The sequence below is a fragment of the Flavobacterium aquidurense genome (assembly GCF_002217195.1).
Taxonomy (GTDB): Bacteria; Bacteroidota; Bacteroidia; order Flavobacteriales; family Flavobacteriaceae; genus Flavobacterium; species Flavobacterium frigidimaris.
Genome location: NZ_MUGR01000036.1, coordinates 1 through 115,343, shown reverse-complemented (window position 1 = coordinate 115,343; position 115,343 = coordinate 1). Strand labels below are relative to the sequence as shown.

At 34.9% G+C, this 115,343-nt stretch carries 96 protein-coding genes, 1 tRNA gene and 1 pseudogene (1 of these 98 running past the window's edge); 53 read left to right on the top strand and 45 right to left on the bottom strand.

Annotation, left to right across the window (positions count from 1 at the left end; translation table 11 throughout):
* The 3 genes in view from B0A67_RS18815 to B0A67_RS18805 are tightly spaced (at most 34 nt apart) and all read right to left on the bottom strand, a layout consistent with a single transcriptional unit that may run on beyond the window.
* Nucleotides 1-1,349, bottom strand: partial view of a RagB/SusD family nutrient uptake outer membrane protein gene (locus tag B0A67_RS18815; RefSeq protein WP_072962914.1) — the 5' portion only. Its footprint begins 337 nt before the window's first position; the window shows 1,349 of its 1,686 coding nt (coding positions 1-1,349); it begins with the start codon at nucleotides 1,347-1,349; the stop codon falls past the left edge of the window.
* A gap of 11 nt (nucleotides 1,350-1,360) precedes the next feature.
* Complete coding sequence (locus tag B0A67_RS18810) at nucleotides 1,361-4,492, bottom strand: SusC/RagA family TonB-linked outer membrane protein (RefSeq protein WP_072962917.1); 3,132 nt, start codon at nucleotides 4,490-4,492, stop codon at nucleotides 1,361-1,363.
* A 34-nt stretch (nucleotides 4,493-4,526) separates the two neighbouring features.
* Complete coding sequence (locus B0A67_RS18805) at nucleotides 4,527-5,906, bottom strand: glycoside hydrolase family 28 protein (protein WP_393051643.1); 1,380 nt, start codon at nucleotides 5,904-5,906, stop codon at nucleotides 4,527-4,529.
* A 344-nt stretch (nucleotides 5,907-6,250) separates the two neighbouring features.
* On the opposite strand from B0A67_RS18805, the gene B0A67_RS18800 reads away from it, so the two are divergent.
* Nucleotides 6,251-7,279: a LacI family DNA-binding transcriptional regulator gene (locus B0A67_RS18800; RefSeq protein ID WP_072962924.1), complete on the top strand. Its 1,029-nt coding sequence runs from the start codon at nucleotides 6,251-6,253 to the stop codon at nucleotides 7,277-7,279.
* Between the two features lie 243 nt (nucleotides 7,280-7,522).
* On the opposite strand, the gene B0A67_RS18795 is transcribed toward B0A67_RS18800, so the two are convergent.
* From B0A67_RS18795 to B0A67_RS18760, 8 genes are all read right to left on the bottom strand, one after another.
* Nucleotides 7,523-9,145 (bottom strand): UxaA family hydrolase, encoded by a 1,623-nt coding sequence (locus tag B0A67_RS18795; RefSeq protein ID WP_072962927.1) that lies wholly within the window; start codon nucleotides 9,143-9,145, stop codon nucleotides 7,523-7,525.
* A 31-nt stretch (nucleotides 9,146-9,176) separates the two neighbouring features.
* Nucleotides 9,177-10,622, bottom strand: a complete 1,446-nt coding sequence (locus B0A67_RS18790; protein WP_072962930.1) for a tagaturonate reductase — start codon at nucleotides 10,620-10,622, stop codon at nucleotides 9,177-9,179.
* Nucleotides 10,623-10,838: 216 nt separating this feature from the next.
* Nucleotides 10,839-11,510, bottom strand: coding sequence for a bifunctional 4-hydroxy-2-oxoglutarate aldolase/2-dehydro-3-deoxy-phosphogluconate aldolase (locus tag B0A67_RS18785; protein ID WP_072962933.1), 672 nt, complete (start codon nucleotides 11,508-11,510; stop codon nucleotides 10,839-10,841).
* Nucleotides 11,511-11,520: 10 nt separating this feature from the next.
* Entirely contained in the window at nucleotides 11,521-12,543 is a 1,023-nt protein-coding gene (locus B0A67_RS18780) for a sugar kinase (protein WP_072962939.1), read from the bottom strand.
* Nucleotides 12,544-12,635: 92 nt separating this feature from the next.
* Nucleotides 12,636-14,042 carry a glucuronate isomerase gene (gene uxaC / locus B0A67_RS18775; protein ID WP_072962941.1) on the bottom strand — a complete coding sequence of 469 codons (1,407 nt, stop codon included), beginning with the start codon at nucleotides 14,040-14,042 and terminating at the stop codon, nucleotides 12,636-12,638.
* 23 nt (nucleotides 14,043-14,065) lie between these two features.
* Nucleotides 14,066-14,857, bottom strand: coding sequence for a gluconate 5-dehydrogenase (locus B0A67_RS18770; protein ID WP_072962946.1), 792 nt, complete (start codon nucleotides 14,855-14,857; stop codon nucleotides 14,066-14,068).
* Between the two features lie 5 nt (nucleotides 14,858-14,862).
* Nucleotides 14,863-15,702 (bottom strand): 5-dehydro-4-deoxy-D-glucuronate isomerase, encoded by an 840-nt coding sequence (gene kduI / locus B0A67_RS18765; protein WP_084074602.1) that lies wholly within the window; start codon nucleotides 15,700-15,702, stop codon nucleotides 14,863-14,865.
* 87 nt (nucleotides 15,703-15,789) lie between these two features.
* On the bottom strand, nucleotides 15,790-17,262 hold the full coding sequence (locus tag B0A67_RS18760) for an MFS transporter (protein ID WP_072962951.1): 1,473 nt from the start codon (nucleotides 17,260-17,262) through the stop codon (nucleotides 15,790-15,792).
* A gap of 444 nt (nucleotides 17,263-17,706) precedes the next feature.
* Here B0A67_RS18760 and B0A67_RS18750 point away from each other — a divergent pair, with 444 nt between their 5' ends.
* Nucleotides 17,707-18,657: an alpha/beta hydrolase gene (locus tag B0A67_RS18750; protein ID WP_072962955.1), complete on the top strand. Its 951-nt coding sequence runs from the start codon at nucleotides 17,707-17,709 to the stop codon at nucleotides 18,655-18,657.
* 82 nt (nucleotides 18,658-18,739) lie between these two features.
* On the opposite strand, the gene B0A67_RS18745 is transcribed toward B0A67_RS18750, so the two are convergent.
* The 3 genes from B0A67_RS18745 to B0A67_RS18735 all read right to left on the bottom strand — a co-directional run bounded on the left by B0A67_RS18745 (nucleotide 18,740) and on the right by B0A67_RS18735 (nucleotide 23,901).
* Nucleotides 18,740-20,176, bottom strand: a complete 1,437-nt coding sequence (locus B0A67_RS18745; protein ID WP_072962959.1) for a PepSY-associated TM helix domain-containing protein — start codon at nucleotides 20,174-20,176, stop codon at nucleotides 18,740-18,742.
* Between the two features lie 74 nt (nucleotides 20,177-20,250).
* Entirely contained in the window at nucleotides 20,251-21,486 is a 1,236-nt protein-coding gene (locus B0A67_RS18740; RefSeq protein ID WP_072962962.1) for a DUF4374 domain-containing protein, read from the bottom strand.
* Nucleotides 21,487-21,510: 24 nt separating this feature from the next.
* The gene (locus B0A67_RS18735) at nucleotides 21,511-23,901 is read right to left on the bottom strand and encodes a TonB-dependent receptor (RefSeq protein WP_072962965.1); all 2,391 of its coding nucleotides are present in this window, start codon (nucleotides 23,899-23,901) and stop codon (nucleotides 21,511-21,513) included.
* Between the two features lie 107 nt (nucleotides 23,902-24,008).
* Between B0A67_RS18735 and B0A67_RS18730 the strand changes: the two genes are divergently transcribed.
* The 6 genes from B0A67_RS18730 to B0A67_RS18705 all read left to right on the top strand — a co-directional run bounded on the left by B0A67_RS18730 (nucleotide 24,009) and on the right by B0A67_RS18705 (nucleotide 29,628).
* Complete coding sequence (locus tag B0A67_RS18730) at nucleotides 24,009-25,040, top strand: helix-turn-helix domain-containing protein (RefSeq protein WP_072962968.1); 1,032 nt, start codon at nucleotides 24,009-24,011, stop codon at nucleotides 25,038-25,040.
* 468 nt (nucleotides 25,041-25,508) lie between these two features.
* Nucleotides 25,509-25,823, top strand: a complete 315-nt coding sequence (locus tag B0A67_RS18725) for a hypothetical protein (RefSeq protein ID WP_072962971.1) — start codon at nucleotides 25,509-25,511, stop codon at nucleotides 25,821-25,823.
* Nucleotides 25,824-25,905: 82 nt separating this feature from the next.
* Nucleotides 25,906-26,466 carry a 2'-5' RNA ligase family protein gene (locus tag B0A67_RS18720; RefSeq protein ID WP_072962974.1) on the top strand — a complete coding sequence of 187 codons (561 nt, stop codon included), beginning with the start codon at nucleotides 25,906-25,908 and terminating at the stop codon, nucleotides 26,464-26,466.
* Nucleotides 26,467-26,805: 339 nt separating this feature from the next.
* A complete protein-coding gene (locus B0A67_RS18715) occupies nucleotides 26,806-27,729 on the top strand; it encodes a helix-turn-helix domain-containing protein (protein WP_072962978.1) in 924 nt (307 codons plus the stop codon).
* A gap of 289 nt (nucleotides 27,730-28,018) precedes the next feature.
* Nucleotides 28,019-28,744 (top strand): SDR family oxidoreductase, encoded by a 726-nt coding sequence (locus tag B0A67_RS18710; protein WP_072962981.1) that lies wholly within the window; start codon nucleotides 28,019-28,021, stop codon nucleotides 28,742-28,744.
* A gap of 119 nt (nucleotides 28,745-28,863) precedes the next feature.
* Nucleotides 28,864-29,628: an SDR family oxidoreductase gene (locus tag B0A67_RS18705; RefSeq protein ID WP_072962984.1), complete on the top strand. Its 765-nt coding sequence runs from the start codon at nucleotides 28,864-28,866 to the stop codon at nucleotides 29,626-29,628.
* Nucleotides 29,629-29,794: 166 nt separating this feature from the next.
* Here B0A67_RS18705 and B0A67_RS18700 read toward each other — a convergent pair whose 3' ends face one another.
* A complete protein-coding gene (locus tag B0A67_RS18700) occupies nucleotides 29,795-30,271 on the bottom strand; it encodes a hypothetical protein (RefSeq protein WP_242670987.1) in 477 nt (158 codons plus the stop codon).
* A gap of 147 nt (nucleotides 30,272-30,418) precedes the next feature.
* Between B0A67_RS18700 and B0A67_RS18695 the strand changes: the two genes are divergently transcribed.
* Nucleotides 30,419-31,135, top strand: coding sequence for a DUF4386 domain-containing protein (locus B0A67_RS18695; RefSeq protein ID WP_072962991.1), 717 nt, complete (start codon nucleotides 30,419-30,421; stop codon nucleotides 31,133-31,135).
* Nucleotides 31,136-31,240: 105 nt separating this feature from the next.
* On the opposite strand, the gene B0A67_RS18690 is transcribed toward B0A67_RS18695, so the two are convergent.
* Both B0A67_RS18690 and B0A67_RS18685 read right to left on the bottom strand, forming a co-directional pair.
* Nucleotides 31,241-31,939 carry a LytR/AlgR family response regulator transcription factor gene (locus tag B0A67_RS18690; protein ID WP_072962994.1) on the bottom strand — a complete coding sequence of 233 codons (699 nt, stop codon included), beginning with the start codon at nucleotides 31,937-31,939 and terminating at the stop codon, nucleotides 31,241-31,243.
* Nucleotides 31,936-32,979, bottom strand: coding sequence for a sensor histidine kinase (locus tag B0A67_RS18685; RefSeq protein ID WP_072962997.1), 1,044 nt, complete (start codon nucleotides 32,977-32,979; stop codon nucleotides 31,936-31,938). The genes B0A67_RS18690 and B0A67_RS18685 overlap by 4 nt, the downstream gene beginning before the upstream one ends.
* Nucleotides 32,980-33,143: 164 nt before the next feature.
* Here B0A67_RS18685 and B0A67_RS18680 point away from each other — a divergent pair, with 164 nt between their 5' ends.
* The 6 genes from B0A67_RS18680 (at nucleotide 33,144) to B0A67_RS18655 (ending at nucleotide 40,987) form a co-directional block, all read left to right on the top strand.
* A complete protein-coding gene (locus B0A67_RS18680; RefSeq protein WP_072963001.1) occupies nucleotides 33,144-34,529 on the top strand; it encodes a TolC family protein in 1,386 nt (461 codons plus the stop codon).
* 12 nt (nucleotides 34,530-34,541) lie between these two features.
* Nucleotides 34,542-37,826 carry an efflux RND transporter permease subunit gene (locus B0A67_RS18675; protein WP_072963005.1) on the top strand — a complete coding sequence of 1,095 codons (3,285 nt, stop codon included), beginning with the start codon at nucleotides 34,542-34,544 and terminating at the stop codon, nucleotides 37,824-37,826.
* On the top strand, nucleotides 37,816-38,901 hold the full coding sequence (locus tag B0A67_RS18670; protein ID WP_072963007.1) for an efflux RND transporter periplasmic adaptor subunit: 1,086 nt from the start codon (nucleotides 37,816-37,818) through the stop codon (nucleotides 38,899-38,901). The genes B0A67_RS18675 and B0A67_RS18670 overlap by 11 nt, the downstream gene beginning before the upstream one ends.
* A 421-nt stretch (nucleotides 38,902-39,322) precedes the next feature.
* Nucleotides 39,323-39,934 (top strand): XAC2610-related protein, encoded by a 612-nt coding sequence (locus B0A67_RS18665; protein WP_072963010.1) that lies wholly within the window; start codon nucleotides 39,323-39,325, stop codon nucleotides 39,932-39,934.
* A gap of 46 nt (nucleotides 39,935-39,980) precedes the next feature.
* On the top strand, nucleotides 39,981-40,559 hold the full coding sequence (locus B0A67_RS18660; protein WP_072963013.1) for a hypothetical protein: 579 nt from the start codon (nucleotides 39,981-39,983) through the stop codon (nucleotides 40,557-40,559).
* Nucleotides 40,560-40,624: 65 nt separating this feature from the next.
* On the top strand, nucleotides 40,625-40,987 hold the full coding sequence (locus tag B0A67_RS18655; RefSeq protein WP_072963016.1) for a hypothetical protein: 363 nt from the start codon (nucleotides 40,625-40,627) through the stop codon (nucleotides 40,985-40,987).
* A gap of 72 nt (nucleotides 40,988-41,059) precedes the next feature.
* Here the strand turns inward: B0A67_RS18655 and B0A67_RS18650 are convergent, their stop codons facing one another.
* Entirely contained in the window at nucleotides 41,060-41,293 is a 234-nt protein-coding gene (locus B0A67_RS18650) for a hypothetical protein (protein ID WP_072963019.1), read from the bottom strand.
* A gap of 430 nt (nucleotides 41,294-41,723) precedes the next feature.
* Entirely contained in the window at nucleotides 41,724-42,272 is a 549-nt protein-coding gene (locus B0A67_RS18645) for a type 1 glutamine amidotransferase domain-containing protein (protein ID WP_072963024.1), read from the bottom strand.
* Nucleotides 42,273-42,854: 582 nt separating this feature from the next.
* On the opposite strand from B0A67_RS18645, the gene B0A67_RS18640 reads away from it, so the two are divergent.
* From B0A67_RS18640 to B0A67_RS18615, 6 genes are all read left to right on the top strand, one after another.
* A complete protein-coding gene (locus tag B0A67_RS18640; RefSeq protein WP_072963027.1) occupies nucleotides 42,855-43,532 on the top strand; it encodes a response regulator transcription factor in 678 nt (225 codons plus the stop codon).
* On the top strand, nucleotides 43,529-44,887 hold the full coding sequence (locus B0A67_RS18635) for a sensor histidine kinase (RefSeq protein ID WP_072963030.1): 1,359 nt from the start codon (nucleotides 43,529-43,531) through the stop codon (nucleotides 44,885-44,887). Before B0A67_RS18640 ends, B0A67_RS18635 begins: the two co-directional genes overlap by 4 nt.
* 97 nt (nucleotides 44,888-44,984) lie before the next feature.
* Nucleotides 44,985-46,271 carry a TolC family protein gene (locus tag B0A67_RS18630; protein ID WP_072963032.1) on the top strand — a complete coding sequence of 429 codons (1,287 nt, stop codon included), beginning with the start codon at nucleotides 44,985-44,987 and terminating at the stop codon, nucleotides 46,269-46,271.
* Nucleotides 46,272-46,324: 53 nt separating this feature from the next.
* On the top strand, nucleotides 46,325-47,413 hold the full coding sequence (locus B0A67_RS18625) for an efflux RND transporter periplasmic adaptor subunit (RefSeq protein ID WP_072963035.1): 1,089 nt from the start codon (nucleotides 46,325-46,327) through the stop codon (nucleotides 47,411-47,413).
* A gap of 34 nt (nucleotides 47,414-47,447) precedes the next feature.
* A complete protein-coding gene (locus tag B0A67_RS18620) occupies nucleotides 47,448-50,552 on the top strand; it encodes an efflux RND transporter permease subunit (protein ID WP_072963038.1) in 3,105 nt (1,034 codons plus the stop codon).
* A gap of 352 nt (nucleotides 50,553-50,904) precedes the next feature.
* Nucleotides 50,905-51,333: a GNAT family N-acetyltransferase gene (locus B0A67_RS18615; RefSeq protein ID WP_072963041.1), complete on the top strand. Its 429-nt coding sequence runs from the start codon at nucleotides 50,905-50,907 to the stop codon at nucleotides 51,331-51,333.
* A 145-nt stretch (nucleotides 51,334-51,478) separates the two neighbouring features.
* Here B0A67_RS18615 and B0A67_RS18610 read toward each other — a convergent pair whose 3' ends face one another.
* Nucleotides 51,479-52,321 carry an AraC family transcriptional regulator gene (locus tag B0A67_RS18610; protein ID WP_072963043.1) on the bottom strand — a complete coding sequence of 281 codons (843 nt, stop codon included), beginning with the start codon at nucleotides 52,319-52,321 and terminating at the stop codon, nucleotides 51,479-51,481.
* A 100-nt stretch (nucleotides 52,322-52,421) separates the two neighbouring features.
* On the opposite strand from B0A67_RS18610, the gene B0A67_RS18605 reads away from it, so the two are divergent.
* The 6 genes from B0A67_RS18605 (at nucleotide 52,422) to B0A67_RS18575 (ending at nucleotide 61,183) form a co-directional block, all read left to right on the top strand.
* On the top strand, nucleotides 52,422-53,354 hold the full coding sequence (locus B0A67_RS18605) for a ketopantoate reductase family protein (RefSeq protein WP_072963046.1): 933 nt from the start codon (nucleotides 52,422-52,424) through the stop codon (nucleotides 53,352-53,354).
* Nucleotides 53,355-53,617: 263 nt separating this feature from the next.
* A complete protein-coding gene (locus B0A67_RS18600) occupies nucleotides 53,618-53,839 on the top strand; it encodes a hypothetical protein (protein WP_072963049.1) in 222 nt (73 codons plus the stop codon).
* 558 nt (nucleotides 53,840-54,397) lie between these two features.
* Nucleotides 54,398-54,991 carry a TetR/AcrR family transcriptional regulator gene (locus tag B0A67_RS18590; RefSeq protein WP_072963052.1) on the top strand — a complete coding sequence of 198 codons (594 nt, stop codon included), beginning with the start codon at nucleotides 54,398-54,400 and terminating at the stop codon, nucleotides 54,989-54,991.
* A gap of 243 nt (nucleotides 54,992-55,234) precedes the next feature.
* Nucleotides 55,235-56,458 (top strand): efflux RND transporter periplasmic adaptor subunit, encoded by a 1,224-nt coding sequence (locus B0A67_RS18585; RefSeq protein WP_072963054.1) that lies wholly within the window; start codon nucleotides 55,235-55,237, stop codon nucleotides 56,456-56,458.
* Nucleotides 56,459-56,469: 11 nt separating this feature from the next.
* Nucleotides 56,470-59,637: an efflux RND transporter permease subunit gene (locus B0A67_RS18580; RefSeq protein ID WP_072963057.1), complete on the top strand. Its 3,168-nt coding sequence runs from the start codon at nucleotides 56,470-56,472 to the stop codon at nucleotides 59,635-59,637.
* 127 nt (nucleotides 59,638-59,764) lie between these two features.
* Nucleotides 59,765-61,183, top strand: coding sequence for a TolC family protein (locus B0A67_RS18575; RefSeq protein WP_072963060.1), 1,419 nt, complete (start codon nucleotides 59,765-59,767; stop codon nucleotides 61,181-61,183).
* A gap of 63 nt (nucleotides 61,184-61,246) precedes the next feature.
* Here the strand turns inward: B0A67_RS18575 and B0A67_RS25035 are convergent, their stop codons facing one another.
* Entirely contained in the window at nucleotides 61,247-61,480 is a 234-nt protein-coding gene (locus B0A67_RS25035) for a hypothetical protein (protein WP_207557359.1), read from the bottom strand.
* A gap of 147 nt (nucleotides 61,481-61,627) precedes the next feature.
* Here B0A67_RS25035 and B0A67_RS18565 point away from each other — a divergent pair, with 147 nt between their 5' ends.
* The 6 genes from B0A67_RS18565 to B0A67_RS18535 all read left to right on the top strand — a co-directional run bounded on the left by B0A67_RS18565 (nucleotide 61,628) and on the right by B0A67_RS18535 (nucleotide 65,551).
* Complete coding sequence (locus tag B0A67_RS18565) at nucleotides 61,628-62,233, top strand: Crp/Fnr family transcriptional regulator (protein WP_072963066.1); 606 nt, start codon at nucleotides 61,628-61,630, stop codon at nucleotides 62,231-62,233.
* Nucleotides 62,234-62,306: 73 nt separating this feature from the next.
* Nucleotides 62,307-63,044, top strand: coding sequence for a GNAT family N-acetyltransferase (locus tag B0A67_RS18560; RefSeq protein WP_072963069.1), 738 nt, complete (start codon nucleotides 62,307-62,309; stop codon nucleotides 63,042-63,044).
* A 422-nt stretch (nucleotides 63,045-63,466) separates the two neighbouring features.
* Nucleotides 63,467-63,847, top strand: coding sequence for a DoxX family protein (locus B0A67_RS18555; protein ID WP_072963073.1), 381 nt, complete (start codon nucleotides 63,467-63,469; stop codon nucleotides 63,845-63,847).
* 305 nt (nucleotides 63,848-64,152) lie between these two features.
* Nucleotides 64,153-64,524, top strand: coding sequence for a VOC family protein (locus tag B0A67_RS18545; protein ID WP_072963079.1), 372 nt, complete (start codon nucleotides 64,153-64,155; stop codon nucleotides 64,522-64,524).
* Nucleotides 64,525-64,554: 30 nt separating this feature from the next.
* Nucleotides 64,555-65,064 carry a DinB family protein gene (locus B0A67_RS18540; RefSeq protein WP_072963082.1) on the top strand — a complete coding sequence of 170 codons (510 nt, stop codon included), beginning with the start codon at nucleotides 64,555-64,557 and terminating at the stop codon, nucleotides 65,062-65,064.
* Nucleotides 65,065-65,086: 22 nt separating this feature from the next.
* A complete protein-coding gene (locus B0A67_RS18535) occupies nucleotides 65,087-65,551 on the top strand; it encodes a DUF1440 domain-containing protein (protein WP_072963086.1) in 465 nt (154 codons plus the stop codon).
* Nucleotides 65,552-65,663: 112 nt separating this feature from the next.
* Here B0A67_RS18535 and B0A67_RS18530 read toward each other — a convergent pair whose 3' ends face one another.
* The gene (locus B0A67_RS18530) at nucleotides 65,664-65,825 is read right to left on the bottom strand and encodes a DUF1328 family protein (RefSeq protein ID WP_072963089.1); all 162 of its coding nucleotides are present in this window, start codon (nucleotides 65,823-65,825) and stop codon (nucleotides 65,664-65,666) included.
* A 264-nt stretch (nucleotides 65,826-66,089) separates the two neighbouring features.
* On the opposite strand from B0A67_RS18530, the gene B0A67_RS18525 reads away from it, so the two are divergent.
* The 10 genes from B0A67_RS18525 (at nucleotide 66,090) to B0A67_RS18480 (ending at nucleotide 78,795) form a co-directional block, all read left to right on the top strand.
* Nucleotides 66,090-67,145: a glycoside hydrolase family 130 protein gene (locus B0A67_RS18525; RefSeq protein ID WP_072963092.1), complete on the top strand. Its 1,056-nt coding sequence runs from the start codon at nucleotides 66,090-66,092 to the stop codon at nucleotides 67,143-67,145.
* On the top strand, nucleotides 67,129-69,405 hold the full coding sequence (locus B0A67_RS18520) for a glycosyltransferase (protein ID WP_072963095.1): 2,277 nt from the start codon (nucleotides 67,129-67,131) through the stop codon (nucleotides 69,403-69,405). Before B0A67_RS18525 ends, B0A67_RS18520 begins: the two co-directional genes overlap by 17 nt.
* A gap of 206 nt (nucleotides 69,406-69,611) precedes the next feature.
* Nucleotides 69,612-70,172: a TetR/AcrR family transcriptional regulator gene (locus B0A67_RS18515; RefSeq protein WP_084074606.1), complete on the top strand. Its 561-nt coding sequence runs from the start codon at nucleotides 69,612-69,614 to the stop codon at nucleotides 70,170-70,172.
* Nucleotides 70,169-71,413: a beta-ketoacyl-ACP synthase II gene (gene fabF, locus B0A67_RS18510; RefSeq protein ID WP_072963101.1), complete on the top strand. Its 1,245-nt coding sequence runs from the start codon at nucleotides 70,169-70,171 to the stop codon at nucleotides 71,411-71,413. The genes B0A67_RS18515 and fabF overlap by 4 nt, the downstream gene beginning before the upstream one ends.
* Nucleotides 71,414-71,666: 253 nt before the next feature.
* On the top strand, nucleotides 71,667-72,425 hold the full coding sequence (locus B0A67_RS18505) for an MlaE family ABC transporter permease (protein ID WP_072963104.1): 759 nt from the start codon (nucleotides 71,667-71,669) through the stop codon (nucleotides 72,423-72,425).
* A gap of 1 nt (nucleotide 72,426) precedes the next feature.
* Nucleotides 72,427-73,209, top strand: coding sequence for an ABC transporter ATP-binding protein (locus B0A67_RS18500; protein WP_072963107.1), 783 nt, complete (start codon nucleotides 72,427-72,429; stop codon nucleotides 73,207-73,209).
* A gap of 25 nt (nucleotides 73,210-73,234) precedes the next feature.
* The gene (locus tag B0A67_RS18495) at nucleotides 73,235-74,128 is read left to right on the top strand and encodes an MlaD family protein (protein ID WP_072963110.1); all 894 of its coding nucleotides are present in this window, start codon (nucleotides 73,235-73,237) and stop codon (nucleotides 74,126-74,128) included.
* A 144-nt stretch (nucleotides 74,129-74,272) separates the two neighbouring features.
* Nucleotides 74,273-77,104, top strand: coding sequence for an AsmA family protein (locus tag B0A67_RS18490; RefSeq protein ID WP_072963113.1), 2,832 nt, complete (start codon nucleotides 74,273-74,275; stop codon nucleotides 77,102-77,104).
* Between the two features lie 6 nt (nucleotides 77,105-77,110).
* Nucleotides 77,111-77,599 carry a low affinity iron permease family protein gene (locus B0A67_RS18485; RefSeq protein ID WP_072963116.1) on the top strand — a complete coding sequence of 163 codons (489 nt, stop codon included), beginning with the start codon at nucleotides 77,111-77,113 and terminating at the stop codon, nucleotides 77,597-77,599.
* The gene (locus tag B0A67_RS18480) at nucleotides 77,596-78,795 is read left to right on the top strand and encodes an NAD(P)/FAD-dependent oxidoreductase (RefSeq protein WP_072963119.1); all 1,200 of its coding nucleotides are present in this window, start codon (nucleotides 77,596-77,598) and stop codon (nucleotides 78,793-78,795) included. The genes B0A67_RS18485 and B0A67_RS18480 overlap by 4 nt, the downstream gene beginning before the upstream one ends.
* Nucleotides 78,796-78,885: 90 nt before the next feature.
* On the opposite strand, the gene B0A67_RS18475 is transcribed toward B0A67_RS18480, so the two are convergent.
* On the bottom strand, nucleotides 78,886-79,836 hold the full coding sequence (locus B0A67_RS18475) for a bifunctional helix-turn-helix transcriptional regulator/GNAT family N-acetyltransferase (RefSeq protein ID WP_072963123.1): 951 nt from the start codon (nucleotides 79,834-79,836) through the stop codon (nucleotides 78,886-78,888).
* A 387-nt stretch (nucleotides 79,837-80,223) separates the two neighbouring features.
* Nucleotides 80,224-81,249 (bottom strand): helix-turn-helix domain-containing protein, encoded by a 1,026-nt coding sequence (locus B0A67_RS18470; protein WP_072963126.1) that lies wholly within the window; start codon nucleotides 81,247-81,249, stop codon nucleotides 80,224-80,226.
* 218 nt (nucleotides 81,250-81,467) lie between these two features.
* On the opposite strand from B0A67_RS18470, the gene B0A67_RS18465 reads away from it, so the two are divergent.
* The 3 genes from B0A67_RS18465 to B0A67_RS18460 all read left to right on the top strand — a co-directional run bounded on the left by B0A67_RS18465 (nucleotide 81,468) and on the right by B0A67_RS18460 (nucleotide 82,709).
* Complete coding sequence (locus tag B0A67_RS18465) at nucleotides 81,468-81,953, top strand: DNA-deoxyinosine glycosylase (protein ID WP_072963129.1); 486 nt, start codon at nucleotides 81,468-81,470, stop codon at nucleotides 81,951-81,953.
* A 140-nt stretch (nucleotides 81,954-82,093) separates the two neighbouring features.
* Nucleotides 82,094-82,234 (top strand): hypothetical protein, encoded by a 141-nt coding sequence (locus tag B0A67_RS25030; protein WP_207557358.1) that lies wholly within the window; start codon nucleotides 82,094-82,096, stop codon nucleotides 82,232-82,234.
* A 40-nt stretch (nucleotides 82,235-82,274) separates the two neighbouring features.
* Complete coding sequence (locus B0A67_RS18460) at nucleotides 82,275-82,709, top strand: DUF6526 family protein (RefSeq protein WP_072963131.1); 435 nt, start codon at nucleotides 82,275-82,277, stop codon at nucleotides 82,707-82,709.
* A 75-nt stretch (nucleotides 82,710-82,784) separates the two neighbouring features.
* On the opposite strand, the gene B0A67_RS18455 is transcribed toward B0A67_RS18460, so the two are convergent.
* From B0A67_RS18455 to B0A67_RS18445, 3 genes are all read right to left on the bottom strand, one after another.
* On the bottom strand, nucleotides 82,785-83,957 hold the full coding sequence (locus B0A67_RS18455) for a hypothetical protein (RefSeq protein ID WP_072963134.1): 1,173 nt from the start codon (nucleotides 83,955-83,957) through the stop codon (nucleotides 82,785-82,787).
* 393 nt (nucleotides 83,958-84,350) lie between these two features.
* Nucleotides 84,351-85,769 carry an MATE family efflux transporter gene (locus tag B0A67_RS18450; RefSeq protein ID WP_072963136.1) on the bottom strand — a complete coding sequence of 473 codons (1,419 nt, stop codon included), beginning with the start codon at nucleotides 85,767-85,769 and terminating at the stop codon, nucleotides 84,351-84,353.
* 159 nt (nucleotides 85,770-85,928) lie between these two features.
* Nucleotides 85,929-86,393 carry a MarR family winged helix-turn-helix transcriptional regulator gene (locus B0A67_RS18445; protein ID WP_072963139.1) on the bottom strand — a complete coding sequence of 155 codons (465 nt, stop codon included), beginning with the start codon at nucleotides 86,391-86,393 and terminating at the stop codon, nucleotides 85,929-85,931.
* Nucleotides 86,394-86,564: 171 nt separating this feature from the next.
* Here B0A67_RS18445 and B0A67_RS18440 point away from each other — a divergent pair, with 171 nt between their 5' ends.
* Complete coding sequence (locus B0A67_RS18440) at nucleotides 86,565-87,482, top strand: hypothetical protein (RefSeq protein WP_072963141.1); 918 nt, start codon at nucleotides 86,565-86,567, stop codon at nucleotides 87,480-87,482.
* A 145-nt stretch (nucleotides 87,483-87,627) separates the two neighbouring features.
* Here B0A67_RS18440 and B0A67_RS18435 read toward each other — a convergent pair whose 3' ends face one another.
* The 6 genes from B0A67_RS18435 to B0A67_RS18410 all read right to left on the bottom strand — a co-directional run bounded on the left by B0A67_RS18435 (nucleotide 87,628) and on the right by B0A67_RS18410 (nucleotide 97,486).
* A complete protein-coding gene (locus B0A67_RS18435; protein ID WP_072963144.1) occupies nucleotides 87,628-89,652 on the bottom strand; it encodes a glycoside hydrolase family 97 protein in 2,025 nt (674 codons plus the stop codon).
* Between the two features lie 26 nt (nucleotides 89,653-89,678).
* Nucleotides 89,679-90,923: a glycoside hydrolase family 71/99-like protein gene (locus B0A67_RS18430; RefSeq protein ID WP_072963148.1), complete on the bottom strand. Its 1,245-nt coding sequence runs from the start codon at nucleotides 90,921-90,923 to the stop codon at nucleotides 89,679-89,681.
* Between the two features lie 271 nt (nucleotides 90,924-91,194).
* Nucleotides 91,195-92,709, bottom strand: coding sequence for a RagB/SusD family nutrient uptake outer membrane protein (locus B0A67_RS18425; RefSeq protein ID WP_072963153.1), 1,515 nt, complete (start codon nucleotides 92,707-92,709; stop codon nucleotides 91,195-91,197).
* A gap of 24 nt (nucleotides 92,710-92,733) precedes the next feature.
* A complete protein-coding gene (locus B0A67_RS18420) occupies nucleotides 92,734-95,754 on the bottom strand; it encodes a SusC/RagA family TonB-linked outer membrane protein (RefSeq protein ID WP_084074608.1) in 3,021 nt (1,006 codons plus the stop codon).
* A 116-nt stretch (nucleotides 95,755-95,870) separates the two neighbouring features.
* Nucleotides 95,871-96,953, bottom strand: coding sequence for a hypothetical protein (locus B0A67_RS18415; RefSeq protein WP_072963162.1), 1,083 nt, complete (start codon nucleotides 96,951-96,953; stop codon nucleotides 95,871-95,873).
* Between the two features lie 8 nt (nucleotides 96,954-96,961).
* On the bottom strand, nucleotides 96,962-97,486 hold the full coding sequence (locus B0A67_RS18410; protein ID WP_072963165.1) for a DUF5004 domain-containing protein: 525 nt from the start codon (nucleotides 97,484-97,486) through the stop codon (nucleotides 96,962-96,964).
* Nucleotides 97,487-97,968: 482 nt separating this feature from the next.
* Between B0A67_RS18410 and B0A67_RS18405 the strand changes: the two genes are divergently transcribed.
* Complete coding sequence (locus B0A67_RS18405; RefSeq protein WP_072963169.1) at nucleotides 97,969-99,567, top strand: DUF6377 domain-containing protein; 1,599 nt, start codon at nucleotides 97,969-97,971, stop codon at nucleotides 99,565-99,567.
* Nucleotides 99,568-99,994: 427 nt separating this feature from the next.
* Here B0A67_RS18405 and B0A67_RS18400 read toward each other — a convergent pair whose 3' ends face one another.
* The 12 genes from B0A67_RS18400 to B0A67_RS18345 form a co-directional block, all read right to left on the bottom strand.
* Nucleotides 99,995-101,218 (bottom strand): sterol desaturase family protein, encoded by a 1,224-nt coding sequence (locus tag B0A67_RS18400; protein WP_072963230.1) that lies wholly within the window; start codon nucleotides 101,216-101,218, stop codon nucleotides 99,995-99,997.
* 349 nt (nucleotides 101,219-101,567) lie between these two features.
* On the bottom strand, nucleotides 101,568-102,854 hold the full coding sequence (locus tag B0A67_RS18395) for a Glu/Leu/Phe/Val family dehydrogenase (protein ID WP_242670986.1): 1,287 nt from the start codon (nucleotides 102,852-102,854) through the stop codon (nucleotides 101,568-101,570).
* Nucleotides 102,855-103,305: 451 nt separating this feature from the next.
* On the bottom strand, nucleotides 103,306-104,160 hold the full coding sequence (locus B0A67_RS18390) for a DMT family transporter (RefSeq protein ID WP_072963175.1): 855 nt from the start codon (nucleotides 104,158-104,160) through the stop codon (nucleotides 103,306-103,308).
* Between the two features lie 30 nt (nucleotides 104,161-104,190).
* Nucleotides 104,191-105,510, bottom strand: coding sequence for a serine hydrolase (locus tag B0A67_RS18385; RefSeq protein WP_072963178.1), 1,320 nt, complete (start codon nucleotides 105,508-105,510; stop codon nucleotides 104,191-104,193).
* 1 nt (nucleotide 105,511) lies between these two features.
* Nucleotides 105,512-105,952, bottom strand: a complete 441-nt coding sequence (locus B0A67_RS18380; RefSeq protein ID WP_072963182.1) for a MarR family winged helix-turn-helix transcriptional regulator — start codon at nucleotides 105,950-105,952, stop codon at nucleotides 105,512-105,514.
* 190 nt (nucleotides 105,953-106,142) lie between these two features.
* Nucleotides 106,143-106,736, bottom strand: coding sequence for a 2OG-Fe(II) oxygenase (locus tag B0A67_RS18375; protein ID WP_072963186.1), 594 nt, complete (start codon nucleotides 106,734-106,736; stop codon nucleotides 106,143-106,145).
* Between the two features lie 771 nt (nucleotides 106,737-107,507).
* Nucleotides 107,508-108,971, bottom strand: coding sequence for a sigma 54-interacting transcriptional regulator (locus B0A67_RS18370; RefSeq protein WP_072963237.1), 1,464 nt, complete (start codon nucleotides 108,969-108,971; stop codon nucleotides 107,508-107,510).
* A gap of 221 nt (nucleotides 108,972-109,192) precedes the next feature.
* On the bottom strand, nucleotides 109,193-110,311 hold the full coding sequence (locus B0A67_RS18365; protein WP_072963188.1) for a vWA domain-containing protein: 1,119 nt from the start codon (nucleotides 110,309-110,311) through the stop codon (nucleotides 109,193-109,195).
* A 106-nt stretch (nucleotides 110,312-110,417) separates the two neighbouring features.
* Nucleotides 110,418-110,795 (bottom strand): YchJ family protein, encoded by a 378-nt coding sequence (locus B0A67_RS18360; RefSeq protein WP_072963191.1) that lies wholly within the window; start codon nucleotides 110,793-110,795, stop codon nucleotides 110,418-110,420.
* Nucleotides 110,785-111,012: a hypothetical protein gene (locus tag B0A67_RS18355; RefSeq protein WP_072963194.1), complete on the bottom strand. Its 228-nt coding sequence runs from the start codon at nucleotides 111,010-111,012 to the stop codon at nucleotides 110,785-110,787. The genes B0A67_RS18360 and B0A67_RS18355 overlap by 11 nt, the downstream gene beginning before the upstream one ends.
* A gap of 92 nt (nucleotides 111,013-111,104) precedes the next feature.
* Nucleotides 111,105-111,251, bottom strand: a complete 147-nt coding sequence (locus tag B0A67_RS25025; protein ID WP_089069566.1) for a hypothetical protein — start codon at nucleotides 111,249-111,251, stop codon at nucleotides 111,105-111,107.
* On the bottom strand, nucleotides 111,251-111,793 hold the full coding sequence (locus tag B0A67_RS18345; protein WP_072963198.1) for a hypothetical protein: 543 nt from the start codon (nucleotides 111,791-111,793) through the stop codon (nucleotides 111,251-111,253). Before B0A67_RS18345 ends, B0A67_RS25025 begins: the two co-directional genes overlap by 1 nt.
* 88 nt (nucleotides 111,794-111,881) lie before the next feature.
* Here B0A67_RS18345 and B0A67_RS18340 point away from each other — a divergent pair, with 88 nt between their 5' ends.
* The 5 genes and pseudogenes from B0A67_RS18340 to B0A67_RS18320 all read left to right on the top strand — a co-directional run bounded on the left by B0A67_RS18340 (nucleotide 111,882) and on the right by B0A67_RS18320 (nucleotide 115,246).
* A complete protein-coding gene (locus tag B0A67_RS18340; RefSeq protein WP_072963201.1) occupies nucleotides 111,882-112,133 on the top strand; it encodes a hypothetical protein in 252 nt (83 codons plus the stop codon).
* Between the two features lie 466 nt (nucleotides 112,134-112,599).
* The gene (locus tag B0A67_RS18335) at nucleotides 112,600-113,040 is read left to right on the top strand and encodes a KTSC domain-containing protein (RefSeq protein ID WP_041515768.1); all 441 of its coding nucleotides are present in this window, start codon (nucleotides 112,600-112,602) and stop codon (nucleotides 113,038-113,040) included.
* Nucleotides 113,041-113,299: 259 nt separating this feature from the next.
* On the top strand, nucleotides 113,300-114,061 hold the full coding sequence (locus B0A67_RS18330; RefSeq protein ID WP_072963204.1) for a DUF4369 domain-containing protein: 762 nt from the start codon (nucleotides 113,300-113,302) through the stop codon (nucleotides 114,059-114,061).
* Between the two features lie 18 nt (nucleotides 114,062-114,079).
* Nucleotides 114,080-114,466 (top strand): annotated as a pseudogene (locus tag B0A67_RS24805) (peroxiredoxin family protein); the annotation flags it as partial.
* A gap of 699 nt (nucleotides 114,467-115,165) precedes the next feature.
* Nucleotides 115,166-115,246: transfer RNA gene (locus B0A67_RS18320), tRNA-Tyr, on the top strand.
* Nucleotides 115,247-115,343 lie beyond the last annotated feature (97 nt).

Below are 115,343 nucleotides of genomic sequence, written 5' to 3'. Positions count from 1 at the left end.
GCTATTAAATAGGTTTCTCCCAGTCTTGATACAATGATATCTCTTGTACTTACAGGACCTGTACTTGAAGGTGTTGTTGGATTGGCATCATCAAATTTCTTCACAGGAATAGTATAACAATCACGGTTGTCTATTAATGTATGATCTGCTGAGTATTCTCCCCAAGGATGGTATACAAAAGTGGCTGATTTTCTTGCTGCATTAGCCGTATTCCAGGCTGTTCTGTCTGCAGGCGTGAACCATTTTGGCTCATAAAAGTGTCTTACTTTTACAGCGCTCGCATTTGCAGGTCTGTAATACGGATAATAAAGAGTGGTCTTTGCTTTTCCGTCAACGGTTACTGTTTCTTCCAGAATTTCTGTCATAAAGGTAGCATCCCATCTTTTATCTCCTTTTTCATATAACCCTAAAGCATAAGTTGTTGGACATAAATTATAACTTCTTAACGGAGCTCCTGTTTCTGCACCTCCTAAATACGAACTGAAATAGTAAAACTGATTGTTTCCTAATTTTGTAGGATCCGTACTTGTAGAGTTTTTGTCGTATTGAACAGAAAATATGGTCTCTGCATTCAAATCGTTATCACTTGTTGCAGTAGTAACAAATAATTGATTAAAAGGAATATTTAATGCCTGACCAGCAATTGCTGCATCTGCATAAGCGGCTGCCTTTGTAAAATCAGCAGGAGTTCCAAAAGTTTCGTAACCTCTTGTAAGGTATACTTTTGCCAATAAATCATTTACGGCTCTTTTGTTTACTTTTCCTGTTGCTGCATAAGCCCCGGTTCCTACCGTAGCCAAAGAAGCATCTAAATCGGCAATAATTTGTGTGTACACTTCCTCGGCTGTATTTCTTTTGAAAGATAAAACTGCTGAAGTAATGTTATCCAGAACAATTGGAACTCCACCATAGGTCTGAACCAGTAAAAAATAAGCGTTAGCTCTTAAAAAGAGCGCTTCACCCACCAGGGAATTCAAATTTGCTGTTTGTTCTGTAATGGTCGAATAGTACACCGTTTTGTTTACAGACTGAATCTGCTGATAACATGAAGTATACAAATCATCGACATTCGCAGCTGATGGAATTAGTAATGTATATTGACTTATACCGGCTGGTTCGGGTGTTCTTCCTTCGGCGTACATATCGGTACCGGATTCAAACAACCATGGATTTCCTCCGTAAATTCCTTTAAGTCTTGCATAGTCTGTGTTTACTAATAACTGAAATCCGGATGCTGTTTTATATGTTTCGTCAGCCGGTACATTCGAAAGACTTTCTTCCTCGATGTAGTCGCTACATGAACTGAAAGCTGTAATGATTATTCCTAAAACTAATATTATCTTTTTCATTTTATATCTTATTAAAATTTAACACTTAAACCCAATTGTGTAGTAACGGATGCAGGACGGTTGATACCAAAATTAGAACCTGCCCATTCCGGATCATATCCGTCAAAATTTGTAAATACAAATGGGTCTAAAACATTTACATAAACTCTTAGATTACTCAATTTTAATCTTTTAAGTAATTCAGAATTAAAAGTGTATCCTAAAGAGATATTTTTAATTTTAACATAAGATGCATCTCTATAGTAACCAAATAAAGAAGTCCAATAAGCACCTGCACCAGTTGCAACTGGTCCTGGTCGTGGATTTGTATTGTTTGCGTTGGCTTCAATACCAGTTCCGTTTGTTGGAATAAAATAATCCATTTTAATTTTCTGACGGCCTCTGTCGCTCACATCAGCAAAGTTTTGATGAAAAGTACTCAATACTGTTTGTCCCTGACTTGTAATGACAGAGAAATTAAAATCAAACTGACCTACTGTTAATTTAGAGTAGAAACTTCCTTGCCATTCCGGATTTGCATTACCAATTACTTGTCTGTCATCGGCATTAAATTTACCGTCACCGTTCAAATCTTTTGGTCTCGCCTGACCAGGAGCCATACCGAAAGTTGCTGCCTGAGCTGCTTCGCTTTCCTGCCAAACTCCGTCATAAACGTAATTGTAATTTGGATTTATCTCTGAACCTAAGATCAGTTTGTTTCCAATATCACTTACCTGATCCTGATTGTAAATAGACTCTAACTTGTTTACGTTTTTAGTAAAAGTGAAAGTGGTTTCCCAGTTTAAATTTTTAGATTTTATATTTTTTGTAGTCAATAAAACCTCGACTCCTTTATTACTTACAGAACCAACATTGGCAAAAGTATTTTTCCATCCTGTTTCTAATGGTAATTGTTGTTTGTAAATCAAATCATCTGATAATCTGTCATAAACATCAACACTACCTGTAATTCTGTTTTTTAAGAATCCAAAATCAACACCTAAGTTGATCTCTCTTGTTTTTTCCCAGGTTAAGTTTTGATTGGCTAAATTCTCTGACTGCCATCCTGAAACTACATTTGCTCCGTTGGCATAAAAAGTCTGTTGATTTAATAAGGCTTGTGAAGTATAAGGAGCCACATTATCATTTCCTGTATATCCTAAACTCGCTCTAAGTTTCAAATCAGAAACTACAGAACTATTCACTAAAAATGATTCTTTACTAATTTTCCATCCTAAGGCTACAGAGGGAAAACTTTGCCATTTATTATCTGCTGATAAAACGGATGAACCATCCCATCTGTTAGAAGCTGTCAATAAATATTTATCTTTAAAAGTATAATTCAAACGAACAGCATAAGAACTCAAGGTATTTTTTGCATATCCTGAAGTTATGTTGTAGCTGGTCTGAACTCCTGAACCCATATTACTTGATCCCACATCAAAAGGCTGATTGTTAGAATACATATAAGAATTGTCATCTGTATTAGAATAAGAACTCTGCAATAACAATAAACTAAAATCATGTACGTCATTAAAAGTATGTTTCAAATCAATCTGATTGTCCCATGTATAATTGAAATTATTATAGGTTTGGATTGATGCTGAATTTTTACCGTTTAATGTTACCCCAGCATTGGTCTGCGCTGTATACGCTTTGCTAGTTGTCGTATTTTGAATTCCTGCAGAAAATGTTGTTTTGAATGTTAACCATTTTAAAGGCTGGTATTGCATATAAGCATTTCCAACAGTCTGCCATGTTTTTTCTGTCTGAGATGAATTAGCAATCTCCATTAACGGATTCACAGCACTGGTTTTATTAATTGCCCATGAACCATCAGGATAAGTTAATTTTCCTGGTAGAAAAAACAAAGAACCTACATTTTCGTTTCCTGCCGCATCCACTGACCAAGGTGACATTAAAGGGCTTAGTCTGAAAGCGTCCTGCATGGCCAAATCACTGCCTAATTGTGTATCAACGTGAGCAATTGTAACATTTGCCCCTGTAGAGAATTTATCATTTACCTTATGGTTCAAACCTAATTTGAACGAGTATTTATCTGTTCCGTCATTATCCACCAATCCTTCATCACTCTGAATACCAAAACCTAAATTATAGCTCAATCCAGACTCAGAACGTCCTGAAATATTCAAATAATTATTTTGAGTCATTCCGGGTTTAAGTACCGCGTCGTACCAATCAAAATTATAACCGTTATTGGCTCTTGAAACTAATAATGGACTTTGATTTCCTGCCAATGTTGCTAATTGAGCAGGTGTCTGTGTCTGTGGTGTAGCGCTCATATAAGCTACCTGGTGAAATTTCCACCATTCTGAACCTGACATCATTTCGGGTAATCTCGCAGCGGTTTTTGTACCATAAGAAGAATCAAAACTCACATTGAAACCCGGTTTAGCATTTGTTCCGCTTTTAGTGGTCACAATAATAACCCCGTTAGAACCTCTTGAACCATAAATTGCTGCAGAAGAGGCATCTTTTAGAACGTCCATTCTGGCAATATCTTGTGGGTTCAAAAAGTCGATTCCATCCATTGGCACACCATCTACCACATAAAGAGGGGTTGATCCCAGTACATTTGGGTTATTAGAATCTGCTAGTAATGAGTTGTTACCTCTAATTACTACTTTAAATCCATCTCCCACACGTCCTGAACTAGAGGAAATCTGAACTCCCGGTGTACTTCCCTGAATTGCTTCTAAGGCACTTGTAGTATTTCTTTCTGTTATTGTAGCAGCATTAATAGTACTAACCGATCCGGTAAGATCTGTTTTCTTCACAGATCCGTATCCTACAACCACAACTTCATTGAGTGAATTGGATTGCTCTGAAAGACTAACATTGACTCTAGATTTTCCCGCAACACTTACTTCTTGTGTCTGAAATCCTAAATAACTAAAAATTAGTACCGCTTTGTTATTGGTTACATTAATTTTAAAACTTCCCTCAAAGTCTGTCGAGGTACCGTTTTTAGTTCCTTTTTCCTGGACATTTACACCTGGTAGTGATAATCCCGCCGCATCTGTGATTTTTCCTTCTACTACTGTTGATTGCGCATAAATTGTTGTGCTCAACAGAAAATTCAGGAAAAATAAAAATACAAGATTGTATTTTGTTTTCTTCTTTGTTAATTGTTTAAAGTTCATAGTTTGGTTAAATAGTTTGGTTAATTGATAGTGTTTAATTTTTAATGGCTTCTACTTTTTTTTCATTGATATAGGTATTGATAAAGTTGATGTTTTTCACGTTTTTCAATAAATAGACAGAATCTACCTTATGAATCACTACGTTTTTAAGTGTTATATTTTCTACAGGAGATTCTTTGTATCCTTCGGCCCAGACACTGTATTTCCCTCCATTTTTTACATTTATATTTTCAAGAGTTACATTTCTGATGGTCGGAATAAAATTTCCCGTTTGAGATCCGTAGACATTATAAAACATGTTCAATTTCAGGACACATTCTTTTACTGTGCCTACTTCAAGGTTTCGAACAAAAACATTCTCGATCACTCCTCCTCTTTTTGAATTTGTTTTAATGCGAATCGCGCGGTCAAGATTAGGGCTGTCCATAACACAATTTTCTACAAATACATTATTTACACCCGCTGATATTTCGCTCCCAATAACAACTCCGCCATGACCATCGATCATTTTACAGTTCTGAACAATGATATTTTTACTTGCTATTGCTACTCTTCTTCCATCTGCGTCACGGCCCGCTTTTATAGCAATGCAATCGTCGCCGGTATTAAACGTGCAGTTTTTGATCAGTACATTTTGCGAATATTCAGGATCACAACCGTCATTATTAGGTCCGTGACTGTTCACTGTAACACCATCAATAATAATATTGTTTGTTTTTATAGGATGCAGAATCCAAAACGGAGAATTGATCACTTTTACATCTTTTACTAAAACGGTATTGCACTCAAAAAACTCTATAAAGTTTGGACGTAAATAACGGCCTTCACCAAAAATTCTTTCGGCAACCGGCACACCTTTTTCAGCCATATCAACCAGAACTTCTCTATTCTGAGGATCATTTTGTGAGGGAATTCCTTTTTTCCAACCGTAATCTTTTCCTCCCGACCAAATCCACCAGTTTGTACTGTCTGCCTGACCATTAAGGGTTCCTTTTCCAGTTATGGCAACATTGGTTTTATTCTTAGCATATATAAGGGGAGAATAATTCATTAATTCGGTTCCTTCAAATGAAGTATGAACCATTGGATAATCTTTTGGATTTAAACTAAACAGAATCTCAGCATTATCCTCTAAGTGTAAATTTACATTACTTTGAAGATGTATGGCCCCGGTAAGGTATTTTCCGTTAGGCACCAACACTTTTCCTCCACCATTTTCGCTACAGGCTTTTATTGCTTTTTCGAAAGCTACAGTATTAGACGTTTTTCCGTCGGCTACAGCGCCAAAATCATTAATATTAAAAGTTTTATCAGCAAAATGAGTTTCAGGAATACTCTTAATGATTAATTCCATTCTTTTCCAGGGATCAGAATCAGAAACATTTGAAGTTTGCTTTGCACATGAAAGAACCATTGCAGTAACTGCACTAACAATTAAAACTCTCTTAAATGCTATAATTCTATTTGCAATCATTCCTGTAGTATTTATTATTTGGGAGTCAAACCAATACACGTATGTAATCGATTACACGAAAATATAAAATAAGTTCGAGTACACCAAATTTATTTAGAAATAAATTATATATTTAATTTTTATTAGGAATTATATTTACATTTAATGTAAAAAAACATATAATTTATTATCATTGTATAACCGAAAACGTTTTAATTATAAATTATGGTAATCGATAACAATTTGTTTACTGTTATAAAAAAAAATGTATTTTTGTCTAAGATTAATCTGAAAATCCTTTTTTAATGAGCGAAAAAATAACCATTTACGATATTGCTGAGAAATTAAATATCACTGCTGCTACTGTTTCAAGGGCTTTAAACAACAACCCGAAGATAAAAGAGAGCACACGCGAGTTGGTTATAAAAACCGCTGCTTCAATGAATTACAAGCAAAACAAGCTTGCATTAGCATTAAAAAGCGGCCGAAGTAATAATATAGGAGTGATTGTCCCTCGTATTGACAGTAATTTTTTTGCCTCTGTCATCAGGGGTATCGAAGAAGAATTACATCCTCATGGTTATCAGGTAATTATTTGCCAGACTCACGAAAGTCCCAAAAGAGAAAATGAAAATTTATATACGCTCATAGACGCGCAAGTTGATGGTATTATCATGTCAGTTACCGATGTTACTACTGAAAATGACGGGGCTTTTCGCAACGTTTTAGAGAAAAATGTCCCTTTGATATTTTTTGACAGAAGCAAACATATTGATGGGGTCAGCTCAGTAACTATCAATGATTTTAAAGGTGGATATCTTACCACACAACACTTAATAAACGAAGGCTGTAAATCTATCGCTCACTTATCAGGAGATCAATCGCTTGAAATTTTCAAAAACAGGTTTTTAGGATACAAACAGGCTTTGCTTGATAACGGATTGACATTTAAAGAGGAATATGTTATTCCTGTAAAGAGTTTTGTTGATGCCGGAAAAGATGCTGTTGATGTTTTACTACAACTGCAAACTCCTCCAGATGCCATATTTTCATCGAGTGACTTTGCTGCCTTAGGCGCAATTCAGGAATTAAGAGCCCGAAATATCAGCATTCCTAAAGACTTTTGTGTTGCCGGATTCAGTAATGAACCCTTTACCAAATTCATGGAGTTATCTATTACTTCTGTAGATCAGTCACCTCTTGAAATGGGAAAAATGTCGGCGCGTGTTTTCCTGGAGCAAGTAGACAAAACAGACACTATCAAAATCGAAAAAAAGGTGGTTCTTGCACCGGAATTGCATATTCGTAAATCATCGTCAAGAAGTAGCTCTTAATCTTTTTTTACCATATATGTAAGACGCACAGCTGTGCGTCTTTTTTTTTACTATATAAGGAAATATAGACTGTATTGTGGTATAAGCTCTTATTAGCTACAAATTATCGTGGCTAAAAACCTTTTTTAATCTCTGAATAAAAAAATAAAAAAGCACCATATAAAACCTATATGATGCTTTCTTATTTTGTACCTTTTATAATACAGCTTATATTTTCTTAAATAACTTATTGGTTTAAATCAATTACAAAGAAACCCCTCTTTTCCAAGGAATAAAATCGTTTTGGTTTAAGATTGCTGCTTTGGTTTTAATTGTACCACTGGCAACATTTATGATGAATTCTAACATTTCATCCGCCATTTCGTCAATTGATTTTTCTCCGGTGATAATTCCACCAGTATCGATATCAATAATATCAGACATTTTATTGGCCAATTGTGTGTTAGATGAAATTTTCACAACCGGAGCTATCGGGTTTCCTGTTGGAGTTCCCAAACCTGTTGTAAACAATACCATATTTGCTCCCGAACCTACCATTGCAGTGGTACATTCCACATCATTTCCAGGAGTACATAACAATGTAAAGCCTGGTTCATTAATATATTCTCCATAATCGAAAACACCCGTAATTGGTGAAGTCCCTCCTTTTTTAGCAGCACCAGCTGATTTCATTGCATCTGTAATCAAACCGTCCTTGATGTTACCCGGAGATGGATTCATGTCAAATCCTGAACCTGCATCTACAACTGTTTTTTCGTACCATTGCATTAAGTCTAAGAAGCGTTTTCCATCCTTATCATCTATACAACGATTTACTAATTCCTGTTCTACTCCACATAATTCAGGAAATTCAGAAAGAATTGTAGTTCCTCCTAAAGCAACTAAATGATCTGATAACACTCCCAATGTTGGATTAGCTGAAATTCCCGAAAATCCATCAGAACCACCACACTCTAAACCAATTCTTAATTTAGATAATGGAGCTGGTTCTCTTTTTATTTCATTGGCTTTTTTAATGGCTTCAAACGTATCTTTTACCACACTGCTAAGCATACTTTCGATAGTTCCTATTTGTTGCTGATCGTAAATCAAAACAGGCTTTTTGCTGTTTGGATTGATGGCGTCCATTGCGTCTTTAAATATCTGAATTTGCAAGTTCTGACATCCTAAACTCAATACCGTTGCTCCGGCCACGTTGGGATTGTTTACATAACCAGCCAATAATTTAGCCAAACTGTGCGAATCCTGACGAATACCTCCGCAACCACCCTGATGTGTAATGAATTTTACTTCGATGTTATTGAATAAATTAGCATCATTTGAAGCTGCTTCATTACCTGCACCACCCGTTTCAGTTTTCACCAAAGAACGAAGCAATAACTGATAATCGTTCTCTTTAGGTTTCATTAATTCTTTTTCGAAAATATCCTTAAGGATTTCGATATTTCTGTTTTCACAGAAAACTAAAGGAAAAAACAACCAGACATTCTCAGTTCCAACTTGTCCGTCTTCTCTGTGATAACCTTGCCATGTTCTGTCTTTCCATTTATCAATGTTGGGAGCAGTCCAGCCAATAGTTTCCGTTTTACCGGTTACTTTATCACTTTCGTGTTTTACGTTGGCTGTAGAAAGTAATCCTCCTCTTTCGATTCGTGCACTTGCTTTTCCTACCAAAACACCATACATAATGATTCTGTCTCCTATATTAAAAGGAACCATTGCAATCTTATGTTTCATCTTTACATCAGACTCAATAGCAACTGATTCCCCTTCAAAATCAATTACTTCGCCTGCTGTAAGATTCACCAAAGCAACCGCAACATTGTCGGTTGGGTGAACTTTTATTAATTTTTTCTGCGTTGCCATAATTAAACCTTGTTCTTTGTTCTTTATCTTTTTATTTTATTCTTTGCTGAAACTTAGCAAAACCGGCTTCAACACCGTTTGAGTCAATTTCTTCTAAAGCAATTGTAATCGCTTTTGTTAATCCCGGAATTTCAGTTAAATCTTCATCCCAGAAACTTTTGTTTTGCAATGTAAGTCTCGCTATTTTTTCATAATCATCTGATTTCCATAAACCATCAAAAAACGAAACAATATCTTCACCATCTTTAACCGGTAAACTTTGACCATTCCAGGCTCCTTTGTAGAAACGAATTAAACTCGCTAATGAAAAAGTCAAATTAACAGGCAATTTTTTGTTAGCCTTATAATATCCTAATAAACTAGGTAAAACTCTTACTTTGAATTTCGACACAGAATTTAATGCAATATCAGCAAGTGCATGTTTGATAAATGGATTTTTAAATCGGTCCATTACCTCCTCAGAATAGGCCGTAATTTCATTTTTGTCCATATCAAGAGTTTCACTAATTTCACTAATAACGCTATTCACAAATTTTCCGGTAAAATCTCCGTCAACCGTTTCCATTACTAATTTGTTACCATACAAAAGTGAAAAAGGAACCATTGCTGTGTGCGCACCATTTAAAATACGAACTTTAATCATTTTAAAAGGACGTATATCATCAACAATTTTCACATTCAAATCTGTCTTATGAAAAGGCAATTTTGTTTTTAAAGCTTCTCCACCTTCAATAGCCCAAAGGAAAAAAGGTTCAGCAGCAACAATTAAGTTGTCCTGATAATCTAATTTATTATTGTATTCTTCAATTTCAGCTCTTGGATATCCAGGAACAATCCTATCAACCAAAGTACTGTGATACGTACAAGCATCTGATACCCAAGTTTTAAATGCATCTTCTAACTTCCATGTATCGCAATATTGCAAAATATATTTTTTAAGCGTCTCTGAGTTATAATCAATCAATTCACAAGGAATGATTGTTACTCCTTTAGAAGCATCTCCATTAAAATGCTTAAATCTTTCATATAATAAAACAGTCAACTTTGCAGGAAATGACACTGGCGGCTGCATGTCCGGAGTATCACTTTCAATGAATTCAATTCCAGCTTCAGTAGTATTAGAAACAATAAACTGAAGCTCTTCTTCTTTGGCTAAAGCCAAATAATTTGCAAATTCAGTATATGGGTTTATAGTTTTTACAATATTAGTAATCAACTCAATATCTTGTATCTTTTCACCTTTTTTAATTCCGTTCATAAACAAGGTATAAAGACCATCTTGCTCATTAATCAAGTTTACCATACCGTCTTTCAAAGGTTGAACTATTGCAATACCGGCATTAAAATCAATTTCTTTATTTAGTTTGTGAAAAGCATAATCAACAAAAGCTCTTAAAAAGTTACCCTCTCCAAACTGAACTACCTTAATTGGATATAACTTTTCTAATCCTGTATTTATTCTATTTAATTTTTTCATTTTAAAATCTCTTTAAAGCGTTATAAATAACCACATTAAATACCTTATTTTGCTTTTAGCTTTTTTTTACATTGTAAAAGAAACATTACACTTGTGTGAGGAAAATAATACTTGTTGTGAGGAATGACAAGAGCTATTTTTCAAGTGTAATGTTCAATTACAATCTCTAAAATCTAAAAAAAACGCATGTAAACAAGGAATTGGCATGATTACTCCTTATTTATTTTTAATATTTTTGATGATCTCAAGAACCTGACTTACTTTGTTTTTTAAGCCGTCATAATCCTTATTATCCAATATATCTTTTGAAATTAATTGCGATCCGATACCTACGCATGTCGCCCCTGCATTAAGCCATGAAGTCAAACTTTCTACCGTTGGCAAAACACCTCCTGTAGGCATAATACTTGTCCATGGGCATGGTCCTTTGATTGCTTTTATAAATTCCGGTCCATAAATATCACCAGGGAATAGTTTTACAATTTCGCAGCCTAATTCTTCTGCCCTTGCAATCTCGGTAAGTGTTCCGCAACCTGGCGACCACAATACTTTACGACGATTACAAGCTATTGCGATATCTTCTCTGAAAACCGGGGTTACAATAAAATTAGCACCTAAACTCATATACAATGAAGCCGCAGCGGCATCAGTAATAGAACCTACACCCAACATCATTCCCGGCAATTCGGCCAAAGCATATTTGTTTAAAGCCCCAAAAACCTCATGAGCAAAATCACCTCTGCTTGTAAACTCCATTAACCTTGCACCACCATCATAACAGGCTTTTAGTACCTTCTTGCTTATTTCGATATCTGAATGAAAAAACAACGGAACCATTCCGTTTTCCTTCATTTGTAAAGCCACTTCAATTCTTGAATATTTTGCCATTTTATATAAATTATCTAGATACTAATCCGGCTGAATCACCATCTACCATATTTTCAACTTCTTTTAATGTAACCAGGTTATAATCTCCCGCAATAGTGTGTTTTAAACAACAAGCTGCTACTGCAAAATCTAAAGCTCTCTGGTTATTATTCTCATATTGCTGTAATCCGTAAATTAAGCCTCCCATAAAAGCATCACCACTACCGACTCTGTCTACCACTGGTGTAACTTCTTTAACGGCCGCCTGATAAATGGCTTTTCCGTCAAACAAAATACCGCCAATTCTCTGGTGAGATGCACTTACAGAATAACGCAATGTAGTTGCTACTGTTTTCAGATTGGGGATCAGTTCAAATAACTTCGCATATAAAACCGGAAGTGATTTTTCGTCCTGATAATTAGGATTTACTTTTGGGATACCCAACATAAAATAAGCGGTATCGATATCTCCTAAAATAACATTGCTGTATTGTAACATCTCAGGCATAACATCACTTGGCGTTTTGCCATATTGCCACAATTTCGACCTGTAATTCAAATCACATGAAATCGTGATCCCTAATTTATGAGCTGCTTTTATAGCTTCTAAGCAGGCCTCGGCAGCACTCTCAGAGATTGCCGGAGTGATCCCGCTCCAATGAAACCAGGTTGCACCTTCCAGGACTTTCTCCCAGTGGATTGATCCTTTTTCAATAGTTGCCATTGAACTGTGCGTGCGATCGTAAACAACGTTACTGCCACGGGTTCCTGCACCGGTTTCAAGAAAATAAATTCCTAAACGTTCGCCTCCATAAACGATGTTTTTGGACTCTACGTTCATTTTTCGCATTTCTTTTAATGCCGAAGCACCAATTTCATTATCAGGTAATCTTGTTACAAATTCTGCATTTATACCATAATTCGCCAAAGACACACAAACATTAAATTCACCACCTCCATAAGAAGCGCCAAATGCTTTAGCCTGCGAAAAACGCAAATGCCTCTCTGTCGAAAGACGCAACATAATTTCTCCGAATGCAACTACTTTACTCATATAAATATTTTTTTTGCCACAGATTAGAATACCTAAAGATTTTTCACAATTAAAAAAATCTTTATTCTTTACTCTTTATTCTATACTCTTTATTAAAATTTAAAATAATCTTTTGCGTTGTTATACGAAATATCAGCTACTAATTTTCCAATCCATTCCATGTCGTTTGGAAGTTCACCGCGTTTGATTTCATCTCCTAAAAGATTACATAAAATACGTCTGAAATACTCATGTCTCGGGAAAGACAGGAAGCTTCTTGAATCTGTCAGCATTCCTACGAAACAGCTAATTAATCCCATGTTTGACAAGGCATTTAATTGTTTGGTCATTCCGTCTTTCTGATCTAAAAACCACCAGCCTGATCCAAACTGCACTTTACCTTTAACACTTCCGTCATTGAAATTTCCAATCATGGTAGCCATTACTTCGTTATCAGCAGGATTCAAATTATAAATGATCGTTTTAGTCAATTTATCTTTACTGTCTAAAGCATTTAAAAATCCTGATAATTTTTGAGCCTGTGGATAATCTCCAATAGAATCCCAACCTGTGTCAGGCCCTAAGATGCTGTGCATACGGGCATTATTATTACGTAATGCTCCTAAGTGAAACTGCTGTACCCAACCAAATTCGTGATACGTTTCAGATAAGAATAACAATATTGCACTTTGGAATTTTAAAGCTTCTTCAGGGGTAATAATTCTGTTTTCTCTTTTCTTTTTGAAAATTGAAGCCACTTCACTTTCTGTAAAGTTTTCAAAATAAATCTGATCCAATCCGTGATCACTAAGTTTACAGCCGTTTTGATTAAAAAACTCTATTCTCTTTCTCAATGCACTGCATAGATCTGTGTAAGTATGAATTGCAACTCCGGACACATCCCCTAATGTGTCCAGATATGCATTATAACCATCATTAGAAATTAAGATGGCTTTATCAGGTCTGAAAGCCGTACTCATTTTAGTTCCGATAGGATTTTTTGTCAGTTTCTGATGAAACTCTAAACTATCAATCGGATCTTCTGTAGTACAAACCAATTCAGCGTTTACTTTTTTAAGCAGGTTTTGTGTGCTGTATGCCTGAGAATTAATTTTCTCTGTTGTTTCGATATAGATTTTCTCTGCTGATTTTTCGTTCAGTAAATCATAGATATCAAAATAACGTGCTAATTCTAAATGTGTCCAGTGGTACAAAGGATTACGCATTGTATAGGGAACTGTTTTTGCCCAGTTGATAAATTTATCTTTATCTGAACCATTTCCCGTTACAAATTCTTCGTTGATCCCCAAGGTACGCATCGCGCGCCATTTGTAGTGATCTCCGTTAATCCAAACTTGTGTTATGTTGTCAAAAATTTTATCTTCAGCAATAAACTGAGGATTCAAATGATTGTGATAATCGATTATAGGTTGATTTTTTGAATAGTTATGGTATAACTCTTCAGCAAATTTATTTTCAAGTAAAAAGTTATCGTTTATGAATGTTTGATTTGCGCTCATGTCTTTTTAAATATAATTGAGAATTATTCTTCGTTTGATGGTTTACCAATTGTAGCCAGAATTCCGCCATCTACATACAAAATGTGACCGTTTACAAAATCACTTGCTTTTGAAGATAAAAATATAGCTGCTCCTGCTAAATCACCCGGGTCTCCCCATTTTGCAGCCGGAGTACGGCTGATAATAAAATCATTAAAAGGATGACCGTCAACACGAATAGGTTTTGTTTGTTCAGTAGCAAAATAACCCGGTCCGATTCCGTTGATCTGAACATTGTATTTTGCCCATTCTGTGGCCATGTTTTTAGTCAGCATTTTCAAACCGCCTTTTGCAGCAGCATATGCGCCAACTGTACTACGGCCTAATTCGCTCATCATCGAACAAATGTTGATTATTTTTCCCTGTCTTCTTTCGATCATTCCTTTTGCAACATGCTTAGAGACAATAAAAGGACTTACCAAATCAATATCAATTACTTCTTTAAAATCGGCAACTTCCATTTCGATTAACGGAATTCTTTTAATGATTCCAGCATTATTAATCAAAATTGCAATTGGCCCAACTTCGCTTTCAATTTTCTGAATAGCAGCAATAACTTCTTTTTCGTCCGTTACATTAAATTTATAACCCACCGCATTTATTCCTTCACTTTGAAGCAATGCTACAGCATCATCAATTTTTTGCTGAGAAGAGTTTCCGTTTACAACAATTGTTGCTCCCGCCTGACCTAATCCTTTTGCCATTGCCATTCCCAGTCCGTGTGTACTTCCTGTAATTAGGGCAATTTTTCCTTTTATATCAAATAAGTCTGTCATAATTCCTATCTTAAATCTGTGATTTTGCAAACATCCATATCTCCGTAATCTAAATTCTCACCTGCCATTCCCCAGATAAAAGTATAATTACTGGTTCCTGAACCTGAGTGAATTGACCATGGCGGAGAAATAACCGCCTGATGATTGTTCATCCAGATATGTCTTGTTTCCTGAGGCTGTCCCATAAAGTGGCACACTGCCTGATTCTCCGGAATGTCCAGATAGAAATAAACTTCCATTCTGCGATCGTGAACGTGTGCCGGCATAGTATTCCAAACACTTCCCGGTCTGAGTTCAGTCATTCCCATTTGTAACTGGCAAGTTGTTACAACACTTCCAATAATCATTTGATTTACAGTACGGTGATTTGCAGTTTCCATCGTACCTAACTCTAATTTATTTGCTTCTGCCAGACTTACTTTTACCGTTGGGTAAGTAGTATGCGCCGGTGCAGAGTTGATATAATATTTAGCAGGATTACTGCTGTCTTCACTTTTAAAGATTACCTCTTTGTTACCGCTCCCAATATACAAAGCATCTTTAAATCCAAGTTCATATGATTTTCCTTCAACAACAACAGAACCTTTACCTCCTACATTGATAATCCCTATTTCTCTTCTTTCTAAAAAATAGCTTGCTTTAAGCGGATCGATACTTTCTAACTTCAAATCTGCTTTTACCGGAACTGCAGAACCTGCAATATACCTGTCGTAATGAGAATACGTTAATACAATTTCATCTTGCTGCATTAAGTCATCAATTAAGAATTCATTTCTTAATTCCTGAGTGTCATATTTTTTTACAGCTTCGGGGCTTGACGCGTATCTTGAACTATATTTTGTCATAATTTTTATTTTAATGTAATCGATTGCACAAAATTAGATTTTTATTTTAAATATACATTTTTTGAAGTAATAAAATTTTCTAAAATGTTACATTCCTGTAATCGGACTGTATTTTGGAACTAACATTTTCATTACAGACCAGCCTGTTAGGTAGCAAACTGCACAGATAGAGAAAATGATAAAATATCCCGCTTCAATACCATGAAATCCCATAAATGACATATTAGTTTCTTTAGCATGATCAAACAATAATCCTGAACCTTTGTTGATTATTGTAGAACCAACTCCTCCTGCCAAACCTCCAATTCCTGTAATGGTCGCAATTGCTTTTTTAGGAAACATATCCCCAACAGTTGTAAAAATATTAGCTGACCAGGATTGGTGGGCCGCACCTGCAATACCAATAATAATTACAGGAATCCAGTAACTGATATATCCTAAAGGTTGTGCAATTAAGGCCAATAGCGGAAAGAATGCAAAGATCAGCATTGCTCTCATTCTACCTTCATAAGGGTTCATTCCTTTTTTCTCTACAAAGTAAGTTGGCAGCCAACCACCAATAATAGAAAGTAATGTAATCATATAAAGTACAAACAACGGAAGAGCAGCCTCAGTAGAATCCATTCCGTAAACAGAACTTAAATAAGCCGGTGTCCAGAATAAAAAGAACCACCAAACACCGTCTGTCATAAACTTACCAAAAGCAAAAGCCCAAGTTTGTTTGTATTTAAAGCACTCAACAAAAGATACTTTAGTTGTAGTTTCAGGCACATAACCCACTAATTTACTATCTGCAACATCATCTTGTTGGATATATTCTAATTCTTCAGCAGATACTTTTGGATGTCTTTCGGGTTTATCATACATAAAAACCCAAAATCCCATCCAGACAAAACCTAAAGCTCCAATGATAATAAAAGCCATTTCCCAACCGAAAGATTTCGCAATAAAAGGAATTGATATCGGAGCAGCTAATGCTCCAACAGTTGCACCTGCATTAAAGATGCTGGTAGAAAAAGCCCTGTCTTTTTTAGGAAAATATTCTGCTGTCGTTTTTATCGCCGCAGGAAAATTCCCTGCCTCTCCTACTGCCAGAACAAAACGGGCAAATATGAATAATGTAACACTTACATTGATAACCAATCCGGTATCTTTTACAAGATGAATAGCATCTTTGGCTCCTTCAAAACCTACAAACCAGTTTCCTGTAATAATCCCTGCTGTTGCAATACCACAAAAGGCATGCAAACATGCTCCTAAAGACCAAATTCCGATTGCCCAAAGAAATCCTTTTTTAGTATCTAACCAATCGACAAATCTTCCTGCAAACAATAGTGAAACGGCATAAAAAATAGAAAATAGGGCGGTAATATTTCCGTAATCATTGTTTGTCCAATGAAATTCAGGGGCAATAAAATCGCTCCATGTCAAAGAAAGTACTTGTCTGTCTAAGTAATTAATTGTTGTTGCAAAAAAAAGCAAAGCACATATACTCCAACGATAGCTTCCTGTCGTTTTTTTGGTTTCATTCTTAATAACTGCGTCTGGTGGTTGATTCATAGTAAAGGCGTCTTAGTAAAATTGATATTTTTTTTGGTAATTTCATTTTGCCCTTTAAACCCCGCACACAGACCGTAAAATCAATGTAATAAATCTAATGAAACAAAATAATGTAATCGATTGCACAAATATACTTTTTAATCTTTATATTCCAAATAAATTGTATAAAAAATTATTTTAATCAAATAAATAAACATAAAGGATAAAAAAATAAGCCCAAAATTACAAATTAAACAATATATTTGTTAAATGGGCGCATGTGAAATTTGTCCTTTTTAAGGGGTAAAATTGTACCAAAATCAATGCTTTCAAATCATTTTTTAAAGAACTTTCTTATTTTAATGAAAACTGTTTTTTTAACTTTCTTTAAAATTCACAAACCAATAAAAAGTTCTATTTTTGAAGATCTACAATATATTATCATTGAACTAAATCACAATAAAATTGAAAACTCAGAAAAAATTTCACTGGAAAAAAGCTTTTATAATTCTTGCGCTCTTTACAGCAATCACAAATGAAATGCAGGCTCAAAATCAAACAATCCCTATTTGGAATAAAATACCTGACCAAATCAAAGCTGCCGATTACAAGGAAAACGAAAGTATTAAGGACGGAAAAGTACAAAGCACGAGTATGGTTTCGGTTCCTACTTTAAGCATATTTTTACCTAAGGATAATAAACCGAATCAGGCTGCAGTTCTTATTTTTCCTGGAGGAGGATACCAGCATTTGGCTATTGACAAAGAAGGAACTAAAGTTGCCGAATGGCTTAATACTTTAGGCATCGCTGCTTTTGTTGTAAAATACAGATTGCCCAATGACAAAATAATGAAGAATAAAAGTGTGGGACCTTTGCAAGATGCTCAGGAAGCTCTACGTTATGTGAGGCAAAACGCTGCAAAATATAACATTGACGCGAACAGAATTGGAATCATGGGATTTTCTGCCGGAGGACATCTAGCCTCTACTTTAGCCACTCATTATGACGATAAGGTCTACGAAACAAATTCTAAAGTTAGCGCTCGTCCTGATTTTGCTCTTTTGATTTATCCGGTAATCACCATGGTAAACGAAGTTACACACAAAGGTTCACAAACTAGCTTATTGGGCAATAATCCATCTCAGGACCAGTTGGATTCGTTTTCGAATGAGAAAAGAGTGACAGCCCAAACACCAACAACTTTTTTGGTACACGCGTCTGATGACACAGTTGTTTTACCAGAAAACAGCATCAATTATTATTTGGCACTTAAAAACAATAACGTTCCTGCCGAGCTTCACATTTATGAAAAAGGCGGACACGGTTTTGGATTAGGCGTAAAAGATACCAGTAAATTCTGGACCAGAGATTGCGAAGAATGGCTGAAAGTACATGGATACAGCAACCAAAATTAAAACAACAAAAAAGGCGAAACTCATAAAGTTTCGCCTTTTTAACTAACACCAAAAAGTATAAAAAAACGGATTCTCAATTCCGCTAAACTGATAATTCTTTTTCTAAGACTTGCTTAGGTTTAATAATAGGAACTGCTTTTGCTGCAACCTTTGGTGATGCAGCAGGCTTTTTGCCAAATTTCTGTTTTCCCCACCAGATTAAAAATCCGGTAATAGGCAAACTTGCCGAAATCAGACTGGCAAAAAAAGCAATAATTTTTCCGGTAAGCCCAAGTACAGCACCAACATGAATATCATAATTCATTCTGCGGATTTTATCCGGAATATTGGCTTCTATATATTTTCCTGAAAAAGGAGTTTTTATTGATATTTCCTTCAAGGTTTGCTGATCAAAACTATAACGATCCATATTATAGTAGGTGTTTTTTTGTTTGTAAACAAAGGCACCAATTGCATCTGCGGGTTTCTCAGGGATGCTGATCATAATTCCGGCAGCCTGAGGATCTTCTTTCGAAATTTTTTTCAAAACTCTGTCAACTGTAGTGAGTTCAAATGTCTTGACATGCGTGGTATCTGATTTTGGCGATTCTCTGTTTTCTGTTAATGGTTTTCCACCGGAAGTAACCCAATATAAAGACTTACTCCACCAGCCAAAGCTCCAGACTAAACCCGTTACAGCAATAAAAAACAGAAAAATGCAGCTGTAAAAGCCAAGTACATTATGCAAATCATAATTGACACGTTTAAAACTGGCGTCTGTTTTTATTTTAAAACTTTTGTTAATAATAGACTTAATCCATTTGGTTGGCCACCAAAGCACTATACCTGAAATTAATAAAATAACAAAAATAATAACTGCCACACCCACAATTGGCCTTCCTATATCATAGGGTAGCCACAATGCGCGATGACCGTTTAATATCCATCTGAAAAAATCCGGAGAATCAGATCTGGAAACTGATTTTATATTGAGAATTTCCCCCGTATAAGGATTCATATATATACTGGTAAAAACACCACTCCTTCTCTTTCTCTTTTTTTCTTCCTTACCTTTCCCTTTTTCTTTTCCCTTTCCTTTTTCTAATGTTTTTCCTTTCTCACTATCATTTTTAGCAAGATCTTGTTTTCTTGCTTTACCTTCTGCTCTTTTCCCATTACCTTTTGCGTCTTTGTCTTTTCCTTCTTCTTTCTTTTGAATAAAGTATCCCACTATGGCAGCATCATCTTTTTCTCCAAAAGTTACACTTGTTGCATGTTTTCCTTTCATTGCTTTATCTGCAATTGTAACCAATTGCGAGGGCAGTAAAAAGGCTTTTTCCTGAGGTTCTACAAAACGCCAGTCTTCGATGAAATCTCTAATTTCATTTTCAAAAACATAAATGCAGCCTGTAATACTTACAATGACGACGATAATACCGGAAGCCAGTCCGAGCCATAAATGCAGCCAGGCCATGATACGCTTGAAAAGCGATTTTTTACTTTTTTTCTTATTGGGATTTGATTTTGAAAAAGAAAACATAATTAGTAGCGTATAAAAGATAAATAAAAAAACCGCAAGCCCCGAAAGGCCCACGGTCCAAAAGAAACCAATTTTTAATATTTTAATTTCGCAATTGCAGTAATCTGACCACCTTCTACTTTTATACCTTTAGTAGCAGCGGCAGTTGAACCGTTGATCGTATAAATCCAGTTTCCGTCTGGTGTATTAATACCCACTACAGCAGAACTTCCATCCTCAGTAGTAATGTTATAACGGCTAGTTACAGAAGTTAATGCCGCAGGAGCATTAGTTACCCATGTAAAAGTTTGGTTGTAAACATCAGCAATAGCCAATTTAGGAACTCCATTGTTTTTACCTGCATTTCCGTACATCAGCAATAAAAATTTACCTTTTGAGATGTAACTTGTAGCAGAGATTTTATAACCTCCTGATTTTTCCTGTACATTAAAGAAATAACTTTTATCGAACTCAGTAGTTCCTTTTTTAATCTTCACAATTGCAGAAGATTTTGTAGAAGTCACAACAGAATTACTCGTAGCAACTGCTCCTGAGAATCCGTAAGCATCTCCGTTTTCGTCCTGAAATAAACCATTTGTAAAGTATCCTCCTAAGTAACTTGTACGGTTATCTTTGATTACTTTTTCTAATTTAAGCTCTGGATAGTTGTAAACCGCAACCCATGTACTATCCGGATTTACAGTTCCAAAATTATCTACTCCGTCACCTTTAATACTCATGTAAGGCATATATACTTTATCCCCAACCTGAGTTGCCCAGGTAAAGAAGGCTCTTTCTCCATTTCCTGCCAATTTCTTTGTATCCTGTTGCGCCTCACCAGTAATAAGTGATTTTTCTGCATCAATTTTATACATTTGAGCAATAGATGCTGCCCCGCTTCTTGGTACTTTAATCGTTAAAATATCCTTGTTTACAGCTGCGAAAACGTGTACCGTTTCTGCCTGAAAATCAGATTTTTTAACCAGTTTTCCTTCTGAATTTAAATTATAAGTCGTTACAGCACCAGGATTTCCCTGTCCGTACAGCAAACTAAAAAAGTTATTTTGCGCTGTAATATAGTAACGGTAAGTTCCGTCCTGCTCAATACCATTACCAATTGTACTGATTGTTCCGGTCGAAACATCATCTGTAGTCAATAAGTAATCAGTAATTCCCACAGCTCCTGTAGTGGCAGTAATTATATATTTTGTCTTACCCGTATCAACTCCTCCTCCGCCTGTTCCGCTTCCGGAATTATCGTCGCTGCTGCACGAGAATGTTGTAAAAGCTGTTAAAGCTGCGAATAAAGCTATTTTGCTACCCTTTTTCATATTATTTATGGTTTTAAAAAATTATTAATTTGATTTATTGAAGAAGTATCTGAATTTGATATAAAAAGCACGACTTGGTTTTTGCAATGAAAAATTATCATAAAGCTTGTTGTCAAATACATTTTTGCATTCAAAAGCAATATTGTATTTACCATTTGCCATTGTATATACTACATTTAAATCGTGATTGAATTGCTTCGGAATTTCTAATTTACTATCCTTGCTGCCCATACTTGGCCACGACAAATAGTAGGTATGAACATAGAGTAAATTATAACCAACAGATAAGTTATTTCCTTTTTTAAATAGATCATTAAAAAATGCTGTGGCATCAAAATTTCCAAACATATAAGGTATATTAGGAATCCTGTCTTTATAAAACGCAGATACATAATTTTGATCCGGCTCATACTTTGTCATGTTTCGAAGATTTTGATATGTCATATTGAAACCTGCCGTAAACCTGTTTCGGTACGAATACCTTACTTCTCCATCAACACCGTAATTTGTCATTTTACCAAGATTGACAGTGTAAGTATCTACCTGGTTAGTATACAACGTTGAGCGAATAAAATCTTTAGCATCACGGTACATCACATTCATGTCAAATGTTAAGGCATGCACTTTATTAAAATTGGTCTGGTAGCTAAATCCTAAATTATAATTATAACTGCTTTCAGGTTTCAAATCAATATTTCCGAATGCATTTTCGTTAGGATTTCCAAAAAGTTCTCTTGACGAAGGAAGTCTGTAACTTTTTTCAAAAGATCCCTTAACCTGAAAATTCGGTCTTAAATAATAGCTAGAGGCAAAGCCGTACCCTAAATTAGAACTATTATCATTGAATTTTTGATAGGCAATATCGCCTGCATTACCACTTGGATTATAACTTCTGGAATAATTTGTTTTTAAATTATAATCTTTTAAAAACACAGAAGTACTCCATTTTTCATTGTAATCGAATTTATAGCCAAGCCCTAAAATATTCTTTTGTGTTTTTCTGGGCTGCTGATAAAGTACTGATTCAGGAACCAATTCATCTTCCTGCTTACGGTCAAAAGTAGTAAAGGTATTGTTCAGCATAAACGAATGACGTTCTCCAAGACTGTATGTTGCATTCGCCGTAGCGATACCATTATTGTCTTTTAACTTCATTAAAGTCCTGCCCTTTTCTCCGCCTAAACCATTGTATTGTATATAATCTCCAAACCAATTGTATTTTCTAAAAACAGTATCAACAGTTTGTTCCTCACCAAAATTATAGTTGGCATTAACATTTAAATTCAAACCTTTTGTAAACAAATCTTTTACCTGATATTTTAAGGTAGGCATCAAGATGTTTCCTTGTGTGTATCGGCTTCCAAAAACGCTTTTCATTCTCGCACCGGTCTGAATATCTGCTTTGTTTTGTCCTCCGGTAAAACCAAATAATAATTTATCGGCGTATTTTTTTCCCGTAATACCAATATTTACAATTACAGTTTCATTATGATAGGTATCATGAAATCTTCTCACCCTGGCATTGGGAAAATATTCACCCGTTTTCAAATCAGCGGCTTCTACATTTACCCAATAATTGTTATCAGAATAATTCTGAAAAGCATTAATTTCAGTCGTAAAACCACTCTTTGCGGTATAGCCTGCATTTATAGAGGTTTTGTGTGTATTGAAAGAACCAAAAGAATAAGAAGCATCAAAGTATGTTCTTGGTTTACTGTTAGTCACAATGTTTACTGCACCACCAAGCGCATCACCTCCCAGCCAGATTGGCACCACACCTTTGTAAACTTCAACACGATCAGCAAGATTAATTGGAATATTATTCAACTGAAAAGAAGATCCGAAATTATCCATAGGAATTCCATCTATAAAAACTTTTATCTGATTACCGGAAAAACCATTAATCGAAAGCTCAGATTGAGATCCTACACCACCCTGCTCACGAACACGAACTCCTGAAACACGATCTAAAGCATGCGACAAGTCAAGTGTTGTATTGTGTAATTTTTTGGCATCAATTGCGGTAACACTATACGCCTGCTTGTTTACTTTATCTGTTGCAGTACGTCCCATGACAGTAACACTTTCTAACACGTTTAATTCACTTTCTAAACGAAGCGAAAAGTTCAAATCTTTTCCTGAAACTTCAATATGTTTTTTTTGAGTTGCGAACCCAATTGCGCTAATTTTTAAAATGTGTTTTCCTGACTTTACATTTTTGAAAATAAACTTTCCGTTTTCATCCGAAATAATGCTTAAGTCAGTTTTTTCTATAATAATTGTGGCATAAGGAATTGTTTGCCCTGAATTTTCTGTTACCTCTCCACTGACTGAAAACCCTTGATTTTGCTGGGAATGCGATAGGATCGAAAAGAAAAAAAATATACTAAAAAATAAAAATTTGTGAGTTGTCATATCTTTAATTAGACTAATTATAAATAACTTTGGCGCAAAAGTACCATCAACAACTCGAAAAAAGATAGGGAAAAACGGATTATTATTTTGTAAAAACGGATTATATTTTGAAAATCAAATCGAAAATTTTAGCACACAAAAATGCCATTATTCAAATTGAAATTGGCGGCACTCATTATCCCAAAAATCATCTGACGGAAGAGAATGTTTACATAAAAGATAATGATTCAGAAGAAATTAAAAGCCATCATTTAATTACCGAAGGAATGGTTTTACTCGATACACAAATGCTTTTTTCAACCCCGCAAACGATCATTTTTGAAATCGATGAGGAAGCTGTAGTCATGAATTTTATTTGTTGCAATAATGTCGAGACACATATCGATCAATTAGAAACCGAAAAATATTCCAGAAAAAATACCCATAATATTTTTTACGCTACAAAATATAAAGCAACTTTTAAAATCCCTGCTTTTGAACAGACAAACTACTTCTCTATCATTCTGTCTAAAGACTTTTATTACAATATTATCAATGAAGATTGGGAACTTCATGAGAAATTTTCAAAAAACATCCTGCTAAAAAAATCGAGTTATTTAACCTCAAAATACATTGCATTTACCCCTGCAATTCAATGGGTGATTCACGAAATAAAGAACTGTAATCGTCAGGGTGCATTAAAAAAAATGTATCTAGAAACTAAAATCAAGGAACTACTTATACATCAGCTTGAAACCATCATTACCCTGCCGATACAAAAAGATCAGATTGATGAAGATGATTACAACAAATTACTGGAAGCCAAACAAATACTTGACAAAGATTATGTTCACGCTCCAACACTAGCAGAACTATCAAGACTGATTTCGCTAAATGAATTTAAACTAAAAAAGGGATTCAAAGCCTGTTTTGGCACTACTGTAAAAAGTTACATTATAAAACTGCGAATGGAACATGCAAAAGAATTATTTCAAAACAAAGCGTCAACCGTTAGTGATGTGGCGTATAAATGTGGCTATAAAGATGTTTCTCATTTCTCGGCAGCTTTTAAAACTTTCTATGGTTTTTCGCCTCAGAAATTTAAAATCAATTGGGACTTTATTCACCTTTGGATCACGGGAATTTTATTATTAAGCTAATAAAAAAGGGTTCTTAGATTTTGTTATAAATAACTCGATCTAAAAACCCTATAAAATTTAGACTTTTGTATGCTTGCAAACTTATACAAAGGCATCCATTAATGAAATGAATATGTCAAATTTCATTGCAAAAAAAAAATGTTTCTCCAAAAACAGTTTAACCTGTAGAATCTCTGATGTTGCTTAAAAAGGCTAAAAACACCATCTATATCGATTTCTACGCCACAAATTTACAAGCTACTTTAGAGAAAACCTTACGGCTTTCCTCATTACCACAAATATTTTTATCTAAAAAATGCTAACGCATTAATTCCCTGATGTTCTCCTTTTTTTTTCTGTATGAAATTTCAAAAATTTAAAAGTTTTTCAAAACATGATGACATTTTAAAATATAAAGTTCACTTTCTTGTCCTGGATTAAGTTGAAACTATTTTTTTACTTCTAAATTTGTAGAATAAAATAGTAATTATGAAAACTTTTGAATTCTTAATACTCGGAAAAAACCAACCCATCCTGGAAATTTTGCTAAGATTGGTCAATGCTTATGAAAACTGGAATGCAATTGGTTTTAGTGATGAAAAGCAAGCTCAGGAATATTTTCTAAATAACAAAATTGATATTATTTTATTAAGCTCAGCAATAGAAGAACATGTCGAAAAAGATTTTACGGCTTTTTGCTTAAAACACCAACCTGATGTAGAAGTAATCGAACATTTTGGTGGAGGAAGCGGATTGCTTAAATCTGAAATAGAACATCGATTGTACCTAAAAGGAAAACTATAGACAATCGCTATCTTTTTAAACGGTTAATATTGATTTTACCGCTTCCTTTTAAAATTTAAACGGGCATTAAATCCAACACGTAATGGAAAAAAAATATTCAATTGTTATTCATCCTTCACCAGAAATAATTGCTTCTATCAAAACCATGAAAGAAGATTTATCCTCTAAAATTGGTTGGTTTAACAGCAAAAATTCAGTAGCTCATATTACCATTTGTGAATTCAAAATAGATGAATCTCAAATCGAGAAATTCAAACAAAAGCTCCTGAAGGTCTGTGACAACTTTATCCCTTTTTCCGTTTCATTAGACCATTTTGGTTCTTATGGTAGCGGCGCATTTTTCATTGGCCCAAATGAAGATTCTAAACAGAACCTGAAACCCATTATAAAAAAAACGCAGGATGCCCTGCAGCTTTCAAACTTAAAAAAGAGCAGCGATCCCCACATTTCTATCGGAAGAAAACTAACTCCCGAAAATATCGAAATCGCAAATGATTTATTCACTGCAATACATATGTATTTTTTATGTGATACTATTATTTTAAGAGAATTAGATCCTGTTAAAAGGCAGTTTTTTGTAATTGATAGTTTTGCTTTTGGCAGTAATCCCGAACCTGAATTTGTGCAAGGAAGCTTGTTTTAGAATTTAACAGCAAGTATTAATTTGCCACAAAGACTCAAAGTTACTAAGTTTTTTATCATAGAGTTGACACCAAATTTATTATTTCTATCTATTCTTAATCTCTCACAATCCCAAGATTGAAACCTTGGGATCATAAGTGAAATGTAATCCTGCCGCTGTCAGGATTACAAACAATGAAAAAAAATCTTTGCGAACCTGTGTTTACTAAGGGTAATCTAACAAAAACCTTGCTGCCTTTGCAATTACATCATCACAAAGCTGAGGAACCTGAAACTTGAAACCTGAAACTAAAAAAACTTTTTATTAATTTTCGTATATTTGAATTTTACAATTCTTCTTATGAAATCACTAGATTCATTTTACCAGGATATTACCGAAGGTTCAACAGTAGAGCCCACTTCCCTATTACCAAACGACATTCAAAAAGAGATTGGTCATTTTAATGTTTTTGATATTAAAGAACTTCTGGAACGTATGAAAGGAAAACCTGGAATGCCTTATGACAGAAGAGCGTATTACAAAATAAGTTTGATTAGAGGAAAAAACAAAGCCGAATATGCCGATAAAATAATCGAAATCGAAAAACAAGGCCTTCTGTTTGCTACTCCAAAAATTCCGTACAACTATGTACCTCAGGACACCAATCAAGGTGGACAGTTTTGTGTGTTTACGAGCGAGTTTTTATCCAAAAATAAAAGCGGGATAGATCTGGACGAATTGCCTATTTTTGCTTCTGACGGATATCCCATTTTTCAGCTTACAGACGAAGAAGTTATTGAAGTTGAATTGATTTTCAACAAAATACAAAAAGAAATCAATTCTGATTATATTTACAAATACGATTTAATCAGAAATTATGTTGCTGAGTTAATTCACTTTGGACAAAAATTACAGCCTATAACCGCATTGTATTCTAAACACAATTCAGCAGCAAGAGTTTCTTCTTTATTTGCTGAATTATTAGAACGACAATTTCCAATTGAATCTCCAAATCAGCGATTAGAACTCAGAACAGCCAAAGATTTCGCCCAAAGATTATCTGTTCACGTCAATCATTTGAATAAAGTTTTAAAAGAAAATACCGGAAAAACCACCACAGAACTAATCAGCACCAGATTAACCAATGAAGCCAAGGTCCTGCTGAAACAAACGGATTGGAACATCTCTGAAATTGCTTTTTCCCTGGGTTTTGAAGAGTTGGCGCATTTTTCTAATTTCTTTAAGAAACAAACAACCTTTACGCCTTTAGCTTTCCGAAGTTGATTTTAGATTTTAGATTTTAGATTTTAGATTTTAGATTTTAGATTTTAGATTTTAGATTTTAGATTTTAGATTTTAGATTTTAGATTTTAGATTTTAGATTTTAGATTTTAGCACTTTTTAAAAGTCTTCGACTTTGAAAAAGTTTAGTGTTCCGTTTTGGAATTTGCAATTTAAAAAATTGGAATTTCTGACACCTGATTTGAATTTCGCAAACATCGATTTGATATTTACAATTCCCCAAGCTTACTTCGCTCCTACCTTTGTCTCATCAATTTAAAAGATCGAAAAGATGAACTTATCAAATAACAAAATTCTAATAACAGGTGGTGCAAGCGGTATCGGGCTTGGGCTAACCGAAAGATTTATTCAGGAAAACAATACCGTAATTATTTGCGGCAGACGTGAATCTATTTTAAATGAAGTGAAAGCAAAATTTCCAACCGTAATTATAAAAGTATGCGATTTGGCCATCGAAGCTGAACGTATTGCGCTTTACAAATGGATTACAGAAAATCATTCGGATCTGAATATTTTAATTAACAACGCAGGAATCCAGAAATGGGTTTCGGTTACGGATGCTGATTTTTATGAAAGCATGAAAACGGAACTTGCCACTAATATTGAAGCTCCATTGCACTTAACATCACTTTTTATTCAGCTAAAATCCCTTACAACTGTAATGAATGTTACTTCGGGATTGGCATTTTCGCCTTTTGCAAAAGTTCCGGTTTATTCTGCTACAAAAGCATTTTTCCGATCGTTTACACTTTCACTTCGCCATATCTTAAAAGCAAAAAATATTGAAGTGATCGAAATTATTCCACCTGCTTTAAATACTGATCTTGGCGGCGCGGGATTACACGATGCGCATCCAAGCGTAAGTGATTTTATCGAATGTATTTTCGAACAATTAAAAGAAGGAAAAGATGAACTGACTTTTGGAACAAGCGCAACGAGAATAAACGCAAGTATTCCGGAATTGAAAGCATCATTTAACGCATTACATTCGAATTAGATAATTGTGAAATGTAAAATGTAAAATGTCAAATGTGATTTGTGAAATAGCAGCAACATCTTACATCTTTACATCTCACCAGCAAACAATAAACAAGAAACAACAAATAAATACATAAAATGGCAGTAAATACAAAAATCGCTCTTGTTACAGGTGGTAGCAGAGGTTTAGGAAAAAATATGGCAATCGCAATTGCAAAAAAAGGAATCGACGTTATTATTACTTACAACAGTAAAAAAGACGAAGCTGACGCTGTTGTAAAAGAGATTGAAGCTTTAGGACAAAAAGCATCTTCTTTACAATTAAACGTGGCTGATTCAGCAACTTTTGATAGCTTTTTTATCAATGTTTCAGAAGTTTTAAAAAGTACTTTTACAACCGATAAATTCGACTTTTTGGTAAACAACGCCGGAATAGGAATTCACAATTCATTTGTTGGGACAACGGAAGCTGAATTTGATCAATTGACTAATATTCAGTTCAAAGGGCCGTTTTTCTTAACCCAAAAAGCATTGAATGTTATGAATGACAACGGTGGAATTGTAAATATCTCCACTGGTTTGGCACGTTTTTCATTCCCGGGTTATGCCGCGTATGCTGCTATGAAAGGTGCTATTGAAACCCTGACAAGATATCAGGCAAAAGAATTAGGTGCAAGAAAAATTAGAGTAAACGTAGTGGCTCCCGGTGCTATCGAAACTGATTTTGGTGGTGGAGTTGTTCGCGATAATGAACAAATGAACCAACAAATTGCTTCAGTAACCGCTTTGGGAAGAGTAGGCTTACCGGATGACATTGGCGGTGTTGTTGCCTTTTTATGTTCTGAAGAAGCGCGTTGGGTAAATGCACAACGTATCGAGGTTTCTGGGGGAATGATGCTGTAAAGTGTTATTTGTGAAATGACAAATGTAAAAACCACATCGAATTATTACCCAATAAGCTTTTGAAACCTTGGGCCCTATCGTATTATAAAGAACAAAACCCGACAGATTTTTCAACCTGTCGGGTTTGTCATTTAGAAATATATTGAGTTAGTAAGTATTCGTGTTTTTAATCTTTTTCGATGATGACATCAAAACCTCCATTTTTATCAAACACAACATCATAGAATTTGGAGTTTTTTTGTATTCCTACTTCATAGGTTGTCTTATTTTTATCATCTACCACAACTGCAATTTCCTTAATGGCTTTGGCGGGATAATTTTTCTTTAAGTAAGCCTGGGCTTTTGCAGGAAGTTTACTGAGCGGAATTTGAGATTCAAAAGCTTTCAATACACCTAAATTATCGTAAACGGCTAATACTTCTGTAGTGGGATTTGTTTTGAATTGTGCTTCATAACGAATTTCATCATCGTCATCGCCAACATATTTCATACTCCAGACCGGAACTTTACCAGGATATTCTTTTTGAAAAGTGAACAATACTTTTTCCGGAGGGGTAACTTTTTTATCTGGAGAAGTTCCGGTTTGACCAATCAAAAAACTACTGTATAAAAAGGTAATCATAAAGAAAAGGGTTTTCATCATTTCCAGTTTTAAATTCACACTCTTAAAATAACGTATTAAAATTACTACTTTATTTTGAAGAAAAAGAAATTTGCAAAAGAAATGTTAAAACAAACAGTAACATTATCAAAAGTATGCCGTCTTATATAAAACCAAAACCACAAAACCATGAAATTTAATCTCACGAATTTCGAACGTTCACCACAAAATTATGCCCGTATAGCCGGTGTATTATATCTTATTATCATTCTCATGGGAATTGGTGCTGAGGCTTTTGTCAGAAACAAACTTTTTGTTTCAGGAGATGCCCACGCTACTGCCAACAATATAATGCATGCCGACTTTTTATGGAAAATAGGAATCACGGCAGATATCATTATGCACATTTGCGATTTACCGGTAATGATTATTCTGTATTATCTTTTAAAACCGGTCAGCAAGAAACTCGCTTTGCTCAATTTGTCCTTCAATTTAGTACAAACCGCCGTTTTAGTCGCCAATAAATTAAATCTCTTTGCCGCATTATTTTTTCTGGGAGACGCTGAATATTTAAAATCTTTTAGTCCCGATCAGTTGCATACTTTATCCTACCTGTCAATCAAACTGCATGATTTCGGTTTCGGAATCGGATTGATCTTTTTTGGGTTTGTATGTCTTATCGAAGGCTATTTAATTTTTAAGTCCGGATACTTTCCAAAGACAATTGGCGTTTTAATGACATTCGCAGGAATCTGTTATTTGTTCAATAGTTTTGTTTTAATTCTCGCACCACAGCTTTCAAGTATTGCCTGGTTGATGCCTTGTCTGATCGCAGAATTAACATTGAGTTTATGGCTGATTTTCAAAGGAGTGAACCTGCCTGTATGGAAACAAAAATGTATATAATATATCTTAAATAAAACTCAACCAGAATCTAAAAAGCCTGTAAGAAACATCATTACAGGCTTTATTTGAAATAATTTGAATTAGTAAGCAATCTTATTTCGAGTTTTATTTTTTTATCCGGTCGGATAATTCCCTTTTATAGGTGATCCCGACCGGTAATTTTTCATTTTTAATAATCACAAAATCTTTGTCTGTTCCTTCTATTTTATCCAGTGCGACAATGTATGATTTATGAATGCGCATGAAGTTTTTTTCCGGCAGGCATTTCTCAAGTTCACTTGTTGTGATCGAGGCCAGATAAGTTCTTTTTATCGTATGCAATTTCACATAATTACCAAAACTCTGTGCAAACAAAAGCTGGTCCAATTCGATATCCATAAAGTAACCGTCGACTTTTACATTAACAGAATTTACCATCACTTCTTCTACCTTTGCCTTTGCATTCTCGGTAGCAAAAAAACGATCCACTGCTTTTAAGAACCGCGGAAAATAGATCGGTTTAAGAAGATAATCAATTACGCCATAATCGTAACTCTCTAATGCATATTCGGAATAAGCCGTGGTTAAGATAGTTTTAGGATGCGTGGGAATAATCTTTAGTAATTCCATTCCTGAAATCTCGGGCATATTGATATCCAGAAACATCAAATCAACAGTATTTTCACGAAGATAATTCATTGCTTCGATGCCATTATAACCCTGAAAAACTAACTCTAATTGTGGATTTTGCTTGATGTAATTCGCCAGCACATAATGCGCCGCCGGTTCATCATCTACAATTATACATTTTTTGGATTCTCTCATTCTACAAACTTTTTCAATTGTAACTTCAAATCTACAATATAGGTATTCTTATTGCCGTCCTGAATTTCTAATTTATAGTTTTTGCCATAAATCAGATTCAAACGCTCTATCGTATTTTTCAAACCAATCTTAGTCGAAACAACATCTGTCTTTTTGGTTGGAATTGAATTTACAACGTGCAAATGCAGCAAACCATTTTCGACGGTAATTATAATTCTCACATAACATTTTTCAATCGCACAAGTTCCGTGTTTAAAGGCATTTTCGATAAAAGCAATCAACAGCATGGGCGATACTTTATAGGCGTTTTCGTTATCGATTTTGCAATCATAAGTAATCTCGCAACGGTACCCTACTCTTTCTTTTTCGAGCTGCACATAACTGTTTATAAACTCCAATTCATCTTCGAGAGAAACACATTTTTTGCTGTTGCTCTCCAGTTGATAACGCATTAACTGAGATACTTTCATAATCAGATCAGGCGTTCTTTCGGGAAATTCTAAACTAATACCATAAAGGGTATTAAAGGTATTGAATAAAAAATGAGGATTCAATTGGCCTTTAAGCGAATTGAGCTGCATTTCATTAAACAGTAAGGTTTCGTCTGTTTTTTTTCTGTGTATTCTGTAGAATTTAAACACAATTATAGGACTCAAAATACAAACCAGAGTCCCTAAAACACTCGCCAATTGGTACGCATAACTTCTTTGATGGGAATTTTGATAGAGATGGCAATTGCTAAATATATCCAGCATTGTAATCTCATATAAAACGACCGAAAAAACAAATACTCCAAAAAGTGTTAAAATGATATACGTTACAGGACGTTGTGTTTTGAATAAGATGGGTAAAAGAAAGAAACGATTGAATTGGGCGTGCATGTACAAAACCAGGTAGAAAAACACACCCATTGATATAGAGGTAAAAGAACTAAATAACATCCAGTCATTCTTTAACGTATAGATCGTAAATGAAAAGACGACAACAGCAATTTCCTGCCACCATTTGTTGTCCAATATGTTATCAAATTTTTTATTCATTTTTAATACTTAAATAGTTTACAAAGTACGCACAAATAATTAATTATTATTTCCAATAAATGACAAATTCAATTGGTCATTTATTATTGCAGTACATCATTTAACATGACAAATATCAGCTGAAGACAAATATTTTTGTTAGATAATTTCATATCACTAATTTTATGTACTTCAGAAAAATTACTTTGTTAGTTTTCTTGATTTTTGCTTGTGGTAGTTATGCACAGAACTTGTCTTTAAAAGAAGCAGTAAAAACAGGTTTAGAAAACTACGGTTCTATCAAAGCAAAAAGCAATTACACGAATGCGTCGCGCGAGACTCTCAAACAATCCAAGCGTGATTATTTGCCAAATCTTAACTTATCGGCACAACAGGATTACGGAACCGTCAATGGACAAAACGGACCTCTTTATGGTTTTGGCGGTTTAGGAGTTGCTTCATCAGGATTGCCTTTGCCGCAACAAAACTGGAATTCAGCTTTTGGCGCGCTTTATTTAGTCAACATGAACTGGGATTTTTTCACCTTTGGAAAAATTCAGGAGAAAATCAATCTGGCTAAAATTGATGTTCAGGCAAAGGAAAAAGATCTAAAGCAGGAAGAATTTCAACAGGAAATTAAGATTTCTGCTGCTTATTTGAATTTACTGGCAAGCCAAAGATTATTGATTTCGCAGCAAAAGAATTTAAGCCGCGCAGAAATCTTTAAGAAAACTGCCGTTGCCAGAGTTAAAAACGGATTATTGGCCGGAGTAGATTCTACATTGGCTACGGCCGAAGTCTCTAAAGCAAAAATATCTTTGAATCTGGCTAAAAATTTCGTCAAGGAACAAAACAGCAAATTAGTTGATTTGATGGGTGTTGCGCCTCAGGATTTTGTAACGGATACTTTATTTGTAAATGACATTCCGAAAGAACTTTTAAGAGGAGCCGCAACTTCAGACAGTTTACATCCTTTATTGCAACTATATAAAACGAAAATTGATTACAGCAATCAACAAGTTAAGCTGTACAAACGCTTTTATTATCCAACGATGACCGCTTTTGGCGTTTTACAAACCAGAGCTTCAGGATTTGATTCTGCTTATGCGACAGATCAGACCGCTTTTACCAGAAATTATTGGGATGGCGTCAATCCGGATCGTACCAATTATCTGATCGGAATTGGAATTAGCTGGAATCTAACGACTCCTTTTAGAATGAGCAAACAGGTAAGTGCACAAAAATATGTTTCCCAAGGTTTACAAGAAGAATACAATCAGGCGGACAGAGAACTGAAATCGCAGCTAAAATTAGCTGACGATAAAATACAAATCACCCTTGACAATTTTGCCGAAGCGCCAATTCAGGTCGATGCAGCAAAAAGAGCGTACTTGCAAAAATCGACTTTATACAAAAACGGGCTAACTGATTTAACAGATATAACCCAAACGTTATACACACTGAATCGCGCCGAAATCGATCGTGATATCGTCAACAATAATGTGTGGCAATCCTTCTTACTGAAAGTAGCTGCTACAGGCAATTTTGACTTATTTATAAATGAATTTTAATTATAGATCCTAATGAATTTAATACGTTTTGCACTCCGCAAACCCATCTCCATATTAGTATTGGTTGCGGGTCTATTTTTCTTCGGAATTGGCGCCATAAAGGACATTAAGGTAGATATCCTGCCAAAAATGAACTTGCCCGTTATCTACATTGCGCATCCTTTTGGTGGTTATACACCAGACCAGATGGAAGCTTATTTTGCTAAGACTTATGTCAACATTTTACCTTTTGCAAATGGTGTAAAATCGGTTGAAACCAAGAATATTCAGGGGTTAATGATTATGAAATTAACCTATTATGAAAACACGAATATGGCTCAGGCTGCGGCCGAATTGAGTTCACTTTCGAACAGAATCCAGGCGGCATTTCCTCCGGGAACACAACCGCCGTTTATCATTCGTTTTGATGCTTCTTCCTTACCAATTGGTCAATTGGTTTTGAGCAGTAAGGTAAGATCAAATAATGAATTACAGGATTTAGCCAACGTGTATGTCCGCGCATCGTTTACTTCGATTCCCGGTTTATTATCACCGGCACCTTTTGGCGGAAGCCCAAGAACAATTGAGGTAAACGTTGATCCGGATTTATTGCGTTCACACAATATGACACCCGATCAGGTCGTAGAAGCCATTCGCATCAACAACCAGACGGCTCCGTCAGGAAACGTGAGAATTGGGGATAAAAATTACATTACACCAACTAATAATACGATTAAAGAAGTTAAGGATTTTGAAAACATTCCGTTGTTTAAAGGAAGTGTTCAAAATTTAAAACTAGGCGATGTTGCCACTGTAAAAGATGGTGCCGATATTACAGCTGGTTATGCTCTTGTAAACGGAAAACGTTCAGTGTATATCAGTATTGCAAAAGCCGGAGACGCTTCTACCTGGGATGTGGTTCAGAAATTAAAATCAGAATTGCCTAAAATTCAAAGTACACTTCCTGAAGATGTCAAATTATCGTATGAATTTGACCAGTCGGTTTATGTAATCAACTCGGTAAAAAGTCTGATTACAGAAGGGATTATCGGAGCAGTTTTAACAGGATTGATGGTATTGCTTTTCCTTGGTGATAAGCGTGCGGCTTTGATTGTAATTTTGACGATTCCAATTTCGATTATATCCGGGGTTTTATTTCTGAAATTATTTGGACAAACCATCAACTTAATGTCTTTAAGCGGACTGGCTCTGGCCATTGGTATTCTTGTGGATGAAAGTACGGTAACGATCGAAAATATTCACCAGCATCTCGATATGGGAAAACCCAAGGCGCTCGCCATTTGGGATGCGTGTCAGGAAATTGCCTTGCCTAAGTTATTGATCTTACTTTGTATTCTGGCGGTATTTGCTCCGGCATTTACGATGGTCGGGATTCCGGGAGCTTTGTTTCTGCCTTTGGCTTTGGCAATTGGTTTCTCTATGGTTATTTCGTTTTTACTATCGCAGACTTTTGTGCCTGTAATGGCAAACTGGCTGATGAAAGGACACGAAAAACACGAACATGCACCTGGTATTACAGATGATGAAGCTGAATTTAACGATAGCGGCATAACTCCTGAATCTGAAAGAGATTTAATTACTCAGAAAAAAGCGTACGTAGAAAGAGATGATATTGACAATGACGGAAAAATTGGTCCTTTTGAGCGATTCAGAATCCGTTTTATGAAAACTTTAAATCGTTTGTTCCCTCATAAGAAAGCGGTGACTTTAGTCTATTTAATCGGAATTACGCTTCTTGCGGTTACCTTTCTTAATTTCATCGGAAAAGATGTTTTCCCGAAAGTAAATTCAAGTCAGTTCCAACTGAGAATGCGTGCTCCTGACGGAACCCGTTTAGAGCGCACCGAAGAGAAAGCAATCATTGTTTTGAAGGAATTGCAAAAAATGGTGGGTAAAGAACATATCGGAATTTCATCTGTATATGTAGGACAACACCCGTCTTTATTCTCAATTAACCCGATTTATTTGTTCATGGCAGGTTCTCATGAAGCCGTATTTCAGGTAAGTTTAAAAGAATATCATGTTGATATGGATGATTTTAAAGACGACTTTAGAGCACGACTTAAAAAGGTTTTGCCAGACGTTAAAATCTCTTTCGAGCCAATCGAACTGACCGATAAAGTTTTAAGTCAGGGTTCACCTACTCCAATCGAAGTTCGTATTGCCGGAAAAGACAAAAAACGAAATGAGTTGTACGCCAACCAAATTGTAGAGAAACTCAAAAAGATTTCTTATTTCAGAGACGTGCAAATTGGTCAGCCTATTCATTATCCGGCTATGAATATTGATATCGACAGAACCCGTGCTGCTGAATTGGGCGTAGATATGAATGATATTTCGAGATCCCTTGTGGCTTCGACCTCATCTTCAAGATATACCGAGAAAAATATGTGGGTAGACGAAAGAGCGGGATTATCCTACAACGTTCAAGTTCAGGTGCCGCTAAACCAAATGAAGAGCAAAACAGATATTGGAGAAATTCCCGTATTAAAAAATTCGCTTCGTCCTGTTTTAAGTGACGTAGCTAAAATTACACCCGGAGTTGTAAGTGGTGAGAATGACAATTTAGGGGCTATGCCGTACATTACAGTTACAGCAAACATTTATCAAACCGATTTGGGGACGGCAGTGAAAGATGTAGATGCAACAATCAGTTCGTTGGGTGAATTACCTAGGGGGTTATTCATTACTCCAATCGGAATGAGTAAAGTATTGGTAGAAACATTAAGTAGTTTACAAGTAGGTTTATTGGTTGCCATCTTTGTAATCTTCTTAATGTTAGCCGCTAATTTCCAATCGTTCAAAGTTTCGTTAGTAATTTTAACCACAGTTCCTGCGGTAGTTTTAGGATCCTTATTAATGCTGACCATTACAGGTTCAACGCTAAACTTACAATCGTATATGGGGATTATTATGTCGGTTGGGGTTTCGATTGCAAATGCCGTTTTATTGGTCACTAATGCAGAACAGTTACGCAAAAAGAACGGAAATGCATTAGAATCAGCCCGTGAAGCTGCTGCACTTCGTCTTCGTCCTATTATCATGACTTCTGTTGCGATGATTGCCGGAATGTTACCTATGGCAATTGGTCATGGCGAAGGTGGCGATCAGGTTTCTCCATTAGGTAGAGCTGTAATTGGCGGATTATTATTTTCGACTTTTGCAGTATTGCTTATCTTGCCACTGATTTTTGCATGGGCACAAGAAAAAACAACAACACAATCTGTTTCTTTAGATCCTGAGGACGAAGAAAGCATCCATTATATCTCATCATTAAATCCAAAAAATGAAAAATAAAATACAATTTAGCGCGCTGTTTTTTGCAGCACTGTTTTTCCTTAACAGTTGTAATTCTAAAAAAGAAGAAGCGCCTGCTGCCGAAATTGAACCTAAAACAGAAACGTTTTCTTTAGAAAAAGAAAAGCTAACAACAGAATTGCGTTTACCGGCTGAAATAACTGGTTTCCAGCAAGTAGATTTGTACGCAAAAGTAAGTAGTTTCGTAAAATTGTTAAAAGTTGATATTGGTACTAAAGTAAAAAAAGGACAACTTTTGATTGTTCTTGAAGCGCCGGAAATCAGCTCTCAACTAGCCGCAGCCGAATCAAGACTAAAATCGATGGAAGCTATTTATGCTACTACCAAAAGCACGTACAACCGTTTGTACGAAACAAGCAAAGTCGAAGGAACAATTTCTAAAAATGATTTAGAAATGGCCAACGGAAAGAAAAACTCAGATTACGCACAATATCAGGCAGCAGTTGCAGCCCACAAAGAAGTGTCGATTATGAGAGGTTACCTTGAAATCCGTGCTCCTTTTGACGGCGTTGTAGCGGCAAGAAACGTCAATTTAGGAACCTTTGTTGGTCCGGCAGGAAAAGGTTCAGATTTGCCTTTACTGACCATTCAGCAGCAAGATAAATTGCGTTTAGCAGTTTCTATCCCGGAATTGTACACAGGATATTTGCACAATGGCGATGAAATGAGTTTTAATGTAAAATCATTACCGGAAACATTCAAAGCAAAAATTACAAGAATGTCAGGGGCTTTAGACATGAAACTTCGTTCTGAACGCGTAGAAATGGACGTACACAACACAAAAGGAGATTTATTACCAGGAATGGTAGCCGAAGTTTTGTTACCACTTAACGCAAAAGACAGTACATTTGTAATTCCAAAATCAGCTTTAGTAAATTCAGCTGAAGGTACTTTTGTAATTAAAGTAGTCAACCACAAAGCGACACGAGTAGATGTGAAAAAAGGAAGAGAAATCGACGATAAAATTGAAATCTTCGGCGATTTGAACCCGAAAGATAAACTGGTAAAAATTGCCAGTGAAGAAACTAAAGAAGGCGACATCATAAACGAATAACCTGCGTTTAGCTTTCTTATAGTAGTTTACCAAAAACTGTACGCTTAATGCGGCATTTGAAAATCTGAAAGGATTGGATAATGTAAATTAAATTCACCTAAGGGCGGTACTCTGATAAAGTACTGCCCTTTTTTTGATTTTTTTTACAACGAAGAAGCTAAGTCGCAAAGATTTTTTCTCTTTTTTATGTTATCCCTCTTATAACCCTGAGCGGGGTCGAAGGCTTTTGAAACCGAAAATTAAAAAAGAATATCACAATCCCGATAGCTATCGGGAGAAGACTTATGAAACCGAAATAAAATATCACTAAAGCAAAAAATCCTTTGATCATTTATGAGAAATAATAAATACATTTGAGAAAAGTAATTTTTCGATCGCTGCGAATTACTTACTATTTACTTGTAACAGAATATCAATTGAAATGAAAAACACTATTCTTTTATTGGTTTGTATCTTTTTTCCAAAAATAGTTTTGGGTCAAACCTGCTTACACAAGAATTTATCTAAGGACTTTAATTTTGAAATAAAAGTTAAAAAAATAAAAATTCCAAAAGAAGAGATTGACAGTAATGCTGTGAAAATTATTATTTACAACAAAATCGCAAACAAAAAACAGGAATTTAATTTTGGGGCAAGTTACCTTTTTCAAAAAACTTTTATCGATTGTAAAACCGTAAGATCGTATTCAACCGGAATAAATAAAAACGCTGAAATTATTGACAATGATTTTGGAGATATTATAGTTGCGGATTTTAATTTTGACAACAGAGAAGATTTCGCCGTTAAAAATGATTCAGGAGGCAATGGAGGTCCAACATACAATTTCTACATTCAGGACAAAAACAAAAATTTTGCACTGGATAAATTTTTAACCACCCAAATGGCATTTTTCCCATCTAAATTTATTGCAAAAAATAAAAGGTTAGTTACCTACGTACATGCAAATGCTTATCAATTATCTGAAAATGTATTTGAATATAATGAGTTATCAAAAAAATGGAAATATAAAGCGTCGAGGTTGGTAAGTCCTTAGAAAACGCTTACTCTAATATCAATAAAAAAACTTCAACCTAAAATATATGAAATTCTTTACTCTTTTATTTTTATTAACGGTAAGCACATTTTATAGTCAAAGTAAAAAAAAACTAACTCCCATTGATTCTGAACAAAATTGCAAGAAAACAAATAATACTTCGTTCGAAAATTTAGCGTCACTTTTCCCTTTAAATAAAACTACCAATGTTCAAATCGTATCATTTGAGTATAAAAATTCAATACTAATTGAAGATGGAAAACCTGATGAACTGATAGTTATTGATAGCCTTCCGAGAATTGGAAACAAATTAGATTATAAAAATTTAAAGGAATTCAAACACTTAGAATTAATAAAAATCATAGAATTATCCAACATACTCTATAATTTTAATTTCGATCCAAAAAAAAGTAAAACAATTAAAACTGCTGGTTGTTATATGCCTAGAAATGCAATTGTATTTTTAGATAATCAAGAAAATATAATTGAATATATAGAGATTTGCTTTGAATGTGGTGGCTACTTTATTTTTAATAAAAGTAATTTTGGAGAGTTTTGTGATGGAAAAATTCAACTTGTAAAAAATTTCTTTATTTTAAATGGGATGGAATATGGATTACAATAAAGATATTTTCTAGTAACTATCCCCGCCAGCGTCCTGCTTGTGAAAGCAACGAATAATAAAAAAACATGAAAAAAATAAACGTAATCATTCTAATTATAATTGTAATAACTATTTGTGGTTTTGCACTACGCGGAAAAATATCTGGTGAAAAGTTTGATTCTAAAAAATGGAAAACGGCTGATTTAGCTTCAGAAAATAATTGGTCATTACGTTGGGATATGGTGAATAGTTTAAGAAACAATAATAACTTAATTGGAATGTCTAAAAGTGAAGTCATTAATCTATTAGGAAAACCAACCGAAAGTTTTACAACAGAAAATACTTTTAGATATTATTTAGGTTACTCTCATACAGGAATTAATACCGGTTCATTAGTTTTAACATTTAGTAATGGAATTGTATCTGAAATAAGTGTCTTAGAAGGATAACGGATTACAACATTCAAAATATAAAAAACCTCGACTTCTAAAAATCGAGGTTCAAATATAAAATCAAAAATCCTACTCCACTGCCAAATAAGGATTTACAACCTCAGCTAATTCATTCAGCCAATAAAAGCTGTTTTCTAAATTGGTGATTTCATTTTGCAGGGTTTCATGCTGTCTTAAAGTTCCTAAAGCAAGAACATAATTTACTTGCCTTATCGATTTGGCCATTTCTTGCGGATCGATTGTATTGTTGAAGAAATTCATAAGCCTGATTTCGGCTTCTTTTGAGAGGTTGTTTGTGCTCATAATCCTAATCTGGGAATAATAACTCCTGCCGTTTAGTGATTTTAATGCACAGATAACATTTACAGTCGTTTCCGATGCTGTTCACATTATACAAAGTAAGTTTTACAATAGTTATTCTGTAATCTAGAAATGGTAAATATTGTAAAAAAGCCTTATAATCAAAGAATCCCCTTTTATATTGTAAAAATAATCGCGTAAAGACACTAAGGCGCAAAGTTTTGATTCTGCGAATGTGTGAGACTAATTTTAAACTTTTTAAAGATAAACTTCTTATACAACCAACTGCCTTAGCCCTGATGGGAGGGAAAAGATTTGGAAGGACAGCAGGAAATAGCTCCTAATTAAAAATCAAATTTAATTACAAAAAAAATGCAAGACCAAAATTGATCTTGCATTTTTTGTAACTTCATAAATATAAATGAACATCTTTCTACACTCTCTGACGCTCGTGTTTTCCTTCTTTAATTTCTTCTACCATTTTTTTATTAAAAGCAGGCAAATCATTCGGGTTTCGGCTGGTTACTAATCCGTTGTCTACGACTACTTCTGAGTCTTCCCATTGTGCTCCGGCATTTATCAAATCGTTTTTAACAGAGAAGAACGAAGTTACTTTTCGACCTTGTAAAACATCAGCATCTACCAGAATTTGAGGACCATGACAAATAGCTGCTACTGGTTTTTTGCTTTCAAAAAAGGAACGTACAAAATTAACTGCAGCTTCTTCTCTTCTCAATAAATCAGGGTTTATAACGCCTCCCGGAAGTACCAAAGCATCATAATCTGCTTCATTTGCCTGATCTAATACTACATCAACATTATATTCCTTACTCCAATTACCGTCCTTCCAGGATTTTATAGTTCCAGATTTCAAACTGATGATATCTGCATTCCAACCTTGTTCTTCCAGATAGGCTTTAGGCGATGATAATTCTGATTCTTCAAAACCGTTTGTGGCTAATATGGCTATATTCTTTTTCATAATTTTAATTTTTAAAACGTTATTAATTTTGATTTAGTTAAAATTAGTAATTCCACACAGCCAGGGAAAACAGATCCTGTTAAACCTTTCTTTAATAAAAGTTAATTAATTGAAATTCAAATTATTATTAAAAATTAAATCGAAATTATATAAAAATCATGTCAATTTGGTTTACTATTTTATAAGATGAAAACTCACAAAATAATTAAATTACTTAGTATAAAATGAAAGCGGCTTTTTCTTTAAAAAAATAAATCTCTCATGGAACCAACTGCCCTGGGAGGGAAAATCCTTTTTCTTGCTGCTGCCAGCAAGGAAAAGATTTGGAAAGACAGCAGGAATAGCTCCTAAAAAACTTAAATTTTAAAAGGGTTTTGTTTAAATTTTGTTTTCAAGCCTTCGACTACGCTCAGGATGACTATTGGGGTGTTCTTTTCCTACAAGATTCAATTTTAACAGCGATTGCGATAATTAATTGCTATTTTTGATTTTCTCTTAAAAATACAATTCATCAGGAAATTCAACTTTAGTTTATTTTTAGATCCTGATTCATACAAAAACCAATTATAACAACATTAGATTATGAATGTTCTACTCATTGAGGATGATAAACGTATTAGCGAATTTATTATAAAAGGTTTAGAAGAAAACAATTTTACGGTGCATCTGGCTGAAACGGGCGAGATTGCAAGAGACCTGTTTCAGCACGATACCTGGGATATTATCCTGATGGATATCATGCTTCCAGGAATTGATGGCATTCAGCTGACCAAACTAATGCGTTTCAAGAAAATTCATACTCCAATCTTAATGCTCAGTGCTCTTAGCGATACTGATGATAAGGTAAATGCACTGGATTCCGGTGCTGACGATTATTTGGTTAAGCCTTTTCATTTTAAGGAATTGATCTCGAGGGTAAATGCATTAACACGCCGAACGAAATTTAATTATGTGAATGAAGAAACTTTATACAAACTAGGAAGTTTAACTATAAACCCCGAAGAACATAAAGTTACAGAAAATGATGTATTGATCGATCTGTCTCCAAGAGAATATAAATTGCTTTTATTTTTACTGGAAAACAGAAACAAGGTAATGTCCAGAACTCAGATATTAAACGCTGTCTGGGGCATTAATTATGATAATAATACAAACGTTGTCGATGTTTATATTTCTTATCTGAGAAACAAAATCGAACAAAACCATAAATTCATCCATACCATAAAAGGAACGGGATATATGCTTAAAGAAGAGTTATGAAAATACGCAACAGGTTTACCTTAATATCGTCTTTTACTTTTAGCATTGTCTTTGTGATTGCTTCTGTGATCACGTATTTTTCTTTTTACAGTTATTCGGAAAAAATCATTTACAACGAGCTTCAAAAAACCTGCTTGCTAACGGGGATTTTCTATCTGGAAAAAGACGAACTACCAGAAAACCAACACCTTATAATTGGTCAGCAATTCAGGGAAAATTCACTCGAAATCATAACACGTGTTTACAACGCAAAAAACCAGATTGTTTATGGCGACAAAACGATTGACAAAAATATCAATGCCGAAAAATTAAATTACATCAGGAAGAACAGAAAGCTAAATTTTAAATCCAATCATCACTTTTATTTCGGGAGTTTTTATCATGACAATCAGGGCGATTTTGTGGTTTTTGTCAAAAAGAATGATCAGGAATTCAAAACCATTACCAATCGATTGTTGATCATTATGATGTTGGTTTTAATCAGCGGATTAGTTATCATCTATATCGTAAGCCGTTTGCTTTCAAACCTTGCTTATAGTCCTATAAAAAACATCATTAATCAGGTTAATGAAATAGAAGCTTCGTCTCTAGACAGGCATATTACCTCTCCAAACACAAAAGATGATATTCAGGAACTGATCGAAACGTATAACAATTTATTTAAGCGATTATCAGATACTTTTATCATCCAGAAGAACTTCATTAATTATGTTTCGCATGAATTCAAAACACCTTTAACAGCAATATCGGGAAACCTCGAAGTATTTGCTCAAAAGGACAGAACAAGCGCTGAATACAAAGAAATGTCTGAAAAAGTGTTGGAGAACGTCTATCAGATCGAAGATACAATGAATACGCTGATGATGCTTTCCGGACTACGAGACAATACCGAACTTACCGAAATTTTCAGGGTCGATGAACTCCTTTGGGACATCAACGATCAATTGCCGGATGTCTATCAATTAAAAGATGCCCAAATACAATTCGCCATCGAAATTGTAAATGACAAACTCCTCTCAATAAAAGGAAACAGTAACGAGATAAAAATTGCCTTATATAACATTATAGAGAATGCTGTGAAATATTCAAATGGAAATCCTATAAAAATCAGTATGTTGCAACAGGAGAATCAGCTTAAAATTGTCATCCAAGATCACGGAACAGGAATTAGCGAAGAAGACTTAAAATTCATCAAACAAACCTTTTACAGAGGAAAAAATGTAAAGGATATAAAAGGCAGTGGCGTAGGGCTTTCTCTGGCTAATATTATCTTCAAACAAAACAATATCCATTTTACTATTACCTCCAAAAAAGAAGAAGGAACAAGCGTTACCTTGTTATTCCCACCTCTCTAATCGTTTTCTAATCTAGCTCTAACTACTTTATAACATACATCAAATTAAGGGTTAATATACCGCAGATAACTTTGCAGTATCTTAAAACAAAATTAATTTGAAACGTATACTTTTATCCCTACTCGTTATTGTATCGCACAAAAGTGTGGCGCAAATTGCCACAATAAACGATACAATTGTTCTGTCCCGAACACAGGCCGAGGCTTTGTTTCTGGAAAAGAATATTTCTCTTATTTCTGAAAAACTAAACATAGACATCGCAGATGCACAGCTTATTCAGGCCAAATTATGGCCCAACCCCACCCTTAGTGTTGGCGAAATAAATCTTTGGCACAATGCCACAGCCGAGCAATTACCTGCTTTGTGGGGGAATTTTGGAAAAACCTCCCAGGTTAATGCTGAACTTGAACAACTCATTCAAACAGCCGGGAAAAGAAAAAAATTAATCGCCATGGAGAAAGTGGGCGTAGATATCGCCAAAGAATACTTCAAAGCCTTTCTCCGCAATCTAAAAGTTGAGTTTCGAGGTAAGCTAACAGAATTGCAATATACCCAGGAGCAGCAAGCTGTTTATAAAAAACAACTTTCCTCTATGCAAATCTTACTTAAAGCCTACAGCAATCAGGTAGCGCAAGGTAACATAGGAAGAGGTGAATACATCAGACTAAAAGCATCTGAACTACAATTCTTAAAAGAAATCTCAGATCTTAGAAAAGAAAATAACTCCTTACAAAAAGAGCTTAAAATTCTTATGAATCTGCCTGGGACAAGTTATATCAAACTCACCCAAGATGGTTTTGTTCCCAATAACAAAAATCTCGATAACATTAACTTAGTTAATCTTATAGCATCGGCAGTAGAGAATCGACCTGACATGAAAGTCATTAAGCTGGGAAATGATTATAATGACAATAAGTACAAATATGAAAAGGCGATGCGTACACCAGATCTTACACTTGGCCTCACCTATGACCGTGGTTCTAGTACAATGGTAGATTTTGTTGGTGTCGGTTTTGCTCTTGATCTTCCTTTCTTTAATAGAAATCAGGGAAATATAAAAGCAGCAAAAATAGCCATCGCCCAAGGTAAGTTATTAACCGAAGAGAAAACAATAAGTGTACAATCTGAAGTTTTACAAGCTTACGAAGATTTAATGGTAACCAAAAAATTGTACGACAGTGTAGAGGCTAATTACGAATCAGATCTGGATAAACTACTGGAGAGCTATCGTAAAAACTTCATGCAGCGAAACACCAGTATGCTAGAATTTCTTGATTTTGTTGACGCTTATTTAGACAACAAATCCATTCTGCTGAATTCTAAAAAAGACCTTAATAAAAACCTTGAAGAATTGCGCTATATCTCAGGTCAGGAAATTAATTAATTTCTCCTGATAGAGAATACCTCGCAAATGATCTGAAAATAATAACAAACACAATGAAGAAACTTATTTTACTCCCAATACTTGGGTTAATGCTCGTTTACGGATGTGGCAAAAAAGAAGAAATCAAAGATACAAAAGAGGATAAATTTTGTATTGACAAAGATTTAAAAGAAAAAATTACAATCGAACAGGTTCAAAAACGTCCTGTTACGGAGTCTATAAATCTTACCGGAAATATAACTTATAATGGCGATCACGTTGTACAGTTTAATAGTCTTGTAGAAGGAATTATTACAAAAACGACTTTCTCTTTAGGCGATTATGTAAAGAAAGGACAAGTACTGGCAGAGATAAAAAGTACAGAACTCAACAGCATGCAATCTGAAAGCAAATCGTTTCAATCTCAGATCGCCGTTTCACAGCGCAATTTGCAATCCGTAAAATCGATGTTTGAAGACGGAATCGCTTCTCAAAAAGATCTTATGCAGGCACAAAGTGAACTGGATGTTTTAAAATCTTCTCTAGAGAATGTAAAAGCTAATTTATCTATGTTTAGTGCCAGCAGCGACAGGGCTGTTTTTCAGATAAAAGCGCCAACAGAAGGTTATATCGTAGCTAAAAATATTAGTCCGGGAATGCAGATAACAGATGGCAGCGATCCTTTGTTTACCATTTCTGATCTAAAAGAAATCTGGGTTTTGGTTAATGTATATACCAGTAACTTAAAAAACGTAACCGAAAATATGCAAGTAAATGTTACAACTCCGGCTTATCCGGGTGAAATCTTTAAAGGAAAAATTGCTATGCTTGCCAAAGTTTTTGATGCCGATGAACATGTTTTGAAAGCCAGAATTGTAATGGAAAACAAAAACCTGAAGCTAAAACCTGGAATGACTGCAGATATCGCTATTGATAAAAGTAAAGGCGGGGAAATGTTGGCTGCTGTTCCTGCAAAAGCGGTCATTTTTGATAACAATCGCGACCATATTTTGGTTTATAAAAACGATTGCACAATCGAGACCAGAGAAGTTACTCCCATTGTAAAAAACAACAACTGGATTTATTTTGATAAAGGAGTTAATGAAGGTGAAATGGTGATTACTAAAAATCAACTGTTGATTCACGAAAGATTAAAAAACTAATTATCCCTAATAACGGATAAATACCATACAAGACATGAAAAAATTTGTACAAGGTCTGGTGGCTTTCTCGCTTAAAAACTCCCTGATAGTTTTTTTCCTGACAGCCGTATTACTAGTCGCAGGTATAGTAAGCTATATCCATACACCCATCGAAGCTTTTCCTGATGTAACCAATACAAGGGCAAGGATCATTACACAGTGGCCGGGAAGAAGTGCTGAAGAAGTAGAGAAATTCATCACACTTCCGATTTCAAAGCAAATGAACACGATTCCCAAAAAAGCAGAAGTACGTTCTATTTCGCTTTTCGGTTTATCAGTAGTAACCGTATTATTTGATGATGATGTAGAGGATTTTTACGCCCAGCAATATGCCTCTAATCGCCTAAACGGACTAGATCTTCCTGAAGGAGCCGATGTAGAAATTGAACCGCCATCCGGAGCAACAGGTGAAATATTCAGATATATCATCAAAAGTGATTTACCTATTAAGGAAATCAAAGCCATTCAGGATTGGGTAATCGAAAGAGAACTGATATCTGTTCCCGGTGTTGCCGATGTAGTGAGTTTTGGCGGAGAAGAAAAAATCTATGAAATCAAGATCAATCCAACGCAATTAGAGAATTACAATTTATCAGCTTTAGATGTTTATGAAGCTGTTTCGAAAAGTAATGTCAATGTGGGCGGAGATGTTATACAGCGTGGCGATCAGGCTTATGTGGTAAGAGGTGTTGGTCTGATAGACAAAGTAAAAGACATTGGTAATATTCTGATCGAAACCAAGGGATCATCTCCAATATTGGTAAAACATGTAGCCGAAGTTTCAATATCTGCCAAACCACGATTAGGACAAGTAGGTTTAGACGGTGATGATGATGTTGTAGAAGGTATTGTAGTGATGCTACGTGGTGAAAACCCGGGCGAAGTAATCAAAAGACTTAAAGATCGTTTGACAGAACTCAACGAAAGAGTGCTTCCCGATAATGTAAAAATCGTTCCGTTTATCGACCGGACAAAATTGGTTGATACAACCGTAAAAACCGTTACCAAAAACCTTGTCGAAGGGATTTTATTAGTATCGCTAATCGTATTTGTTTTCCTATATAACTGGAGAACTTCCTTAATTGTAGCCTCTGTGATTCCGCTTTCATTTTTGTTTGCCATTATCATGCTTAGAATTCAGGGATTACCCGCGAATTTGATTTCGATGGGAGCATTAGATTTTGGATTGCTGCTCGAAGGAACGCTGGTCATTGTCGAGCAGGTCTTTGTGTCGCTCGAAAAGAAAGCGCATAAAGTGGGAATGGAACGCTTTAACAACATGAGTAAAATGGGACTTATCAAGAAAAGTGTCGGTAGCGTGGCTACTTATATTTTCTTTGCCCTAATTATTCTAATTGTCGCGTTGATGCCAATTTTCTCTTTCACGAAAGTAGAAGGAAAAATGTTCTCTCCCCTGGCCTTTACGCTGAGTTATGCGCTATTAGGATCACTTATTTTATCTCTTACCTATGTTCCGGCAATGTGTAAAGTGATGCTGACAAAAAATATTGTCGAGAAAGAAAATATGATTTCGCGTTTCTTTAGAGAAAATCTTTTTAAACTCTTTAAATGGAGTACCAAACATCGTAAAGCAACAATATATGCTTTCCTTGCTTTGTTAGCATTATGCTGCGCCAAGTTTGCTTTTTATGGTTCAGAATTTATTCCAAAACTAAATGAAGGCGCTATTTACGTGAGAGCTACTTTGCCCAATAGTATCAATCTGGACGAAGCGGTAAGGCTTACCAAAGAAATGAAGGCCAAAATAAGGAAATTTGACGAAGTAAAATTCGTTCTTACCCAAACCGGACGACCTAATGACGGAACAGATCCAACAGGATTTTTTAATATCGAATTACACATCGAATTAAAACATCAGGACGAATGGAAACGCGATATAAGCAAGGAAGGTCTGATTGCCGAGATCAAGAAAGAACTCGATGTATATCCCGGAATCGGATTTGGTTTTAGCCAGCCTATTCAGGATAACGTCGAGGAATATGTAGCAGGTGTAAAAAGTCCGCTGGTTATAAAGATTTTCGGAAATGATCTTTTTCAATTAGAAGAGATGGCTAAAAAAGTAGCCAAATCGATCAAAGACGTAAAAGGAATTGAAGATATCAATGTCTACAAAAACATTGGTCTGCCCGAATTAAGAATTCAACTTAGTGACGAAAAAATGGCACGTTACGCCGTAACAACTGCCGATGCGCAAGCCGTAATCCGAATGACAATTGGAGGTCAGGCCGCAACAAAGTTCTATGATGACGAAAAAATATTTGATATCACACTGCGTTTCGAAAAAGAATACCGAGACTCAAAAGAAAAAATCGAAGACATTTTGATTCCAACTATGAACGGTAAAAAAGTGCCATTGAAAGAAATTGCGACCGTAGAATATAAAACCGGTCCAACGTTCATTTATCGCGAAGGAAACAGTAGATATATTGCCGTAGGTTTTAGTATCGAAGGACGAGATTTAGGAAGCACAATCGACGAAGCCCAGAAAAAAGTAGCTGCAGAAGTAAAATTGCCTAAAGAAAATGTCATGAAATGGGCAGGAGAATTTGAAAGTAAAGAAAGAGCTTCTAAACAATTGGCAATGATCGTTCCTGTTGTATTGATTTTGATTTTATGTTTATTGTATTTTAATTTCGGTAATTTCAAAGATACTTTAGTTGCCGTAAGCGCGATGCCATATGCTTTTATTGGTGGATTTTTATCACTTTGGGTAACCGGAACCGTATTTGGGATATCAGCAGGAATTGGGTTCATTATTCTCTTTGGAGTCAGTGCCATCGACAGTATTGTCCTTATCGGGATGATTCGGGAAAATATGCGCGCCGGAATGCACCTCAAAGATGCTATTTCAAACGGAATCTACAGCAGGATTCGTCCTATTGTTATGATTGCCCTTATGGGATCCTTAGGATTATTGCCTGCAGCATTGTCTACAGGAATGGGTTCTGAAGTTCAAAAACCATTGGCCATCATGATTGTCGGTGGATTAATTACCTGCATGATTTTATCTCTAACCGTTTTACCTCAGGTATTTTATCTGGTGTATCGTAAAAAAGACACCAGCAGATTAGATTCATAATCATCTTACTATATTTTAATTTTGAAAGCACCTTTAGACGTCATGTTTAGAGGTGTTTTTTTTATTCCATTTTTTGATTTTAGAAGCACACAAATTTCATTGAGCCAGAACTTTAGTCCCGCTCCGCATTACATATTTTCCTATCTAAAGAAGCCAGAAAAAGGATACCATTTCGATCGGTGCTACTCTAAAAATTTAGTGCTTTTGATATCCTCCACCTCCCTCCTAAGCCCAATATTCAATATAAAAAAAACTAATTCTTCTATTTTATTTTGAATATATGTAGTTAACTACGTATATTTGCACGCAAATTATTTTTACTGTATATCAGGTATATCAAAGCACAAACAAAATGAACAATAATATCATTAAAGTCGAAAAAGTCGACGATCAAAAACAAATAGAAACCGCCTTCTCCATTAGAAAAAAAGTTTTTGTAGAAGAACAAAATGTATCGCCGGAGCGCGAATCAATGGATGATGAAGAGGCGGTACATTATCTGGCAACTGTAAATAGCTTTCCGGCCGGAGCAGCGAGATACAGAAAAATGGAAAAAGGAGCAAAAATTGAAAGAATTGCTGTTTTAAATATTTTTAGAGGGCAACGAATTGGCGAAGCAATTCTATTGAAAATATTAGACGATTTAAAAAACGAAGATAAAATTTATCTTTACGCTCAGGTAATTGCTACTCCATTTTACATTAAAAACGGATTCAGACAAACCGACAACTATTTCCTGGATGCCGGAATCGAACACGTCGAAATGGATTTTATAAAATGATTTTTTTAGCATAAGCTCCCAGCGGAGCGATATATTTACCCTAATTTATATATCACCCCGATGGGGTTCTGCAAAACAAAAAATATATAATTTCTATAAATATATCGTCTCGCTGGGACTTTGTAACATTAAAAAATAATCGAACTTAGATTCCCGCAAGACTCAATGATTTTCTAAATTCAGATGGAGAAATTCCGGTACTTCGCATGATGAATTTATTAAAATGGCTACTGTCAGTAAAACCTAAATCATTACTAATTTCAGAAAAAGTTAAATTGCTTTTGCTCAATTTTTCCCTTACCACTTTCATTTTTGTCTGTTCAATATAATCTCTTAAAGTAATATTGAGATGGGTTTTAAAATACTCCCCAATATAATGAATCGACACATTAAAATGATTTGCCATTTCTTTTTTCTTCAGCAAATGCGGATTGGCAATATTTGACCTAATGTAACTCAAAATGGTATCAATTTTTAAGACCACAGTAGTTTGAAAATCTAAATTACTTTCGTTTATAATGGCATTTCGGCGAACTATTTGAATCAGCGACATCATCAAACTTTTTATAATAATTTCGTTTTGCCCTTTTGGTCTGGCAACTTCATTCAGGATTTTCAGAATAACCATTTCACAAAAGGATTTATCCTCTTCAAATAAAATCAAATTTCCTTTGGTTTGATTGTGGTAATAAAACAACTTTTCGATTTCTTCGATTTCTTTTTTATTCGAAAAGAAGTTGGGTAAAAAACGTAAACAATGAAACTTTGTAGGCGTTACTGTTTTAAAAGAATGATAATCCTTTGGCGTAAGCAAATAAATATCGTGCTGTTTGTAATTATGAGGAATCGAATTTAAAATATGATTCCCCGTTCCGTATTCTATATACAATAGTTCAAAAAAATTGTGTCGGTGTACTTCTTTCTTCCAGGTGAGTTCTTCAACGGAATAAATTTCAAAATCTTTGTATATAAAAAAGGTGTCTTTCATAATCCTTAAATTTTACAAATATAACCGATATTTTTACATCAATTAATGATTTCGATTCTCTTTACTTTGTATTAGGAATTAAAACACAAAATACTACAATATGAACCCAGATAAAGTAAAAATAGGAATTCTTGGAATTGGTGGAATCGGCGGATTTCTTGGAGCTCCCCTGGCTAAAAGATACAAAGACAGCACCACCAAAATTATATTCATTTGCAGAGGCGAAACTAAAAAAGCGATTCAAAACAACGGTTTAATATTCGAATCCAAAGGCATAAAAGAAACCATATATCCTCATTTAGTATCGGATTATCCAACAGAAATTGGAGTTTTGGATGTATTGATACTAACTTCTAAATCCTATTCAATAAAAGATGTCTTATCTACTTATAAAGATTGCATCAACTCTGAAACGATTATCATCACGTTGCAGAATGTGGTAAATGCCAAAGAGATCATCAGAGAAACTTTACCAGAAGCTGATCAGATTATGGAAGGCTGTATTTATGTGGCTTCAAACGTAAAGCAGCCAGGGCACATTCAGCATGTTGGCGGACCGGGAAAAATTTTCGTTGGCGGTAAAGAGAATCATTCCTTAATTGATTTATTAGCAGACAGTGGTTTAGATATTACATATGTACCAAACATCAACGAAATTTTATGGAAGAAGTATTTGTTCGTTGCGCCCGTTGCAGGAATTACTTCTGCCTATAAAGTTACTTTTGGTCAACTTTTGGAAGAAGAAAATCTAATGCATATTCTCGAAAATATGATGATCGAGATTCAGTCGCTTGCGAAAAAAAACAATATCAGTCTTACCAAAGAAGATATTGAGACTTCCAAAGATTTATTGACTAAATTTCCGTTTGAATCCAGATCATCCTTGCAATTGGATTTCGAAAACCATAATCAAACTGAGAAACAATTTCTGGTTGATTATGTTATTGAAAATGCTAAAAAATACGGAATTGAAACTCCGTTTTATAATGGTGTGAATGAAAAAATAAAAACTTCATATAATTTTTCATTTTAAACTGGATTAAAATCCAACCCTACAATATCAATCATTCCTGCGGAATTTTAAAATCTATGTGGATAATCTCTAAAATGATTTAAAAAAGAGCTGTCTGTTCGACCTATATTGTAGGGCCGGATTTTAATGCGGTTAAAAAATATTATTTTATCATTAAATCCCGAAAATACATTTGATAAAACTAGAGAGAGATAAATTATTCTAATTAACATGAAAAAGAGTTTTATCTTAACTTTGTTGATCAACTTTAGTAAATTAAAATCATGCAAGCAATTAACATCACAGCATATATCGAAGATCCTTCTCAAATAGAAGCTGTAAAAACTTTTATGAAAGCGCTAAAGATAAAATTCGAAATAGCAAATGTAAGATCGTATGAATTATCTACTGAACAACAAGAAATTTTAGATAGTCAGATTAATTTAAACAAAAGTGTATATACAGGTGCTGAATCACTTTATAGTAATTTAAAAAAAGAAGTATGAATTATAGGTAATCGTTTCTCCAATTGCACTAAAAAATATTGAAGAAGCAGTTGAATATTACATTTTAAAAGCAACTAAAAAAGTAGCTTTAGAATTCCTTAATGATTATAAGAGTACATATAAGGCTTTAATCGTAAATCCATTCTATCAATTTCATGATAATAATTATCCCTTTTTCATTGTTGACGAATTATCAAAAACTGTTTTTCTAAATGCAATTTTTCACAATTTTCAACATCCTGAAAAATATCCCACAAAATAAAAAAATACCATTTCTCAACTAGCCCTGATCGAAACGCATCCTTTTATGGTGGTCCCGATAGCTATCGGGACATAAAAGATATAGTGCAGAGCAGGACAAATGGTCTTTAAAACACAAAAATTATCTGCTCCTTAAAAAAATTATTTACGGAAAATCCCTTATAGCAAAAGGCTTTCAAAGGCTTTTGACATTTGTCTATACAACAATAAGAAAATATTATGACAAAATTATTTCATTATTAGAAAAACCGCCATACATTTGCCTAACGGTGTTAAACAATTTAATACTTAAATAAAATGGCTAGTAAAGATCGTATTTTAAGACAAAAAGAAGAGACAAGAAGTAACATTCTTGAGGCTGCTTATGCTATCGTCAAAGAAGACGGATGGCAAGGTCTGAGCATGCGAAAAATTGCTGACAAGATTGAATATACTGCTCCTATCATTTATGAATATTTCTCGAATAAAGAAGCGATCCTTAATGAACTCACAGGAAAAGGTTTTATCAAGTTAGCAAAAGAACTTCAGGAAGCCCGCGATAAATTTGAAAAACCCGAAGAACAATTAGAAGCCATGTGGATGGCGTATTGGGATTTCGCTTTTACAGATACCGAAATGTATCAGGTAATGTTTGGTGTGCAAATGAACTGCTGTTCTGACCGATGTTCTGCTGCTGAAGCACCTTATAAATTGTTTACTGCAGTAATTGGTGAAATAATGAAAAACAGCAATCCAACTGATGAAGTTATCAAACAAAAGTATTTTACTTTCTTCTCTGTAATACACGGTTTGATCGCGATTAATATCATCAACAAAAGTGAAATAATGGAAACTATCAACAATCAGATCCTAAAAGATGCGATTGGAGGCATTATAAAATCAATTCAATAAAAAAAATTTCATTTTAACTTAACAGTGATAAATGATTTAATAGAGTAATTTAGCAACTATTTTTTTACTACTTTACTTAACAGTGTTAGAAAATTTAATTAACGTAATATAGCATTTTTTTCTATTTTACTTAACAGTGATAAATAATTTAATACCAATTACTGCATAGAATTGGAAAGCATCATTGTATGGTTTTTTACACAATTATACTTAACAACGTTAGATAATTTAATATAATTAAATATGAATGCCGAGAATATCCGAATACCACAAAATTTAAACAATAAGAATGTCCAACAAATTAAAACCAATACGAAAATGAAAAATGTAATTATAACCAGTTTTATTCTGGCGCTAGTGCTAAGCAGTTGTGCAGATAAGTCGCAGGCTCCGGCAGCTCCGGCTCCCCCATTGTTACCCGTTTTAGCTGTAACAAGCGAGAATACAACTACAGATGCTGAATATCCTGCTTCGATACAAGGAACAGTTGATGTTGAAATACGCCCACAAGTTAGCGGAAACCTTGAAAGAGTTTATGTAGACGAAGGTGCATATGTAACAAAAGGCCAAACTTTATTCAAAATAAACGAACGTCCTTTCCGTGAGCAATTAAACAATGCATTGGCAAGTCTTCATGCGTATGAAGCTGCTTTAATCAACGCTCAGTTAGAAGTGGATAAATTAACGCCTTTGGTACAAAACAAAGTAGTTTCTGATTATCAATTGAAAACAGCTAAGGCTTCTCAAAAAATTGCTGCTGCCAACATCGAACAGGCAAAAGCAATGGTAGGATCTGCCAAAATTAATTTAGGGTATACTACTGTTACAGCTCCAGTGAGCGGTTACATTGGTAGATTGCCTAAAAAACAAGGAAGTTTAGTTTCAGCAACCGATGTTGAACCTTTAACCAACTTATCAGATGTTCATGAAGTTTATGCTTATTTCTCTTTAGGTGAAACTGATTTTATCAACTTTAAAGCGCAATATGCAGGAAACAGCCTTGGTGATAAATTAAAAAAATTACCTCCTGTAACTTTGGTTTTAGCAGATAACAACGCTTATCCTCAAACCGGAAAAATCGATATGGTAGACGGTCAGTTTGATAAAACTACCGGAGCGATTACTCTAAGAGCAACTTTCCCAAATGCCGGTGGAACTTTACGTTCAGGAAATACAGGAAAAATTCGTTTAGGTCTTCAACATGACGATGCTGTTCTGGTTCCACAATCAGCTACTGTAGAAATGCAGGATAAAGTTTTTGTTTTCACGGTTAACAAAGAAAACAAGGTTGCAAAAATGCCTATTACGGTTTCTGGTAAAAGCGGAACAAACTACTTAATTAAAGACGGTGTAAAATCCGGTGACTTAATTGTATTGAGCGGTATCGATAAACTTCAGGAAGGACAAGTAATTCAGCCTGAGAAATCAACTCCTTCAAAAGTTGCCCAAATAATTAATAAAAAATAATTTTTACGAAAATGTTCAAAATATTTATACAAAGACCTGTACTGGCAACCGTTATTTCCATTTTATTGGTGATATTAGGTATACTTGGTCTTACGAAGTTGCCCTTACAACAGTTTCCAGATATTGCGCCGCCATCGGTTTTGGTAACGGCGGTTTATCCGGGAGCGAATGCAGAAACGGTTTTACGTTCTGTTGCCCCCTCTCTGGAAGAGTCTATAAACGGTGTTGAAAACATGACTTACATGAGTTCTACTGCCAGTAATGACGGATCTCTTGCTATTACGGTTTTCTTTAAATTAGGAACAAATGCAGATCAGGCTGCAGTAAACGTGCAAAACAGGGTTGCTCAGGCAACAAGTCAATTGCCGGCAGAGGTGGTACAACAAGGTGTAACTACTGCAAAACAACAAAACAGTTTTATCATGGCCATTGGTATGTTTACCGAAGATGAGTCAAAATACGATCAAACGTTTGTTGCCAATTATGCTCAGATTAACATTATTCCGGAGATCAAACGTATTCCAGGAGTTGGTTCTGCCAGTATTTTTGGAGGTGTAAAAGATTACTCGATGCGTGTTTGGCTGAATCCAACACAAATGTCGACTTACAAAGTGACGCCAAACGAAATCATGGGCGCAATCCAGGATAAAAGTTTGGAAGCTGCTCCGGGTAAATTTGGAGAAAGAAGTAAAGAAGTTTTCGAATATGTAATTAAATACAAAGGAAAACTAACCAAACCCGAAGAATATGAAAATATTGCAATTCGTTCTAATGCTGATGGTTCAATACTTCGTCTTAAAGATGTAGCCAGAGTTGAACTTGGTGCTTATTCTTATAACAGTTTAACGCGTTTGAATGGTAAAAAAGGAGTTGTAATTGGTATTATCCAGTTAGCAGGTTCTAACTCTAATGATATTCAGGTGGCCATCAACAAATTGATGGAAAAAGCCTCAAAAGATTTCCCTAAAGGAATCAAACATAACATTTTCTACAGTACAAAAGTTGCCTTAGATCAGTCTATTGAGCAAGTTCAGCATACTTTACTTGAAGCGTTTATATTGGTATTCATAGTAGTTTTTATATTCCTTCAGGATTTTAGATCAACATTAATCCCGGCTATTGCTGTACCTGTAGCAATTTTAGGAACGTTCTTCTTCATGCAGTTATTCGGATTCTCGATCAACCTTCTGACGCTTTTCGCTTTAATTCTGGCGATTGGTATTGTGGTAGATGATGCGATTGTGGTCGTCGAGGCCGTGCATGCGAAAATGGAGCACAAACATCTGTCTCCAAAAGTCGCTACTCATGAAGCAATGCACGAAATAACGGGTGCTATTATCTCGATTACGCTGGTAATGGCTGCTGTATTCCTGCCGGTTGGTTTTATGGAAGGCTCAACAGGAGTTTTCTATCGTCAGTTTGCCTTTACAATGGCCATTGCAATTGTAATTTCAGCGGTAAACGCTTTAACTTTAAGTCCTGCACTTGCAGCTTTGTTCTTAAAAGATAATCATGCAGCGCATGAAGGAGATGCTCCTTATGTTAAAAAAGGATTTAAAGAAAAGTTCTTTAACGGATTCAACAAAAGTTTTGATTCCCTTACCAACCGTTATGTTGGAGGTTTAAAATTCTTAATCCGTAGAAAATGGCTGAGTTTAGGAGGTTTGGCTTTAATTACTGTCGCTACTGTAGTAATGGTAAAAACTACTCCTGCAGGATTTATTCCAACTGAAGATCAAGGATTTATTGCCATTGCAGTAAATACGCCATCAGGAACATCTCTTGACGGAACTCAAAAAGTAATGACTGAAGCTGAAAACATTCTTAGCAAATTAGATGCATCAAGAGACGTTACCGCTATTTCAGGTTTCAACTTATTGACCAACTCAACAAGCCCGTCTTCAGCCGTTGTTTTCGTATTGCTTAAACCAAACGAAGATCGTGGAGATATCAAGAATATTGATGAGATTATGAATCAGGTTCGTGGTAAATTAGGTTCTATTTCAGGCGGTAGTTTCTTTGTGTTTAGTTTCCCAACTGTTCCCGGATTTAGTAACGTAGAAGCTTTAGACTTAGTACTTCAGGATAAAACCGGAGGAAAACTGGATAAGTTTAGTGGAATTTCTCAAAACTTCATCGGAGAATTGATGAAACGTCCTGAGATTGCCGTAGCCTTTACTTCTTTCAAAGCTGATTATCCTCAATTGCAATTGGATATTAACGATGAAAAAGCAGATCAGTTAGGCGTAAAAGTAAAAGACATTCTGCAAACCATGCAAACGTATTTTGGTAGCGCACAAGCTTCTGACTTTAACCGATTTGGTAAATATTACAGAGTAGTGGTTCAGGCTGATATCGATGACAGAGCAGATCCGTCCTCTATTGATAGAGTGTTCGTGAAAAACAAAACTGGCGATATGGTGCCCATAAATACCTTAGTAAAATTAACTCGTATTTATGGTTCAGAAACAGCTTCGAGATACAACTTGTTTAATTCGATTTCGATCAATGCCATTCCAAAACCAGGATTTAGTTCCGGAGACGCCATTAAAGCAATTCAGGAAGTTGCAGCACAACAATTGCCTGCAGGTTACGGTTTTGAATTTTCAGGACAAACCCGTGAAGAGATTTCGTCCGGAGGTCAGTCAGCAACGATTTTCTTACTGTGCTTGATATTCATCTATTTCTTACTTGCTGCACAGTATGAAAGTTACATCTTGCCATTGGCTGTAATCTTATCTATCCCTGCAGGTATATTTGGAGTATTCGTAGCTATTGGATTAACAGGAATCGAAAACAACATTTATGTACAAGTTGCACTGGTAATGCTTATTGGACTTCTCGCCAAGAATGCGATTCTGATTATCGAATTCGCCGTCCAGAAACGAAAATCAGGCCAGGCATTAGTCAGAGCGGCAATCGATGCAGCCAAACTGCGTTTGCGACCAATTATCATGACCTCACTGGCCTTTATTGTGGGATTAATCCCGATGATGAGCGCCACAGGACCATCAGCACAAGGTAACCACTCGATTAGTATTGGAGCTGCAGGAGGTATGATTTCAGGAGTAATACTTGGATTATTTATTATCCCTGTTTTATTTATCATCTTCCAGCATTTACAAGAAAAGGTTTCTGGAAAACCAGTAGCCGTAATTCATAACGAAGAAAAACAATAATGGAAAACTATATAACGACATTCCTCATCGCCATCATCATTGGCGTGGGATACCTATCCTATAAAATCTCAAGAGATCTTGATAACAGAAAAGATACTTGTACAGAAATTTAATGACAACATATAAAATGAAAAATTATATAACCAAAATCGTGATGATCGCCATTTTGATCACGACTATAATATCCTGTAAAGTTTCGAAGGATATTGAAACTCCAAAAGATGCATTTCCTGACAATTTCAGGAATGCATCGGTTTCAAAAGATACAGCGAGTATTGCCGATGTGGAGTGGAAAAACTTCTTTACAGAAAAAGATATTATTCAATTGATCGATAGTGCAGTAGCCAGAAACAATGATTTGCAGATTGCTGTTAAAAATATCGAGATTGCACAATACAGATTCACACAATCAAAATGGGGAAATGTTCCACAGGTTAATTTATCTGTAAGTGCCAGTACCAGTAATCCGTCAGACAATAGTTTTACGGGGAAAAATTTAGGTCAGGCTTTAGGTCAAAATCATATCGATGATTATTCTGCCGGAGCTTCACTTTCATGGGAAGCTGATATTTGGGGTAAAATCCGCAATCAGAAAAAAGGCGCTTTTGCCGGATACCTTCAGTCAGAAGAAGTAAAAAAAGCATTGCAGACTACAATAGTTGCTAATGTTTCTAAAGGATATTACAATCTTTTGATGTTAGATGCGCAATTAGAAATTGCCAAACAGAACTATAAATTAAACGATAGTACAACTAATATCATTAAATTAAAATACGATGCTGGTCAGGTTACGACATTAGCGATTCAGCAATCTGAAGCACAGAAATTAGTTTCAGCGCAATTGATTCCACAATTAGAACAAAACATTGCTATTCAGGAAAATGCTTTGAGTGTACTCACAGGATCATTCCCGAATTCAAAAACCAGAACAATTCGTTTAAGTACCCTTGAAGTAAAAAACAATAAAGCGGTCGGAATTCCGTCTTCATTAGTAAGCCGCAGACCGGATGTAAAAAGTGCCGAACTAGCGCTAAAAATAGCCAATGCAAATGTTGGAATCACAAAAGCCGACTTATATCCATCACTTAAAATTACTGCTCAGGGCGGCGTAAATTCATTCGAAACCAGTAACTGGTTCAATATTCCGGCTTCATTGTTCGGAACCGTTGCAGGAGGTCTGACTCAGCCATTACTGAACAATAAAAAGGTAAGAACGCAATACAATATTGCCGTTGCCGAAAGAGAAAAAGCAGTGCTAAGTTTCAGACAATCGGTTCTTGTAGCGGTTAGCGAAGTATCTGATGCTTTGGTAAAAGTAGAGAAATTGCAACAGCAGGAATCTTTTCTAAAAGAAAGAGTAAAAACCTTGCAACAAGCTATTAAAAATGCCAATTTGTTATTCAAAAACGGTATGGCTGAATATCTTGAAGTACTGTCAGCGCAATCCAATTTACTACAAAGTGAGTTAGAACTGGCAGACATAAAAAGACAACAACTAACAGCCAATACTGAATTGTATCGCGCATTAGGCGGCGGCTGGAGATAATACCCGTTAATTATTTATTTTTTGAGATGAAAACGCTGTGAGACTTAGGTTTTACAGCGTTTTTTATGTTGTTGTAATGGTACGCAGATAACGCAGATTCACTAAAGCGAAAACGCATATTAAAACGGATTCTTTCTTTTCTTTTTTTTCCTCGCGATTTATGTCATCCTGAGCGAAGTCGAAGGAACGTACAGAAACTCCAAAATCAATTGTCATTGCGTACAACGAAGCAATCACACTATAAAGAAACACAAAGTTTTTAAAAATAATTCGTGAATTTGTGGCGATTAAAGTCATAGATAATTTTACAGCCACGAATTCACGAATTATCTTTACAGCAAGATTATCAAAACTTATATCAATAAAAATTAGCGTAAATTTGTGCAATTCGTGGCAAAAAAAGCTTTGTGTCTGCGCCTTAATGGCAAAAAAAAACTTCAACAAATGACATTCAATCAAGATAAATATCTCGAAGATATAAAAATAAAATTTAACAGCTACGCTCCTATTTCTGAGCAATCCTGGAAATTAATAGAAAGTCTAATCGAATTTCAATCTGTAAAAAAAGGAGAATTACTTTTAAGAAATAATCAAATTGCAAAAGAAATTCACTTTGTTTGCAAAGGCGCGCTACGCGCTTTTATAACCGATACAGAAGGAAATATTTACAATAAGAATATTTTTCTCGAAGGAGATCTTGCAGGATCCACAGCTTCATTAATACAGCAAACACCTTCTTATTTTGAAATAGAAGCACTTGAAGATTCCATTTTAATCAAAATCAATTATAAAAAATACAGAGAACTCATCTTCGAGAATGAGGATTTGAAAAACTTCTATATTGCGTATCTGGAAAGAAATTGGGTGATTGAAAAAGAACAGAGAGAAATCTCGATAGTAATGGAAAATGCCACCGAAAGATATTTGGATCTTCTCTCTAAATATCCGGATATCTCAGAGAGAATTGCACTGCTTCATATTGCATCACATTTAGGAATTACGCCAACACAATTAAGCCGCATCAGAAAAACGCTGGAAAAAGATTTGTAAATCAACATATGTAAAGACTTTTCATAAAAGCTAAAGGTATCTTTGTTTTATATTGTGTATAATTATTATTGAGATGAAAAACAGCACGCTAATTAAAGACAACATAAACAATCTGACTGATTTATGGAAAACTGTTGGTACTCCTTTCCTATCCTATCATAAAAACGATTCTTTTGAATATTGCAAAATCGAAAATTCAGGATGGCCAAATAAACTGTGGTTCCATAACGACATTTCTAAAAACAATGTACTCGATATCCGCAAAACGATGCACGAGAATTCTGGCTTGGTTATTCCCTATTGGGATATTTTCGGAACCAACTCCAACGAAATACTTGATGCCTATGGTTTTGAAATAAAAAGCGAGCAGCTTGCAATGGCCCTGAAATTAGATCAAAAATTTGAGCTTCAGAATAATCTAAGCTTTAAGAAAATTGATAATGAACAGGACTCAAAAATCTGGTCCGACTTATATCCTAATGCTTTTGGTTACGTGATCAGCAAAGAAATTCTAATTCACAACCATAATAATGTACATTTTTATTTGGCTTCTTTGGACAATCAGCCCATTGGAACTTTTATGCTTTTTCAAACTCAAAATAACATCGGAATTCATGGCGTTGGTGTAATTCCGGAAATGCGCAGAAAAGGCTTAGCCGAAGAAATCATGAAATTTGCCCTTAATCTTTCTATCGATCTACAAGCTGATTATGCTTTATTACAAGCTTCCGTTATGGGAAAAGACATTTACACCCGCTTAGGTTTTAAGGATTTATTTGTGATTAAGAATTATATTTTGAAAGCGTTGTAATGGCACACGGATGAGACGGATTCGCTTCACGAAAGCGCGGGTCTGCACGGGTTTCCCTATATTTTTTATTCTTCTTTTTTCCTCTCATTTTATGTCTTCCTGAGTGAAGTCGAAGGACATAAGTAGCTCGACAAAGATTAGCGATTTTGATTATAGAGTTTCTTTGCGATCCTTTGACTTCGCTCAGGATGACAAACTGTACAGCAAACTTTGTTTATAAAAAAAATCTACATTCTATTCTCTTTATTCTATTCTCTATATTCTACATTCTCAAAAAAAATCTAAAATCTACCCTCTAAAATCTAAAATCCCTCAACTTGTCCTAAATGACCTTAAAATAGTCGCAAATGTGTATTTGTTGAAAACAATAAGAATCGTAAGTTTGTAATACATTAACTGATAACCACTTAAAATAAAACCACATGAAAAAAGCAAAAATTATTTTTTGGATAACGACCATTATTATTTTTCTCTTTGAAGGCGTTATGCCCGCTTTAACGTCCCAAACTGAACTTGCAAAAGAAGGAATCAGACATTTAGGTTACCCAGAGTATTTTGGAAATGCTTTGGTCGTTTTCAAAATTCTTGGAGTTCTGGCATTAATACTTCCGCAAGTTCCTAAGAATGTAAAAGAATGGGCTTACGCCGGATTTGGATTCGATTTTATATTTGCCTCTATAAGTCATTTTGCAGTTGACGGTGTTGGTTTTCAGTCCTTTTTTCCTCTGATCTTTTTAGTAATCCTGGCGATTTCCTATCATTATTACCATAAAATCGAACGATATAAAAATATCGCTCTGTAATTCGGGAAACGATGATCGAAGTTTTCAAAACAAATGTTCAGGAAATAGAGCAATCCCAAATGATTGTTCAAAAACTTTTGGAGCATTTCCCCAACAGCGCCATCAATTTTGATTTGGAAGATTGTGATAAAATTTTGCGGATTCACAGTTTATCTATTTCAAACAGAAAAATTATTGCACTTCTTAATGCTCTCGGTTTTTATTGCGAAGCACTTTAAAAGCAAAAACATCATAATCAACTGATTTTTAAATTCTTAAATTTAAAATTGTAAATTTATCGTACTAACTATTAAAAGAATAGCAATATGAATTTACCAGCAGGACATCAGACTTTAATGCCTTATTTAATTTTAGAAAATGCATCACAGTTTATCCATTTCGCAAAAAAAGTATTTAATGCAAAAGATTCTAATGAACAAATTCTGCGCAAAGACGGGACTATAATGCATGCCGAAATTATCTTAAACGGAAGCACTATTATGGTTACTGACGAAACGAAAGACTGGACGAGACAAACCGCCAACTTGTTTGTTTATGTTCCTGATGCTGATGCAACTTATAAAAAAGCACTTGAAAATGGCGCGACAAAACTAATGGGAGTAAGTGATAAGGATTACGGCAGAACTTGCGGCGTTACCGATTCATTTGGAAATGTCTGGTGGATCACTTCTGTTTAGGAACAATTTTAAAATTTAAAATTCAATAAAATGAAAACGGAACTTCAAAAAAATATTGTTGAAACGTTTAAAGATTTAAACGCAATACTTTCTTCTTTTTCTGATGAAGAATTGAATATAATCCCTTTTAAAGGAAGCTGGACACCCGGACAGGTTGTACAGCATATTATTCTGGGAAATTCCGGTTATCCTGAATTGTTTGCCGGAAAAACACAAAAAACAATCCGTAAATATGATGAACATGTAAAAGAACTTGAAGCTATCTTCCTCAATTTCAAAAGTAAAATGGATGCGCCTGATTTCCTACAACCCGAAATAAAAAAATACAATAAAAACCAGTTAACTTTGTCACTGCTTAAAATAGAATCAGATTTACTGAATGCCTCTGAAAATTATGATCTGACTATGACCTGTCTGGATTTTAACATACCGAGTTTTGAAAATTTTACTATTTACGAATGGATTAATTTTGCCCTTGTTCATTCACAAAGACATACGCATCAGTTGAATGCTATTTTTAAGATGTTAACTAAAGTATAATATAAAATTCAACCAAAACCTTATGAAATCAAAATCAGGAACTATTTTTTTATCCGCTTTAATCGCAGGAACACTTGACATTCTTGCCGCCATTTTTGTTTATACGATAATACTTGAAAAAACAACTGCGATAAAAATTCTGCAATCTATAGCCAGTGGTGTTTTCAAAAAAGAGGCTTATAGCGAAGGATCACAAATGGCGTGGTACGGACTTGGTCTTCACTACCTGATTGCTTTTATTTTTGCCTGGTTTTATTTTATTATCTATCCCTATTTACCATTTCTTAAAAAGAGTACCATAATTTCAGGATTTCTTTATGGGATTTTTGTCTGGATTATAATGAACCTCATTGTACTGCCAATTGCATTTCCTGTTTTACCGGAAAAACATCTGGATTTCCCGTTGCTATTATCCGTTACAATATTGATGCTCTTCATTGGACTTCCGATTGCGTCTGTCACAAAAAAGTATTATTCTTTGCGTTAATAATTTGACAAAAGAAGAAATAAGATTAACATACTAAATACAAACAAAATAAAAAAGCGACATCAATTATAGTTGATGTCGCTTTTTTATTTAACTAATTAATGAATAATTGCTAAACTTTTGTTCTTCCGGTAATTAATGAAATTACGAATAATACCAAAAATATAAAGAATAAAACTTTTGCAATGCTAGCTGCTCCGGCGGCAATTCCGCCAAAACCAAAAATTCCTGCTATTATAGCCAGAATTATAAATGTGACTGTCCAACGTAACATAATTTTAGATTTTAAATTTATAATATGACTTTTAGAAGTCCGATATGTTTGTTTATCAAAGTTCTATATATCTTACAAAACCATTTAACTCAAAACGTTAATTTATTACCTCAATCAACTATAAATCAGTTTTTTGACGTACTTTTATAATTCCCCTTTTTCGTTACAGAATTCCCACAAAAATGCTTTTGAGTTAATTTTTTGCTTGATTGGATTAATCGAAGCTTCATCTATAAAGTAATTTTAGATAAAATTTTCAGAGATATGGAATTGGCAACAAAACACGGTGTAATTTTAGAAAAAACGGAAAGAGCTTTCGAAGAATTAGGTGTTTTGAATCCGGCAATCTATCAAGATGGAAATAACGTTCATATGTTTTACAGAGCTGCTAAAAAAGGTAATTTTTCAACCGTAGGGTATTGTCGGTTTGAAGGTCCGTTAACTTTAGTAGAAAGAAGTCCAGAGCCTATATTTTCTCCTGAATACATTTACGAAATTCATGGTGTAGAAGATCCCCGGATTACAAAAATCGAGGATCGCTTCTATATGACTTACGTAACGTATGATGGTATCAATGCATGCGGTGCTTTGGCAACTTCTAAAGATTTAAAAAAATTTAGAAAGAGAGGAATTATAACGCCTAAATTCATTTTGAATGAATTTACGAATTTGATTAGGAAACATTTACAAAATCCGGGTATTGCCAAAATACTGGCTTTTAATCTGGAAAGAAATTATCCCCTGACAGAGACTATAAAAGAGAATTTATATGTCTGGGATAAAAATGTAGTATTGTTTCCAAAAAAAATTAATGGAAAGTTTGTGGCTTTGCACCGCTTATTTCCGTCAATTCAAATCTTTACTTTCGAAAAAAAGAAAGATTTAACGGTTGATTTTTGGAAAGATTATCTCAAAAATCTTCCGGATTATATTGTAATGGAGCCTAAATATGATCATGAAACAAGTCATATTGGTCCGGGCGCTCCTCCGATTGAAACTCCTGACGGATGGTTATTAATTTACCATTCAGCAGAAAAGCGTGAAAAAGGATTGGTTTATCATGCTTCGGCAGTTTTGCTGGATCTTGAAAATCCTAAAAAAGTTTTAGCAAGATTACCAAAACCAATTATTACGCCCTCAGAATATTACGAACGACACGGGTATGTCAATTATGTTGTTTTCCCAACAGGAACAGCCATTTTTGAAGACCGCTTATATATTTATTACGGTGCTGCCGATGACAAGATTGCGGTAGCTTCATTGAACCTAAACGACTTATTAACAGAACTAAAAAAGAATCCCCATGAAAACGATATCTAATAAATCAAAAATAGTTTTTCTATCTACATTTCCTCCAACTCAATGCGGAATAGCAACTTATACCCAGGACACCATCAAAGGAATTACAGATGTTTTTGGTAAATCCATCACATGTCAGATTTGCGAATTGGTGGATAAACCAAAAGCAAATCCAACTCAGGCGTATACTTTGAACACGAAAAACAAAGAAGAATATACCAGAGTTGCCCATGAAATCAATAAAGATAAGTCGGTAAAATTGGTTCATATTCAGCACGAATTTGGTTTATTTGGAGGTAATTATGGAGACTATTTATTAGATTTTCTCAATGAAGTCAAAAAACCACTGACCTATACTTTTCACAGTGTGATTCAAAACCCGAATAACGAATTGAAAACTTTCGTAAAATTGCTGCTTTCCTATAGCAATTCGGTATTTGTAATGACGAATAAATCAAAAGAAATTTTGATCAATGATTATGATATCAAAGAGGAGATTATTACTTATGTACCACACGGAACTCATATTGTGATTTATGAAGCTCCACAACAGGCAAAAGAAAAGTTTAATATTCAGGACAGAAAAGTCTTAGCTACTTTTGGTCTTTTAGGAGAAGGAAAAAATATCGAAACCGGTTTACAGGCATTGCCTAAAATCATCGAAAACACACCAAATGCGCTTTACCTGATTATTGGCAAAACGCATCCTAATCTCATCATTGATGGCGTTGATGCTTATCGCGATAAACTGGAAGGTATTGTTAATGAGCTCAATCTAAAAGATCATGTTCGTTTTATAAATGAATATCTGGATACAGATGAGCTTTTAGATTATCTAAAAGCCACTGATATTTATATGTTCACCTCAAAAGATCCCAACCAGGCTGTAAGCGGCACTTTTTCGTATGCGATGAGTTGTGCTTGTCCAATTGTCGCCTCAAAAATTCCTCACACCAGAGAAGTTTTAACTCCTGATTCTGGAATATTGGTTGATATTGGTGAAGCAGATCAATTTGCTGAAGCCGCTATTAAACTACTTTCTGATGATCATTTAAGAGAAGAAATGGGAATTAATGCCTTTAGAAAAACCCGCGCTTCGTCCTGGGAAAATGCAGCAATTACACATATGAACACTTATAAAGAACTTTTCGAAAGTCAATCAGAAGTAAAATATACCTATCCATCTATTCAATTGGCCCATATCAAAAAAATGACCACTGATTTAGGGATCATCCAATTCAGTAAAATATCGATTCCGGATCTTGATTCAGGATATACTTTAGATGATAATGCGCGCGCTTTAATTGCGATTTGCATGCATTACAAACTAACACAGGACAAAGAAGATTTAGCCTATATCTTGGTTTATTTAGATTTTATTATACGCTGTCAGCAGCCAAAAGGAGACTTCATCAATTATGTCGATCAGGAAAACCGTGAGCACGTTGAACAAAATGCCGAAGTAAATCTGGAAGACTCTAATGCAAGAGCCATTTGGGCATTGGGAACTGTTGTTGCCAATAGTGAAATCCTGCCGGAAGCGATTGTAAAAAAAGCATCACAATGTTTACTAAACTCACTAAAATGGGCCGAAAGTATTCAGTCGCCACGTTCTATAGGTTTTGCTACAAAAGGTTTGTATTTGTACCATACTGCCGTTCCTAACTTATATGTCGCGGCAATTATCAATAAACTGAATGCAAAATTGCTTTCTAATTATGAAATTCACGCTTCGAGCGACTGGAAATGGTTTGAAAACTATATGACTTACGGAAATGGTATTTTGCCGGAATCCATGTTGTTTGCCTTTCTAACGACTAACAAACCTATTTATAAAAAAGTAGCATTGGATTCGCTTGACTTTTTAATGTCGAAAATGTTTAAAGACAAAAACTTCAAAGTAATTTCTAATAACGGATGGCTGCACAGAGATTCAGAAGAACAAGTACACGAATACGGAGAACAGCCTATAGATGTTGCCTACACGATTCATACTTTGAATTCTTTCTACAGCGCTTTTGGTTCTCCGGAATACAAACAAAAAATGAAAATGGCCTTCAATTGGTTTTTAGGAAAAAATCATCTCGGACAAATCATGTACAATCCAATTAGCGGCGGTGGTTACGACGGACTTGAAAAAGAAAATGTAAACTTAAACCAGGGTGCCGAATCTACAGTTTGTTTTCTAACCGCAAGATTGTTAATGGAAAACCTTAAATTATCCGAAATTAAAGTAATTCCGTTGCAAAAACCTAAAACAGGAATTGCTATTAATTTATAATTGATTGAAATAAATATTCTAACTAAATATACTATTTAACCGTAAAATCCCTTTAATAAGGGATTTTTTTGTTTTTATAATCTTTTCAAAAACAGCCTCTTATTTACTTTACTACCGCAAGTAATTTCTAAACGAATCAAAAAAATAAATAACTATTTATTTGCCTATCTACTAATAGGTAGTATATTTGCTGAAAATTTATTGTCATGACAACACGAGAAACAATTATAGGCAAAGCAGATGAGTTTATTAGAAACAAAGGGTATAACGCATTTAGTTTCAAAGACATTTCTAATGATATAGGCATCAAAACAGCTTCTATTCATTATCATTTTCCAACAAAATCAGATTTGGGAGTAGCCACAATAAAAGAGCATGTTGTGAGATATGAAAATTTAAAGCTAAAAGTTGCCAACGAAAGTCCGTTGGTAAAACTTGAAGCTTTCCTGGCGATTCATTCTCAAATAAAATTGGAGAATAAAGTGTGTATTGTTGGTTCCTTATCCACAGACTTAAATACGCTCGACGAAACTATAAAAACAGAATTGCAGATATTTGCCAAACTCGTAATTGAGTGGATAACCGAAATCTTAACCGAAGGAAAAGAACTCAAAATATTTGATTTTGAAATTACTCCACGAACAAAAGCATTAATGATCATCACCAATATGGTCGCTATCGTGCAACTATCAAGACTAACGGGCCAAGATGATTTTGAAGCTGTAAAAGAAACTATATTAACAGAATTAAGACCTAAGAAACAATGAAAAGAGTTGTAATAACAGGATTAGGAGCTGTAACTCCTATTGGAAATAGTGTACCAGAATATTGGCATTCGCTAATTAATGGTGTTAGCGGTGCAGCAGAAATAACCAAATTTGATACCACACAATTCAAAACCAAATTTGCGTGTGAAGTAAAGAATTTTGATCCGCAACATATTTTTGAGAAAAATGAAATTCGCAAATATGATCTTTTTACCCAATACGCATTATACGTAACAGATGAAGCTATTAAAAATGCTAATATCGATTTTGATACTTTAAACAAAGATAGAATTGGCGTTATATGGGGTTCCGGTGATGGAGGTGTTGCTACTTTTGAAGAACAAATAAGCGAATATAAATTAGGAAACGGAATACCCCGATTTAGTCCATTTTTTATCCCTAAAAGAATTATTAATATTGCCTCGGGAGCAATTTCTATTAAGTACGGACTTCGCGGAATTAATTATACAACGGCTTCTGCCTGTTCTGCAAGTAATACAGCAATTATAGATGCCTTTAACTACATTCGCTGGGGCAAAGCAGATATGATCATTAGTGGTGGTTCTGAAGCTTCCATTACAGAGTCTTCTATTGGTGGCTTTAACGCCTCAAAAGCATTGTCTACCTTAAATGATGATTGTACTAAAGCGTCACGTCCTTTTGATGCTACACGAGACGGATTTGTTTTGGGCGAAGGTGCAGGTGCGATCATATTAGAAAGCTATGAACATGCCATAAAAAGAAATGCTGTGATTCTTGCCGAAATTGTTGGAGGCGGATTAGCCGGAGATGCCTACCACTTAACGGGAACACATCCTGATGGCGAAGGAGCAATTTTAGGAATGGAGCTTGCTCTTGAAGAAGCTGAGATTACACCCGATAAAATCGATTATATTAATGCACACGCCACTTCTACTCCAACCGGAGATTTAAGCGAACTTAAAGCGATGGAAAAAGTCTTTGGCAAAAATCCTAATGCGAATATAAGCGCAACAAAATCAATGACCGGACATTTACTTGGAGGTGCCGGAGCTATCGAAGCCATTGCTTGTATCAAAGCCGTTCAGGAAAACATAGTTCCACCTACTATAAATACGAAAACAATAGAAACTGAGTTTAAAGACAAATTTAATTTAACACTGGAAAAAGCACAGCCACGAATTGTAAATTATGCTATGAGCAATACTTTTGGTTTTGGCGGACATATTGCCAGCTCAATTTTTAAAAAATTTAAAAATTGATTTAGGAACCTTATCGCAACTTACATCAAAATCCCTTTTATAAGGGATTTTTTTGTTTTTAACAATTCGGTCCTAACGTCATAATAATCTACTTATTGCATTTCATTATGTTAATTATATAAACTTGTAAAAAAGTTGTGTAAGATTTTTTCCGTACTTCTAAAGTAATTTTAATCTACAATAATCAAAGGGTACACTACCTGACTAAATCGTTGGTTTTCATTCACTTGATTTAACTTAAAAACATAGTATTTTGATACTTACTTTAAAAAATACATTCACAGAAATAGGAAATGCAACCGTGTTTGCAAAGCAGTTTTTTAAGGAGGTTTTTGTTCCGCCTTATGAAACAAAAGAGTTCCTGAAACAATGTTATGTAATTGGCTATAAATCATTACCACTTGTTGCCATAACCGGTTTTATTATGGGTTTGGTACTTACGCTTCAATCGCGTCCTACTTTGGTAAAATTTGGAGCTGAATCCTGGTTACCGGGCATGGTGGCACTTTCGCTGATTAGAGAAATTGCTCCTGTAATTACTGCCCTTATTTGTGCCGGTAAAATTTCGTCCGGAATTGGCGCTGAATTGGGTTCCATGAAAGTGACCGAACAAATTGATGCCATGGAAGTTTCAGCAATTAATCCTTATAATTATTTAGTAGTAACACGAATTCTGGCCTGTACTTTAATGGTTCCTATATTGGTATTTTTTGCTGATGCCATCGGAATTATTGGCGGATATGTGGGCATTAACATTCACGGTGATGTCAATTTCTATCGTTACCTGACTCAAATTCTGCAATCATTAGAATTTCTCGATATAATTCCTGCCACAATCAAAACCTTTTTCTTCGGATTTTTTATCGGAATGATTGGATGTTACAAAGGGTTTAATGCTTCAAACGGAACTGAAAGTGTGGGAAAAGCAGCCAATTCTGCAGTAGTTACGGCTTCGCTTACCATTTTTATTATTGATATGGTCGCTGTTCAAATAACCGATTTATTTTTTTAAGATGATTAAAGAGAAAGAAAATATAAAAAAAACGGCTTCAAAAGCAAAAAAGCAAGAGCCAATCATTGTGATAAAAGACTTGCACAAAACTTTTGGTGCTGATAATGAAGTTTTAAAAGGTGTAAATCTTACGGTAAACAAAGGCGAGGATTTAGTGATTTTAGGACGTTCCGGATCAGGAAAATCCGTAACCATAAAATGCATTGTTGGTTTGATTGAACCTGACAAAGGCGAAATAAAAGTTTTTGATCAAAACGTACTGAACCTGACAAAACCTGAACTGAATGAGATCAGGGTACGTATTGGATTTTTGTTCCAAAGCGGTGCTTTATACGATTCAATGTCGGTGAGAGAAAATCTGGCATTTACCTTAAAAAAACACAAAAGAGATCTTACTGCTGAAGAAGTAGAAAGTGAAGTTATGGAAGCCTTGGATAATGTTGGACTGAGTGATGCAATAGACAAAATGCCTTCTGAATTATCAGGCGGGATGCAAAAACGAATTGGTCTTGCCAGAACTTTAATATTAAAACCGGAAATCATCCTATACGATGAACCTACCACAGGATTAGATACCATAACCTCTCGGGAAATAAGCGAATTAATTCTCGATATCAAACATAAACGCAAAACGACTTCGATCATTATTACCCATGATATGGCATGTGCAAAGCTTACTGCTGACCGCATTATGGTTCTAAAAGAGGGAGTAATACATGCAGAAGGAACGTACGAAGAACTAGAAAAAGACGAAGACGAATGGGTTCGCTCTTTTTTTCAATAATACTAAAAATAAATAATTAGAAATCATGGATAAGCAATCTGGATATACTTGGAAATTAGGAATGTTTGTAACAATAGGTTTACTGCTTTTTGTAATGGCAATTTACTTTATTGGGAAACAAAAGAATCTTTTTGGTTCTACATTCAACATCACCTCACAATTTAAAACCGTTAGTGGTTTAGAGGTGGGAAATAATGTTCGTTTTTCAGGAATTAATATCGGAACGGTTGAAGAAATTCAATTAATAAACGATTCTTCTGTTGTAGTAAGAATGGTCATTAAGGATGAAGTTCGAAAATTTATTAAAACAGATGCCCGTGCCAGTATTGGTTCTGACGGATTAATGGGCGATAAAGTTTTGACTATTTCTCCAGGTGCAAATTCGACAAAAGTGGTAGAAAACAATGGTGCAATCGCTTCTGTTAACGGAATTGAAATGCAGGATTTAATGAAAAGCGTGAAAAAAAGTGTAGATAATGCCGCAGTAATAACGGATGAGCTGGCCATTTTTAGTCATAGTATGAATACCGGAAACGGTGCTTTGGCAAGATTAGTCCGTGATGATAAAATGGCGAATAGCGTTTCTAATACGCTTTCTAATTTAGAATCCGGTACAAAAGGTTTTAGCGAAAATATGGAAGCTGCAAAAAGCAACTTCCTGCTTAAAGGATACTTCAAGAAAAAAGAGAAAGAAAAAGAAAAGAAAAAAGAAGAATTAAAAGAGCAAAAAGAAGAACAGCAGGAAAAGGCTGAAAAAGCTAAAGAAGAAAAGGCCAAGGAAGAGAAAGAGAAAGCTGAAAAAGCCGAAAAAGAAAAAGCTAAAGCGGAGAAAGAAAAAGCAGAGAAAGCCAAAGAAGAAAAAGAAAAACTGGAGAAACAGAAAGCTGAAGAGGCTAAAAAAGCTGAAAAAGGAAAATAATAAAAGAAATTGTTTTATACACCTAGAAAACATAGAGGATATGCTTAATAATTAAGAGCACAAAAAAAGTGAAATACCTTTTTTCAATTTGTAAATTCTATGCTTCTATGGGGCAAAATTCGACTACACATAATCTCAATAATTATGAAGACCTCATATAAAAATATAAGCCTTAAAATTCTAAAAGTCACAGGAATAGTAATAGCAAGTATCTTGCTGTTACTTTTTTTGATTCCGCTGCTTTTTCCCGGAACCGTAGCTACTGAAGTAAAGAAAATTGCAAACGAACGCTTAGATACCAAACTGGATTTTTCGAAGTCCAGACTTTCTTTTTTTACCCATTTCCCTTCACTTACAGTCTCGCTTGACGATTTATCCCTTACCGGTTCAGCGCCGTTTAGCAACGATACTTTGCTTAAAGCGGAGCAAGTGGCTTTTGGGATTAACTTAAAGAGGCTGATTTTCGACAATGAGGTAAAAATCAATAAACTGTATGTTTCCAAAGCCTTAATTAATGTAATGGTGAACCAGAAAGGGCAAGCCAATTATAATATATATGTTGCTCCGGAAGACCGTGACAAAAAACCAAATGATCCCAATGCACCTGAAGAGGGAACTGCAATCCGGTTAGAACGAATTGATCTTGAGGATTGCCATGTCAAATACAATGACCGTTCAGCTAAAATTCTTGTAGATGCAAAAGGTTTTAACTATGTTGGAAAAGGAAATCTTAGCGAAGATATTTTTGACTTAAATACCGATGCCCGAATTGATAATGTCGATTTCTATTATGATCAGACAGCTTATCTTAGAAAAAAAGAAGTCCGCGCTGATTTAATCACCAGAATCAACACACACGCCCTTTCGTTTATTCTTCAAAAAAACGAATTGAAAATCAACAAATTACCTTTAAAATTTACTGGTTTATTTACCATTCTAAGAGATGGATATAAAATCAACATCAAAGCAGCGTCTGAAAATACAACTCTAAAAGACCTGTTTTCTGTGATGCCTCCGGAATATCTTACCTGGATGGACGAAACCGAAATCTCCGGTAAAAGTGATTTACTTTTTACTTTTAGAGGAAATTACAATGTAGCCAAAAAACAAAAACCGGATTTGGCTTTTAATCTAAAAATTGATCAAGGTGCCATAAATTACCAAAATGCCCCCGCCCCATTCACTGATTTTCAGATGAATCTGAATGCAGTTCTGCCTTCACTGGATATCGAAAAACTGTTGATTAATCTGGACACTTTTAAATTTAAAGTAGGAGAAAAAGATTATTTCACTGCTTATCTGCGAAGTAAAGGTTTTAATGAAATGACCGTAGATGCAAGTGTAAAAGGCGCCTTGGATTTAGCTACAGTCGACGCTGCACTGGGTTTGACAAGCATTGATTTAAAAGGAATTTTAAAAACCAACATTCAGGCGAAAGGTATTTTTAGTGCTTCAAAAAAATTGTTTCCTAAAACTATTGGCGGAATCGCGCTGCACAATGGCTGGCTCAAAACAGATTCTTATCCTAACCCTATAAAAGACATTACTTTCGTTGCCAATGTACTCAACAAAGCCGGAACATTTCAGGACCTGATTGTTGCCGTTGCTCCTGCTTCATTTGTTTTTGAAGGAAACCCAATGTATGTCAATGCTACACTTTCTGACTTTAGTGATTTGGCTTATAATGCCAAAATAAAAGGAGAATTGAACGTAGGCCGCATCTATCAGGTTTTCTCTCAAAAAGGACTCGACGTTACGGGTTATGCCAAAGCAGATCTTTCGCTTAAAGGAAAACAAAGTTATGCCACAAAAGGACAATATGAAAAACTGGATAATCGCGGTACAATTGTATTAAAAAATATAAAAGCAACCTCAGAACTCTTTCCGAAAGCCTTTTTTATCCAACAAGGAAATTTCCGTTTTCAGAATGAAAAAATGTGGTTCGAAAAGTTTGACGCTACCTACGGAAAATCTGATTTTGCGATCAATGGTTATCTTCTCAATACCATCAATTATTTCTTAGAATCGCACGGAACTTTGAGCGGTAACTTCAACATGAAATCGAAACTGATTAATGTCGATGAATTCATGGCGCTTAAAAAAGGGGAAAACACAGATCGTAATCTTGAAGTGCAATACGCCAAAGAAGATCATCCTAAAATGAGTGGTGTTGTCATTGTACCCAAAAATTTAAATGTCGCACTGACGGCAAATGCGGATAAGATCGAATATAACGGATTGGTTTTAAACCAACTTAACGGAAAAGTGGGCATTACAAAAGAAGGCTTTTATCTGCAGAATGCCACATTTAATATTATCGATTGTCTATTAGGAGTTAATGCAACATACAAAGACGAATCGCCAACATCAGCACATTTTGATGCTCATTTTACAGCCAAAGATTTCAGTGTTCAGAGAGCCTACAATGAAATCCCCATGTTTCATGATATGGTAACAGTAGCTGAAAAAGCACAGGGAATTATTTCTGTAGATTATAAAATAAAAGGAGATTTAAACGGTAATATGGGTCCCATTTATGAATCTCTTGAAGGTGGAGGAAAACTAAATTTGCGCGATGTAAAAGTAAAAGGATTAAAATTATTTGACGGCATTAGTTCACAAACCGGACAGAAAGGTCTGGATGATCCTAAACTGGAGGGAATCGAAATTAATTCGACTATCGATAATAATTTAATTCATATTGAACCTTTCACTTTTAGTGTGGCCAGTTTTAAACCTACTATCAAAGGAACGACAAGTTTTGACGGTCTTTTGGATTTGCGGATGCGATTGGGATTACCTCCTTTTGGTCTAATCGGATTTCCAATTGTGATTACCGGAACACATGAAGCTCCAAAAATTAAAGTCTTTAGCAAGACAGGTCAAAAAATTAATGACGCTGTTTATGATGAAAAACACAATAAAGTAATTCGGGAAGAAAAAGTAAGTAAAAAGGTAACGAAACGTAAAAGTTAAACCCAAATGAAAACTAAAAAAACAAAACAAAGCAGTGCTTTCGAAAAATTTGCCACCAATGTTTCTAAAGCCGCAGGGAGCACAACTGCTTTTATTGGAGCTTTTTTAATCGTGGTAGCCTGGGCAGTTTCAGGACCCATTTTCGATTATTCAGAAACGTGGCAACTCGTTATTAATACCGGAACGACAATTATTACTTTTTTGATGGTTTTCCTGATTCAGAAAGCACAGAATAAAGATTCGCTTGCCATTCAATTGAAATTAAACGAATTAGTGGCATCTAACGAATATTCAAGCAATAGTCTGGTAGACATTGAAAGCATGACGGAGGAAGAAATGATCATTGTTCAGAAATACTATCACAAACTCAGTGCGCTTGCCAAAGAAGACGAAAGTATCCGAAACTCCCACTCTATTGCAGAAGCCTCTGAACAACACGAACGCAAAGACAAAAACAGAACTAAATTACGTACCAGAAATATCACTAAAAAATGAAACTACGATCCACTGAAACTTTCTGGCCCTTAAAAAGTGCCATGAAATACAGTTATCCGTCTATCGATACAGATCTTAGGACGGAAATTTTAATTATTGGCGGAGGAATAACCGGAGCATTGATCGCTTACAAGTTAATCTCTGAAGGCAAAAAAGTAATATTAGTCGATCGTCGCGACGTTGCTAACGGAAGCACGGCTGCAAGTACTGCACTGCTTCAGTATGAAATTGATGTGCCACTGCACGAACTCATTAAAATCAGAGGTGTAGAATGTGCCGTTGATAGTTACACCAACGGAAAAAAAGCCATCTTTGATCTTCGCACTATTATCGATACTATAAAAAGCAACTGCCAGTTTGAGTTCAAAAAAAGTATTTATTATTGCTCCCTAAAAAAGGATATTCCGTTTTTAAGAAACGAATTCAAATGCAGAAAAGAACATGGATTTGATGTCAACTGGCTCGAAAGATGGGATCTCGAAAAATTAGGATTAAACGCTGTTGCCGCCATAGAATCTAAAACTGCGGCTGTAATGGATCCTTATAAACTGGCGAATGATTTACTGCATTACTGCCACAAAAAAGGCATGCAGATTTTTGACCGGACCAATATAACATCCATTCAAAATCAAAGGGGAAGATCTGTAGCGCATACCGAAAGTAAACATACCATTACTGCAGATCACGTGATTCATTGCAGTGGCTACGAAAGTATCGAAACACTAACCGAAAAAGTGGTCGATCTAAAAAGCACTTTTGTCATCGCTTCAGAAACTGTTGAGGATTTGCCGCCGGCTTTTAAGAATGCTATTTTTTGGGATACTTCTTCACCCTACCTTTATTTTAGAGTCACAGCCGACAACAGAATCATAATGGGCGGAGGTGATGAAGAGTTTAAAGATGCAACAAAACGCGATAAGTTATTGCCTAAAAAAGAGCAATATCTTTTAAGACATTTTAAACGAAAATTCCCCAACATTAATTTTAAACTAGATTATTCGTGGGCAGGAACCTTTGGAGAAACAAAAGATGGTTTGCCATACTTCGGAAAACCGAATCCGGGAAAAAATGAACATTATGTTCTGGGGTTTGGAGGAAACGGAATTACCTTTAGCGTAATAGGAATGAATTCTATTTTAGACTCCATCAATAACAAAAAGAATCAGGATTTAGAGTATTATAGGTTTGGACGGTAAAAAGGTTTCCTTTTTAGGTTCAAAGTAACAAAGATTCAGAGGGACAAAGTTTTGAAACCTTTGAACCTTTGTTGTTCTGAACCTTTGAACCTAAATATTTAACTCCATCTGAATATTACAACGTTTATAAGGTGTTGCCAACCCAAAAACTTTTTGAAAACCCAATTTATAGTACAGATTTATGGCAGGTTTGAGTATCGTATTGCTTTCCAGATAAATTTTAGATGCTCCTGATGCTCTGGCACTATTTATAATTGCCTGCCCCAATAAAAACCCAATATTTTTTCCCTGCGCTTGAGGCGAAACGGCCATTTTTGCCATTTCAAAATCATAATCTGAATCATTCATTTTAATAAGCGCACAAACTCCAACAGGCTCATTGCGATACAAAGCCACAAGAATTTTCCCGCCTTTGTTTAAGATATATTCATCAGGATGGTCTAACGCCTTATAATCTGCTTCTTCCATTTCAAAATAAGTCGAGATCCATTGTGTGTTCAATGATCGGAAAGCATCGAGATATTTCGCCTCAAATGGGACAATCTGGACATCCTGGCTTTCGCGTTTTTTTTTGTTTTCATTGACTCTTTTAAGCAAGCTTTTTTGCTCCAGTAGAAATTCCCATTCCTCAAGAGCTGCCCAGAGATTATGGCTCGATTCCGCTATTAAACCGTCTACAGCAGCTTCAACATCTTTTAGCTGTAATTTTAATTCTTTCGAGAATTCCCAACCCTTCGGTGTCAGCCCAACAATATTTCTTCGTTTATCACTGCTTTTTTGATTATCCTCTACCAATCCTACTGCAATCATTTCCTGGACAATTTTACTCACTGATGGCTGCGAATGACCAATTTCGGCTGCAATTTCTGTAATTGTTATTTCCTTTTCTTCTATCAGAGTATAAAAAACAGGAAACCATTTTGGCATAAAATTCATACCATAAGACTCATATATTCTTGCAGCGTCATCAGTTATAATTGCTGTCATTAAACGTAAACGGCTTCCCAAAGCCACTTTACCCACTTTATTAAAAAATTCCATATATAATCAATTACATAACTAGTTATGCAAAAGTAGGTAAAAAAAATTAGTTACAAAGCAACAAAGGTTCAAAGCGACAAAGTTTTTTTGTAGAAACGCACAGCAGTGCCTCTTTACTAGGAACAATACATCCATTATTGTAAACGAATGCCCTAGCCCTGATAGAAGTGGAAATCCTTTTGTGCCGGTCCAGAAACTTCGGGGAGGTACAAAAGATTGAAACGGATAGCAGGACTCGAGCGAAGCGAATAGACGAATTAAACAGCTCTTAAAAAAAATCAAATATCAAAATTAAAATCATCACGCTTTTAAACAAAAAAAAGACGCACTGTTGTGCGCCTACAAGACCTTTGTTCCTTTGAACCTTTGCTGCTTTGAACCTCTTCTCTAAGCTGTAATCGCCAGCGGATTCAAATTGAATTTATATTCTTTTGGACTGCAGTGGAATTTTTGTTTGAATATTTTCGAGAAATAGCTTCTGCTTGTAAAACCAATGCAGTAAACAATTTCGGATATGTTCAAGTCTGAAGTTCTGATTAGAATTTCGGCTTTCAGCACCCGCATATGGGTTATGTAGTCGTTTACGGTTCTGTTGTGGATCATTTTGAATCCTTCCTGCAATTTATTTGGAGACAATCCTGATTTTTTACTGAGCGATTTAATCGTAAAAGCTTCTTCCGGATTGGCTTTTATCGCTTCAGAAAGTTCTTTAATTTCTTCCATTTCGCGTAAAGTCAGGCAATTTGCATCTTTTGAGAAAGTACACTGATCGTCTGTATGCTGTTGGATTTCCATTGCCAGAATGATTCTTAGAATTCCTTCTTTCAAAAGATTTCTAACAATTCCGGTCTGAGTGATGGCATTTAACTGCTCGATTTTTTCAGCAATTTTAAGATTGTATGAACCTAAATAGAAAAAATCCTGAATTGCATTATTTTCAAAAAAAGTTTCTTTTACTTTTTGATTCAAAGAATGTATCTGATCCTGGGCAGCATTTTGAGTGCCCACAATAATTAATGTAAATTTCGTTTTTTTGTCTTTTTCAAAAAATAAAATGTTATCCTGTTTTTGCTTTGAAGTTACAATGGCAGTCTGAAAAGTTTTAAACTTTCTTTCTTCGCCATCAGCACCAAAACTATGTGAAAGGTTACCTTTAGAACAATAAGCAAAATATATAGGAGACGATTTCACATTTATAATATCCATGCGAACATCGACTGAAAACGTCATATCAAATTGAATGTATGAAATATTATCATTGAAAGAAGCACCAATAATGGAACCTTTTGCAAAGTTATTATTCGTTTCGAGTGTATATTCGTCTAAATCAAATGTTACTTTACCTCCGAAGTTGCTGTTTAACTCTTCGAAAATATTTTGGGTTTTTTCTGTATTTATAGTAACTATTTTCATTGTGCAAGGATTTAAAAATTCTACTTAATTTTAGATAGATTTATAAAAAGAAAAAGTCCGTTTTGTGGTAATGGATATCTAAAAATCTATAGGTCAAAGTTCGCTCAGAAGTCCGCTATAGATGTTATATAATTTTTTTAAATTGTTTTATAATTACCTATGAATGATTATTTTATCTTTTAAAATCTTTACCTTGTTACTATGCAAATATAAAATTCATGAAAAGTTTTTCATTTCCCCCTATATCCAATCACGATGCTAATGTTTTGATTTTAGGCACAATGCCGGGAACAAAATCATTAGAACTTAACCAATACTATGGTCACAATCAGAATAATTTCTGGAAATTTATGTTTACCATTTTCAAAGAAGATTTTTCGAGTGACTATGAAACTAAAAAAGCGCTTTTACAAAAAAACAAAATTGCTTTATGGGATGTGCTTCAGTTTTGTGACCGGGTGGGAAGTTTGGACAGTGCCATAAAAAACGAAATAGCAAATGATTTTGAAACGTTTTTAAAACAGCATCCCAATATCAAAACGATACTATTCAACGGACAAAAGGCGGCGGCTTTCTTCAAAAAATATGTTCATCTGCAAAAATCGTATCAACTCATCACTTTACCATCGACAAGTCCGGCAAATGCCAGCAAAACATATCAATCGAAATTAGACCAATGGAAGATTATCAGTTCTTTTTTATAAAGTAAGGCTAACGAATTGAAGAATTCAAAACAAAAAAATAAGAATTGAATCTTTAAAAGTTGAAATCATATAACACATTCATTTTAAAATATAACAGCATTCTGACAAACCCCACTAATTTTACTTAAACAAAATAAGCCATGAAAAAGAATGATCATGCAAGTGAGGCTTTTTTTATTATTGATACTACTAAACAAACTCTAAAAAGTTTAAGTTATAAAGGAAACATTGGTTATGTTAGTTTATTTTTGGAAAAAAAGCTATTCTATTTTTTAGGGTAGCTTTTGTTTTTTTTATACCCTATTTAAAAACAAAGAAACTATGAAAATTCAAACCTATTACAATCACATACGCTATTATGGCCCGCATCATTTTGTTTATTATCCTGTTTTGTCGCTCTTTTTAGCGGCAAGTATTTATTTTGCTTTTACAACAAATGATTCCCTAATCTGGTCGTTTATAAGCGTTGGTTTTGTATTCTTGTTTTGTCTGGCTTTTATGTTGCGCCAGCATTACGCCCTGATTCTTCAAAACCGAATTGTACGATTAGAACTCCGATACCGTTATTTTACCCTTACCGGCAAAAGATTTGAAGAATTGGAATACAAATTAACGGACGATCAATTGTTTGCCCTGCGTTTTGCTCCTGACAACGAATTAGTACCTCTTATCGAAGATGCCCTGAAAAACAACCTGAGCGGAGATGCCATAAAAAAGGCAATCGTACACTGGAAAGCCGATTATAACAGGGTTTAGGATGTCAATTGCAAAAAATCAATTTCAATAATTAATGCAAATATTGAAAAACACAAAATTCAATTTGAGTTTTACCTATGCTGTTTTTCTTTTATAATTGAACAAAATATAAATTAAAAAACCAAGCAGCCAGGCTCCTCCAACTACACTAAAAAAGATCCCAATGATCGAGGGATGAAGATAGTTGGGTTCGTAAAACAATCTGTCTAAAGTTGTGATTTTTTCTTCTAATATCTTTCTGTCGTAGTTATTATTGATTCCGTTAAGCAGTTCATTATTATGATCTTTAAAATAAGCAACCTCTTTAGCAAGCTGTTTAGGAGTAATAGAACTTTGGACGCTATACTTTTTAAGCAAAGTATCCAGTTTCTGAAAATTAGCAACCAGTGAATCCGGCTTATACTTATAAATAAGCTTGTATCGTTTTACTGCAGCATCATACTGTTGTTTCTCAACTGGAATACCTTTTACAGGATTGTACAGCGAATTATTCTCTACAAATTTGCAAATATCAACGTCGTATTGCGGATCAACTTGCCTGCCTTTGTAGATAATTTCAGTACTGTCTTTTATAACATTCTTTTTAATTATTCTTTCCAGAAGCTCTTTTTTGCCAAAACCAATACTATCCAAAATTGTACTGGTTACAGCAGAGACTTTATTTAAATCCGTAGTTAGCATTTTCAGAGTATCAATACTGTAATACTTGTATTCAACACTATAATAATTACCCGAAATCAAGGTACTGTCTACAACCTCTGTAACGGGATAAGGTTTTGGGTATAATATATTAAGCGGATTGAATAACTTCTCTGAATTATAAGACGTATAATTATACAAAAACGGATTCAGAACATTCAGCAGCGTTTTGTCCTTATTGAATTTTGCTTCAGGCAATTCCGTTTTTAGTTTTGCATTCATACCAAAACTGTAACTGATAAAAAACGAAAAACTCAAAAAAGAAATCAGCAGTAATACACCACCAATTTTGAGCAGATTAGGAAATGAATAATTGCGCCTCGAATGATTTTTCAACAAAAAGATCAGAAAAAAAAGTAAAAACAATCCTGTTACAAAAAAATGCGAAATCGATACATCATCATAAAACTTAAACCTGTAAAACTCTGTATAAATATAAATATTTCCTATTCCTTCAAACTTAAAATAGCCATATAAAAAATAGCCTAAATGAATGATTAATAGCACTACAAAAGACTTTACGAAGAATTGCTTTAAATTTTTATCCATAATTGTTTTCAGATTATACTTTCAAATATAGACAATCAAAATTTAAATAGCAATTGCAAAATTCAATATCAATACCAGATCACAAATAAGATTTAATCTCAGACACACCACTTGATATTGTCATCATAATTTAGCTTTGGGCGTGCCACCATCCTGACAAGAGAGCAAATTACTGTGCGCTTAAAACACCCTCTTGTCAGGATGGTGTCGGGCTATCCGCTGCGCATGGCGGATTGCTACTATCGCTCATCCGGCATTCGTATACGAGAGATCTGCGTCATAACTACTATATTGTAATTACCTCATCGACATTAAAAAAGACGCATTACTGTGCACCTCTACAGGAAACTTTTATCCCTTTGAACCTCTGAACCTTTGCCCCTTCTAAAAAAACTATTTCACTTCAAAACCTTCCTTCACAATTTCTTTTTCGACTTTATCGATCAGTTTATTTGTTTTACCGCTAAGTCTTTCCTTTTTCCAATCGCCTTTGGCATAAATAAGCATCGTTACTATAGCTGTAATTACGGTCGAAATTGGAAAAGCCCACCAAATTCCAACTGCGCCAAGCGATGTATTATGCGATAATATATACGCTAAGGGAAATTGCAAAACCCATTGCGAAACCAAGGTCAGGATCATAGGAAGCGTTGTATTTCCTACGGCTCTAAAAACACCCAATAAACACATCTGAAGTCCTAAAAATCCCCACGAAAGACACGTAATTCTCAGGAAAGTTGTTCCCCCTGCAATAACTGCGGGATCATTGGGTACGAAAAAAGCGATTAGATAGGGTGCAAAAGCATATGCAATGATTCCAATTCCGGTTAATAATCCAAAACCTAAATAAGCCCCCAGTTTTGCTATTTTTCCGGCACGAAGCATATTTCCGGCACCAATATTCTGCCCTACCAATGTTGCAATTGCCATCGAAAGTCCCAAAGCTGGAATCATAATCAATTGAATCAGGTTAGAACCTGCTCCGTAAGAGGCTACAGTTGTAGTACCAAAATGCACAATCAGAAACGTAATTGCAGTCAGGCCAACTGCGCGCATCGATTGTTCTATCGAAGATGGAAAACCAATTTTAAATGCTTTTTTAATATGTTTAAAATCCGGTTTAAAATCTTTGAGCTGTAAATGAATTCCGTGTTTTCCTCTGAACAAAATGGCAAATCCTATGATAATTGCCAAGCTCTGTGTAGATAAAGTTGCCAAAGCCGCGCCCTTTACTCCCATTGCCGGAATAAAATGCCATCCAAAAATGAACAAGGGATCCAAAGCAAAATTTAGAATTACAGTTCCCAAGACAATATAAACTGGTAAAGTAACACGGCCAACGCCACGCATCACCGACTGAAAAATCATGAAACTAAAACTAAAAACCAGTCCAATGAAAGCTATTTGCATAAAACCCAATGCATTTGCATACACTTGCGGGGTGACTTTGAGCAGGTATAAAAAATAAGGACTCAGCCAATAGCCAATAAAAGATAGTACTACAGATACCGTAATTACCATCAATAAGGTTTGAGCGGCAACATGATTGACCATTTCCTGAAGGCCTGCCCCAAAATACTGCGCAATAAGTATCGATCCGGCAATTGCGAGTCCGGTTCCTAAAGCAATCGTAAGGAAAATCACGGGTGTGCTTACAGAAACTGCAGCAACGGCATCTCCTCCCAAACGTCCTACCCAAAAAGCATCCACCAATTGGTAAGCGGCTTGTAATAAATTAGCAATCATAATAGGCACTGCTAATTTTAATAAGGAAGAAAGTATCGGACCTTCTAATAATTCGGTTTTGTTCATTTTGTATTTTTTGTTTTTTGTTTTATGCCACGAATTGCATTTTTAATTATTGTTATCATGTTTAAAAATTCGAGCTGATTTGTACAATTCGTAGCGAACTTTTTTTAGAATCGAAAAATTCCCAAAAACCAGTCTGATCTTTACAATCAGTGGGCTATTTTAAAGCGTATCCAGTTTATCTGCATAACCTCTAATCGTTTCTAAGGCTTCTGCTCTCTCTTTGGCTGAAAAAACTGCCAGAACCTCATCTTCTGCTTTTTTCATCAAAAGCCGAATTTTTTTTGCCAGATCTATCCCTTCATCTGTAAGACTTACAATATTTTTCCGTTTGTCCTCTTTGTCTTTCTGAACAGCGAGCAAAGCCTTTTTCTCCAACGCATTTATACTTCTTAAAATAGACGATTTATCACGCATTGTAATATCTGAGAGTTCCCTTTGTGAAAGATTCTTTCGCTGCAGAATCATAATCAACGGCAATTGCTCTAATTGTAAATTTATTCCGGCTTCATTCATCAAGGCATTTGTATGACGAAAAATAGTCCGTTTTATTCGGTGAATCTGAAAGAAAAAACTTTCTGAAATTCCATCTTTAAAAGCATCAAAATCTTTTTCTTCTTTTTCCATAAAACAAAATTACAAAAAAGAGTGATATGTCAACTAATTTTAACAAAACACATAATTAACTGACTATCAAACTTATCTAAAAAATAATAAGCAATAAAAACAAAAATGAATGATTTTTTTTGTTAACTTTAAGTGTTAAAATTATATCAATAAAATTTAAAAATAAATCCGATGAAAAAATTATTTTATTTTTTGATACTTTCCTCTTTTTGCCTCCCAATTCAAGCTCAGATTACCGCCGAAATCCCAGTACAACATTCCTTACCTTCTTTGCAAGAAACCAGTTCAGAAGATTTTCAGGATTATGATGTAAACGAATTACCCTGGCATGCAAGACGATTTAAAGTAACTGCCGGAGCTTTTTTTCCTGTAAATAATACTCAAATTCAGGTGGGTACCAACAACGGAAAACATGGTACGGAAATAGATTTGGAAGATGATTTGGGATTTTCAAAATCCAGCTCGTCATTTATGGGAACATTTGACTGGCGCATTTCCAGAAGGTCAAGATTAGGTTTTGAATATTTTGCTTTAGACAGAAGTTCTTCTAAGACTCTACAAAAAGAAATTGATTTTGGTGAACATACTTACGAAATAAACACAAGGGTTAGTGCCTTTTTTGATGTTCAGATTGCCCGAATTGCATATGGTTATGCCTTTTTATCCAAACCAAAATACGAAGCCGGTCTGCTAATTGGGGCACATGTTTTATTTGCTGATTTAGGTATGCGCGTTGAGGCCAATCAGGCGATTGCAGAATACAGGGATAGTTTTAATTTTACAGCGCCCCTACCTGATGTGGGGATTTGGGGAGAATTTGTTTTGACAAAACGATTTGGCCTATATGTTAATGCCAATTATCTTGCCCTAAAAATTGATAATATTGATGGCCGTATAATAAGTTACAATCTGGCTCTTTCTTATAATGTATACCAAAATTTAAGTCTTACGGCCGGATATACCGGATTAAACTTTAAAGTAGATACTGAGAGAGACAGGTTAAATGGATATTTAAAATGGGGTTATAACGGACCAACTATTAGTGCTGCTTATACTTTTGGCAATCATGTTAAACTTTATAAACATTAGTTTTTTTTAAAGGCACTTAGCTTCTAAGGTACTGCGGTTTTACCTGAAACTTCAAACTTGAAACTTCAAAAAATAACAAACCCGATAACTCTTACAGCTATCGGGTACATTGCACCAACTTAAACTTAACTCAAAATAATTCAAACTAACTTATTTTTTCAATTGGAGTGAATTTTATAGCTGTTCCTCCTCCGGCTGCCAATTTAAGATCTAATATTGTTTTGTTATTCACTTTTTGTTTTGAAATTGTAACAGGATATGGATTTGTTTTATAATTCGCTCCTGCTCCATCAGCATATATTTCGGCTTCATAGTCTTTTCCGCTATCTAAAAACGACAATGTTACTTTTAGGTTTCGGGCGTAGCTATTTGTTATAGAGCCTAAATACCAGTTTTTCTCGTCCCAGTCTTTACGGACAATTGTTGTATACTCTCCTATTCTGGAATCTAAAACTTTAGTATCTGACCACGTACACGGAACGTCTTTTATGAACTGAAACTCCGGTTTTCCTTCGTAATTCTCCGGTAAATCTGAGGCCATTTGCAACGGACTAAAAATAATAACATACAATGCGAGTTGATTGGCCAAAGTCGTTTGTACTCTTGCTCCGGAAGGTGTTTTATAATCAAAATTGAAGTTCCCCGGCGTGTAATCAAACGGACCTGAAAGCATTCTTGTAAAGGGTAAAGTAGTCAGATGTTCCGGTGTATTTCCTCCGTCAACAGACCAGGCGTTGTACTCCTGTCCTCTTCCACCTTCTTGTGTCATAAAGTTAGGATAAGTACGCTGTAATCCTGTTCCTTTTATAGGTTCATGATTGTCGATCATGATATGATATTTGGCTGCAGTTTCCATCACTTTTCTGTAATGACGTGCTCCGTACTGGCTATCATGCCATTCTTTTTTATCCAGATATTTATTTACATAACCGGTTTTTACCGTATTTACACCCATTTTTTGATACAATTTAAAAGCATCTTCCAATTGGCTTTCATAATGTTTAGTAGCACCTGCAGTTTCGTGATGTCCAATCAAACGCACATTTTTGATAGCGGCGTATTTTGTGATTTCTTCCAGATTAAAATCAGGATATGCTTTTACAAAACTAAATGAAGATCCATCAGCCGTCCAGTCGCCATCCCAGCCTTCGTTCCATCCTTCTACTAGAACTCCGTCTAAATTATTCTTCGCAGCAAAATCAATATATTCTTTTGTATTCTTGGTTGTAGCACCATGTTTTGGTCCTTGTCCCCAAGTATATTTTTCTAAGTGCATTCCCCACCAGATACCAATGTACTTCGAAGGAGTAATCCACGAGAGATCTTCAATTTTCGAAGGCTCGTTGAGATTAAGCATAATTGTCGAAGTTGCTACTTCTGCGGGAGTAGTGCCTACCACAATAGTTCTCCATGGGGTTTTAAAAGGCGTTTCTGCATATACTTTTACGCCATTAGCCCAAGGTACTAATTCGCTTTTGTATTGTTTATCATTTGTTTTAAGTAACGTCATTGAGGCAAAATCGGTTAGGTTGGCTTCATGTATAGCCACAAATAATTTTTCTTTGGTTTCTAAAGTAGCCGGTGTATTGATCGTATCGGTTTTACTAACCGATGTTTTGCGATAAGTACTCTCGTAATAGCTGTTTTCACGATGTACCGGAATCCACCAAACATCATTATCTGATTTAAAGGTAAATTGTGTGATTTCATTCGCTATTTCTACTTTCTCTAAATGTGGCTGTTTTGGAAACTCGTATCTGAATCCAACACCATCATCGAAAACCCTGAAAATAATAGTGACCAAACGCTCGTATCCTTTTGACTCTTTCAAATGAACAATTAATTCGTTGTGGTGATCTCTAACTTTTTTGAATTCTCCCCAAGGTTGTTCCCAGGTTTCATCTGCTGCCTTTTCTTCGGTGGAAACCACTTCAAAACCATCCGTCATTTTTTGGATTCCTTTAAATTCAAATCCCAATAAAGAAGGTTCTATAACTGATTTTCCGTTGGCTGTAAAACTATATTGAGGCTGACCCGAAGCGGTTAATTCAAAAACCAATTCAGTGTTTTTTCCCGGAGAACTTATTTTGTATGTTTTTTTAGTACTGCAGGCAAATAGTAATATTGACGCTAAAGCAATTATACAGTATCTATATTTTATGTTTTTCATTATTTAATTGTATTAATTACAACTCTTTATTTAATTTCGTTTAGTAACTGTTTTGCTTTTGCGGGCTGCATGGAAACAAAATAATTAAAAGCCTGGTCTATTTTTTTCTGGGCATCGGCATTGCCTTTCTTTTCTATTCTCATATTGTACATTTTACTGATATCAGGAAAAACACTCTCGGTATTTTTTACACCCGCAAATGCTTTTACCTTTTCGATATAAGTGTAACCAAATTCTACTGTTGGCTCGAACATCGTTCCTTCTCCAAAGTCATTCCAGGTGATCAATTGCAGGTAATTGACCTTGGCATTCTTGGCCATGGCAAGTGTTTCATCAAGAGTAGCTCCGTTGTTGTGTTCTATCGTCCATCCAATAGCAGCTCCGCCACCTCCTTCTGCATAAAAATCTTTAAAACCAGGATAAGCACTCCCCATTGCAACGCTCAGTTTTGGCATTGTATTGGTATAAAAATTCGTGAGATAGGTATTGTTTTTATACACCCATGCATATTCTCCTGAGGCATTGTCTCCCGCATCTGCAGATTCGCCCCAAAGGGTCAGGAAAGTAGGTTTTGCGGTTAACGTATTAAAAACATTTGTCCATTCCGCAGGTGTCTGCAATACAATTGGTCCGAAATTCAGCAACAATGGTTTTCCATTTATTTTGATGTAATTTTTATCTCCAAAATAATTAGTTTGCAAATAGGCTAAGTCCGTTTTTGCTGCACCGGTAACTGATATTGCTTTTCCTGCATTTACTACATTTGGTAAAAATCGATCTTCATAAACAATGGCATATTCTAATCCAACTTTGTTTAACATGGCAATAAGCTGTTCTGTATTTTCTTTTACCATTCGGTAATCATTTACATCAAACGTGCCGTACCAATCTATCAAAACACCATCGATACCAGAATACTTCATCAATAATAAATGATTTTCAATCACATTTTTATCGCCTGAATGATAAGGGCCAATTAGCGGATAATAGTACGAGGCAATCTCTCTGCGATTGTTTGCACCAATGTTGTTTGGATTTTTGTTGGCCATTGTCCAGTGATATCCCCATTTTTTATCGGCACTACTTTCATTGGTTTCAAACCAAGGCATATAATGAACATAAATTTTGGTGCTATTTGTTTTTTCAATCGCAACAGGTTCAAATGTTTCCGGTTCTGTAGGTTTATCAGAATTTTTATCATCGCTGCTGCAACCTGCGGCCACTAAAATATTCATGATCCCAAAAAACAATAATGTGATAGTTTTTTTCATATTAATGTATTATTTGTTTTTATTTTTTTGCCACTGCTTAAAAAGATTTTTATAGATTCTTAAATCATTTTAATCTGTTAATCTGTGCTCAAAATTATTTCACGCAGATTTAAATTGATTTAATCCGATTTTACAGATAAAAATAATCTGCCTAATCTGCCAAAATCTGCGTGAAACAAAATCTTTTTAATTTTTTAATCCCGACAGAAAAAAAATATAAATATGTCAGCCTTCCACGACTAACCAACATGGAAGACTGACATTCACAAACCTAATTGGCAGGATATCCGGGATTCTGTACCAGGTTTTTATTGGTAGTTAAAACGGTGCTTGGAATTGGGAAAATAGCTCTGTATTTTTCAGTTGCTCCTTTTTCCCACCATGGTTTGAAGAATGTTCCAAAACGGATGTTATCTGTTCTTCTTCTTCCTTCAAAAGTAAATTCCTTAAGCAATTCTTTATCAATAAATTCAAGATCGATTACCGTTGGCATTTCTTCTCCGGCACGAGCTGTAATTTGCTGAATAAATGGTTTTGCCAAATCAGCAGATCCTAAACGTACATAACATTCAGCCTGCATCATCAGAATTTCGGCATAACGAATCAAAACAAAATCATGATCACGTTCCCATTGTTCGCCGGCTTTCATCTCGTATTTTCCTAAACGGACTCCTTGATTTTCTTTCGCATCAGCAACACTGTTTACTTCTTCTGTATAAGTAAGAGGTTCTCCGCTATCCATCATAATTACCTGACCTGTTGCGATATTAATCTGATCTCCGGCTACCATACATTTTCTTCTTTTGTCTGTGGCAGCAAAAGCAGAGTAAACGCCCGGTTGCGCGCACATTCCGTTGGCACTCCACGGATAATCATTTGGCAGGGCAGAAATTGTTAATTTATGCAGGTAATGACAAGACATAGAATTCATATAATTACCAACTGTCCCTGCTTTTTGATCGTACGGAATTGCAAAAATAATTTCCGGTGATTTTTCGTTTTCTGTTGCAAAATTGGCAAAGAAATCAGGCGCTAAAGTATAACCTGTTACTTTCTGACACATGTTGATGCAATCCTGCCAACGTGCTGTACCAATAAAAGCTTCTGAATTCAGATACAATCTTGCCAATAGCGAATAGGCTACGTTTTTTGTCATTTTAGAATACACCACATTTGAAGTTAAATGCGGAATAGCATCCAGCAATTCTTTCTCTACGAAATCATATACTTGTTTTCTGGTGGAATTTGATGGCAAAGAGGTATCTTCAAAATTAACTACGATTGGTACATTACCAAATGCATCGAGAAGATTGTAGTAATAATAGGCTCTCAGTGCTTTTAATTCTGCATAAATTGGCGCTTTCGCCGCATCTGCCAAAGACGATTTATCTACCTGATAAATAATCGAATTAATCTTGGCAATTCCGGTGTAGTTGTAACGCCAGGCTGAGAGGATCAGACGATTATCTGCTTTCCAGGTGTGTTTTTGTGCATCCTGGTACTGACCTCCATCGTACCAGTTTGTTCCTCTGGTTGGAATGGTAGCTTCATCTGAAACTGTTTCATTCAAAAAGAATACATATTCACTGGTTGGATAATTATTTGATATACCATCTGCAAATCCTCTTAACGAAGAATACGCTCCACCGACTAATGCATCAACCTCTTTTGGAGTATTTCCAAAATTTCCATCTTCTACTCTGTCATATAAATCTTCATTAAGATTGGTACATGATATCGTAAAAAGCACGCTCACTAATAATGCTGCTGTTATTTTGATTTTCATTTTTTATATTTTTGAGTTATTCGCTTAATTATTCAGCGTAAAATTTAATCCAAAAGAAATGGTAGTTGGTCGGGGATAATTATTGTATCTGTCGATTCCAGGAGCCGCTAATCCCGTTTTATCCATTACTCCAGTCTGATTTATTCCATCTTGTGCGTTCAGTCCAATTTCAGGATCGACGCCTTTATACTTTGTAAATACTGCCAGGTTCTCTCCCATAAGATAAATTCTAAGTTTAGAGCTTTTATATTTCAAAGGCATTGTATACCCTACAGAAAGAGTCTGAAGTCTAAAGAACGAAGCATCTTCGATCCAGTAATCTGAATATTTGGGAGCAGATGTAATACCGCTGCCAAGGAAATCATCAGGAACATTAAAAGTGGGTAATCTGTTAGGATCGTTCAGCATCATGTTGGTTGCATTTAAAGCTTTTTGACCAAACATTCCGTATCCTGTAATCCCTAAATCAAAGTTTCCGTAAGTAAAATTCATTCCGATACCCATTGTCAAATCAGGCTGAATGTTTCCTAAATCTGTTTTATCAGCATCGACTAAAGCGCTTTCAGCCACTACATTTCCTGCTGCATTATAGTACTGAATTTTACCATTTTCATCAAGTCCTGCATTTTTGAATCCCCAGAAAGTTCCAACCGCATAACCCTCGGCAATAATTTGAGAATACTGTCCTGACATCCCTGATAATCCGTGAAGCGATCCGCTATAGATAACATCTGTTTTATAAGTAGGGTTCGATAGTTTTTCTATTTTTTGAACGTTGTGTCCTAAAGTTAAATTAGCATTCCATGAAAATTTATCTCCTTTTATGATATCTGCATTCAAGGTAAGTTCAACACCTTTATTTGACATTTCACCAACGTTCGCCAACATTGTTCCTACTAAATAAGGAGGCTGCGGCACTTCGTAAGTATACAGTAAGTCGTTTGTGTTTTTTGCATAATACTCGAATGAACCTGTAATTCTGTTAAACAAACTAAAATCCAGACCAATATTTAATTGTTTTGTTGATTCCCATTTCAAATCAGGATTTGGATTTTGTGTTGGCGAATACGCTAAACTCCATCTTCCTGTAGTTGGATCGTAGTAACTGTCATTTCCAACTCCTAAGATCGAAAGTGATTTGTATTCTCCAATTCCGTCCTGATTACCGGTAACCCCATAACCTACTCTCACTTTCAGATTGTCTAACCATCCTTTTGCTGAACTCATAAACTCTTCGCTTGAAATTTTCCATGCTGCAGAAGCTGACGGGAAAGTTCCCCATTTATTGTTTTCTCCAAAACGGCTTGAACCATCTCTTCTTACCGTACCGGTTAGCAAATATTTTCCGTCATATGAATAATTAAGACGGCCATAAAACGAAACCAAATCTGATTTTCCTTTATAAGAATATACATCTCCCAAACGATAATTGTATCCTGCACCAAGGTTATTATAGCTAAAAGCATCTGTTACAAAACCACTGCGTTGTGCGCCAAATCCTTCGTAGATATTCTGTAAATAAGAATATCCGGCAAGAGCACCAATGGTATGTTTGTCTATTACTTTATTATAATTTACATAAAGTTCTCCCTGTGCATTCGCAAATTCATCGTATGTTTTTTGCGCATATCCTTTTTCTGTTGTTCCTTCCAGAACGGCATAAGTTGGTTTATAGGTATTTCCCTGTACCGCATTATGTTCGTACGAAATATTGGCTACTGCCAGGAAATCTTTTAAAAACTTTACTTCAGTTTTAAAATAACCCAATAATCTGTGTCTTTCATTATTCGTTGTTCTGTTGGTAAGAACCTCTACCGGATTATCATAAATTGTATTGATTACATTAGAAAATTTTCCATCAGCATCATATACAGGAATTGTTGGATTTAGATTATAAGCACGCTCAAAAATTCTATAATCCATTGGGTGCCATTTATCAACATTAGCAAATAAACCCATGTCAAATTTCACCTCTTTATTATCTCCCAGATATTGATAAGCACTAACGTTTCCGCTTAATCTTTCTAAACCTGTTTTTTTAATAACACCTTCATTATTCAAATACGAAAGTGAGGTTCTAAAACCACTGTCAGCTTTACCTGAATTAATGCTTATAGTATGCGATTGTGAAATTGCCGTTTGCTCAATTGCTTTTTGCCAGTTTGTATTTCCGCCAAAATCAACAGCGTCTTTATTTCCTGTAGAACGCATATACCCTCTCCATTGATTGGCTGACAAAAGATCTAAATTATCTGTTACATAACCAATACTTGATAAACCGCTGTAAGTAACAGAAACTCCTTTTGTACCTGATTTTGTTGTAATGATAATTACTCCGTTTGCTCCTCTTGATCCGTAAATGGCTGTTGCCGATGCATCTTTCAATACATCTACTGATTTAATATCAGAGGGCTGAACAATATTGATATCAACTCCTGCAATACCATCAACCACAATAAGCGGACTGTTACTTGCTGTAAGTGAAGTTCCTCCACGCAAACGTATAGTAGAGCCTGCGGCAGGATCTCCTGAAGGGCGGATAATATTTAATCCCGCAACTTTTCCCTGCAAAACCTGTTCTGTAGAAGAGATTGTCCCTTTTACTAAATCATCTGCTTTTACACTTGAAATAGCTCCTGTTAAATCTGATTTCTTTTGCGTTCCGTAACCTACAGAAACGACCTGAACTTCAGCAAGCATATAACCGTCATTTTGCAGGCGAACATCTAAATTGGGTTTGGTGGATGCTGTGATCTGAACCTTCTGAGTGGTTGATCCTATAAATGAAACTTCAATAGCACCTCCTACCGCTACGGTCAAGGCAAATTTTCCGTCGAAATCTGTTGTGGTTGCATTTCTGGTTCCCACCTCAATTACTGTAGCTCCCGGTAATACACTTCCCGTATTATCATAAACGGTACCTGATACCTGCTTTTTTTCCTGAGCAAACATTCCTGCCGAAAGAAAAAGCATGAAAATCATGAATACCACATTTTTAGTAGTCCACATTTGATGCAGGACTATTTTTGTATTTTTACTATTCATATCTAGTTATTTATTGTTTTTTATCGGTCCTATGTCATTCGCATATCAATTTTGGGCTTGCGACCCGTTTTCGGGTTATGCTCATTTCATTAGAATTGATTTAATGTGATAGTGAATTATTTGTCTAAAGTTTTAAGAGGAATCGTCGTATCCGAAATCGTTTTGTCTTTATTGTCTTTTACCAAAACATGAATTTCATTTAAGCTCGGGACATCCTTAAGTTCTGAAACCAAATTGACAAATCCTTTTATTTCAGCCGTTGTTCCGGCAAACTCACCCTGAATTACTTTGCTTCCTGCTGTAATGGTATAGATCAGTTTGTTTACACCTGACTCATTGTTTTTTCTGGACATTCCAAGAAAATCTTTCTGACTGATTTGTAAAGGAAAAAATCCAAAAACCGGTGCTGGCGGCGGTACATAAGCTCCTGCGTACAAAACCTGATCCGGAGTTGTGCCTGCCCAGTCGTCTTTTACCATCAGGAAAACCAGATCTTTCATTTCGTAACCATCAGGTGCATTGTAATAATCTTTAGGAACCAAATCCATTTTGTAGAAACCATTTCCTAAATCTTTCAATTTCGTTTTGGCAACAATTTCCGGGAGCCATGATTGGTATTCTTGTTTAAGATCCCAATCGTTTAATCCGCTATGGATATGAACACTGGTAGCACCAGCAAAACCGGGAGCTAAATTGGCATTAAACAAAATAGTTAGTCCTTTATCAATCGTTGGTTTAGCCGGATAAGCTCTGATCAGCTCATTGGCTGTATAAAATGAGGTAAAATCAGTATAAGGCATATTTGCCACTTCACTTTGTTTTGATCCGTTTTTGTTTTTTATACGAAGCCAAAATCCTGCACTTGCTGCAATTTCAGTCGGGGTTTTAGAAAAATATTCTGTTGGAGTTAAAGTAATACTCCAAATTTTGTCTTTTACATGAGTCAGTTTTGCAAAGTCTGATGAGTTTTCCCAATTTCCTGCATCTGGTTCTGATGGAGACCAAATCCATAAGTATAAAACCTCATTTTCAGCAAATGTGGTTCCTGACAGATCAAAAAACCACGTCACTTTCTCATCATATTTGTATACTACAGGAAATGATGTCATACTCCCTACAGCTCCGGTTGTTTCTTGTGCCTGCACAAAATTAGGAGCGATTAATAAGGCGAGTAAAATTGTATATATAATTTTTTTCATATTGCTTTTTATTTAATAGCATTTAATTTAAACACATAAGATAAAAACACAGTACCTCCGGAGGCACGCGCCAGTTGAATTTCCATTTCACCGCCTTTACCCGGAATCGATGTCAATCTTAATTCATCTGTTTTTTGCGTTTTTTGTGCATCGCTATACAAATAAATCTTGACAGCATTGCCAGGAGTTGTTGGCTGAAAATCTGAACTTAGCTTCCAATATCCTTTTGGAGCAAATAGTGCAGGCACATTGCCGGTCACTTCATAACTTGTTGGATTGTTTTTTTCATCTACGTTGAATTTGATTTTAAAATCCTCATAGTTAAAATAGGTACTCAAGTTTTCTTCGCTGGGTTCGATCGCATTTGCCTTGGCAAAATCATCCACCATTTTCAAATTTGTTAATCCCCAGTTTCCACTTACTTTCTCATAAATGGTAATCGGATCAACGTAGCTTCCGTCTTCAGTGTTATCACAGCCAATGGCAAATAAACACATCATAAGAGCTAACCAGTAAATACTTTTACATCTCATAAATTTTGGTTTTTGTTAGTTTTTTTATCCCTCTAAAAGGACAGTACGAAACTAGATGTTAAATAAATCTAAAAAAAAAGATCTTTAAAAAATCAAGATATAATTAGCATATTTTTAAATACAACTACCTGAAAATCAATCAACTATTACGTTTTCGCAAATTCAAAAATCAAGATATTGTCGAGATGAAAAACGCAAATAATTAATGGTAAAAATGACAATATCTAAAATAATGCATATTATTTTTTCACTATACATATATTTAATTGGTTTTTATTGTATAATTGCAAGTCATTAGATTACTTTTAACACTTCGAAACCATTTTCACACTATAATCTTCCTTTCTTTATATATACTTGCGAAAGAAGCTACCCGATTTTTAAAAGTTGCCAATCAACAGCTCTTAAACTATTTTTGAATAACCAAACGAATTAACCCAAACCGAACTTAATTTTTTTACCCCCTAAACCAATCCAAAAACATGCGAAGAATAGTCATTCTTTATTTTTTTATTGCGGGTTTTTCTCTCTCTGCGAAAGAAACAAATCCTGTTCTGGAAGAATTAGATAAAGTACTCCTGAAAAAGGAGATTTACCTGAAACAGAAGTATCGTAAAATAGAGGCTTTAAAGAAAAATGTATCCAAATTTACTTTGAGCCAAAACAACGATCACCTCTATGATAATTATATGCTGTTGTTTGAAGAATATAAATCTTTTAAATACGATTCAGCGTATTACTATTTAGAGCAGGCCAAGATCAAAGCCAAAGTTCTCAAAGACCCAAAGTATCTCGCTAAAAGCCGCATCAAAGAAGGATTTGTATTGCTTTCCTCAGGCCTTTTTAAAGAAGCTATTGATACTTTGAATGTAATTGACGACAAAAAACTCGATCTTAAAAACAAATTCGAATTTTATTCTATAAAAGCCCGTGCCTATTATGACTTAGCCGATTATAATAAGGATCAGCGTTTTAATATTCACTATGTACAGCAAGGAAATCATTTCCTGCAAAAGGCATTAGCTTTAATTGGTACAAATACTAATGAATATTGGGCAGCAGAAAGCTTAAAACGACTAAAACAGCAAGATTGGCGCGGTGCAGAATTTGCTTTTAGCTACTGGATCAACAATTATAAACTACCGCCGGATTATTACGGAATTGCAACCTCAAGCCTGGGCTATATTTATTCTGAAAGAGGCTATACCAAAAAAGCCATTCATTATCTGGCCCTTGCCGCTATTGCCGATGTTAAGAATGCAACTAAAGAAACCGTCGCGCTAAGAAACTTAGCCAATGAACTCTTTAAAATGGGGTATCTGGACAAAGCCAATGAGTATATAAATATTGCCATGGACGATGCTACTTTTTATAATGCAAGGCATCGCAAAATCGAAATTTCATCGATATTACCCATCATAGAAAAAGCGCAATTAAACAATGTCAAGGAAAAGAATGACAAACTCGAGAGAATCATTATTCTACTCACGATCCTGACGCTGATTATCATTCTGTTCTCGATTATCATTTTCAAACAATTAAAAGAGAGAAATAAGGCCCGAAAAATAATGGCTTCGTCCTATGCGCAACTTCAGGAAATGAATATCAGCCTGAGTGAGGCCAATGCGATCAAAGAGGAATATATTACGTATTTTATTAAGGCTACTTCGGCATTTATTAATAAAATAGACCATATTCAGAAAAGTACGCTGCATAAAATCATCACCAAGAAAACAGATGAAGTCATTGCGAGCCTAAAACGTTATAATGTAAAGGAAGAACGCGAAAATCTATTTCATCAATTTGATGAAATCTTCCTGAAGTTGTTCCCCACTTTCGTAACTGATTTCAATAATCTATTCCCCAATGACCATAAATGTATCGTCAAGAAAGGAGAACTTTTAAACACAGAACTCCGCATTTTTGCTTTGTACCGATTAGGGATTCAGGACAGCAGTCAAATGGCAGAATTTCTTGAACTTTCTGTAGCTACAATTTATACGTACAAGACCAGAATCAAAAGCAGATCAGATTTTAAGGATACTTTTGAAGAGAAGATTATGGCGATTAAAAACATTTAAAAAAAATTGCCCACGGATTAAACGGATTGACACAGATTTGTTTTTTCAACCTTTGAGAAAAAATAGATACGAATTCACGAATTATGCACATAAAGAATATGTATAATAATTCGTGGCTATATTTTTTAAGTTTTATAATGACATTTCAAGTTGAATACACCTTTAAATATATTAGACTAGCTCCAGAGGAGCGACATGTTTATAGCAAATTTTATATGTGTCCACAGTAAAGCTCCATCGGAGCGACATATTTATTTTAGTATATAGAATATGTCACTCCTCTGGAGTTCTATGCAGCACCTTTATAGATTTCTATAAATATTACGTCCCACTGGGACTTTATTTAAAATGTCTAGAGATTAAAAATCCTTTTAAATCCTTCAATCTGTGGCAAAAAACGACAATTTAGATGTTGTTTCTTTATTCTTTACTCCGAAGACTCCAATTGCAAAACAACATTTTGATATCGTCTACTTAACGAAAACAATTGCTCGGCAAAAATCATAATGGCTAGCGGAATAAAGAAAAACGAAATCAGATTTTCTTCGTATAAGAAATAAGTCGTAAACATAAAAATCCGGGCATATTCAAGATAATACATCCATTTTCGCTGTTCTAATAAAGCACCACAATTGACTAAAGTGAGAAGGATAATCGAAAGCACGAAAAGTTTATCAACAACATTCAAAAATTCAAAATAATACGTAAAAACCGTTAAAAACAAAGTACAAACCCCTAACTGAATATAAAGATAATTCTTAAACCGAAGCCTTTGATGCGGATTGGTTTTATCCTGCAGAAAACGTTTTTCTAATATAGGCCGTATATCCTGATCCATGTGAGCAGGGCTTCCAAAAACAGCTTTCCATTTGGCTTTAAAACCTTCAGAACGTTTCCATAATTCATAGATTTCAAAATAATAATGAAAATGCTGCCACAGGAAACTATAACTTTTTAGCGGATGCGTTAAACCGTATTTGGGTTTTTCTTCTTCTTCCTGAAAGGTTCCAAAAAGCCGGTCCCAAAAAGTGAACATATCGCCGTAATTTTTATCTAAATATTTCTCGTCAGAAGCGTGATGAACTCCGTGAACAGATGGCGTTACAAAAACATATTCAAGCCATTTTATTCTGCCGATAAGCTGCGTGTGGGTAAAAAACGAATAAGCACCGTGAACAATAAGCATCGTAATGACCATGGACGGATGAAAACCTACCAGCGGGAGGATGCACCAAAAGCCGGTTCTCACTATGGCCTGAAAAGTGGTAATTCTGGCAGCAGCGGTAAAATTAAACTCTTCGCTATGATGATGTACAATATGGGCTGCCCAGAAAAAATTGACTTCATGTCCTAACCTGTGGTACCAATACCAAACAAAATCAGTGGCGAGAATTAAGGCAAACCAAACAAAAACATTGCTCGGAATGTCAAAAATTCTATAATTGTCATATATCAGATAATACAATTGATAGAAACTTGCCGCTATAAATAAATTGATCAGCCGCTCTGCAATACCAATACTAATATTAGAAACTGAACTTTCGTAATTAAAAATTTCCGGTCTCTTTTTGCGTTGCGCTAATTTATATTCTAAAAATAAGAACAGAAAAAAAGCAGGCATTGCAAAAGCTAGAAAATTAATATGTTTCATTTTAAAAATTCCTTTTTTGATTAAAAAAAAACTCAAATACATTTTACTATAAACACTGGGACAATTATTCTTAACACATAGAAACATAGCTTTTGTTTGCTCAAAAAAAGGACGTTTCACTTATTTAAAACACATCCCGATAGCTATCGGAACTATGCGAAAGAAATGTATTTCTTTTTGTATCCTTTATTTCACATAAAATCTATGTTACTATGTGTTTAATAATTTTTCACGTCATACAGCGCATTACTATAAACTTAAAACAAAGATATTTTCATCGATTAATACCTTCTCTTCTGAAAATAATAGTAATCAATGAAAACAGTCTTTATATTCTAAAACCTACTTTTTAATTCTGCTCAAATTTTGGCTCAGCCAAAGCAACTTCTTTTACAGATTGTGTATCGGCTACTTTTTGTAACGCAATAATATAAGCAGCAATACGAGGCGTTACGTTATGTTTGGCGGCGATTCTAAAAACAGTTTCAAAACCTTTTTCTAAAATATCTTCTAAACGGGTATTGATTTGATGAATTCTCCAGGATTCTAAAAGCGAATTTTGAAGCCATTCGAAATAAGAAACAGTAACTCCGCCGGCATTCGCTAAAATATCCGGAACAACCAATACATTATTATGATGTAATATTTGATCAGCATCAGAAGAAACAGGTCCGTTTGCACCTTCTACTATGATTTTAGCGCGAATCTCATGGGCATTTTTTTGTGTGATTACATCTTCTTTAGCCGCCGGAATCAAAACATCGACATCTAATAATAATAACTCTTCATGTTTGATGGCTACTGAATTTGGATATCCTTTAATGCTTTTATTATTGAGATTATAATACAAGATTAGTTCCGGAATATTCAGTCCTTCAGGATTATAAAAAGCTTCAGAAACATCACTAACAGCGACCACTTTTAGTCCTTTTTCGAACAAAAACAAAGCCGAATGCAATCCTACATTACCAAATCCCTGAATTGCAACAGTAGATCTTGCAGGTCTTAGTTTTAATTTTTGAAGCGCCAATAAGGTAATAATACTTACACCTCTTCCGGTTGCTTCTACCCTGCCCAGAGATCCTCCTGAATGCAAATGTTTTCCCGTTACAACAGCATGAATGGTTTTGCCGTGAACCAATGAAAACTCATCCATCAGCCAGCCCATTTCATCAGGGCCAGTTCCCATGTCAGGAGCAGGCACATCTTTTTCAGGTCCAAAAATATCCGCTAAAGCTTTGGTATACGCTCTTGTTATTTTTTCTAATTCTTTTTTAGAAAGTGTTCTCGGATCACAGATGATTCCGCCTTTTGCTCCTCCAAACGGAATTCCGGTTACGGCAGATTTCCAGGTCATCCAGGCAGCAAGTGCTTTTACCTCGTCGAGGTTTACCGCAGTATCGTATCGGATTCCTCCTTTTGATGGCCCTAAAGCCGTATTATGGATTACGCGATATCCTTCAAAATTTTGTTCTTTACCGTTGTCTAAGGTGATCGAAAAATTAACAACAATTTGCTTTTCAGGCCGTTGTAATTTCTGTCTGATTGATTCGTCTAAGTTTAGAATATCAGCAGCGATATTAAAGCGATCAATCATAGATTGAAAGGGATTCTGTTTTATTAATTCTGTACTCATGATATATTTTTTTAATTTGGGTAATTTTTATTTCGAACTTTATGTTTTAAAAGCTTTTGCACTATCAAAAAACTTTCTGTTTTCTAATTACTGCAACATGGAATTTTCATCAGACAGCATTGCATCATACTATTTGTATTTCTATTTGATCTCATTGTATTCATTTTTTAATAATTCTAAAAAAAAGCCTTTCATGGTGCATGAAAGGCTAAAAAAAAAAATAACTAACAAGTATTTCTCTATTAACGCCATTTCATCGCATAGTCCTGCATGCAACACATTGTGAAGCAGCACTTGCATGGGATGATATAAAGACTATAGTTTTTCATTGTTACTGCAAATCTATAAATATATTTCTTAAATTCTATAGAATTAGTAGAGTTTATTTTCAACAAATAATAAACACAACACAAAAACACCTGTAAATTAACGTTTTAAGGCCTGAAAAAAATTATTTAAATTGCGAGATAACAATGAAAATAATAGAAATCAGAGCTAAAAAGATTCCAAAAAAATTGATTTTTGATAATTTTTCCTTGAAGAACAGCAAGCCAACAAGACTTCCTAAAATTATTACCCCCATATTCATTCCGGCAAAAACCGTTGAAGGATTTTCAGCAAAAGCCTTATGTGCTTTTAAATAAAACAAAATATTTCCGAAATTAAAGATCCCTACCAATGCGCCAAAAAGTATGTTTTTGGGTTCTAATTTTATCTTTTTAGAGCCAATTTCATACAGTGCAATTAATATAGCAACGCTAAAAGCAATACAAAACACAACAAAAAGGGATGTAGGGTAAGGCAAAGTAGTATAAAGTGCCACTTGTTTAAATAAAATATCTATAACTCCAAAACCTATTAAGACAGCAGCCGGAAAAAACCATTTATTCTCTGTATTCTCAGATTGTTTTCTTAGAATAAATAAGAGAGCCAGAAAGCCAATTACAATTCCCACAATCTTATAAGTATTGAATTCTTCCTTAAAAATAAACCAGGCTGCAAGTATGGGTATGAATAATGATAAACGCTGAGCTGCATCTGTTTTTACAATACCAATATGTTTTATTGAAGCCATTAAAGACAAAAAAACGAAAGGTAATAAAACGCCAATGGCAATATATATATTCCAGGGTGCTGTTGAATCGATTTCACTCAGATTGGGGCTAAAAGTAAAATAACAAAGTGCTAAGGCAACCACATAATTAAAGGCTACAATTTGAGTTGGATTGCCTTTGTATTTTCTGGTAATTTTAAAAATTACACCAACAATAACGCTACAAAGAATACTTAAAACAAGAAATAACATAGAATTAAATTTTGAGCACAAAAATAGTACTTAAACTCCTTTAGTTTTATTTTTCACCTCTTTTATTCCAGCCTTTTTAATCTCTAACTGTGTAATTTTCCCTTTTTTATTTTTAATAAATTCCAATGTAGTATTTTTATTATCAGAGCGAAAAAATTTGGTTGCAGATTCAGGAAACAATTCGATATTGTAATCAATATAATATAGTTTATTGTCTTTCTTTAAAATTTTGATGTCCCCATAATCGCCAATATACTGATCATAAACTTTAGTATCTATTGCTGCCTGAATGTGTTTATAAGGAAGCTCTACCTCTTTCCCGAAACATATTCCGGCAAGGCCATAAGAGATATAATACGATTTAGACTGATTATTGGATAAAACAGTAATGAAAACTTTATCCTCCGGAAATTTGTTAAACGAAGTCATTGCCCCAAAAAAACCACCATCATGAGCAATCATCTGATGGTTTTGATTATAAAAAGGATTGATCATAAATCCAAAACCAAAATTCTGATCATTATAAGAGGTGAACATTTTTTTCTTTGATTCGGCTGATAGTAAAATTTCACTATCAAAAAGTGCTTTGTTCCATAAATTTAGATCTTCAACAGTCGAATAAATACCATCATGACCAAAATTAAAATTCCAGTTGACATATGGGTTTTTAACCAATTTATCATTTTCAAAATAATACAATTGCGTCATTTTATCGACTATAATATCATTCGTTGAAACACCTGAATTGTACATTTTTGCTTTATCGAATACATGCTGTTTCAAATATTCTGAATACGATTGTCCGGATACTTTCTCGATAATTCGGGCCAATAAATAATAACCAATGTTACTGTAGGCTGTATGGGTTCCCGGCTCAAACAACAAAGGCTTTTTTGCCAGATCGCTATAAACAGAATCTTTATCAAGATCCGTTCTGGTCAAATACAATTCATCAAAATCCATTTCTAAACCAGAATTGTGACTCAACAACATTTTTAAAGTGATTTTTTCTCCTTTAGGGAAATGGCTAAAATACTTACTAAGAGGATCCTCTAATGAAAGTTGCTTTTTTTCTGCCAATTGCAAAATAGCGGCGGCCGTAAATTGCTTTGAGACTGAAGCCAGGCTAAATTTAGAATCTATCGTATTTTTTACTTTCCATTCGTAATTAGCAAAACCATATGCTTTTTCAAATACTATCGAATCGTTTTTCGAAACCAATACAGTACCGCTAAAATCATTAATGGCAAATTGCGCATCCATGTATTGTTCTAATTTAGTACTAAGTTCTTTTTGCGAATATCCAAAAGTAAATACCAGCAAAACCACTAGAGTTAACCTTGATTTCATGCTATTTATTTTTACAATTGATGATTATTTTATTGAGCGTTTTATCCAGCAATGCTATTTCTTCTAAGGATAATCCATCAAGTGCTGTCTGCCTGTTGATTTGAATAACCGGCTGTATTAGTTCGAGAGTTTTTATTCCTTTACTGGTGATTACAAGATTAAATTTTCTTCGGTCTTCCTGATGAATCGTTCGAATTAAATATTCATTTTTGACCATTAATTCGATCATTCTCGTAATCGAAGCATTGTCTTTGAAAACAAGATTGGCCAGTTCGTTTTGAGCAATATCCTGATTATCATTTAGTATAATTAAAACCAAACATTGATCTACAGTAATATCTTTTACTACTTTGGCAATATTTTTCTGTGCCAGTTTTCGATATTCTTTTATTGCCTTTTCTATTGAATACAATGCGGTTCCGGTTGGATTTTCAAGTTTCATGGTTTTTTATTTGAGACAAATATAATTGATATATCAATATAAACACTATTTTTGCACAAAAAATATTTGCTGTAAATTAAAATGAGAGTTTTTAACGCAAAGAGTTTTGTCGCAATCCCGATAGCTATCGGGATTGCGACAAAATTCTCATTTTTCTATCCTCTATTTTCTTTTTTCTTTTTTCTAAAAACTAATCACTCTTTAACCAGCCTGTAATACTCATTCTTGTGTTTTGAGTAACCAAAACCTCATGAACCAATTCATTGCTTTTAAAGAAAACGGTTTTACCCTGAGTAGGTGCTATTTTCTGATCGTTGTTTTCCTGATGGATCATTAATTCTCCACCATCGCTTTCCTGCCAATTACTATTGAGGTAACTGATCATAGAGTATTTACGACTTGGATTATTTTTAAACTGATCTAAATGTTTGAGATAGAAATCTCCTGTTTCGTACAACGAATAATGAAATTCGTAACCCGTAATTCCGGCATAACAGCTTTCATTCAGATAAATAATAAAGGCATCGATTTGAGCAAAGAACTCATTTTCGAACACATTATTGTGTTTTTTATCCAGCCAATAAATAGAATCACTTCTAATCGCGCCGTCATAAGACACTTTCTCTGAATTCCCGATTCCTGCAGCCATCAACAAACTTTTCTGATTGAGATCCAATAAATTTTGCTTTAAATGATTCGCTAATTCAGGACTTAAAAAATGTTCTGAGATACCCACTTTGTTTTCAATATAACTCGCAATCAGATCTTCGAAACCATTTTCCATTTTGTTTTTGGGAAAACTGCAAATACAGTCAACGGAGCAAGGTAGAGTAATTAAAAATGGAAAGGTGCTGTTTTTGAATAAATTAAAAAAAAGAGAAAGGCAACCATACTTTTGGCCAGCCACGCTACTTCGGTAGCTAGCTCCTATCCCAATGTTACTAAGTTAAGGAGAAAACTATAAAATAATTTAACAGCTTAATCAAGAAAGCAATTAGAAAAATCCGTTTTTATCAGCGTTTTCGCTTTAGCGAATCAGTAAAATCAGCATCTAATTTTGACGCAGATAAAACAGATTTACTTCGTAAAAACGCGGATAAAAACGGATTTGATTTGCAATAATTTTATTTTCTAAAAGCTTAACTTAATGACATTGGTTCTTGTACCTATCCGATCGAACGGACGTATTAATCAGTCTCTCCTGATAGTTATCGGGATCAGATTCAGTCTCAGTTTCACCGAATCTTGTCATCCTGACAAAGGAAGGATCACACTAGAAACTCCGCAATAAAAATCGCCAATTTTTACAGAGCTATACTTCTGAGTCAACTTCTCGATAAAAACTTTGACAAAATTTTTTACCCATCGTTTTGTCAGGCTGAGCGGAGTCGAAGCCCATTCCAATTGGAACGCCCTTCGACTCCGCTCAGGGTGACAAACTTAAAAATCAAGTTAATAAAAATTGCCTGAAAAACTGAAACAAAAAACCCGACAGGTTTTAAAAACCTATCGGGTTTGATTTGTAATACTCAATCTTAAATTTATAATTGATAATTTACAATTTACTAATATAACTTCCGTACATATCTTTAAACTGATGCCCTTGTGCAAAGCGATCTTTGCTTAATTTTTTATATTCTACCAATCCCCATAAAATAAATTCTTTAAAGAAATATTGGTCTTTTTTATCTAATTGAGGCTGGTATTTCTTCAATAAAACATCTAACGGAGTTACTTCATCCAAAATAGCCTGATATTCATTATCTGAAGCATCATCTAATAATTCGAAACCACTTTCGGCAAAAAACCATTCGATTAAATCTGAATATGGTGTTTTTGCGTCTGGTTTTTCAAGTTTCTCGATCTTAGGTAAAAGTGTTGGAAACAAAGTTCGAATAGCTGATCCTATTAAGTTTTGTGCCACCGCAGCAGCTCCCTCCTGTTCTCCTTCGTAAACCAATTCTACTTTTCCGGTAATCGCAGGAATAATTCCGATGAAATCAGACAAACGTAAATTTGTTTTGTCTACTCCGGCTTTTAAGGCACGGCGTTCTGCCGTACTCATTAAATTTTCGAAAGCAGTAATACTCATTCTCGCACTTACACCGCTTTTATTGTCGATGTATTCGCTGTCACGCGCTTCAAAACTTATTTGTTCTAAGATATCTTTGGCTAAACTTGGCACATAAACCAATTTATGTTGTGTTTCATCCAGCTTTGCCTCTTGTTCTGTAATCGTTCTGGCAATGGCAACACTCTCCGGATAATGCGTCAGGATCTGAGATCCAATTCTGTCTTTCAATGGCGTTACAATGCTTCCACGATTGGTGTAATCTTCCGGATTCGCTGTAAAGATAAATTGCATATCCAACGGCATTCTGAGTTTAAAACCTCTAATCTGAATATCGCCTTCCTGCAAAATATTAAACAATGCGACCTGAATTCTGGCTTGTAAATCAGGTAATTCATTGATCACGAAAATACAACGGTTCGCTCTCGGGATCATTCCAAAGTGAATTACGCGATCATCTGCATACGATAATTTCAGGTTTGCAGCTTTGATTGGGTCAACATCACCAATTAAATCAGCTACGGTTACGTCCGGTGTTGCCAGTTTTTCAGAGAAACGCTCGCTTCTGTGCAACCACGAAATTGGGGTTTCATCTCCTTTTTCATCAATTAAATCTTTTGCAAAACGAGAAATTGGATTCAACGGATCGTCATTGATTTCAGAGCCCGCCACAAACGGAATATACTCGTCTAATAATTCGACCATTTTACGTGCCAAACGTGTTTTTGCCTGACCGCGAAGTCCTAATAAATTGATGTTGTGACGTGATAAAATCGCGCGCTCCAATTCTGGAATAACGGTATTCTCGAAACCATGAACGCCCTCAAACACAGGTTTTCCGGATTTGATTTTCTCACGAAGATTATTTCGTAATTCGTCTTTGATACTTGTACTTTTATATCCTGAGGCTTTTAATTGTCCTAATGTTGTTATATTATTTATTTCCATTTTTATTGAAATATATGTTTTGTTGTTATTTTTTTTTAATGACAAAAGATTGTGTCATTACTTTGTGCAGATGCACTGCTTTCCGTCTCTACAATAAACGTTATGTATAAAATCGCTTCGACTCCGCTCAGCGTGACAAAACGAAAACCTTTGAACCTTCACGAAAAACCACTTCGACTCCGCTCAGCGTGACCACTGTAAACTGAGACTGAGGCTAAAAACTACCTCACTCTCTTTTTCCTGTTCGTCTCATAATCTTCAAAAATCATTTCACCCAAACCTTTAAGTCCTGTATAAAATGCTTTTCCCTGATTGGCTTCTGTGAATTGATTGACAAAACGCTGCAAATACGGATCGTTTGCAATCATAAATGTGGTAATAGGTATATGTAATTTTCTGGCTTGTTGCGCCTGTGTGTAACATTTATCTACGATATATTCATCAAGCCCGTTACTATTCATATAATAGGAACCGTCACGCTCGCGCACGCAGCTTGGTTTCCCGTCAGTAATCATGAAAATTTGCTTGTTGGTATTTCGCTTTCTGCGCAAAATATCCATTGCTAACTGAAGTCCTGCCACTGTGTTTGTATGATACGGACCAACTTGCAGGTATGGTAAATCCTTGATTGGAATTGTCCAGGCATCATTTCCAAACACCAAAATATCAAGCGTATCTTTTGGATAACGCGTCGTGATTAATTCGGCCAGAGCCATGGCTACCTTTTTAGCCGGTGTAATTCGGTCTTCACCGTATAAAATCATACTGTGGCTGATGTCGATCATCAAAACCGTACTCATCTGGGCTTTGTATTGAGTTTCTTCGACCACCAGATCATTTTCGGTTAGCATGAAACTTTCAACACCATTATTGATTTGGGCATTCCGAAGACTTTCGGTGAGTGAAATACGCTCTAATCCATCTCCAAAATTAAATTCACGGAATTCTCCGGTATGTTCATCGCCATTTCCGGCATGTTTTGTTTTGTGATTTCCTGTTCCGGAACGTTTTAAATTTCCAAAAATTTGATCTAAGGCTTGTTGCCGAATCGCGCGTTCTGTTTTAGCAGTGATTCCAAAACCGCCCGTTCCATCCTCTTTAACCTCGTCTTTTATGTAACCTTTCTTTTTTAAATCTTCGACAAAATCATCGATTGTGTAGTTTTCGTCGGTCAGTTTATATTCTTTGTCCAACTCCCGAAGCCAGTCTATAGCTTCATCAAAATCACCCGAAGTATGGGTAATCAGCTCTTTGAAAATACCAAAAAGCTTTTCAAACGGAGACTGAAATGGGGCTTCGTATGTCTTAAAATAAAAACCTTTTTTAAATTCGTTTTTCATAATTCTAAAATTACGCTATTTTAGAATTATGAAAAAAGAAACGTTTATTAATTTTTAGTTAAAGTATTTCAATAAAATAAGCCCAAATTGGCAAGAAGTCTACTAATTATTCAAACTTTCCGTCAACATAATACCAGGCATTATTTTCGAATCTGAAGGTCGAAAATTCATAATGCACCTGTGGCTGCTGGTTTGAATCGAGAAAATAGGCTTTAAATTCGACCGTATTTTCAGTAGCATTTAGAATCTCTAATTTTTGCCACTTATTGCTTGTTGCCCACTTCAGAATCTCTGGTTTCGAATAATATTTTCGTTCAGAAACATACGTGGTTTCCATAAGATAATCAGCATTATGAGTGGCATACGCCGAAAATCTTGAACGCATCAAAGCCAAAGCTGTTAGCGCTTTCTGATTGTTTTCGAGATACAATCCGCAGCAATCTTTAAACAATAAACCGCTATCACAAAAGCATTTATTCTCCATCAACCTGCTCTTCGCCATTAATTTTTACATGCAACTGATTCAGTAAAACCTGGTATCTGCTGATTTCTCTTAAATCTTCATCTTCTTCTGCATGATCTAACATTTCGTCTAAAGTCTCATTTACTTCAAGTAATTTGTTATTGGCTTCTCTATTGTTTTTTGCGGCAATTAAATCTATAATTTCCTGTACGCTAATTTTTAAATCTTCGAATTTCATATCTATTATTTTGTTATTTTTTGTTTCAGGTTTCAGGTTTCAAGTTGCTGAGCATAACTTGAAACCTGAAACAAAGAAAACTTGAAACCTTTTTATTCCTGCGCTTTGTCTTCGTTGAACTTTTTGATAATTTCTTTTAATTTTTCTTTACGTGCAATTTCAGCCTGTTTTACTTTGTTTTGGGCTTTGTGCAATTTGTCGTTGTGCTTTTTGATATTCCTTTCGTTGTTGCGTCCCATTATATTTCTCTTTTAATTTCTTCTAAAGTTTTCTCTGTGTAAATCAATTCGTTGATAATTTGCTTTCGTAAATCATCGATATCATCATAATCAAAATGTTTTGCCCATGATGTTAATTGCTGAAAATTCCTGATCTGTTTGATTCTTTTTGTGGTTTCAAAACTGGTCCTTAAAATTGGTTTTCCATCATATTCAGGATTTTTCTTATGCTGATACGTTACAGTATTTTTATCAAAATCAGCTTCGATATAATATAGTTTCTCTTCGGCGTTGTCCGGATAAAACTCGTTCCAGTTGGCAAATCCTATTTTTGTTTTCGATTCGGTTTCCGGTTCACGCGCTACCAAACGCCATTTACTGTTGGCCAGTCTTCCCCAATGATTCGAAACGCGGTACATTCCGGCTTCGGTATAATAATAGGTGCTTCCGGCTTTGCTTTCAAACTGTTTCTTTAATCCTTCAATTTGATTTGAAAGGACTTCATGAAAAACACAAAATGTATTTTTGAACGAATTAGGATGTGGTTTGAAGTTTTTTTGCATGTGCAAATATACTGAGATTGTCAAGAACTCCCTAAAACAAACATAAATTGATTAACTTTGTACCTTATAATTTTAAAATAAAAAAGTCATGTCTAAAGATTCACAAGAAAAAATGTTGCAAAAAGGGGTTTATACCGGCATCATGGAGAAAGATGAAAACAATAATTATTTTTGTGGTGAATATCTTTTAGATTATAAAATCGCACACGCCAATCACGCTGTAGGTGACTTGATTACGATTAAATCCGTGATTGAAAACCCTAGTGATATTAGCTACGATAAATATCCAAAGAAATCAAAAAACTTTCATAAAGCGAATCAGAAACCTGAGGATAAATAAAAAATTGTTTCAGGTTTGAAAGGAGAGTTTAACCGCAATCCCGATAGCCATCGGGCGCTAAGATTTTCCGCAAAGTTCGCAAAGCTTACTAACACAAAGCTTTGCGAACTTTGCGTTTTTATATAAAGTACTCAATTAAAAAACTTTGCGTGCTTTGCGGTTAAAAAACTTCTTAAAACTAAATATCTTACGAAAACTAATGCCCTAGCCCTGATAGAAGTGGAAATCCTTTTGTGCTCGGGTTCAGCATAAAAGATTAGAACGGATAGCGGGAAATAGCTCCTAATTATTTTTAAACAAACAAGAAACCTTCTTCCGGACATTCAGAATCAATATTTTAGATATTTTTCGAATATTTTTTGCTTCAAAACTAAAAAGTTAAAAAAAAGTGTACCTTTGCAAAAAATTTGTCTTTTTGAACAATTAATTTCAATTTCAAACTAATAGACAAGTAGTTACCTTATTTATGAAAAAAATAGTTGAATACCGCAAGTTACTAAACGTAGACAAAACTGCAGAGTTAAAAGATTTAAAAACAATCTATCGTAATGCGATGAAAGAATCTCATCCTGATAAATTTCAAGGTGATGACGCAGGTTTGAAAGAAGCAGAAGAAAAAAGTAAGGCTATCATTGAAGCATATCACTTTTTGGTAAGCATTAATCCTGAGACGATTAAAGCAAATTTACCTGAATATACAGAGACTATCGCAACTTCATCAATTACTGATTATAAATTTGTTGAAGGTCGTTTGATTATCGATTTTTCTAATGGAAGTGTTTACGAATACATCAGTGTTCCTAAAGCAACTTACGTGAAAATGGTAAATGCTGATTCTCCTGGAAGATTCGCAAAAAGACACATTTTGAATTCTTTTACCTGGAGAAAGAAAACAAATCAGGAATAGATATATACCAAAATATTTACAAAAGCACTCCCTTACAAGAGTGCTTTTTTTATGCACAAAAATCAAAAAATTATCTATTTAAATTCATAATAATAATATAATTAAGAGTTTTAAATCAAATCAAGACAGCAAACACCTTGATTACATGCGAATTACACCTGTAAAAACTATAACAAAATTTTAGGTTACAAAATTCTGTATGTTTTATAATTTTAGATACTTTTGTTGCACAAATCAATTAACTAATTAATTTTTTATAATGAAAAAAATACTTTTTTTACTAACCGCTTCTGTAGCGATTATTTCATGCAGTAAAGTTAAAGACGGAGAATACTTAATTACAGGAACTGCAACAGGTATTGAAAACGGAAAAACAATCATTTTACAAGGTCAGGACCCAACAACTAAAATGGCAGTATCACTTGATACAGTTAAAGTTGAAAACGGAAAATTTGAAATAAAAGGAAAAGTAACTGAACCAGCTTTTCATACTTTAATCCTTCAAGGTGCAAACGGACCTATTCCGTTTATATTAGAAACAGGAGAAATTGCTATTACAATTGATAAAGACAGTATTCATAAATCTAAAGTTTCAGGAACTTACAACAATGATGAGTACGTAAAATTTAATGAGGACTTAACTAAAACTCAAAAAAGTTTAATTGACTTTCAGAAAAAGAATACTCAAAAAATGCAACAAGCTCAACAAGCTCAGGATACAGCAACTATCAATGGTTTGATGAAACAATACATGACGCTTCAAACTGAAGTACAAGCTAATTCTAAAAAGAAATATTTAGCTTATGCTGAAACTCACCCAAAAGCGTATATCTCTGCTTTGATTATCCAAAGTATGATTTCTGATCCAAGTGCTGATATCAAAAAAACTGAAAGTTTATACAATTCTTTAGATGAGTCTGTAAAAAACACTACTCCTGGAAAAGAAATTAAAACAAAACTAGGTCAAGCAAAAATGCCTGCAGTTGGTGCGTCAGCAGCTCCTGTTGGTAGCCCTAACTGAAGAGCAGATTTTTCAGCTCCTAATCCGGAAGGAAAGGTAGTTTCGCTTAAAGAAAGTTTAGGTAAAGTTACTATCGTTGATTTCTGGGCTTCATGGTGTGGACCATGTAGAAAGGAAAATCCTAATGTTGTAGCGATCTATAAAGAACTACACTCAAAAGGATTGAATATTGTTGGGGTTTCTTTAGATAAAGAAGCAGCAGCCTGGAAAGAAGCTATTGCTAAAGATGGTTTAACCTGGACACAAGTTTCTAACTTGAAATTTTGGGAAGAGCCAATTGCAAAACAATACGGGGTAGAATCTATTCCTGCAACTTTTATTCTTGATGCATCAGGAAAAGTGGTTGCGCAGGATTTAAGAGGTCCTGAATTAAGAGCAAAAATAGTAGAGCTTTTAGCTAAATAATAGCCCTGCTATAATAAAAACAAAAAATCTCCCTTGTGGAGATTTTTTTGTTTTAGGCTATATTTCATAGTTAAAAGACAAACTTTGCAAAGCTTCATATGGTGATTAGCTTCGTGAACTTTGTGCTTTTAAAAGTATTCTTAACGCATCCTCATCGCTATCAGAATTGCGTTCTCTGTGGTAAAACATCAGAGAGTCAATTTTTATCTTTCTCTATACTATTAAGCTCTTACCTTAATTTTAGTGCTGCAAGCACAAAGAACGTTTAAGCTAAATTAACACGGATTTAAAATATCTTTCGCCGTTTATCAAAACAATGTATTAGCGGGCTTAAAAAACTATTATAACTGAAAGTTGTTACGCTATTACTACTTTCAAAAAAGCAATTCCTTATAATCTTAGTCAGCCTCTATTTTTGTAATTTTTATTCTTATTTCATAAGGAAAAGTAGTTACTATTACCACAAGATAACAACATTAAAAATAAAAAACGCACGACTAACCTATAAGAATAATCCTGCATTCAAAAACAAATCAAAAAAAAGTCCAGAATCGACGTTTTTTATTTTATTCAATTCCAACGAATTAAAAAATAACTTTAAAATAACTTAAAATTAAGTTCATTTTTTGTTTGTAAACATGAAAAACGTTCCTATATTTGCAACCGCTTAGAACAACAAAGCGCACTAACGCTGAGATCGGGGAGATACTCAAGCGGCCAACGAGGGCAGACTGTAAATCTGCTGTGAAAACTTCGCAGGTTCGAATCCTGCTCTCCCCACTAAAAGTCCTAATGAAAATTAGGACTTTTTTTTTATGGATAAAATTTTAAAATAAATTACAATTTTTTAAAATTCTAAAGGATCAAACGCAAAGCT

Excerpts from the sequence above, each read along its gene's own strand:
- B0A67_RS18810 (WP_072962917.1), bottom strand. The coding sequence starts at position 4,492 with ATGAACTTTAAACAATTAACAAAGAAGAAAACAAAATACAATCTTGTA.
- B0A67_RS18805 (WP_393051643.1), bottom strand. The coding sequence starts at position 5,906 with ATGGTTCTTTCATGTGCAAAGCAAACTTCAAATGTTTCTGATTCTGAT.
- B0A67_RS18800 (WP_072962924.1), top strand. The coding sequence starts at position 6,251 with ATGAGCGAAAAAATAACCATTTACGATATTGCTGAGAAATTAAATATC.
- B0A67_RS18795 (WP_072962927.1), bottom strand. The coding sequence starts at position 9,145 with ATGGCAACGCAGAAAAAATTAATAAAAGTTCACCCAACCGACAATGTT.
- B0A67_RS18790 (WP_072962930.1), bottom strand. The coding sequence starts at position 10,622 with ATGAAAAAATTAAATAGAATAAATACAGGATTAGAAAAGTTATATCCA.
- B0A67_RS18785 (WP_072962933.1), bottom strand. The coding sequence starts at position 11,510 with ATGGCAAAATATTCAAGAATTGAAGTGGCTTTACAAATGAAGGAAAAC.
- B0A67_RS18780 (WP_072962939.1), bottom strand. The coding sequence starts at position 12,543 with ATGAGTAAAGTAGTTGCATTCGGAGAAATTATGTTGCGTCTTTCGACA.
- uxaC (WP_072962941.1), bottom strand. The coding sequence starts at position 14,042 with ATGAGCGCAAATCAAACATTCATAAACGATAACTTTTTACTTGAAAAT.
- B0A67_RS18770 (WP_072962946.1), bottom strand. The coding sequence starts at position 14,857 with ATGACAGACTTATTTGATATAAAAGGAAAAATTGCCCTAATTACAGGA.
- kduI (WP_084074602.1), bottom strand. The coding sequence starts at position 15,702 with ATGACAAAATATAGTTCAAGATACGCGTCAAGCCCCGAAGCTGTAAAA.
- B0A67_RS18760 (WP_072962951.1), bottom strand. The coding sequence starts at position 17,262 with ATGAATCAACCACCAGACGCAGTTATTAAGAATGAAACCAAAAAAACG.
- B0A67_RS18745 (WP_072962959.1), bottom strand. The coding sequence starts at position 20,176 with ATGTTTTCTTTTTCAAAATCAAATCCCAATAAGAAAAAAAGTAAAAAA.
- B0A67_RS18740 (WP_072962962.1), bottom strand. The coding sequence starts at position 21,486 with ATGAAAAAGGGTAGCAAAATAGCTTTATTCGCAGCTTTAACAGCTTTT.
- B0A67_RS18735 (WP_072962965.1), bottom strand. The coding sequence starts at position 23,901 with ATGACAACTCACAAATTTTTATTTTTTAGTATATTTTTTTTCTTTTCG.
- B0A67_RS18725 (WP_072962971.1), top strand. The coding sequence starts at position 25,509 with ATGAAAACTTTTGAATTCTTAATACTCGGAAAAAACCAACCCATCCTG.
- B0A67_RS18720 (WP_072962974.1), top strand. The coding sequence starts at position 25,906 with ATGGAAAAAAAATATTCAATTGTTATTCATCCTTCACCAGAAATAATT.
- B0A67_RS18715 (WP_072962978.1), top strand. The coding sequence starts at position 26,806 with ATGAAATCACTAGATTCATTTTACCAGGATATTACCGAAGGTTCAACA.
- B0A67_RS18710 (WP_072962981.1), top strand. The coding sequence starts at position 28,019 with ATGAACTTATCAAATAACAAAATTCTAATAACAGGTGGTGCAAGCGGT.
- B0A67_RS18705 (WP_072962984.1), top strand. The coding sequence starts at position 28,864 with ATGGCAGTAAATACAAAAATCGCTCTTGTTACAGGTGGTAGCAGAGGT.
- B0A67_RS18700 (WP_242670987.1), bottom strand. The coding sequence starts at position 30,271 with ATGATGAAAACCCTTTTCTTTATGATTACCTTTTTATACAGTAGTTTT.
- B0A67_RS18695 (WP_072962991.1), top strand. The coding sequence starts at position 30,419 with ATGAAATTTAATCTCACGAATTTCGAACGTTCACCACAAAATTATGCC.
- B0A67_RS18690 (WP_072962994.1), bottom strand. The coding sequence starts at position 31,939 with ATGAGAGAATCCAAAAAATGTATAATTGTAGATGATGAACCGGCGGCG.
- B0A67_RS18685 (WP_072962997.1), bottom strand. The coding sequence starts at position 32,979 with ATGAATAAAAAATTTGATAACATATTGGACAACAAATGGTGGCAGGAA.
- B0A67_RS18680 (WP_072963001.1), top strand. The coding sequence starts at position 33,144 with ATGTACTTCAGAAAAATTACTTTGTTAGTTTTCTTGATTTTTGCTTGT.
- B0A67_RS18675 (WP_072963005.1), top strand. The coding sequence starts at position 34,542 with ATGAATTTAATACGTTTTGCACTCCGCAAACCCATCTCCATATTAGTA.
- B0A67_RS18670 (WP_072963007.1), top strand. The coding sequence starts at position 37,816 with ATGAAAAATAAAATACAATTTAGCGCGCTGTTTTTTGCAGCACTGTTT.
- B0A67_RS18665 (WP_072963010.1), top strand. The coding sequence starts at position 39,323 with ATGAAAAACACTATTCTTTTATTGGTTTGTATCTTTTTTCCAAAAATA.
- B0A67_RS18660 (WP_072963013.1), top strand. The coding sequence starts at position 39,981 with ATGAAATTCTTTACTCTTTTATTTTTATTAACGGTAAGCACATTTTAT.
- B0A67_RS18655 (WP_072963016.1), top strand. The coding sequence starts at position 40,625 with ATGAAAAAAATAAACGTAATCATTCTAATTATAATTGTAATAACTATT.
- B0A67_RS18650 (WP_072963019.1), bottom strand. The coding sequence starts at position 41,293 with ATGAGCACAAACAACCTCTCAAAAGAAGCCGAAATCAGGCTTATGAAT.
- B0A67_RS18645 (WP_072963024.1), bottom strand. The coding sequence starts at position 42,272 with ATGAAAAAGAATATAGCCATATTAGCCACAAACGGTTTTGAAGAATCA.
- B0A67_RS18640 (WP_072963027.1), top strand. The coding sequence starts at position 42,855 with ATGAATGTTCTACTCATTGAGGATGATAAACGTATTAGCGAATTTATT.
- B0A67_RS18635 (WP_072963030.1), top strand. The coding sequence starts at position 43,529 with ATGAAAATACGCAACAGGTTTACCTTAATATCGTCTTTTACTTTTAGC.
- B0A67_RS18625 (WP_072963035.1), top strand. The coding sequence starts at position 46,325 with ATGAAGAAACTTATTTTACTCCCAATACTTGGGTTAATGCTCGTTTAC.
- B0A67_RS18620 (WP_072963038.1), top strand. The coding sequence starts at position 47,448 with ATGAAAAAATTTGTACAAGGTCTGGTGGCTTTCTCGCTTAAAAACTCC.
- B0A67_RS18615 (WP_072963041.1), top strand. The coding sequence starts at position 50,905 with ATGAACAATAATATCATTAAAGTCGAAAAAGTCGACGATCAAAAACAA.
- B0A67_RS18610 (WP_072963043.1), bottom strand. The coding sequence starts at position 52,321 with ATGAAAGACACCTTTTTTATATACAAAGATTTTGAAATTTATTCCGTT.
- B0A67_RS18605 (WP_072963046.1), top strand. The coding sequence starts at position 52,422 with ATGAACCCAGATAAAGTAAAAATAGGAATTCTTGGAATTGGTGGAATC.
- B0A67_RS18600 (WP_072963049.1), top strand. The coding sequence starts at position 53,618 with ATGCAAGCAATTAACATCACAGCATATATCGAAGATCCTTCTCAAATA.
- B0A67_RS18590 (WP_072963052.1), top strand. The coding sequence starts at position 54,398 with ATGGCTAGTAAAGATCGTATTTTAAGACAAAAAGAAGAGACAAGAAGT.
- B0A67_RS18585 (WP_072963054.1), top strand. The coding sequence starts at position 55,235 with ATGAATGCCGAGAATATCCGAATACCACAAAATTTAAACAATAAGAAT.
- B0A67_RS18580 (WP_072963057.1), top strand. The coding sequence starts at position 56,470 with ATGTTCAAAATATTTATACAAAGACCTGTACTGGCAACCGTTATTTCC.
- B0A67_RS18575 (WP_072963060.1), top strand. The coding sequence starts at position 59,765 with ATGAAAAATTATATAACCAAAATCGTGATGATCGCCATTTTGATCACG.
- B0A67_RS25035 (WP_207557359.1), bottom strand. The coding sequence starts at position 61,480 with ATGACTTTAATCGCCACAAATTCACGAATTATTTTTAAAAACTTTGTG.
- B0A67_RS18565 (WP_072963066.1), top strand. The coding sequence starts at position 61,628 with ATGACATTCAATCAAGATAAATATCTCGAAGATATAAAAATAAAATTT.
- B0A67_RS18560 (WP_072963069.1), top strand. The coding sequence starts at position 62,307 with ATGAAAAACAGCACGCTAATTAAAGACAACATAAACAATCTGACTGAT.
- B0A67_RS18555 (WP_072963073.1), top strand. The coding sequence starts at position 63,467 with ATGAAAAAAGCAAAAATTATTTTTTGGATAACGACCATTATTATTTTT.
- B0A67_RS18545 (WP_072963079.1), top strand. The coding sequence starts at position 64,153 with ATGAATTTACCAGCAGGACATCAGACTTTAATGCCTTATTTAATTTTA.
- B0A67_RS18540 (WP_072963082.1), top strand. The coding sequence starts at position 64,555 with ATGAAAACGGAACTTCAAAAAAATATTGTTGAAACGTTTAAAGATTTA.
- B0A67_RS18535 (WP_072963086.1), top strand. The coding sequence starts at position 65,087 with ATGAAATCAAAATCAGGAACTATTTTTTTATCCGCTTTAATCGCAGGA.
- B0A67_RS18530 (WP_072963089.1), bottom strand. The coding sequence starts at position 65,825 with ATGTTACGTTGGACAGTCACATTTATAATTCTGGCTATAATAGCAGGA.
- B0A67_RS18525 (WP_072963092.1), top strand. The coding sequence starts at position 66,090 with ATGGAATTGGCAACAAAACACGGTGTAATTTTAGAAAAAACGGAAAGA.
- B0A67_RS18520 (WP_072963095.1), top strand. The coding sequence starts at position 67,129 with ATGAAAACGATATCTAATAAATCAAAAATAGTTTTTCTATCTACATTT.
- B0A67_RS18515 (WP_084074606.1), top strand. The coding sequence starts at position 69,612 with ATGACAACACGAGAAACAATTATAGGCAAAGCAGATGAGTTTATTAGA.
- fabF (WP_072963101.1), top strand. The coding sequence starts at position 70,169 with ATGAAAAGAGTTGTAATAACAGGATTAGGAGCTGTAACTCCTATTGGA.
- B0A67_RS18500 (WP_072963107.1), top strand. The coding sequence starts at position 72,427 with ATGATTAAAGAGAAAGAAAATATAAAAAAAACGGCTTCAAAAGCAAAA.
- B0A67_RS18495 (WP_072963110.1), top strand. The coding sequence starts at position 73,235 with ATGGATAAGCAATCTGGATATACTTGGAAATTAGGAATGTTTGTAACA.
- B0A67_RS18490 (WP_072963113.1), top strand. The coding sequence starts at position 74,273 with ATGAAGACCTCATATAAAAATATAAGCCTTAAAATTCTAAAAGTCACA.
- B0A67_RS18485 (WP_072963116.1), top strand. The coding sequence starts at position 77,111 with ATGAAAACTAAAAAAACAAAACAAAGCAGTGCTTTCGAAAAATTTGCC.
- B0A67_RS18480 (WP_072963119.1), top strand. The coding sequence starts at position 77,596 with ATGAAACTACGATCCACTGAAACTTTCTGGCCCTTAAAAAGTGCCATG.
- B0A67_RS18475 (WP_072963123.1), bottom strand. The coding sequence starts at position 79,836 with ATGGAATTTTTTAATAAAGTGGGTAAAGTGGCTTTGGGAAGCCGTTTA.
- B0A67_RS18470 (WP_072963126.1), bottom strand. The coding sequence starts at position 81,249 with ATGAAAATAGTTACTATAAATACAGAAAAAACCCAAAATATTTTCGAA.
- B0A67_RS18465 (WP_072963129.1), top strand. The coding sequence starts at position 81,468 with ATGAAAAGTTTTTCATTTCCCCCTATATCCAATCACGATGCTAATGTT.
- B0A67_RS25030 (WP_207557358.1), top strand. The coding sequence starts at position 82,094 with ATGAAAAAGAATGATCATGCAAGTGAGGCTTTTTTTATTATTGATACT.
- B0A67_RS18460 (WP_072963131.1), top strand. The coding sequence starts at position 82,275 with ATGAAAATTCAAACCTATTACAATCACATACGCTATTATGGCCCGCAT.
- B0A67_RS18455 (WP_072963134.1), bottom strand. The coding sequence starts at position 83,957 with ATGGATAAAAATTTAAAGCAATTCTTCGTAAAGTCTTTTGTAGTGCTA.
- B0A67_RS18450 (WP_072963136.1), bottom strand. The coding sequence starts at position 85,769 with ATGAACAAAACCGAATTATTAGAAGGTCCGATACTTTCTTCCTTATTA.
- B0A67_RS18445 (WP_072963139.1), bottom strand. The coding sequence starts at position 86,393 with ATGGAAAAAGAAGAAAAAGATTTTGATGCTTTTAAAGATGGAATTTCA.
- B0A67_RS18440 (WP_072963141.1), top strand. The coding sequence starts at position 86,565 with ATGAAAAAATTATTTTATTTTTTGATACTTTCCTCTTTTTGCCTCCCA.
- B0A67_RS18435 (WP_072963144.1), bottom strand. The coding sequence starts at position 89,652 with ATGAAAAACATAAAATATAGATACTGTATAATTGCTTTAGCGTCAATA.
- B0A67_RS18430 (WP_072963148.1), bottom strand. The coding sequence starts at position 90,923 with ATGAAAAAAACTATCACATTATTGTTTTTTGGGATCATGAATATTTTA.
- B0A67_RS18425 (WP_072963153.1), bottom strand. The coding sequence starts at position 92,709 with ATGAAAATCAAAATAACAGCAGCATTATTAGTGAGCGTGCTTTTTACG.
- B0A67_RS18420 (WP_084074608.1), bottom strand. The coding sequence starts at position 95,754 with ATGAATAGTAAAAATACAAAAATAGTCCTGCATCAAATGTGGACTACT.
- B0A67_RS18415 (WP_072963162.1), bottom strand. The coding sequence starts at position 96,953 with ATGAAAAAAATTATATATACAATTTTACTCGCCTTATTAATCGCTCCT.
- B0A67_RS18410 (WP_072963165.1), bottom strand. The coding sequence starts at position 97,486 with ATGAGATGTAAAAGTATTTACTGGTTAGCTCTTATGATGTGTTTATTT.
- B0A67_RS18405 (WP_072963169.1), top strand. The coding sequence starts at position 97,969 with ATGCGAAGAATAGTCATTCTTTATTTTTTTATTGCGGGTTTTTCTCTC.
- B0A67_RS18400 (WP_072963230.1), bottom strand. The coding sequence starts at position 101,218 with ATGAAACATATTAATTTTCTAGCTTTTGCAATGCCTGCTTTTTTTCTG.
- B0A67_RS18395 (WP_242670986.1), bottom strand. The coding sequence starts at position 102,854 with ATGAGTACAGAATTAATAAAACAGAATCCCTTTCAATCTATGATTGAT.
- B0A67_RS18390 (WP_072963175.1), bottom strand. The coding sequence starts at position 104,160 with ATGTTATTTCTTGTTTTAAGTATTCTTTGTAGCGTTATTGTTGGTGTA.
- B0A67_RS18385 (WP_072963178.1), bottom strand. The coding sequence starts at position 105,510 with ATGAAATCAAGGTTAACTCTAGTGGTTTTGCTGGTATTTACTTTTGGA.
- B0A67_RS18380 (WP_072963182.1), bottom strand. The coding sequence starts at position 105,952 with ATGAAACTTGAAAATCCAACCGGAACCGCATTGTATTCAATAGAAAAG.
- B0A67_RS18375 (WP_072963186.1), bottom strand. The coding sequence starts at position 106,736 with ATGGAAAATGGTTTCGAAGATCTGATTGCGAGTTATATTGAAAACAAA.
- B0A67_RS18370 (WP_072963237.1), bottom strand. The coding sequence starts at position 108,971 with ATGGAAATAAATAATATAACAACATTAGGACAATTAAAAGCCTCAGGA.
- B0A67_RS18365 (WP_072963188.1), bottom strand. The coding sequence starts at position 110,311 with ATGAAAAACGAATTTAAAAAAGGTTTTTATTTTAAGACATACGAAGCC.
- B0A67_RS18360 (WP_072963191.1), bottom strand. The coding sequence starts at position 110,795 with ATGGAGAATAAATGCTTTTGTGATAGCGGTTTATTGTTTAAAGATTGC.
- B0A67_RS18355 (WP_072963194.1), bottom strand. The coding sequence starts at position 111,012 with ATGAAATTCGAAGATTTAAAAATTAGCGTACAGGAAATTATAGATTTA.
- B0A67_RS25025 (WP_089069566.1), bottom strand. The coding sequence starts at position 111,251 with ATGGGACGCAACAACGAAAGGAATATCAAAAAGCACAACGACAAATTG.
- B0A67_RS18345 (WP_072963198.1), bottom strand. The coding sequence starts at position 111,793 with ATGCAAAAAAACTTCAAACCACATCCTAATTCGTTCAAAAATACATTT.
- B0A67_RS18340 (WP_072963201.1), top strand. The coding sequence starts at position 111,882 with ATGTCTAAAGATTCACAAGAAAAAATGTTGCAAAAAGGGGTTTATACC.
- B0A67_RS18335 (WP_041515768.1), top strand. The coding sequence starts at position 112,600 with ATGAAAAAAATAGTTGAATACCGCAAGTTACTAAACGTAGACAAAACT.
- B0A67_RS18330 (WP_072963204.1), top strand. The coding sequence starts at position 113,300 with ATGAAAAAAATACTTTTTTTACTAACCGCTTCTGTAGCGATTATTTCA.